Annotated in this window: 118 protein-coding genes and 3 tRNA genes (1 of these 121 running past the window's edge); 41 read left to right on the forward strand and 80 right to left on the reverse strand. The window is 39.7% G+C overall.

All coding sequences use genetic code 11. From position 1 onward, the window contains the following. The 3 genes from PR767_RS01365 to PR767_RS01375 form a co-directional block, all read right to left on the reverse strand. Nucleotides 1-191, reverse strand: the 5' end (the start) of a protein-coding gene (locus tag PR767_RS01365; RefSeq protein ID WP_410479547.1) for an endonuclease. The gene continues 784 nt to the left of window position 1, outside the view; only the first 191 of its 975 coding nucleotides appear in the window; the start codon lies at nt 189-191; its stop codon lies beyond the left edge, outside the window. A 276-nt stretch (nt 192-467) separates the two neighbouring features. Next, nucleotides 468-938 carry a threonine/serine exporter gene (locus PR767_RS01370; RefSeq protein WP_004910523.1) on the reverse strand — a complete coding sequence of 157 codons (471 nt, stop codon included), beginning with the start codon at nt 936-938 and terminating at the stop codon, nt 468-470. Continuing rightward, entirely contained in the window at nt 929-1741 is an 813-nt protein-coding gene (locus PR767_RS01375) for a threonine/serine ThrE exporter family protein (RefSeq protein ID WP_004910522.1), read from the reverse strand. Before PR767_RS01375 ends, PR767_RS01370 begins: the two co-directional genes overlap by 10 nt. Before the next feature lie 199 nt (nt 1742-1940). Between PR767_RS01375 and PR767_RS01380 the strand changes: the two genes are divergently transcribed. Then, on the forward strand, nt 1941-2582 hold the full coding sequence (locus PR767_RS01380) for a TetR/AcrR family transcriptional regulator (RefSeq protein WP_004910519.1): 642 nt from the start codon (nt 1941-1943) through the stop codon (nt 2580-2582). Here the strand turns inward: PR767_RS01380 and PR767_RS01385 are convergent. Continuing rightward, nucleotides 2579-2977 (reverse strand): hypothetical protein, encoded by a 399-nt coding sequence (locus PR767_RS01385; RefSeq protein ID WP_231136489.1) that lies wholly within the window; start codon nt 2975-2977, stop codon nt 2579-2581. The two genes, PR767_RS01380 and PR767_RS01385, sit on opposite strands and share 4 nt — an antisense overlap. Nucleotides 2978-3223: 246 nt before the next feature. On the opposite strand from PR767_RS01385, the gene PR767_RS01390 reads away from it, so the two are divergent. Continuing rightward, entirely contained in the window at nt 3224-3517 is a 294-nt protein-coding gene (locus PR767_RS01390; RefSeq protein WP_036958707.1) for a DUF5339 family protein, read from the forward strand. Between the two features lie 53 nt (nt 3518-3570). Here PR767_RS01390 and PR767_RS01395 read toward each other — a convergent pair whose 3' ends face one another. From PR767_RS01395 to sra, 7 genes are all read right to left on the reverse strand, one after another. Next, nucleotides 3571-4008 carry a universal stress protein gene (locus PR767_RS01395; RefSeq protein ID WP_004910514.1) on the reverse strand — a complete coding sequence of 146 codons (438 nt, stop codon included), beginning with the start codon at nt 4006-4008 and terminating at the stop codon, nt 3571-3573. Nucleotides 4009-4178: 170 nt separating this feature from the next. Then, nucleotides 4179-4514, reverse strand: coding sequence for a hypothetical protein (locus tag PR767_RS01400; RefSeq protein ID WP_004910512.1), 336 nt, complete (start codon nt 4512-4514; stop codon nt 4179-4181). A 125-nt stretch (nt 4515-4639) separates the two neighbouring features. Then, entirely contained in the window at nt 4640-5068 is a 429-nt protein-coding gene (locus PR767_RS01405; RefSeq protein WP_004910510.1) for a universal stress protein, read from the reverse strand. Nucleotides 5069-5182: 114 nt separating this feature from the next. Continuing rightward, nucleotides 5183-5620: a hypothetical protein gene (locus tag PR767_RS01410; RefSeq protein WP_004910509.1), complete on the reverse strand. Its 438-nt coding sequence runs from the start codon at nt 5618-5620 to the stop codon at nt 5183-5185. Nucleotides 5621-5700: 80 nt separating this feature from the next. Further along, complete coding sequence (locus PR767_RS01415) at nt 5701-6630, reverse strand: Gfo/Idh/MocA family protein (RefSeq protein ID WP_109911283.1); 930 nt, start codon at nt 6628-6630, stop codon at nt 5701-5703. 331 nt (nt 6631-6961) lie between these two features. Further along, the gene (locus PR767_RS01420) at nt 6962-7741 is read right to left on the reverse strand and encodes a YaeF family permuted papain-like enzyme (RefSeq protein ID WP_109911282.1); all 780 of its coding nucleotides are present in this window, start codon (nt 7739-7741) and stop codon (nt 6962-6964) included. Between the two features lie 226 nt (nt 7742-7967). Next, the gene (gene sra / locus PR767_RS01425) at nt 7968-8156 is read right to left on the reverse strand and encodes a stationary-phase-induced ribosome-associated protein (RefSeq protein WP_004910503.1); all 189 of its coding nucleotides are present in this window, start codon (nt 8154-8156) and stop codon (nt 7968-7970) included. Between the two features lie 284 nt (nt 8157-8440). Here sra and PR767_RS01430 point away from each other — a divergent pair, with 284 nt between their 5' ends. Continuing rightward, entirely contained in the window at nt 8441-9085 is a 645-nt protein-coding gene (locus PR767_RS01430; RefSeq protein ID WP_272519779.1) for a glutathione S-transferase family protein, read from the forward strand. Between the two features lie 48 nt (nt 9086-9133). Here PR767_RS01430 and PR767_RS01435 read toward each other — a convergent pair whose 3' ends face one another. Then, a complete protein-coding gene (locus tag PR767_RS01435; RefSeq protein ID WP_181937006.1) occupies nt 9134-9475 on the reverse strand; it encodes a hypothetical protein in 342 nt (113 codons plus the stop codon). Nucleotides 9476-9838: 363 nt separating this feature from the next. Between PR767_RS01435 and PR767_RS01440 the strand changes: the two genes are divergently transcribed. The 3 genes from PR767_RS01440 to PR767_RS21235 all read left to right on the forward strand — a co-directional run bounded on the left by PR767_RS01440 (nt 9839) and on the right by PR767_RS21235 (nt 11433). After that, nucleotides 9839-10534 carry an aspartate/glutamate racemase family protein gene (locus PR767_RS01440; RefSeq protein WP_110731887.1) on the forward strand — a complete coding sequence of 232 codons (696 nt, stop codon included), beginning with the start codon at nt 9839-9841 and terminating at the stop codon, nt 10532-10534. Between the two features lie 333 nt (nt 10535-10867). Beyond that, on the forward strand, nt 10868-11104 hold the full coding sequence (locus PR767_RS01445; protein ID WP_117161971.1) for a helix-turn-helix domain-containing protein: 237 nt from the start codon (nt 10868-10870) through the stop codon (nt 11102-11104). Nucleotides 11105-11217: 113 nt separating this feature from the next. Beyond that, nucleotides 11218-11433: a CatA-like O-acetyltransferase gene (locus PR767_RS21235; protein ID WP_350025291.1), complete on the forward strand. Its 216-nt coding sequence runs from the start codon at nt 11218-11220 to the stop codon at nt 11431-11433. 135 nt (nt 11434-11568) lie between these two features. Here the strand turns inward: PR767_RS21235 and PR767_RS01450 are convergent, their stop codons facing one another. Beyond that, nucleotides 11569-11730 carry a hypothetical protein gene (locus PR767_RS01450; RefSeq protein ID WP_155242205.1) on the reverse strand — a complete coding sequence of 54 codons (162 nt, stop codon included), beginning with the start codon at nt 11728-11730 and terminating at the stop codon, nt 11569-11571. Between the two features lie 240 nt (nt 11731-11970). On the opposite strand from PR767_RS01450, the gene ttcA reads away from it, so the two are divergent. Beyond that, nucleotides 11971-12885 carry a tRNA 2-thiocytidine(32) synthetase TtcA gene (gene ttcA, locus PR767_RS01455; RefSeq protein WP_004910491.1) on the forward strand — a complete coding sequence of 305 codons (915 nt, stop codon included), beginning with the start codon at nt 11971-11973 and terminating at the stop codon, nt 12883-12885. 259 nt (nt 12886-13144) lie between these two features. On the opposite strand, the gene zntB is transcribed toward ttcA, so the two are convergent. Both zntB and PR767_RS01465 read right to left on the reverse strand, forming a co-directional pair. Continuing rightward, a complete protein-coding gene (zntB, locus tag PR767_RS01460) occupies nt 13145-14128 on the reverse strand; it encodes a zinc transporter ZntB (RefSeq protein ID WP_004910490.1) in 984 nt (327 codons plus the stop codon). 351 nt (nt 14129-14479) lie between these two features. After that, the gene (locus PR767_RS01465) at nt 14480-16102 is read right to left on the reverse strand and encodes a peptide ABC transporter substrate-binding protein (protein ID WP_272519780.1); all 1623 of its coding nucleotides are present in this window, start codon (nt 16100-16102) and stop codon (nt 14480-14482) included. 704 nt (nt 16103-16806) lie between these two features. On the opposite strand from PR767_RS01465, the gene tpx reads away from it, so the two are divergent. Next, complete coding sequence (tpx, locus tag PR767_RS01470; protein ID WP_004910486.1) at nt 16807-17310, forward strand: thiol peroxidase; 504 nt, start codon at nt 16807-16809, stop codon at nt 17308-17310. A gap of 78 nt (nt 17311-17388) precedes the next feature. Here tpx and PR767_RS01475 read toward each other — a convergent pair whose 3' ends face one another. From PR767_RS01475 to pspA, 8 genes are all read right to left on the reverse strand, one after another. Continuing rightward, nucleotides 17389-17763 (reverse strand): hypothetical protein, encoded by a 375-nt coding sequence (locus PR767_RS01475; RefSeq protein ID WP_042851578.1) that lies wholly within the window; start codon nt 17761-17763, stop codon nt 17389-17391. A 322-nt stretch (nt 17764-18085) separates the two neighbouring features. Further along, the gene (tyrR, locus tag PR767_RS01480) at nt 18086-19645 is read right to left on the reverse strand and encodes a transcriptional regulator TyrR (RefSeq protein WP_004910482.1); all 1560 of its coding nucleotides are present in this window, start codon (nt 19643-19645) and stop codon (nt 18086-18088) included. A 239-nt stretch (nt 19646-19884) separates the two neighbouring features. Further along, a complete protein-coding gene (locus PR767_RS01485; RefSeq protein WP_109911277.1) occupies nt 19885-20940 on the reverse strand; it encodes a YcjF family protein in 1056 nt (351 codons plus the stop codon). Continuing rightward, a complete protein-coding gene (locus tag PR767_RS01490; protein WP_272519781.1) occupies nt 20937-22334 on the reverse strand; it encodes a YcjX family protein in 1398 nt (465 codons plus the stop codon). Before PR767_RS01490 ends, PR767_RS01485 begins: the two co-directional genes overlap by 4 nt. An 82-nt stretch (nt 22335-22416) precedes the next feature. Then, nucleotides 22417-22596 (reverse strand): hypothetical protein, encoded by a 180-nt coding sequence (locus tag PR767_RS01495; RefSeq protein WP_042851577.1) that lies wholly within the window; start codon nt 22594-22596, stop codon nt 22417-22419. 82 nt (nt 22597-22678) lie between these two features. After that, nucleotides 22679-23035 carry an envelope stress response membrane protein PspC gene (gene pspC, locus PR767_RS01500; RefSeq protein WP_109911274.1) on the reverse strand — a complete coding sequence of 119 codons (357 nt, stop codon included), beginning with the start codon at nt 23033-23035 and terminating at the stop codon, nt 22679-22681. After that, nucleotides 23035-23265: an envelope stress response membrane protein PspB gene (pspB, locus tag PR767_RS01505; RefSeq protein ID WP_004910474.1), complete on the reverse strand. Its 231-nt coding sequence runs from the start codon at nt 23263-23265 to the stop codon at nt 23035-23037. Before pspB ends, pspC begins: the two co-directional genes overlap by 1 nt. 80 nt (nt 23266-23345) lie before the next feature. After that, entirely contained in the window at nt 23346-24011 is a 666-nt protein-coding gene (gene pspA, locus PR767_RS01510; protein ID WP_004263893.1) for a phage shock protein PspA, read from the reverse strand. Nucleotides 24012-24281: 270 nt separating this feature from the next. Between pspA and pspF the strand changes: the two genes are divergently transcribed. From pspF to sapF, 7 genes are all read left to right on the forward strand, one after another. Continuing rightward, a complete protein-coding gene (gene pspF / locus PR767_RS01515; RefSeq protein ID WP_272519782.1) occupies nt 24282-25298 on the forward strand; it encodes a phage shock protein operon transcriptional activator in 1017 nt (338 codons plus the stop codon). A gap of 494 nt (nt 25299-25792) precedes the next feature. After that, nucleotides 25793-26398 (forward strand): hypothetical protein, encoded by a 606-nt coding sequence (locus tag PR767_RS01520; RefSeq protein WP_004910472.1) that lies wholly within the window; start codon nt 25793-25795, stop codon nt 26396-26398. A gap of 360 nt (nt 26399-26758) precedes the next feature. Beyond that, entirely contained in the window at nt 26759-28444 is a 1686-nt protein-coding gene (gene sapA / locus PR767_RS01525; RefSeq protein ID WP_042851809.1) for an ABC transporter substrate-binding protein SapA, read from the forward strand. Further along, entirely contained in the window at nt 28441-29406 is a 966-nt protein-coding gene (gene sapB / locus PR767_RS01530) for a putrescine export ABC transporter permease SapB (protein WP_004910469.1), read from the forward strand. The genes sapA and sapB overlap by 4 nt, the downstream gene beginning before the upstream one ends. After that, nucleotides 29393-30283 carry a putrescine export ABC transporter permease SapC gene (sapC, locus tag PR767_RS01535; protein ID WP_272519783.1) on the forward strand — a complete coding sequence of 297 codons (891 nt, stop codon included), beginning with the start codon at nt 29393-29395 and terminating at the stop codon, nt 30281-30283. The genes sapB and sapC overlap by 14 nt, the downstream gene beginning before the upstream one ends. Continuing rightward, the gene (sapD, locus tag PR767_RS01540; RefSeq protein WP_004910464.1) at nt 30283-31278 is read left to right on the forward strand and encodes a putrescine export ABC transporter ATP-binding protein SapD; all 996 of its coding nucleotides are present in this window, start codon (nt 30283-30285) and stop codon (nt 31276-31278) included. Before sapC ends, sapD begins: the two co-directional genes overlap by 1 nt. After that, the gene (gene sapF, locus PR767_RS01545) at nt 31279-32082 is read left to right on the forward strand and encodes a putrescine export ABC transporter ATP-binding protein SapF (protein ID WP_004910462.1); all 804 of its coding nucleotides are present in this window, start codon (nt 31279-31281) and stop codon (nt 32080-32082) included. It begins immediately after the preceding gene. A gap of 58 nt (nt 32083-32140) precedes the next feature. Here the strand turns inward: sapF and PR767_RS01550 are convergent, their stop codons facing one another. Beyond that, nucleotides 32141-33007, reverse strand: coding sequence for a DUF817 domain-containing protein (locus PR767_RS01550; RefSeq protein WP_042851575.1), 867 nt, complete (start codon nt 33005-33007; stop codon nt 32141-32143). Between the two features lie 306 nt (nt 33008-33313). Here PR767_RS01550 and gstA point away from each other — a divergent pair, with 306 nt between their 5' ends. Further along, nucleotides 33314-33919, forward strand: coding sequence for a glutathione transferase GstA (gene gstA / locus PR767_RS01555; RefSeq protein ID WP_004910457.1), 606 nt, complete (start codon nt 33314-33316; stop codon nt 33917-33919). Nucleotides 33920-33973: 54 nt separating this feature from the next. Here gstA and pdxY read toward each other — a convergent pair whose 3' ends face one another. The 4 genes from pdxY to anmK form a co-directional block, all read right to left on the reverse strand. Then, a complete protein-coding gene (gene pdxY / locus PR767_RS01560; RefSeq protein ID WP_109911272.1) occupies nt 33974-34837 on the reverse strand; it encodes a pyridoxal kinase PdxY in 864 nt (287 codons plus the stop codon). A gap of 233 nt (nt 34838-35070) precedes the next feature. Then, nucleotides 35071-36345 (reverse strand): tyrosine--tRNA ligase, encoded by a 1275-nt coding sequence (tyrS, locus tag PR767_RS01565; RefSeq protein WP_272519784.1) that lies wholly within the window; start codon nt 36343-36345, stop codon nt 35071-35073. A gap of 161 nt (nt 36346-36506) precedes the next feature. Further along, nucleotides 36507-37160 (reverse strand): pyridoxamine 5'-phosphate oxidase, encoded by a 654-nt coding sequence (gene pdxH / locus PR767_RS01570; protein ID WP_004910451.1) that lies wholly within the window; start codon nt 37158-37160, stop codon nt 36507-36509. A 20-nt stretch (nt 37161-37180) separates the two neighbouring features. Continuing rightward, nucleotides 37181-38302 (reverse strand): anhydro-N-acetylmuramic acid kinase, encoded by a 1122-nt coding sequence (anmK, locus tag PR767_RS01575; protein WP_272519785.1) that lies wholly within the window; start codon nt 38300-38302, stop codon nt 37181-37183. 533 nt (nt 38303-38835) lie between these two features. Here anmK and PR767_RS01580 point away from each other — a divergent pair. Further along, on the forward strand, nt 38836-39303 hold the full coding sequence (locus PR767_RS01580) for a glycine zipper 2TM domain-containing protein (protein WP_004910448.1): 468 nt from the start codon (nt 38836-38838) through the stop codon (nt 39301-39303). A 447-nt stretch (nt 39304-39750) separates the two neighbouring features. On the opposite strand, the gene slyA is transcribed toward PR767_RS01580, so the two are convergent. Further along, a complete protein-coding gene (slyA, locus tag PR767_RS01585) occupies nt 39751-40185 on the reverse strand; it encodes a transcriptional regulator SlyA (protein WP_109911336.1) in 435 nt (144 codons plus the stop codon). A 535-nt stretch (nt 40186-40720) separates the two neighbouring features. Then, a complete protein-coding gene (locus PR767_RS01590; protein WP_004910445.1) occupies nt 40721-40960 on the reverse strand; it encodes a DUF1289 domain-containing protein in 240 nt (79 codons plus the stop codon). A gap of 166 nt (nt 40961-41126) precedes the next feature. Here PR767_RS01590 and gloA point away from each other — a divergent pair, with 166 nt between their 5' ends. Beyond that, nucleotides 41127-41534, forward strand: a complete 408-nt coding sequence (gene gloA, locus PR767_RS01595; RefSeq protein ID WP_004910442.1) for a lactoylglutathione lyase — start codon at nt 41127-41129, stop codon at nt 41532-41534. A 127-nt stretch (nt 41535-41661) separates the two neighbouring features. Further along, the gene (gene rnt, locus PR767_RS01600) at nt 41662-42306 is read left to right on the forward strand and encodes a ribonuclease T (RefSeq protein WP_004910441.1); all 645 of its coding nucleotides are present in this window, start codon (nt 41662-41664) and stop codon (nt 42304-42306) included. 99 nt (nt 42307-42405) lie between these two features. Here the strand turns inward: rnt and PR767_RS01605 are convergent, their stop codons facing one another. Next, nucleotides 42406-42753: a Grx4 family monothiol glutaredoxin gene (locus PR767_RS01605; RefSeq protein ID WP_004910439.1), complete on the reverse strand. Its 348-nt coding sequence runs from the start codon at nt 42751-42753 to the stop codon at nt 42406-42408. A gap of 479 nt (nt 42754-43232) precedes the next feature. On the opposite strand from PR767_RS01605, the gene sodB reads away from it, so the two are divergent. Beyond that, nucleotides 43233-43811: a superoxide dismutase [Fe] gene (gene sodB / locus PR767_RS01610; RefSeq protein WP_272519786.1), complete on the forward strand. Its 579-nt coding sequence runs from the start codon at nt 43233-43235 to the stop codon at nt 43809-43811. Nucleotides 43812-44251: 440 nt separating this feature from the next. After that, entirely contained in the window at nt 44252-45277 is a 1026-nt protein-coding gene (gene purR / locus PR767_RS01615) for an HTH-type transcriptional repressor PurR (protein WP_272519787.1), read from the forward strand. 9 nt (nt 45278-45286) lie between these two features. On the opposite strand, the gene punR is transcribed toward purR, so the two are convergent. After that, a complete protein-coding gene (gene punR, locus PR767_RS01620) occupies nt 45287-46192 on the reverse strand; it encodes a DNA-binding transcriptional activator PunR (RefSeq protein ID WP_004910433.1) in 906 nt (301 codons plus the stop codon). A gap of 122 nt (nt 46193-46314) precedes the next feature. On the opposite strand from punR, the gene punC reads away from it, so the two are divergent. The 3 genes from punC (at nt 46315) to PR767_RS01635 (ending at nt 48908) form a co-directional block, all read left to right on the forward strand. After that, a complete protein-coding gene (gene punC / locus PR767_RS01625) occupies nt 46315-47541 on the forward strand; it encodes a purine nucleoside transporter PunC (protein WP_110731881.1) in 1227 nt (408 codons plus the stop codon). 311 nt (nt 47542-47852) lie between these two features. Next, nucleotides 47853-48611, forward strand: a complete 759-nt coding sequence (locus PR767_RS01630; RefSeq protein ID WP_226537834.1) for a helix-turn-helix transcriptional regulator — start codon at nt 47853-47855, stop codon at nt 48609-48611. A 24-nt stretch (nt 48612-48635) separates the two neighbouring features. Further along, nucleotides 48636-48908: a putative quinol monooxygenase gene (locus tag PR767_RS01635; protein WP_004910428.1), complete on the forward strand. Its 273-nt coding sequence runs from the start codon at nt 48636-48638 to the stop codon at nt 48906-48908. 213 nt (nt 48909-49121) lie between these two features. Here the strand turns inward: PR767_RS01635 and PR767_RS01640 are convergent, their stop codons facing one another. Further along, a complete protein-coding gene (locus PR767_RS01640; RefSeq protein WP_272519788.1) occupies nt 49122-49787 on the reverse strand; it encodes a riboflavin synthase subunit alpha in 666 nt (221 codons plus the stop codon). A gap of 276 nt (nt 49788-50063) precedes the next feature. Here PR767_RS01640 and PR767_RS01645 point away from each other — a divergent pair, with 276 nt between their 5' ends. The 6 genes from PR767_RS01645 to PR767_RS01670 all read left to right on the forward strand — a co-directional run bounded on the left by PR767_RS01645 (nt 50064) and on the right by PR767_RS01670 (nt 54371). After that, nucleotides 50064-51437: an MATE family efflux transporter gene (locus PR767_RS01645; RefSeq protein ID WP_004910423.1), complete on the forward strand. Its 1374-nt coding sequence runs from the start codon at nt 50064-50066 to the stop codon at nt 51435-51437. Nucleotides 51438-51595: 158 nt separating this feature from the next. Beyond that, nucleotides 51596-51672 (forward strand) — tRNA-Val (locus tag PR767_RS01650). A gap of 30 nt (nt 51673-51702) precedes the next feature. After that, nucleotides 51703-51779, forward strand: a tRNA-Val gene (locus tag PR767_RS01655). A gap of 31 nt (nt 51780-51810) precedes the next feature. Then, nucleotides 51811-51887 (forward strand) — tRNA-Val (locus tag PR767_RS01660). Between the two features lie 418 nt (nt 51888-52305). Further along, a complete protein-coding gene (gene pykF / locus PR767_RS01665) occupies nt 52306-53718 on the forward strand; it encodes a pyruvate kinase PykF (RefSeq protein ID WP_004910422.1) in 1413 nt (470 codons plus the stop codon). A gap of 416 nt (nt 53719-54134) precedes the next feature. Beyond that, on the forward strand, nt 54135-54371 hold the full coding sequence (locus PR767_RS01670; protein WP_004263789.1) for a major outer membrane lipoprotein: 237 nt from the start codon (nt 54135-54137) through the stop codon (nt 54369-54371). Between the two features lie 97 nt (nt 54372-54468). Here the strand turns inward: PR767_RS01670 and PR767_RS01675 are convergent, their stop codons facing one another. The 9 genes from PR767_RS01675 to ydiJ all read right to left on the reverse strand — a co-directional run bounded on the left by PR767_RS01675 (nt 54469) and on the right by ydiJ (nt 65454). Then, nucleotides 54469-55533, reverse strand: a complete 1065-nt coding sequence (locus PR767_RS01675) for a L,D-transpeptidase family protein (RefSeq protein WP_004910418.1) — start codon at nt 55531-55533, stop codon at nt 54469-54471. Between the two features lie 389 nt (nt 55534-55922). Continuing rightward, nucleotides 55923-56339, reverse strand: a complete 417-nt coding sequence (sufE, locus tag PR767_RS01680; protein WP_004910417.1) for a cysteine desulfuration protein SufE — start codon at nt 56337-56339, stop codon at nt 55923-55925. Between the two features lie 33 nt (nt 56340-56372). Further along, nucleotides 56373-57611: a cysteine desulfurase SufS gene (sufS, locus tag PR767_RS01685; protein ID WP_123382027.1), complete on the reverse strand. Its 1239-nt coding sequence runs from the start codon at nt 57609-57611 to the stop codon at nt 56373-56375. A gap of 5 nt (nt 57612-57616) precedes the next feature. Beyond that, nucleotides 57617-58924 carry a Fe-S cluster assembly protein SufD gene (gene sufD / locus PR767_RS01690; protein WP_117161975.1) on the reverse strand — a complete coding sequence of 436 codons (1308 nt, stop codon included), beginning with the start codon at nt 58922-58924 and terminating at the stop codon, nt 57617-57619. Beyond that, nucleotides 58899-59645 carry a Fe-S cluster assembly ATPase SufC gene (sufC, locus tag PR767_RS01695; RefSeq protein WP_109911265.1) on the reverse strand — a complete coding sequence of 249 codons (747 nt, stop codon included), beginning with the start codon at nt 59643-59645 and terminating at the stop codon, nt 58899-58901. The genes sufD and sufC overlap by 26 nt, the downstream gene beginning before the upstream one ends. 45 nt (nt 59646-59690) lie before the next feature. Continuing rightward, complete coding sequence (gene sufB, locus PR767_RS01700) at nt 59691-61190, reverse strand: Fe-S cluster assembly protein SufB (RefSeq protein WP_109911264.1); 1500 nt, start codon at nt 61188-61190, stop codon at nt 59691-59693. 16 nt (nt 61191-61206) lie between these two features. Continuing rightward, the gene (sufA, locus tag PR767_RS01705; protein WP_004910405.1) at nt 61207-61575 is read right to left on the reverse strand and encodes a Fe-S cluster assembly scaffold SufA; all 369 of its coding nucleotides are present in this window, start codon (nt 61573-61575) and stop codon (nt 61207-61209) included. Nucleotides 61576-61984: 409 nt separating this feature from the next. Beyond that, entirely contained in the window at nt 61985-62401 is a 417-nt protein-coding gene (locus PR767_RS01710; RefSeq protein WP_109911263.1) for a hotdog fold thioesterase, read from the reverse strand. Then, a complete protein-coding gene (gene ydiJ / locus PR767_RS01715) occupies nt 62401-65454 on the reverse strand; it encodes a D-2-hydroxyglutarate dehydrogenase YdiJ (RefSeq protein ID WP_272519789.1) in 3054 nt (1017 codons plus the stop codon). The genes PR767_RS01710 and ydiJ overlap by 1 nt, the downstream gene beginning before the upstream one ends. A 256-nt stretch (nt 65455-65710) precedes the next feature. Between ydiJ and ydiK the strand changes: the two genes are divergently transcribed. After that, entirely contained in the window at nt 65711-66826 is a 1116-nt protein-coding gene (gene ydiK / locus PR767_RS01720) for an AI-2E family transporter YdiK (RefSeq protein ID WP_109911261.1), read from the forward strand. Nucleotides 66827-67537: 711 nt separating this feature from the next. On the opposite strand, the gene ppsA is transcribed toward ydiK, so the two are convergent. Beyond that, nucleotides 67538-69916, reverse strand: coding sequence for a phosphoenolpyruvate synthase (ppsA, locus tag PR767_RS01725; protein ID WP_109911260.1), 2379 nt, complete (start codon nt 69914-69916; stop codon nt 67538-67540). A 262-nt stretch (nt 69917-70178) separates the two neighbouring features. Here ppsA and ppsR point away from each other — a divergent pair, with 262 nt between their 5' ends. The 5 genes from ppsR (at nt 70179) to PR767_RS01750 (ending at nt 76895) form a co-directional block, all read left to right on the forward strand. Further along, a complete protein-coding gene (gene ppsR, locus PR767_RS01730; RefSeq protein ID WP_110731880.1) occupies nt 70179-71042 on the forward strand; it encodes a posphoenolpyruvate synthetase regulatory kinase/phosphorylase PpsR in 864 nt (287 codons plus the stop codon). Between the two features lie 123 nt (nt 71043-71165). Next, entirely contained in the window at nt 71166-72215 is a 1050-nt protein-coding gene (locus PR767_RS01735) for a 3-deoxy-7-phosphoheptulonate synthase (protein WP_272519790.1), read from the forward strand. A gap of 369 nt (nt 72216-72584) precedes the next feature. Beyond that, complete coding sequence (locus tag PR767_RS01740) at nt 72585-74759, forward strand: TonB-dependent receptor domain-containing protein (protein ID WP_272519791.1); 2175 nt, start codon at nt 72585-72587, stop codon at nt 74757-74759. Nucleotides 74760-74864: 105 nt separating this feature from the next. Continuing rightward, on the forward strand, nt 74865-75893 hold the full coding sequence (locus tag PR767_RS01745) for a hemin-degrading factor (RefSeq protein ID WP_272519792.1): 1029 nt from the start codon (nt 74865-74867) through the stop codon (nt 75891-75893). A gap of 630 nt (nt 75894-76523) precedes the next feature. Further along, a complete protein-coding gene (locus tag PR767_RS01750; RefSeq protein ID WP_004910390.1) occupies nt 76524-76895 on the forward strand; it encodes a helix-turn-helix domain-containing protein in 372 nt (123 codons plus the stop codon). A 236-nt stretch (nt 76896-77131) separates the two neighbouring features. Here the strand turns inward: PR767_RS01750 and PR767_RS01755 are convergent, their stop codons facing one another. The 11 genes from PR767_RS01755 to btuC form a co-directional block, all read right to left on the reverse strand. Then, entirely contained in the window at nt 77132-78148 is a 1017-nt protein-coding gene (locus PR767_RS01755) for a lipoate--protein ligase A (RefSeq protein WP_109911255.1), read from the reverse strand. 63 nt (nt 78149-78211) lie between these two features. Next, nucleotides 78212-78700: a C40 family peptidase gene (locus PR767_RS01760; RefSeq protein WP_272519793.1), complete on the reverse strand. Its 489-nt coding sequence runs from the start codon at nt 78698-78700 to the stop codon at nt 78212-78214. 82 nt (nt 78701-78782) lie between these two features. Continuing rightward, a complete protein-coding gene (arnF, locus tag PR767_RS01765) occupies nt 78783-79190 on the reverse strand; it encodes a 4-amino-4-deoxy-L-arabinose-phosphoundecaprenol flippase subunit ArnF (RefSeq protein WP_004910382.1) in 408 nt (135 codons plus the stop codon). Continuing rightward, nucleotides 79187-79534, reverse strand: coding sequence for a 4-amino-4-deoxy-L-arabinose-phosphoundecaprenol flippase subunit ArnE (gene arnE, locus PR767_RS01770; protein ID WP_004910381.1), 348 nt, complete (start codon nt 79532-79534; stop codon nt 79187-79189). The genes arnF and arnE overlap by 4 nt, the downstream gene beginning before the upstream one ends. After that, a complete protein-coding gene (gene arnT, locus PR767_RS01775) occupies nt 79531-81189 on the reverse strand; it encodes a lipid IV(A) 4-amino-4-deoxy-L-arabinosyltransferase (RefSeq protein WP_109911254.1) in 1659 nt (552 codons plus the stop codon). The genes arnE and arnT overlap by 4 nt, the downstream gene beginning before the upstream one ends. A 7-nt stretch (nt 81190-81196) precedes the next feature. After that, nucleotides 81197-82090, reverse strand: a complete 894-nt coding sequence (arnD, locus tag PR767_RS01780; protein ID WP_115167380.1) for a 4-deoxy-4-formamido-L-arabinose-phosphoundecaprenol deformylase — start codon at nt 82088-82090, stop codon at nt 81197-81199. After that, nucleotides 82090-84075, reverse strand: a complete 1986-nt coding sequence (gene arnA / locus PR767_RS01785; RefSeq protein ID WP_115167381.1) for a bifunctional UDP-4-amino-4-deoxy-L-arabinose formyltransferase/UDP-glucuronic acid oxidase ArnA — start codon at nt 84073-84075, stop codon at nt 82090-82092. Before arnA ends, arnD begins: the two co-directional genes overlap by 1 nt. Beyond that, the gene (gene arnC, locus PR767_RS01790; protein ID WP_004910377.1) at nt 84075-85067 is read right to left on the reverse strand and encodes an undecaprenyl-phosphate 4-deoxy-4-formamido-L-arabinose transferase; all 993 of its coding nucleotides are present in this window, start codon (nt 85065-85067) and stop codon (nt 84075-84077) included. The genes arnA and arnC overlap by 1 nt, the downstream gene beginning before the upstream one ends. Next, nucleotides 85067-86212: a UDP-4-amino-4-deoxy-L-arabinose aminotransferase gene (arnB, locus tag PR767_RS01795; RefSeq protein ID WP_109911251.1), complete on the reverse strand. Its 1146-nt coding sequence runs from the start codon at nt 86210-86212 to the stop codon at nt 85067-85069. The genes arnC and arnB overlap by 1 nt, the downstream gene beginning before the upstream one ends. 119 nt (nt 86213-86331) lie before the next feature. Further along, nucleotides 86332-87105 carry a vitamin B12 ABC transporter ATP-binding protein BtuD gene (locus PR767_RS01800; protein WP_272519794.1) on the reverse strand — a complete coding sequence of 258 codons (774 nt, stop codon included), beginning with the start codon at nt 87103-87105 and terminating at the stop codon, nt 86332-86334. Between the two features lie 5 nt (nt 87106-87110). Then, nucleotides 87111-88112, reverse strand: coding sequence for a vitamin B12 ABC transporter permease BtuC (btuC, locus tag PR767_RS01805; protein WP_210845003.1), 1002 nt, complete (start codon nt 88110-88112; stop codon nt 87111-87113). 115 nt (nt 88113-88227) lie between these two features. Between btuC and PR767_RS01810 the strand changes: the two genes are divergently transcribed. Beyond that, the gene (locus PR767_RS01810) at nt 88228-89166 is read left to right on the forward strand and encodes a RhoGAP domain-containing protein (protein WP_140170580.1); all 939 of its coding nucleotides are present in this window, start codon (nt 88228-88230) and stop codon (nt 89164-89166) included. 219 nt (nt 89167-89385) lie between these two features. Continuing rightward, a complete protein-coding gene (locus PR767_RS01815) occupies nt 89386-90021 on the forward strand; it encodes a hypothetical protein (protein WP_154629832.1) in 636 nt (211 codons plus the stop codon). Between the two features lie 32 nt (nt 90022-90053). On the opposite strand, the gene PR767_RS01820 is transcribed toward PR767_RS01815, so the two are convergent. The 25 genes from PR767_RS01820 to PR767_RS01940 all read right to left on the reverse strand — a co-directional run bounded on the left by PR767_RS01820 (nt 90054) and on the right by PR767_RS01940 (nt 107820). Next, nucleotides 90054-90272, reverse strand: a complete 219-nt coding sequence (locus PR767_RS01820) for an ogr/Delta-like zinc finger family protein (protein WP_272519795.1) — start codon at nt 90270-90272, stop codon at nt 90054-90056. A gap of 71 nt (nt 90273-90343) precedes the next feature. Next, nucleotides 90344-91441, reverse strand: coding sequence for a phage late control D family protein (locus PR767_RS01825; RefSeq protein ID WP_272519796.1), 1098 nt, complete (start codon nt 91439-91441; stop codon nt 90344-90346). Further along, nucleotides 91438-91884, reverse strand: coding sequence for a phage tail protein (locus PR767_RS01830; RefSeq protein ID WP_102140782.1), 447 nt, complete (start codon nt 91882-91884; stop codon nt 91438-91440). The genes PR767_RS01825 and PR767_RS01830 overlap by 4 nt, the downstream gene beginning before the upstream one ends. A gap of 2 nt (nt 91885-91886) precedes the next feature. Further along, nucleotides 91887-94586, reverse strand: a complete 2700-nt coding sequence (locus PR767_RS01835) for a phage tail tape measure protein (protein ID WP_272519797.1) — start codon at nt 94584-94586, stop codon at nt 91887-91889. After that, nucleotides 94579-94698 carry a GpE family phage tail protein gene (locus PR767_RS01840; protein WP_036962273.1) on the reverse strand — a complete coding sequence of 40 codons (120 nt, stop codon included), beginning with the start codon at nt 94696-94698 and terminating at the stop codon, nt 94579-94581. Before PR767_RS01840 ends, PR767_RS01835 begins: the two co-directional genes overlap by 8 nt. Nucleotides 94699-94712: 14 nt before the next feature. Then, nucleotides 94713-95021 (reverse strand): phage tail assembly protein, encoded by a 309-nt coding sequence (locus tag PR767_RS01845; RefSeq protein ID WP_036962040.1) that lies wholly within the window; start codon nt 95019-95021, stop codon nt 94713-94715. Nucleotides 95022-95030: 9 nt separating this feature from the next. After that, complete coding sequence (locus PR767_RS01850) at nt 95031-95546, reverse strand: phage major tail tube protein (RefSeq protein WP_036962042.1); 516 nt, start codon at nt 95544-95546, stop codon at nt 95031-95033. Between the two features lie 2 nt (nt 95547-95548). After that, the gene (locus PR767_RS01855; protein WP_272519798.1) at nt 95549-96721 is read right to left on the reverse strand and encodes a phage tail sheath protein; all 1173 of its coding nucleotides are present in this window, start codon (nt 96719-96721) and stop codon (nt 95549-95551) included. A 123-nt stretch (nt 96722-96844) separates the two neighbouring features. Continuing rightward, nucleotides 96845-97465, reverse strand: coding sequence for a tail fiber assembly protein (locus tag PR767_RS01860; RefSeq protein ID WP_272519799.1), 621 nt, complete (start codon nt 97463-97465; stop codon nt 96845-96847). After that, nucleotides 97465-99144 (reverse strand): phage tail-collar fiber domain-containing protein, encoded by a 1680-nt coding sequence (locus PR767_RS01865; RefSeq protein WP_272519800.1) that lies wholly within the window; start codon nt 99142-99144, stop codon nt 97465-97467. Before PR767_RS01865 ends, PR767_RS01860 begins: the two co-directional genes overlap by 1 nt. After that, nucleotides 99141-99752 carry a phage tail protein I gene (locus PR767_RS01870; RefSeq protein ID WP_272519801.1) on the reverse strand — a complete coding sequence of 204 codons (612 nt, stop codon included), beginning with the start codon at nt 99750-99752 and terminating at the stop codon, nt 99141-99143. The genes PR767_RS01865 and PR767_RS01870 overlap by 4 nt, the downstream gene beginning before the upstream one ends. Further along, nucleotides 99745-100656 carry a baseplate assembly protein gene (locus tag PR767_RS01875; RefSeq protein ID WP_272519802.1) on the reverse strand — a complete coding sequence of 304 codons (912 nt, stop codon included), beginning with the start codon at nt 100654-100656 and terminating at the stop codon, nt 99745-99747. The genes PR767_RS01870 and PR767_RS01875 overlap by 8 nt, the downstream gene beginning before the upstream one ends. Nucleotides 100657-100658: 2 nt before the next feature. After that, entirely contained in the window at nt 100659-101000 is a 342-nt protein-coding gene (locus tag PR767_RS01880; RefSeq protein WP_272519803.1) for a GPW/gp25 family protein, read from the reverse strand. Next, nucleotides 100997-101620: a phage baseplate assembly protein V gene (locus PR767_RS01885; RefSeq protein WP_272519804.1), complete on the reverse strand. Its 624-nt coding sequence runs from the start codon at nt 101618-101620 to the stop codon at nt 100997-100999. The genes PR767_RS01880 and PR767_RS01885 overlap by 4 nt, the downstream gene beginning before the upstream one ends. Before the next feature lie 3 nt (nt 101621-101623). Then, the gene (locus PR767_RS01890) at nt 101624-102007 is read right to left on the reverse strand and encodes a hypothetical protein (protein WP_272519805.1); all 384 of its coding nucleotides are present in this window, start codon (nt 102005-102007) and stop codon (nt 101624-101626) included. A gap of 88 nt (nt 102008-102095) precedes the next feature. Then, nucleotides 102096-102713: a phage virion morphogenesis protein gene (locus PR767_RS01895; RefSeq protein ID WP_272519806.1), complete on the reverse strand. Its 618-nt coding sequence runs from the start codon at nt 102711-102713 to the stop codon at nt 102096-102098. Continuing rightward, complete coding sequence (locus PR767_RS01900) at nt 102710-103138, reverse strand: phage tail protein (protein ID WP_036962064.1); 429 nt, start codon at nt 103136-103138, stop codon at nt 102710-102712. Before PR767_RS01900 ends, PR767_RS01895 begins: the two co-directional genes overlap by 4 nt. Next, nucleotides 103122-103673, reverse strand: coding sequence for a DUF2570 domain-containing protein (locus PR767_RS01905; RefSeq protein ID WP_272519807.1), 552 nt, complete (start codon nt 103671-103673; stop codon nt 103122-103124). Before PR767_RS01905 ends, PR767_RS01900 begins: the two co-directional genes overlap by 17 nt. A 42-nt stretch (nt 103674-103715) precedes the next feature. Then, nucleotides 103716-104159, reverse strand: a complete 444-nt coding sequence (locus tag PR767_RS01910) for a structural protein (protein WP_272519808.1) — start codon at nt 104157-104159, stop codon at nt 103716-103718. Then, nucleotides 104152-104457, reverse strand: a complete 306-nt coding sequence (locus PR767_RS01915) for a phage holin family protein (protein WP_036962068.1) — start codon at nt 104455-104457, stop codon at nt 104152-104154. The genes PR767_RS01910 and PR767_RS01915 overlap by 8 nt, the downstream gene beginning before the upstream one ends. 3 nt (nt 104458-104460) lie before the next feature. Beyond that, on the reverse strand, nt 104461-104664 hold the full coding sequence (locus tag PR767_RS01920) for a tail protein X (protein WP_272519809.1): 204 nt from the start codon (nt 104662-104664) through the stop codon (nt 104461-104463). Beyond that, nucleotides 104661-105137 (reverse strand): head completion/stabilization protein, encoded by a 477-nt coding sequence (locus PR767_RS01925; protein ID WP_272519810.1) that lies wholly within the window; start codon nt 105135-105137, stop codon nt 104661-104663. Before PR767_RS01925 ends, PR767_RS01920 begins: the two co-directional genes overlap by 4 nt. 88 nt (nt 105138-105225) lie before the next feature. Beyond that, nucleotides 105226-105882, reverse strand: coding sequence for a phage terminase small subunit (gene gpM, locus PR767_RS01930; protein ID WP_244061646.1), 657 nt, complete (start codon nt 105880-105882; stop codon nt 105226-105228). 3 nt (nt 105883-105885) lie between these two features. After that, nucleotides 105886-106980: a phage major capsid protein, P2 family gene (locus PR767_RS01935; RefSeq protein WP_272519811.1), complete on the reverse strand. Its 1095-nt coding sequence runs from the start codon at nt 106978-106980 to the stop codon at nt 105886-105888. Nucleotides 106981-106992: 12 nt separating this feature from the next. Next, nucleotides 106993-107820: a GPO family capsid scaffolding protein gene (locus PR767_RS01940; protein WP_210843159.1), complete on the reverse strand. Its 828-nt coding sequence runs from the start codon at nt 107818-107820 to the stop codon at nt 106993-106995. Between the two features lie 175 nt (nt 107821-107995). Here PR767_RS01940 and PR767_RS01945 point away from each other — a divergent pair, with 175 nt between their 5' ends. From PR767_RS01945 to PR767_RS01955, 3 genes are all read left to right on the forward strand, one after another. Continuing rightward, a complete protein-coding gene (locus PR767_RS01945; protein WP_272519812.1) occupies nt 107996-109753 on the forward strand; it encodes a terminase ATPase subunit family protein in 1758 nt (585 codons plus the stop codon). Beyond that, on the forward strand, nt 109753-110790 hold the full coding sequence (locus PR767_RS01950) for a phage portal protein (protein ID WP_272519813.1): 1038 nt from the start codon (nt 109753-109755) through the stop codon (nt 110788-110790). The genes PR767_RS01945 and PR767_RS01950 overlap by 1 nt, the downstream gene beginning before the upstream one ends. Nucleotides 110791-111310: 520 nt before the next feature. Continuing rightward, entirely contained in the window at nt 111311-112348 is a 1038-nt protein-coding gene (locus tag PR767_RS01955; RefSeq protein ID WP_272519814.1) for a hypothetical protein, read from the forward strand. 96 nt (nt 112349-112444) lie between these two features. Here PR767_RS01955 and PR767_RS01960 read toward each other — a convergent pair whose 3' ends face one another. Beyond that, nucleotides 112445-114988 carry a DEAD/DEAH box helicase family protein gene (locus PR767_RS01960; protein WP_272519815.1) on the reverse strand — a complete coding sequence of 848 codons (2544 nt, stop codon included), beginning with the start codon at nt 114986-114988 and terminating at the stop codon, nt 112445-112447. Nucleotides 114989-115343: the final 355 nt, after the last annotated feature.

A 115343-nucleotide genomic window follows, 5' to 3' on the forward strand; every position in this document is an offset into this window, starting at 1 on the left:
CCTCCGCTTTTTCCTGCCCATTCCCACTGGCACCCACAGTATATTGTTCCCTCACCTTGGTGATTTTGATCTGCATAAACCTGAGTTTTACTCAGTGCTTTGGCTTCAGTAAATGAACTTGGTGCAGAAAATGAAAAAGCAGAAAAAATAAATAATAGAATCGAAAAAACAAATTGATAATATTTGGACAAGCTAAATTGTTTCAAAATAACACCACTAATAAGAATATATTCGAAGAATTGAAATGAATGCGTTAGTTTTTCCTCTAACACATTAATGCATAAGAAGAAATATCACATATTCTAATCAAATAGTAGCATTAATGATATCAGCGATGACTCAATTTTATGGTTAACACCCACATCAGAATTTATGCAGCTTTAATAGAATATCTAACTCTTATTAGTAAAAGAAAAAAGTATGGCTTACGGATATAGCAAGAATACCAGCAAGCCATCCCTTAAAAATTACACGCTTGGTCTTTTGCGATATAGCCATAAACCAGGTAAAGAAATACCAATAGACAAGGCTCCAACAATGAAAGACGCTTTTAAGAAATTAGTCACTAGAACCTCAACTAATTCAGGATCATAGCCAAATTGCGATATTTTAACGACTGAAATCATTGCAATATAGGCACTAATACCTGGAAACATTGGGATCACGGCAGCAACAGTAAACACTTTAGGATGAGCTAACCACCAGCGCGACCACTGAATACCGATAATACCGATTAAAATTGCTGCAAGAAAACTTGCCCACTCGATTTGCAGCCCTAGTGTCATCAATATCATTCTAAAGCCATAGCCAATAGCACCTAATAAAGCGCAATATTTCAATGCCCTAACAGGCACATTAAATACCATAGCAAACCCGACTGCTGGTATAGCCGCTAGTAGCATTTTTTCACATAAGGAGAACAGAAATTCTATGCCCATTCTTTTAAACCCCAGATTGTCATTGCTAATACAACCCCAATACAGGTAGCCAAAGTAAGGAGACTCGCCATTGTCCAACGCGCTAAACCTGTATTAACATGCCCTTTAAACATATCAGCGACTGCATTAATTAATGGAAAGCCCGGAACTAAAAGCAATACGCTGGCAGCCATAGAAATCGTTTCAGTGACTGCTAAATACGGTATTTTCAGTAATAATCCAGAGACCGTTGTCGCAACAAACGCAGTGATACAAAAATTAATCAATGGGTTCATTTGATGAGAAGTTAACACTTGTCGCACATACATTGCACAGCCACTGGCTAAAAATGTAATTAATGCACTTTCCCATCCCCCTCCATTCAACTTGCTGAAACAAGCACAAGATAAAGCCACCATCAAAACCATTAACCATCGAGGATATCGCAACGGTTTAATCGATGATAATTTCTTGTGTAATTGTTTTCGGTCTAGTAAATGATGTTCGACGAGAATGACCGCATGCTGGACTTCGGTGACAACATGCATATTAATACCACGGTCAATAATACGCCGTGTTGACGTTAGGCAGCGGCCATCAATTATGGTGGTTAAAACTAATGAGTTAGATGAGATTGCACTATCAACTTGATTTGCTCCAAGTGCAATGCCCAAACGGGTTGTCAATTGTTCAACGAGCATACTTTCAGCGCCATGTTGCAATAACAATAAGCCACACTCAATACATAGCCGAGTTACCTCACGTTGCTGATCAACAGGATCATTTTGGTCTATTTTTTGTTCATTCAATGCATGCTCTGCCATCTTGCCCCCAATATTGTGACAACCATTCAGATATCATCCTAAACATGTTAATCTTTATAAATATCATAAAGACAAATATCAGCTTAAATGATGATCTCTTTCAGGTAAATCTGTGATTGAGGTAACGTGATTTAAACTATTTGGTAAAATTTGTTATGTTATTTTCTTATTTGAAGACAAAGAGTAGGATTAGCCATTCATGAGTAGCACGCTTACAGCTAAAACCCCAAAAGGCCGACGTCGTCATCAGGCTTTGATCACTGCCGCAACTGAAATTTTTCTGCAATATGGGTTTGAAGGTGCAACTCTGGATATGATTATTGAACGTGCTGGAGGCTCTCGAACGACTTTATATAAAAATTTTGGTGATAAAGAAGGGTTGTTTGCCGCTGTTATTGCATCTATGATTGATGATATTTTTCAAGAACCTAACGAAAAAACACCCTCACTAAATACGATTGAGTCCATACTTTCTTTTTATGGTTCTCGATTTTTATTGAATGTTCTTAAACCTGAATCCATCGGGTTATATCGGTTAATTTTAGGTGAATACAACCGTTTCCCTGAAATAACCCATGCATTTTTTGAGCAAGGCCCTGTAAAAAGCTATCGCTTGTTAACACAGAAATTGGCTTTACTTCCTGATGTTAAAGTAAATGAAACAACATTATTAAGTATTTCTTCACGCTACCTAGAAATGCTAAAAGCGGATGTGTTTATCACCACTTTTTGTGTTGCCGATTTCAAGCCCAGCGATGAATTTATTCAACAGCAAATTGCTATGTCCGTCGATATCATCGCCAGTTATATCCGTAAAATCAGTAAAACCACAATCGACTAAGCTAAAACTGATTGGGCTTGCTCTTTTGCAGCTATTGCATCCGTTGCGATTAAAACTTGAGGACCATACAACGCAGACAACATGGGAGCCATGCGTTCCATCTCCTCTTTATCTCGGCCATCAGGTTGTAGCGTAACAACTAGAGCGCGACAATGCTGTTCCATTGCTTCTTTTGCATCTTTCAACCAACGACGCACATATTTCATACTTTGCATATCTTCTGATGATGGTTTTTCTTTTTTAACCACTGGAGGATATATCAATACAAATTCATTTCTTCTCGCCAATAACATATCCATTTCCTCTAACCATAAACGTGTTTCATCCATAGTTGATGGAAATATATTCATCTCGCAGATTGGCCAATTTTCTGTTTTTATCATATTTTTACTCATCACAATCATCTCTGTTGTCATCATTAATTAAAGTGTACTTGAATGTACACTTTTCTATCATCCATAGTCAAGAATGATTATCATTTGTATTTTGCAAATTATGCTATTTCTGACAGTGACTAACAGGAATATTCTCAATATGCAGAAAAAGTTTATTAGTTAAAAACATTCACGTGTTCGAGTGGTGCGTTTTTGAATATGGAATGTTATTCTGACGATATTATGAATTTTAAAAGCGAAAATACGATGAAAAAAACTCTTCCAATTGCGTTTAGCCTTTTAATGGCTTTCACTGCATTTAATGCAAATGCAGGTGCAACCTGTGATACTTATTTCAAAGAAATGAATGACCTTGTTAAGCAAGCTGAAGAACAATATAAAGATGAAGCCAATGCAGGTGAACAAATTGCATTAATGAAGTCACAATTAGAGGAAGCGAAAAAAGCCCTTGCTAGCTACCCAGATGATGCACAAGAGCAAGCTTGCAGCCAAGCACTTAAAGCAATTGAGCAAGCCAAAGAAGCGGTAAAAACACCCTAGAATTGTTCGCTTTTAATAGATAAAAAAATAGCCTGCTCAGCAGGCTATTTTATTTACCGAACCACGAGAACCGAGATCTTCGCATAGGAAACAATCCCAGAAGCATTTGAACCTAATAAATGGGTTGAAATACTTGGATTGCGTGAGCCGATAACAATAAGGTCAGCATCAATAGCCTCAGCTTCTGATAAAACTTTATCTCTTGGTGAACCAAACTCCACCTTATAAGAGATTTTATCTGACGGATAATCAATCTTTTCAATAATTTCTTTTAGCTGCTCTTCAGAGCGCTCAAGTGCTTTTTTAGCAAATGAAGACAGTAAATCATAATGATAACTATAACTCATTGAAAATCTTGAAACATCTGGAACTGAGTGAAATAAGTGAATTTTCGCATCTGAAATTTTTGCTAAATAAATAGCATGTTTTAATGCGTTATCTGTTAGTACATCTTCAGATATATCCACGGGAACCAAAATTGTTTGATACATATGATGCCCCTTATTAATTATGTTGACGTTTTTATTCAAGTTATATTGTTGCGTATTTTTACAACTTGGTTATTAGGCGTAGCGGGTGAATATTTTCCTTTTTAGTCTTTAGAAGTATAGCCTTACTGCACTAAAAAAGCTGTGAAGCCCCTTACTATTACAACAAAAAATTATTCTTCTAAATGCCATTTATGCAAAATACGATGAATAAAAGGAGTTACAATTAATCCAATACTGATAATAAAAACACTTTGTAAAAATAAACCATAAATAGCGATAAAGAAACGGCCTCCCCGTGTAATTGGAGCCGGCTCAATAGCTTGCCCACTCAACATAGACAACGCATTAAGCATTGACTCAACAGCTGAATGGCCTTCAATAAAATAAAAACCGATTATACCGGGTAATAACCCAAGAAAAAAAATCAAAAGCCCGAGTAAATAAAAACGTAAAACTCTCAGAACAAAGTGTTCAACACGCAGTAATTCTTGTGAAAACTTTTCCATACTGACTCAAATTCACCTTGTTATAAGTAAGATCAATTAACTTGAGTGCTAAAACTGATTGAATTGGCAATACAAATAATGAAATAAAAAAGAACCTACCCATTGAGCAGGCTCTTCTCTAATTATTAACGTACAACCAGCACTGATGTTTCAGCGTAACGTACTATACCCGCCGCTGTTGACCCTAAAAGATGAGTTGTAATATTTGGGCGACGAGAGCCAATGACAATAATATCGGCATTAATGTCTTTTGCTGTATTAATCACTTCATCTCGTGGAGAACCAAACGTTATAGTATAACTAACGTCATCATGAGGTAAATCAATTGAATCCATTAACATTTTCATGTCTTCTTCCGCTTTCACCGTCGCACGGTCTTTTATTTCCATGTAACCTAAAGCATACGCATTAATAATTGCTGAAGAAATTGGCAAAACATGAATAAGATGAATTTTAGCACTAGATTGCTTTGCAAGATTAACAGCATGACGAACGGCTTTGCTGGTTAATTCATCTTCTGTTAAATCGATAGGGACCAGAATCGTTTTATACATAACCCCTCCTAAAATAGTTAAAATGAAGTTCTACAACAAAATTATAAACAATTACTAATAAATGTCTCTTATCCACAAAGATAAATGAGATCTCTAACTACAAATAAAGGCAGGCTATTCTCTTAGCCATGGCGTCACAGTTAAACCAATTAACATGCCTTCAGGGCTTAATAACCTTGTTACGGTTTGCCCCCAAGGCTCCATGCGATTATTAACTAATAAGACATAGCCTTCTTTCAGACAAATATCCGTGATCTTCTCGATGTCTGAAACCTCAAACTCCATCCAACTTTGCGGAGTGAGTATATTTTCAGGCCACTCATTTTGACTAAAACACGATTGGGCAGCTTGCTCTATAGGCCAAAGTGCAAAATGTTTAACACCTTCTAGCCCATCTTGCTCACAAGTTAAATATTGGCTTCCTTCTTCTATTGGCTTCAAAGGTAACTTTAACAACTCAAGATAAAAAGAATGACTTTTTTTGTAATCTGTCACTATCGGCCCAAACCCTGCAACAAATAATACATCAGAGCTATCTTGGAAAGGTATCATCCTGTGTTCCTATAAAGTGATGAGCTACTAAAATTTTACCGTTTAATAAAATCGATAATTACTTTTACAAAATAAGATAATTAACCACTGACTTTATTCATTGTAGAGATCATTTTTTCAACCATTCTTTGAGCCTTCAAGCCCTCTTCTCCACTGATCAAAGGTTGAGTTTGGTTTGAAACAGAATCAATAAAATGCCGAATTGCACCATCAAAACCGCGTTGAACCAAAATGGAGTCCCAATTAGCCGGTTTTTTCTCGCTGATCCCAACGGCATTTTCACTCCACCAATGGTTCATATTGGTTATTTGATGAATACTGTCCTCAGCAATGACAACAAGTTGCTCTTGTTGGCTTCCGGCTTTGCGATGCATCGATGTTGTTAGCCAACATTGGCCAGCTTGCATATGGTGCTCGGCATAAAACAATTCATCAGTATTTGTTTTGTGAATGCTACCACTGATCAGTTTTGCATTACTTTGTGCAATCCACATTATAGTATCAATGACATGCAAATAATCATCTAATAACGTAAACCTGAAGTCATTCGGCCCTACGCTATCCATACGGTGTTTATCCATACGAATAGACGCTATATTTTTAATATCTTGTTTAATTGCCAAATAAAACGGCGAGAAACGGCGGTTAAATCCAACCATTAACATTTTTTGACGTCGCGCTGCTAACTGAATTAATTGCTCCGATTGTTCAATTAACTCAGTCAATGGCTTATCAACATAGACATGAACGTCAGCCTCTAATAGCAGCTTGATTACCTCAAAATGGCTTTTGGTCGCACTGTGAACAAAAATAGCATCACATTGCTGTGCTAGTGCGTTAATACTGCTAAACAGGGGCATTCGATAACTATCACACACCAATTTTGCCTTTGATTGATTTGGAGAAAAAGCACCAACCAACTCCCAGTTTTCCTCTTTAGTTAAAATTGGTAAATACGCTTTTTGTGCAATAGAACCTAAACCAACTACACCCACCTTTAATTTTCGCATCGTAAACACGCCTGTTAATGGTTAATCTCTGCAAGAATAATCTCATTAATATCAATTAAAAAAAATTTTTTTTTGTTAAAAAAACAATTTTGATGAGAAATAAATACACAATAGATTGTTTTATATAAACAAAAAATGAAAATAAACAGGGAGAGTGAATAAGTAACTGCATAAAAAAAAGGGTTGATTTCTTAAATGAGAATGGTTATCTTTTACCTCGTGAATACTTGAGTAAATCACTCAAGTTTATCACAAACGACATTGCTCACATTGCTTCCAGTTTAGCAGGCCAACTTCATATGTTGGCCTTTTTTTTATTTAAAATAATCTATTATTTTCTGCGTATTGCACTACTAAAACTCCATGATTTCAAATGCCCAACATATGCTAGGCGTTGAGTGGGCATGAAAGTCGGCACATCACCGGTTCGCATATGCAATATATCCGCAGGTGTTATCCACGATGAATTACCTTCAAATAAGGGAATACCCGCATACTTATAAGCATCTAGGACAAACTGCGAACAAAAGAAACCATTAGCTTGGTCCACATCATCGCCTAACTGAACTTTAGCTAAGGTTTTTAAGCAAAAATTACGTATCGTTTCACCAATTAACGGAAGTTCACATACTCTTTTAGTGATCATCCAAGGAGCAATCATCACAATGCCTTTATAGTTATACTTGTTTCCATTATTTTGAACTGAAAATTCGCGTAATTTTTCTGCATGTAATGATGTTAAGCCTGCTTGTCTCAATACCACCATGTTATTAGAATCTTTCACTGCTTGGTCTAAGGTAATGATCCTAACGCCACTTCCCACAGATTCAGCAACTTCGCCCAAGCCTAGATAAATAGATGCATGGCTTACTCCGCTAATACTAAATAACCGAATTCCCCATGAATTTAACCCTGTAGCAGACGATAAAAGAATATCTCCGGGCAACATATCAGAAACTGCCAACGGTTCAACGGAATCCTCAATAGGAACCGTATTTGCGTGTTGAATATTAAATTTTAAGCGATTAGTTTCTTCATCTGATTTAAATTGAGTAGAACACCCTGAAAGAGAAAAACAAAATAAAAATAGTAGGCAACAATAAAATTTCATTCTACAACACCCAATAGTGATCTTTCTTTTTAGTTTTTAATTAATGCAGATAATATCCTTTAATCTATTTTATGACTACCGTTTATTTTTATAATAAGAGGCTCTGAATGTTACGCGTAGGAATGGTGTATATTGAAGTGAGTTAATGTAAGTTAATAAGAAAAATCCAATTTTAATTAAATAGCATCAACCCCCTAGTGAATACTAGAGGGTTACATTCATTCAATTAACTAATAACATATTCTGGGTAAAAAACAGTTACTGAATGATATGTTTTCTTTTCTGTCGCTTTATTCTTTTGTACTGCAACTGCGGCATTATCTTTAGAACTTAGCGAAACACGTATGTTTTTCTTAGAACGACTTAATTTATAAGGCATACCTAACAAACGACGTGCATTATTATTACTAACCATTATCGACTCCTTAAACTACTAAATTAAAAATTCATTAAAAAAATGAACATCAAAAAACATAGTCATCGTTGACCACAAAGGCTTTTTTGTTTCATAATAATAACAAAACAAAGTGTAACTTAATCAGTATAACACTAAACTAGTAATATATAATCCAGTTTTATTTATTAGTTCCCAATGGTTACTATATATTTTACGTTAAAATTATATTCGGTTTGCTTGAAAGGCTATTTTAATAAAAAACATGTTATTGGGTTATTTCATACGACTAAGCAGAGGTGTAAATGTTAAAAATATTAGGCCGCACTTCGTCAATTAATGTCCGAAAAGTATTATGGACTGCACATGAGCTTGATCTTAAATATATTCATGAAGATCACTGGGGAAATCATGAGAATTTAATTCAAGTCGATTTTTTAAAATTAAACCCCAATGCGCTTATTCCAGTCCTTGTTCATGAACAAGGCTCATTATGGGAGAGCAACACAATTTGTCGGTATCTAGTGGCAAAATCCCAACGGACGGATTTATTACCCGAAGAGCCACTTGCTAGGGCTGAAATAGAAAAATGGATGGATTGGCAAATCTCAGAGCTCAACCCAGCATGGCGAGCTGCATTTATGGCACTAGTAAGACAGGATTCTTTTTTTCTACAACAACCTGAAATCGTGGAAAAAAGCATCCATTTATGGAATGAAAAAATGCAAATAATTGAATCTGTGTTATCAAAAAATCAGCCCCAAAAAAATCATCAGAACTATCTCTATGGAAACCATTTTTCTCTAGCGGATATCGTTATCACATTATCAATCCAACGTTGGCTATTAACCCCGATAAAACGCCCTAACACACCATTTTTACTTGACTATTATAAAAAAATGATAAATCGCCCTGCAGCATTAAAATGTATAAACCAACAGACCGCATAACAAATAACCTAAAAGCGTGTGCTACAAAATTTTAGCACACGTAGTTCCTTATTCGAGCGGTGAAGCAGGACTTGAGCACTTATCTTTCCAAATTTGGTTAACCTGTTCAGGCAATAATATTTCATGTCCTCCGTCAATAAACGGAATAGAAATATCCATGCGGCCTTCATCATTGGTATAAGATTTAACAATAAAACGCTTAAATCCGTCAGGCTTATCATTTTTATATCGATACACCTCCCCACAAACATAACCAACCTTACCATTATCCGCAGTGTAGCGAGAAAAATGATATTCAATATTTCTAAATTTTGCTGCTTGTGGGTACGCTAAAACATCATAAACATTCTTTTTTACTTGCTCAACTAAACTCAATTGAGTTGGTTTCATATATAGTGCCCCTAACAGAAATGCAGCACCAAAAATAAGTATCGCAATGATTACTTTAAAAAAATTCATTTTTATTCTCGCCATATATGACCAAATTTATTGAAATAATGTTCATTATGATGATAACCAGATATCAATTAAAATCCATCTTTAAAACGTAAATATTCTTATATTTATCATTTTGTTATTTAAATAAGTTCAACATTAAAACCTTATTGTGTGTAATGTTAAGTTGAGTTTAATATTACAACTGTTTTTTACTCTTAATCCCCTAGAAAATTTCTCGTTTCTATTGTGATCCTCTGTAAACAATCAGTATAGTAAGAAAAATAATAACACTGCATGATAATAGGAAGTTGAAAAATGAAAACAATAGGCCTCATTGGCGGTATGAGCTGGGAATCTACATTACTATACTACCAACAACTTAATGAAGGAGTGAAACAGCAGTTAGGTGGCCTACATTCTGCTAAAATTGTTTTATATAGCGTCGATTTCGCTGAGATAGAACAGTATCAGTCCAATGGGCAATGGGATTTGGCAGCACAATGTTTAGCAGATGCAGGAGAGCGTTTAAAGCTTGCAGGCGCTGATTTTCTGGTTCTTTGCACCAATACTATGCATAAAGTAGCACCACTAATTGAATCTCAAACCGGTCTTCCATTATTACATATAGCTGATGCAACAGGTGAACGGATAACACAGTCAGGTATAAAAACAATTGGACTCTTAGGAACTGCGTTTACGATGGAGCAGCCCTTCTATAAACAAAGGTTGATTGATAAGTTTAATTTGGATGTTCTAGTACCTAGCGCCCAAGATAGAAAAATAATTCATGATATTATTTATAATGAACTATGCTTAGGAAAAATAAACAAAGAATCTAAACAGGAATATCAACGTATAATGACATCTCTGGTAGAAAAAGGTGCTGAAGGTATCATTTTAGGATGCACTGAAATAACATTACTTGTTAATCAACATGATACTACAGTAAACATATTTGATACCACCGCCATTCATGCACAAAAAACAATTGAAGTTGCGCTATCTGCTTAATCATTATTATCTAATAACAGACGCTGTCTTCAATAATTATTGTTAAGATAGTTTCTGTTAAATAATGGTAGCAAAATTGACATATCATCTAGTTAAAAATCACATTTTGCACTATTAAATAGAATTTAATATTAGCCAATTCTCACCTTTTGATTATAAAATACAATAATGCTATTTTTTATCGTTTATTGCACTAACTCTATTCTTATAAGAGTTAGTTTAACTTAACCACCTTAGATTTGTTTTTTATTAAATTTACAGATTATTACCCATTGAATATTAATTCTCATCTAAGATAATAAAAAATTAAGATTAAATTTTTGACAGGTTATTATGTATAAAAATAATGTTGGTAATGTTGTATTAGGCGGATTTATTAAACAAAAACGTATAGAACGTCAAATTACGACAAGAAAAATGGCTGAACTAATATCTATTTCTGAAAAATCATACATAAAATATGAAGATGGAACTCTTTCAATATTTATTGACCACCTTGTAATGCTATCTAAAATACTCAATATAGATGTCAAAACATTATTTGATATCTACGTCAACGCACAACCATGAGCCTGAATATATTGTACTATCACAAAAATTTTGCTTTATATTGAAAGGGTTAAATATAGTACTTAGACAAGAGTTATCACCAGCAATTAACGTTGTATAAAGATAATCTCAGTTTGCATCCTCAATCACAGCAAATTGAGAATGTATTGTATGTGTCATCTTTACCTTGGGTTTCATTTGACAGTTTTAATCTAAATATTGCAGATATTACTAATGTCTTTACCCCTATATTTACTATGGGAAAATACTATAATGACAACAATAAAACATGGTTGCCTCTAGCAGTACAGGTACATCATGCTTGTTTGCGATGGCTTCTATGTTGGTAAATTTTTAACTGAATTACAAAAATTATGTGATAAGCTAGCTCATTAGTACCATAAATTACTCACCGTTATGAAGGAAACTAGCCCTTCCTTCATTTGTCGTGGGTTAATCTCGTTATAATGGCACTCTCAGTATTTTTAATTCAAAAATAATAAGCTCATATAAATGGCATCCCCAATAGTACCACTTTGAAAAAAATATTCCGTTGGCGTAATTACCATTTTAATAGTGCTGGTGAGTAAAGACGAAACCAATTCAATAGGGTCAGTTGCAGGCATAGTTCCTCCATATTTTGTCATACACTACGTTCTAAGTAGTGCTTATACAATGAGATAAAGGCTATAAAGAAGACGCCATACCCCAACAGATTTTCACCTCTTTTAACGAACTGGTATCACTCCCCCCCCAGCTTCTGCTATTATGAGCCTCTTTTTATAGATCTCGCTGATTAGGCTTTAAGCACAGAACAATAATAATTTAACAGCTGAAAGTACAATTAACCATCAGCAACATAAACCCCAGTAGCAGAACAATATAGAATGACAACCAATAAAGAACAGTACAACTTAAATAAGTTGCAAAAAAGAATTCGCCGTGATGTTGGCCAAGCAATCGCTGACTTTAACATGATAGAAGACGGTGACCGGATAATGGTTTGCTTGTCTGGAGGTAAAGATAGTTACACACTGCTTTCCATCCTGCAAAGTTTGCAAAAAAGTGCCCCTATCCAATTTTCATTAGTTGCGGTTAATTTGGACCAAAAACAACCTGGCTTCCCTGAGCATATTTTACCTGCATACCTTGATAACCTTGGTGTGGAGTACAAAATTGTTGAAGAAAATACCTATGGGATCGTAAAGGAAAAAATTCCTGAAGGGAAAACAACTTGCTCATTGTGCTCTCGTTTACGACGTGGAATTCTGTATCGTACAGCAACTGAATTAGGTGCAACTAAAATTGCACTTGGTCACCACCGTGATGATATTTTACAGACCATGTTCCTAAATATGTTTTATGGCGGTAAGTTAAAAGGCATGCCTCCTAAATTAATGAGCGATGACGGAAAACACATTGTTATCCGACCACTCGCTTACTGCCGAGAAAAAGATATTGAGCGCTTTGCACAGGCTAAAGAATTTCCAATTATCCCTTGTAATCTATGTGGCTCTCAACCAAACCTGCAACGTCAAGTTATTAAAGAGATGCTACGTGATTGGGATAAGCGTTATCCTGGCCGTATCGAAACAATGTTCCGCGCCACTCAAAACATTGTGCCGTCTCATTTATGTGATACCGAATTATTTGATTTCAAGAATATTTCTCATGGAGATGAAGTTATCAATGGCGGTGACCTTGCGTTTGACAAAGAAGAGCTGCCTCTCCAACCTTTTATAGAGGAAGATGATAAGCCCGACTTTGCAGCTGAACGCCTTGATATTATTGAAGTTAAATAATATTTATTATAACCTCCTTGTTTGGAGGTTATTTTTTGCTCGGATTTAATGCAAAAAAAAGCCGATGTAAATTACATCGGCATTACAGTGGTCAATTATTCTGTATAAGAACTCAATATGAGAAAAACTACAATTATGGAGCACAACGTTCATCGCTCAACGTTGCATTCACCTGCAGGACTAATACTGCACTAAAACCTCAGTAGTTTTATTGATTTATCTCAAACTAGGTCCGGTTATAGGAAATAAGTCATCAATATTAGAGCCATCGGCTTTTTCTTAGCCACCATAAGACGGTTGCGATTAAAACGGCTAATAAAACGCAAAAGACACTAAAGGCAAAGCGGAATTCATTACCGGGGATCCCTCCTAAATTCACACCAAACAAACCCGTTAAAAACGTTGTTGGTAAGAATATCATGGCCATTAATGACATCGTATAAATACGCCGGTTCATCATTTCAGTCATCATATTCGTTATCTCATCAGAAATAATCGCTGTACGTGCTATAAATCCATCGAGATCTTCAATGCAACGCCCTAACCGGTCAGAAATCTCTTGAATTCGACGACGATTAGTTTCATCTAACCAAAGTAATTTTTCCGTTGTTAAGCGAGAAAACATATCTCGTTGTGGAGCCATATAACGGCGGATTACAATAATTTGCTTACGGAGTAATGCAAATTCTCCTCTATCAGGAATTTGGCCATTTAATATGGAGTCTTCCATATCAATTAAACGCTCATGCAAAGAATCTGTAAAATCACTTATTTCATCTGTAATAGAATCAGCAACCTCTACTAGCCAATCACCTGTGCTTTGCGCACCTACTCCCTGTTTTAAGTCATCAATAACAGAGTCTAAAGAGTTTACTTTTCGGTGACGGCTAGAAATAATTACCCGGTTATTAATAAATACTCGAAATGCAACTAATTGCTCAGGACGCTGGCCAGTATTGGTATTTAAAGTTTGCAATGTTAATAAAATGCCATCACCAACACGTATCAAACGCCAACGCCCTGAATGCCCTGATAGCGCAGACTTAACTTGGTCATTAAAGAGGTCTGATTGCTGAATCCAATTAAAACTTTGAGGATCTTTATAATCATAATGAAGCCAGAACGGAGACTGCTGGCTCGCACTCGCATTCACATCAATGGGAAGTAATCCACCGTCTCCATTTAACTGAAATGCATGTACAGGATTTGAATTTTGGAATAAAGAACCATAAATCAGCCCCATGCAATATCTCCCTTTTATAATCAATACGGTATTTGTAGTCGAATAAATAATTCTTTGCAATTATTTCAAGAATCACTTCCACAATACATGAATAAAACAACAAAGAAAAAAGAATGAGATTAACATCTTATAAAAACAGACAATTCCTCATAAATCACAAAATATCGCCATTTTTGCTAAATAAAACCACATAATTGACACAAATGAGCAATAAAATTTACGATGAGTTTTTTATTATAAAAAGGTAGTGTTTATTCCTTTTTTTGGTCCTCCTTCCCATTCTCCAGAGGAAGGAGCTTTTTTCTTTTTGTCAGAAAAACAGCCCACAACATGTGCAGGCTGAGATCTTTTTTAATGTTTAATAATATAAAAGCTATGGCTATATGCGACATCTTCAGGGTTGTTAATCGGGTAACCTTTTAGCCAAGGCTTAATTAGGCGTGCATTGGTATATTGATAAATAGGTGCGATTGGCGCTTCTTTTGCAATGATAGCTTCTGCATTATTATAATAACGGTTGCGTAATTGCGCATTTGTTTCAATACTCGCCGATGCGATAACCTCATCATATATAGGGTTGTTGAATTTTGGTATATTACCACTATGCTGAGAAGTGAGCAGAGACAAGAAGGTTGAAGGCTCATTAAAATCCCCTATCCATGATGCGCGTATAACATCAAAATTTCCTGTATTACGGCTATCTATATAGGTTTTCCATTCTTGATTAACTAGTTTGACCTCAGCACCTAGCTTTTTCTTCCACATAGAAGCAATTGCTATAGCAATTTTTTGATGGTTTTCTGAACTATTGTATAATAACGTTAATTCTAATGGGTGATTTGGACCAAAACCAGCTTGTTGTAATAACACTTTTGCTTGCTGGTCTAACTCTTTTTGTGAATAGCTATTATAAAGCCCTTTTTCAGGCTTAAAGCCATCAGTGACATCAGGAGTAAAATAATTTGCGGGCTTCTCCCCTGTACCTAATACCTTATTCGCAATTAATTGGCGGTCAATCGCCATGGATAATGCTTTTCTAACACGAACGTCATCCGTTGGTGCACGTTGAGTATTAAAAGCATAGTAATATGTCCCTAATTGGTCTGGTGTAAAGACTTCATTAGGAATATCTTTTAACAATTTTTGATAGCGTTGTTTTGGAAATGATTCGGTAATATCTAGATCACCCGCTAAATAACGATTAGTTGCATGAGACTCTTGGTTAATCGGGACAAAAGTGACTTTAGTGATGACTGTATTTTGATGATCCCAATAATTTTTATTTGGTACCAAAACAATTTTTTCATTAACCACTCTGTCAGATAAAACAAAAGCGCCATTTCCAACTAAATTTCCGGCTTTTATCCAGTCATTACCAAACTTTTCAACGGTTTTTTGGTGAACAGGAAATAAACTAAAGTTAGCCGTTAACGAAGGAAAATAAGGTACCGGCTTATTTAGAGTAATCTTTAGTGTGTGCGTATCAACCGCTTCAACACCTAGTTGCTCAACTGGCAATTTACCATCAATAATATCTTGCGCATTGTTAATGCCTGCTAGTGCTGCAAACCAAGCAAATGGTGATGTTGTTCCAGGTGAAACAAGTCGCTGCCAGCTATAAACAAAATCTTGAGCCGTGACAGGGTCACCGTTTGACCAATGTGAGTCAGATCTCAGTGTAAATGTCCAAATACGATTATCAGCCGTATCCCAGCGTTGAGCTACTCCAGGGATCGGCTTTCCATGATCATCTTGGTTAACCAGCCCTTCAAATAAGTCACGCATGACTTGTGCTTCTGTTAACCCCACTGATTTTACTGGATCCAAAGATGCGGGTTCGTCTTTTAAATGCCGTGTAACTTCTTGGTTTTCAGCTAAAACTGTACCTGTAGGTATCACGGCACTAATAGCTGGTGTAGTAACAAAAACTGAAGAAATCAAAATCGCTAAAGATGTAAATGAATGTTTATGCATTATATTTTCTATCTTGTTAATATAAATAAAGGTAACTAAAAGCCTAGTTAAATGATTTCAAATGAAGATGCTATTATTAACAACGTTACTGCATTTACTGATTAAGTTTCATTTCGGTAATTTGAATGTTGGAAAAACCCACTATACCAATAAAAACATAAATTTATGATGTAAAAAACCATATCTAACATAGGTAATATCAAGTCATAATTACTCTGTAGTTTATCTTAATTTATCATATGCTTTCATATTTTAAATATCCACATTTCTCGTGTAATTAATTGATTTCCTAACTCAAATATACATAAATTAATACTCATATTATAGAACCATAACCCTATCTCTATCATTTTTCAGGTAATTAAATAATGACTCAAGAAACCAATACAGATCGATTTCCTTTTGTTACACTTCATAGGTCAGTTTAAAAAGTGCATAACAAAAAACGCAAGCATTGATAAAGCTTAGTAGTTATATAATGATGATGCACCATACTGTGATAAAAAGTAGGTAAAATTATCTTGTTTTGCCCCATATAGGACTCAAGGTAAGAGATAAAGTTTCCGTATAAAATTTGGTCATTAGTACAATGTAAAACTCAGCACTGCGTAACTGCCCATTAAAAAACCTTTAATCGCAAAGATTTTTTATTAGAAGATAGATTAAGTTATCAGTGACTCACTTTATGAATGGGAGAAAAATTCATGTCGCAGACAGTTAAGTTAAAAGGTAATGACATCACAGTTAACGGTGTCTTTTTACAAGCGGGCTCAAAAGCTAAACCTTTTACCCTTGTCACCAAAGATCTCAGCGAAGCAACGCTGGAAACCTATGAAGGTAAACGAAAAGTTTTAAATATCTTCCCAAGTGTCGACACTGGCGTATGCGCGGCGTCAGTTCGCAAGTTTAATAAGCTCGCAAACGATTTGGATAACACTGTTGTATTATGCATTTCTGCTGATCTACCTTTCGCACAAGCGCGTTTTTGTGGTGCAGAAGGTTTAGATAATGTTGTTACGCTATCTTCTTTCCGTAGCGGCTCGTTTGCGAATGACTATGGTGTTGATATTGCTAGTGGCCCATTAAAAGGCTTGAACGCTCGTTCCGTTGTTGTCCTAGATGAAAACAATAACGTTATTTATAGCCAATTAGTTCCTGAAATAACTGAAGAACCTGATTACGACAGCGCATTAAATAGTTTGAAATAAGCTTTTGTCATATTTAGTTCACTGTAGTTAACAATAAAGCGGGAATTTCCCGCTTTATTGAATAATATAAACACCACTCTAATCTACGTGAGCCCAATACAATGGTTGGTGGTTCTTTGCATTAACAACATTCGCAAATAACTTGTTGTCACTCATTATAGAAATCAAAGTATGAGAGAGCGTACTCAATACTTTTAAGGCTTGGTCCTGGGTAACAGGGCAGCAAGATGTCAAAATATCAATAATGAGGTCTCGAGGCTTATGGCCATTTTTTACCAGCGCCTCCCACGTAAAACGATTTTTCTTCGCTAAATATTTTACTGCAGCTTTATTCATCAGATAAAGTTCGGCGGCTGAGGCGGCAGACTCAAACATATCATTTTTATAATGGCTCTGGCTCATGTATTCGCGTAGCTTACGATTTACAACGAAATTAATAGTGAATTGATCCATGGCAACTCCTTGTAGGCTGAAACCCATCAGATGAGATTACGATACCCTAAAACAGCAGCTGTCTTTGTTATATAGCAGGAAAATTCACCAATTAGCAATAGTATTAGCAGGGTTTTGCCATATCAAACACAAGATAAAAAAGATACGTCTTTAAAATAAGATTGAGACAATGCCCCATTTTCATAGACTTCATCCATTGTTCGCACTACATATTGGCAATACTTATTCAAACCGTCTTCCGGTATTGTTGTTGCTTTGCCAGAGCCACTTAAAACCAGCCCTATTATTGCGAATACGTAAGTTATTCTTTTATACATTTAATTTAGTTTTGCTCTTTTTTCGTATTAAGGCCATATTCTCTCAATTTATTGGCGATTGCCGTATGAGAAATATCCAAACGTTTAGCTAATTTACGGGTACTCGGATAATCGCGATACAAACGTGCTAATACCGATGCTTCATAACGTTTAGTGATTTCATCTAGCGAGCCATTGAGTGAATCTAAAGCGAGTGCGGGGGTATTAACTACATCAGGTAATTGGATATTATCTGCATCTAATATATTGCCATTAAGTTGCGTTAACCCTTGATAAAGAGCATTTCTCAGTTGCCTTACATTACCCGGCCAATAATAACTACTTAAATATTCTATCAACGAAGGTGCCAATTTAGGTTCAGCAATATGAAGCTCTTTGGAAAAACTGGCGACAAATGTTTTGGTCAGCGGTTGAATATCTTCTTTACGTTCACGCAATGGAGGAATAGTTAATGTCAGTACATTCAAACGATAGTAAAGATCCTCTCTGAATTTCTTTTCGGCAACCAATTCAGGTAAATTTTTCTGTGTTGCACAAATCACACGAACGTTCACCTTAACTTCTTTTTCTTCCCCAACACGCCTAAATGTTCCATCATTTAAAAAACGTAATAACTTAATTTGCATTTGTGGCGACATTTCAGCAATTTCATCAAGCAACACCGTTCCGCCATTGGCTTGTTCAAAAAAACCCTTTTTGCCTTCAACCGCATTTGGATAAGCACCCGCTGCATAACCAAATAATTCACTTTCTACGACATCATCCGGCATCGAAGCACAATTTAAGCCTAAAAACGGTTCTTTTCCTCTCGCACTATGCAAATGACAAGCTTTCGCTAAGATATCTTTCCCAGTCCCCGTTTCACCGACAAGTAATAATGGCTCATCCAGCATAGCAATACGTTTGGCTCGTTCAACCACATTTGCCATGACAGGGCTAACAGCAATAATTTGTTCAAAACCGCTGCCATCTACCTCAATAACTTGTTGGCGTTGCTTATCTAAAATTGCAGCCGATTTCAACAGTAATACCGCACCAGTACAATGGGATTTACCATTTTCATCAGCCAAAATAATAGGTGTTACTTGCATCAAATAGTCTTGGCCTTTAATGACAACTTTCTCGGTGTACGCCTCTGGTGACTCCCGTTCAAACCAACGTACTAGCCCTTGACTACCAACTAGCTGTGAAAAGGTTTTTTCTCGAATTTTAGCCTCATCATAACCAAATAACTGCAATGTCATTGGGTTAATCAACTCAATATTTAGCTTGTTGTCTATGGATAAAACAGGTTCTGGAAATGAGTTTAAGAGCGCCCAAACGGCTTTATGTTCTCTTTCTGAAGGCATAAAATAAATTCGGCGAACATCAATAACACCATTAATACGGCGTATTTCTGCCATCAATGTGCTGAATACCTGAAAATCTACAGGTGTAAAGTTGAGGTAAATCCTACGTTGAGGAGAGATTTCAATACCTTTTAAATCAATATTTTGTAGAACTAAAAGGTCAAGTAATTCACGCGTTAAACCGATACGGTCTTGGCAGGTCACTTCGAGGCGCATAGGTAAGAACCTTCATCAAAAAAGCCGAGAGAATAAAGGTATTTTAGCCTTAAACATTAAGGGAATACAGTGTTTGTGTCACAAATTGTTGACAGCTTGTAAGCTTTATAATCATCAACAAATAAAGTCACGGTTTTCCTTTATTTTTTAAGGCTTGAAATAAGAATAAACACATTAATCAATAAATGATGCTGCAGAGTGAGCAAAAACTGTCAACTCACCCTGCCAATGCGATTGTTTTACGCTTTTTCTTTTTTGCTGGGAATGACATTTTTTAACTGGCCAATTAACTGATGGCGAAAATCGGCTAAACGTGGCTTGTTTTCTATCCAAGGTAGTGGTCGACATAATTCCATCGCCTTAATACCTAAACGCGCAGTTAACAAGCCTGCTCCAATACCTTGTGCTGCTCGTGTTGATAACCGTGCGGTAATGTCTTGAGATAGCCAATCCATCCCCACTTCACGAATTAATTCAGACGCTCCCGCAAAGGCAATATTAATGAGCACCATGCGAAATAGCCGAATTCGGCTATAGTAACCGAGTTCAATACCATAGATTGCCGCGATCCGATTAATTAGACGAATATTTCGCCAAGCAATAAATGCCATATCCACCAGTGCTAGCGGGCTCACCGCAATCATGATGGCCGATTCTGCGGAACAACGACTAATTTCTTTACGAGCTTGTTCATCAAGGATAGGCTGAACCATTCGACTATACAATTCAACAACTTCCCTATCATTATGAGAGTCATGAAGAGTGGCTTGCCAATTAGCAATTGCAGGATGTTGCATCGATAACGCAGATTGTTTAGCCAGTTTTTCACAAAAAGCCTTTCCTTGCCCCATACCATGACTGTGCAATAATTCGCGAGCAAAGTCCCGTTCCTCCGCACGTTCTCTCAGGCGATACAACCGCCGCCATTCGCCAACAACAGACCCAACACCCGCCACAACGATTAAACCGCCCGCGGCAGCGACACCTAACGCAGTCCAATCTTGTGTTACCCATGATTGGTGGATCCAAACGCCGAGCTGAGCAACGACACTGACCCCAAAAATTCCCGCAGCCGCGCCAACTAATTTACGCCAAAAACTCCGTTTTGGTTTTAACGCTTCGTTAATCAGGCTTTCAACCTCACCTTCTTGGTTGTCCTGCTCTGTTTCCAAAGACACTGGTGTAAATTTTTCAAGTTCACGTTCATCAAAAACTTGGGCTTTTTTTAGCGATTCTTTCGTCTTATTTTCACTATGTTCAGCAAAATCTAAACGCTGTTTTAAGGGTTCATTCATTTCAGTTTATCTCCCAACAAAAATTCAAGCGCACTGTCCATACGAATGTGTGGCAATGGTTGATCCATTGGCGTTGGCCTTGGTCTGAAATCTTCAAATTGAAAACCTTGAGTTTGCCAGAATTGTTCATTCGGCAAGCGTTTTGGCACTTCCCCTGGGTAAAACATTAACGGTTGACCATCACTTAGCCGATTCCCTTTTAACGCAGGTAATTTTTCACCTTTATAGTCTACCAGACCACTTTCGGTAGCTTGTATTGATGCTAGACCCACACAATCCATGCTGATCCCCTCAAACGCAGCATGCTGCCATGCCTCTTGCACTAGCTGTTGCAACAAAGCCACTAAATTTGCATGTTGGTCTGGTGTTACGTGATCTGACTTACTTGCGGCAAAGAGTAATTTATCAATACAAGGTGAAAATAAACGCCTCAGTAGTGTGCGCTTTCCATAATGAAAACTACGCATTAATTGCGTTAATGCCATTCTCATATCATTAAAAGCATCAACACCACTATTTAGCGGTTGTAAGCAATCAACTAACACAATTTGTCGGTCAAAACGTTGGAAATAATCACGATAAAAGCCCTTTACAACATGCTCACAATAATATTGATAACGTTGCTGTAACGCGCCAATATTGGTGTTTTTACCTGTCTGTGCGAGCTTTTTGTCGCCATATTTGGCCACACTCGGCCATGGGAAAAATTGCAGAGCCGGCGCTCCTGCTAATTCAGCGGGTAAAACGAAACGTCCCGGTTGAATAAAGTGCTGCCCTTGGGCCTTGCACTCCACTAAATACTGAGTGTAGGCAGCGGCAATTTCAGCAAGCAAATTTTCATCAACTGGCGCTAAAGGGTCACATTTTTCACACAATGCCAGCCAAGGTTGGGCTAAATGTGCGCGTTCCCCCTTGATTAAGGTATTCATTTGTTCAGACCACGCTAAATAATTTAAATCTAGCATGGGTAAATCCAACAACCATTCACCGGGGTAATCGACAATCTCTAAATATAATGATGAGTTATCAACAAAATGACGCAAAAAAGAGTCTTCTGAGCGGTAATGTAATTTAAGGCGTATTTCACTGACTCCCCTTGTTGGTGTTGGCCATTGCGGGGGCTCCCCATAAAGAGAAGCAATACCTTCATCATACGCAAAACGTGGTACTGACAAATCACGGTGAGGTATCCGTTTAACACCTAGTAACCGCTTATCTCGCGCAGCAGAAAATAAAGGCAGCCGTGCCCCGGCATTCACATTCAATAGTTGATTCATCAGTGAAGTAATAAATGCGGTTTTTCCACTACGGCTAAGCCCTGTTACTGCGAGCCTAACATGACGATCAACACTTCTATTCATCAAATCCGTTAATTCACTGTGCAGTCGTTTCATGCTCCTCCCAAGACTTATCCTTTCAATTTAAACCCATTTTACGTCATATTGCGTACTATAATTTAGCATAAAACAAATTGTATTAGGTTAACCGTTTAATTAGTACATTGAGCAACCATTTACTCGTCAATAATTTAATGATTTTACCTACGACTCCGGCTGGGCCATATGTCATAAGTAATACCGCAGCGATTCGAATACCTTTTTGTAGAATAAGTTTCTTTACAAATTTTTTGATTCGATAACGAACGTTATTTGCCATATGTCACTCACTTATTGATAAAAAACAAAAGGGATTTGGTTTTGAAACCTAATCCCTTATCATGTGATGGCGATACGATTTGCTATAGATTTCGAAATTTACTGTTCACTGTATAAGTATCTGAAGTAACGTATCTTTCAATCTGGCGTAACTTCATTTCACCGGATTTTAATTGTGTATCAATTTGGTTAATAAGACTACTCACTTCTGGGCCAATATCTTTCTGTGAACGGTAGCCACTTGGTGCCGCTTCGACAACAAAGCACATCACGATGTACAAAATCAAAGTAATACCAAAGCTTACAAATAAGGCTAATACGGCTAATGCTCTGACCAAAGCAACCGGAAGTTCTAAGTACTCAGCAATACCCGAACACACACCACCGAACACACGTCTATCCGTTAAACGATAAAGTTTGCGGTTGCGAAATTGAGTCATTATTTTTGCCTCCAATTTGGGTGTTCTGCATCCAAAATATCTTCAAGCGTTTTAATGCGTTGCTGCATCTGTGATGCTTGCTCTGCTAATTGCATCAAACGTTGTACTTCATTTTCAGTTAGCTGACTCCCCTGCCCATTATTTTTTTTGCTGTAATGTAGCCACAGCCAAATAGGCAGAATAAAAATGAGAAAAATAATTAATACGAGAGACAGAAAAACGTAGCCCATCACATATCCTTATACATATGGTTAACCTATCTATGGCACTGATACGATATTGCTAACGTACCAGTGCATCAAAATAACTGTTACTGATCTTTATTGATTTTAGCTTTAAGCGCCGCTAATTGCGCGCTTATTTCATCGTCTGCTTTTAACTCTGCAAACTGTTGATCCAGTGATTTTTGTTTACCAATACCATAACTTTGAGCTTCACCTTCCATATGGTCTATACGGCGCTCAAACTGTTCAAAACGAGCCATTGCTTCATCCAGTTTGCCGCTATCCAGTTGGCGACGAACATTACGACTAGATTGTGCTGCTTCCATACGAACAACCATTGATTGCTGTTTCGCACGCGTTTCTTGCAGTTTGTTTTCTAATTCAGTGATTTCACCTTTTAAACGGGTCAAGGTTTCATCAACAATAATCAGCTCGTGTTTTAAGGTATCAACCATTGCACTCACTTTTTGCTTTTCAATCAGTGCTGCACGCGCTAAATCTTCTTTATCTTTCACCAGTGCTAATTCTGCTTTTTCTTGCCAATCAGCAACTTGTTTTTCGCCCATTTCAATACGGCGCTCTAAGCCTTTCTTTTCAGCTAAAGTGCGTGCTGATGTAGAACGGATTTCAACTAGCATGTCTTCCATTTCTTGAATCATCAGACGGATCATTTTTTGCGGATCTTCTGCTTTGTCTAACAAAGAAGCGATGTTTGCATTAATGATATCGGCAAAACGTGAAAAAATACCCATTATTTATATCCCCTTGATGGATTTAATCATTCTGTAGCGCCTCGACCTGATTTGGCTTCCAACCCATACCTGACGCTCCGTTAGTCAAACAACAAATAGCATGTTGTATTTAGCTATTACAATTCACATGTTGCAACTCACGTGCCAACTTTAAACAAAAATTCATATCACAATGATTTTAAATAAAATAATTATAAACTTTCTCTAAAATTCATTTTAGTTTATAGTTAAAGCATCGGTATTTCCAACCAACTATTGGTAAAAAAAACCATGAAAGAAACCAACGAACCTATTCTTGGCGTTTCAAGTAATTTTCTCGATGTACTCGAACAAGCTTCTGAACTTGCTCAGCTCAATAAACCTGTTTTGGTTATCGGCGAACGCGGTACGGGTAAAGAACTTATTGCAGATAGACTTCATTACCTCTCCCCACGCTGGCAAGAAGCTTTTATCTCTCTCAATTGCAGTGGACTCAATGAGAATTTACTGGATTCTGAATTATTTGGACATGAAGCCGGTTCTTTTACAGGTGCCCAAAAACGCCATCAAGGGCGTTTTGAACGAGCAGACAAAGGCTCTCTTTTTCTTGACGAGCTCGCTACCGCACCGATGTCCGTTCAAGAAAAATTGCTGCGAGTCATTGAATATGGTGAACTTGAACGAGTCGGTGGAAGCCAAGCATTACACGTCGATGTTCGTTTAATCTGTGCTACAAATGCCAATTTACCTGAACTTGCCAAACAAGGCCGTTTTCGAGCTGACCTCTTAGATAGGCTGGCTTTTGATGTTATTCGCCTCCCCCCACTGCGTGAACGGCAGCCTGATATCTTATTATTAGCAGAACATTTTGCCATTTTAATGTGTGGTGAATTAAAACGTTCACACTTTACAGGTTTTACATTACATGCCCAACAAGCTCTGCAACACTACCCATGGCCAGGTAATGTACGCGAATTAAAAAATGTTATTGAGCGCTCAATATACCGCCATGGAAACTGTGCTGATCCCGTTGATAATATTATTTTTGACCCATTTGGCGAAAAACTTGCTGAGCTACATGAATCACCAAGTTCACTCCCCATGTCACATACCCAACAACAGAATACAATTTTGCCTTCATTACCATGTGATTTACGTCAATGGCAACAACAATCCGAAAAAGCGCTATTAGAACAAGCACTAACAGATAGTCATTTTAATCAACGTAAAGCTGCACAACGGTTATCATTAAGTTATGACCAACTACGAGGCTTAATAAAAAAACATCAAATAAACATTGAGAATTAATAATACGTAGTTCAAATAATTTGAATTTATTGTTTGAACTACTGTATTATACTTAAACATCAAAAATTCAGGATTAAAGAATTTGGGTTATTACTTATTACTAAACATTTCCAATTTTATATTTTGGTTTCAAAAATCATTTATTCATCTCACTAAAAAAAACATATTTTCAATAGGGAAAATCAAAACAAAAATATTCAAGATAAATAAATTTATAAGCAAAAACAACAAGTAAGACAATGTCACCTTTTCCAAAAACATACAGAATTTAAATAAAAATAATTATATCTAGTAACTTATACTAATTAGCATGCATAAATAATGATTTATATTAGCACATTTAGTTAATTATATAATCATAACTATGTTTATTTTAATCATGTTAATGTCAACCAATTAAATTATTTTTACACCTTGTCATATTTAACTACTGTGCGAAATATATTTATATGATATCTCTATTAATATGATATTTATTATATGAGGAGCCTATCATGAAGAATATAAATATACTTGCTATGACCTTTTTTCTTCTCGGCTTATCTCCTACAGTCAGCGCAGAATCATTAATGAGAACATTCTCTTACTGTGATGCGACTTTTTTCGAGAAAATGAAAGAGTATCCCGCTTTAAATGATGCATCTAATGCATTGAAAAACATGAAATTAGATGATGGTGAACAAGTTTCTGTTAATCTCAATTTTTCACCTACTGGAATTGTGACTTTTAATCGTTTTTTTGTTAGTCACAGTAATTTCGATAAATATGATGACTTCACCTATTTAGGCTTACGTGGCCAATACTATTTTTGGGGATTTGAAACCACTCAAAGCTTTGAAGAGGTTATCCGTTATACTTCATCAAGAATTGCTATTCTAAAGGTGGGAAATACTTATATCTACTCACCCATGATCCGCCACAATTTGCAAGGCCAATGGGTGTTTAACGAATACGCAACGCAAGACTATAACTTGGCCCCAAATGCAGCTGAAAAAATGCTGATTATTGAAAAGGATGAACAAAGAGGAGTGGTTCGTTTCTTATGTACACTCCAAGGTAAAGTGACCGATGAAGACCTACACTATGTGGGTTTAGAGTAATAACGAGAAATGAAGCTAAACGAGTTTGTTGATACAAAAAAAAAGCCAGCACCCAAGCTGGCTATTAAATAAAACACTGGAAGCAATGTGAGCAATGTCATGCCTTGTCTACATAAGCACTTGGCTTAAGTGACAAAACGAATGATAATCGTTATCAGTATCATTTGTAAAGCTTTTTAATGAGATATTTTCTCATTAAGACATACTTCAATGATTAATTTAATAATTTAAGTTAAGCATTATATTAATAACTTCCTTTTTAGCTTAATTTTCATGCTTTTTTGGGCTAAATTTTGCTTATACCCTGTCCCCCCATTTTTAGGCTACAATAGGTCAATTCTAGTTAACGATGTCAGTGGTATGCGCCTATTAACTCTTTGGTTTTTATTTCTCATTTCTGTGTCTGCACAAGCGCTTAATAACCAAGAGCGCTTTACCGATATTGTGGCTAACGAGGTTCCTGCAGATATACGCCAAAAAGGTTTTATTTACTGTGTAAATGGGATCGTAACGACATTTAATCCACAACTAGTCAGTAGCGGGTTAATTGTCGACCCTCTCGGTGCTCAAATTTATGATCGCCTATTAGATGTTGATCCATTTACCTATCGTTTGGTTCCAGAACTGGCTGCTAGCTGGGAAGTTCTCGATAACGGCGCAACCTACCGCTTATACCTGCGTAAAGATGTAAAGTTTCAAAACACAGCTTGGTATACACCAACGCGCAATATGAATGCTGATGATGTCGTGTTTAGCTTTTCTCGCATGTTTGAGGTAAACCATCCTTATCATTATATCAATGGGGGACGTTACCCTTATTTCGATAGTTTACAATTTGCCAATAGTGTCCAAAGTATACGTAAAATTAATAACCATACGGTGGAGTTCCGCTTAAATTCACCTGATGCGTCTTTTTTATGGCACCTAGCAACACACTATGCTCCTGTCCTTTCATCCGAGTACGCTGATTACCTTTCAAGTATCAATCGCCAAGAGCTAATTGATTGGCGACCTGTGGGTACGGGGCCATTTCATTTAGATGACTACCAAGCCGGGCAATTCGTTAGACTTCTCAGAAATGACAATTACTGGAAGGGTTTACCGCGTATGGAAGAAGTGGTTGTTGATATGGGGGCCGGAGGAACTGGTCGCATTTCGAAATTACTCACCGGGGAATGTGATGTTTTAGCCTACCCTGCAGCAAGCCAATTAAAAGTATTACGAGATGACCCACGTTTGCGGATTTCTATGCGTTCTGGGATGAATATTGCCTATCTCGCATTTAATACCAGTAAACCACCATTAGATAAACTAAAAGTACGTCAAGCAATTGCTTATGCAATTAATAATGAACGTCTAATGCAATCAATTTATTACGGTACAGCAGAAACAGCTGCATCTATTTTACCTAGAGCCTCATGGGCTTATGATAATCAAGCAAAGATCACTGACTATAACCCCGAACGTTCCAAAAAAATGCTCAAAGAGATGGGGTTAGAAAATCTAAAACTGGATTTATGGGTGCCGATCGCTTCGCAATCATATAACCCTAGCCCACTAAAAATGGCTGAGCTTATCCAAGCAGACTTGGCACAGGTTGGTATTGTTATGAATATCCGTTCTGTTGAAGGCCGCTTCCAAGAAAACCAATTAATGGATAGAACCCATGATATGACATTAGCAGGTTGGACAACTGACAGTAATGACCCTGACAGTTTTTTCCGCCCGCTACTAAGCTGTGCGGCGATTGGTTCCCAAACCAATTTAAGCCATTGGTGTAACCCCGCTTTTGATGAAATCTTACATAAGGCACTATTGACACAGCAATTAGCCGCACGTATAGATTATTACCATCAGGCACAGCAAATTTTAGGGGAAGATTTACCTGTCTTACCCCTTGCCTACTCTTTACGTTTACAGGCCTATCGCTATGATATAAAAGGGCTAATGATCAGTGCGTTTGGTAATACCTCATTTGCCGGTGTGTATCGGGAAATGGAACAGGCTGAAAAAGTTTCTCCGAAAAAACAGAGGCAGCAACCATGATAATTTATTCACTGCGTCGTTTTTTGCTTTTATTAGTCACGGTATTCTTTCTATCACTAGTCAGCTTTAGCTTAAGCTATTTTACGCCTAATGCACCACTGAGTGGCGCATCACTTATCGATGCCTATATTTTTTATTTTGAAGGCTTACTTCATTTTGATTTTGGCGTTTCAAGTATTAACGGGGAACCCATCACCGAACAATTAAAAGACACATTCCCTGCCACCATGGAGTTATGCATTTTAGCGTTTATTTTTGCTTTAACGACAGGTATTCCACTTGGGATTATCGCTGCTTTTTGGCGTAATAAACCAGCGGATATTGCTATCAGTGTTTTTGCTTTATTAGGATTTTCTGTCCCTGTATTTGTACTCGCACTCGTTTTAACCCTCTTTTTCTCATTACATTTAGGGTGGCTACCTGTATCGGGTCGAATTGACCTATTATACAATTTAAAAACAGTAACTGGCTTTGCCTTGGTAGATGCATGGCTTTCGGATTCACCCTATCGTAAAGATATGATCATCAATGTACTTGAACACATGGTGTTACCGGTTCTGACTTTGGCACTCGCACCAACAACCGAGGTTATTCGGTTGGTACGTAATAGCACCGAAGAAGTCGCCAGTGAAAATTATATCAAAGCAGCCGCTATTCGAGGGTTGTCACGAATTAAAATCATCCGCCGCCATATTTTTCATAATGCTATCCCCCCCATTATTCCTAAGCTTGGGCTACAGTTTTCTACTATGCTGACACTGACCATGGTAACTGAACTCGTTTTTAACTGGCCAGGGCTTGGCCGTTGGTTAGTTACTGCTATCCGCCAAGAAGATTACTCCGCAATATCCGCTGGCGTGATGCTAATTGGCGCACTAGTGATTACTGTAAATGTGTTGTCTGATATTTTAGGCGCCATGATGGACCCATTAAAACATAAGGATTGGTATGTCCTCAGATAATTTTTATCGTGAACAAAAAATGCCATCCCCAACACGAGTGGTATGGAATATCTTCTCATCAGATGTGGTTTCTATGGTGGGATTTTTTGGTGTGTTAGTTTTATTAATTTTATGCTTTGTTGGCTCTTATCTAGCACCTTATTCACTAGACCAACAATTTTTAGGTTACCAATTAACACCACCGTCTTGGTCTCATTATGGTGATGTTGCCTTCTTCTTTGGGACTGACGACCTTGGCCGCGATATTCTGAGTCGGCTATTAATTGGCACTAAATCAACGTTTGGTGCAGCTATTTTAGTCACACTGATTGCAACACTAATTGGATTAGTTCTCGGCTGCCTAGCGGGAATGACTCGCGGGTTAAAATCTGCAGTTTTTAACCATATACTCGATACCTTGCTATCAATTCCATCCTTATTACTCGCTATTATTGTCGTCGCTTTTATGGGAGCTAGTTTAGAAAATGCGATGCTCGCTATTTGCCTTGCATTAATTCCGCGAATGGTAAGAACCATCTATGTTGCTGTACATGATGAGTTAGATAAAGAATACATCGTTGCCGCACGCCTAGATGGCGCTTCAAACATTTTTATTTTATGGTATACCGTACTGCCAAACATTACTCCTATTCTCGTCACTGAACTAACTCGAGCACTTTCAATTGCCATTTTAGATATTGCCGCTTTAGGTTTTCTTGATTTAGGTGCACAACTTCCATCTTCTGAATGGGGTGCCATGCTAGGAGATACTTTAGAGCTTATCTACGTTGCTCCCTGGACAGTTATCTTACCCGGTGTTGCTATCATGATAAGCGTGCTTTTTGTTAACCTTTTAGGTGATGGGCTACACCGTGCCATCAATGCGGGAGTTGAATAATGCCACTACTAGACATCCGCAATTTAACTATCGAATTTATGACTGCCAATGGCCCAGTCAAAGCTGTTGATCGCGTATCAATGACATTATCTGAAGGGGAAATTCGAGGTTTAGTCGGCGAATCAGGTTCCGGTAAAAGCCTTATTGCAAAAGCTATCTGTGGCGTAACGAAAGACAACATTCGTGTGAAAGCCGACCGTTTTCGCTTTCAAGACATTGACTTACTAAAACTCAGCCCACGTAAACGTCGTAAGTTAATTGGTCATAATATCTCCATGATATTTCAAGAACCACAATCTTGTCTCGATCCAGCCGCTGATATAGGCAAACAGCTTATCCAATCGATTCCTGGATGGACATATAAAGGCCGCTGGTGGCAACGTTTTAATTGGCGTAAACGCCGTGCAATAGAACTGTTACACCGTGTGGGGATAAAAGATCATAAAGATATCATGCGCAGTTACCCTTATGAACTCACCGATGGTGAATGTCAAAAAGTCATGATAGCGATTGCGATAGCTAACCAACCACGGTTATTAATCGCCGACGAACCCACCAATGCGATGGAGTCTACCACTCAAGCACAAATTTTCCGTTTACTGGATAAATTAAATCAAAACAATAATATGGGAATTTTGCTCATTAGCCATGATATGGAAATGATGTCAAAACTTGTTGACCGCATCAACGTACTCTATTGTGGGCAAACGGTTGAGAGCGCAACACCAGAAGATATCCTACAGCGACCACGCCACCCTTATACCCAAGCGTTAATCCGTTCAATCCCAGATTTTGAAAGCCCTCTTCCCCATAAAGGGCGGTTAAATACGTTACCCGGTGCAATTCCTTCTCTTGAACATTTGCCGATTGGTTGCCGTCTTGGCCCCCGTTGCCCTTATGCACAACGTACTTGCATCAATGCGCCTCAACTGCGCAATATTAAAGGCCACCTCGTTGCTTGCCATTATCCGCTAAACACCGAGGAACAATCTTAAATGGAAACCTTACTTGAAGTCCGTAATCTCACCAAAACTTTCCGTTTTCGTGAGGGCCTATTTCATCGGCACGAATTGCAAGCTGTTAAGCCTGTTAGCTTTAACTTACAGGCAGGCCAAACATTAGCCATTATTGGTGCCAATGGCTCAGGAAAATCAACTCTTGCGCGAATGTTATCCGGCGTTGTAGAACCCACCAGCGGCGATATTTTTATACACGGACAACCACTTAATTTTGGTGATTATAGCTACCGTTGCCAGCGTATTCGTATGATTTTTCAAGATCCAAGTACGTCCCTAAATCCAAGGCAGCGTATTGGTCAAACGCTTGAACTCCCTTTAAAATTAAACACTGACTTAACTGGCATAGAACGTGAAAGGCGCATTATTCAAACGCTTCGCCAAGTCGGGTTACTTGCTGACCACGCTGAATATTACCCACATATGTTAGCATCGGGGCAAAAACAACGTATTGCACTGGCAAGAGCGCTTATTCTACAACCCGAAATTATCATTGCTGATGAAGCACTAGCTTCGTTAGACATGTCCATGCGGTCACAGATCATCAACTTAATGTTAGATTTGCAAGCAAAACAAGATATTGCATTTATCTATGTTACCCAGCACTTAGGGATGATGAAACACGTCAGCGATAAAATGCTTGTGATGGATAAAGGTGAAGTTGTCGAACGTGGTAATACAGCAGAAGTTTTAGCCGCCCCTCTTCATGACGTTACCCGACGACTAATTGAAAGCCACTTTGGTGAGCCTCTGTCAATAGATGCCTGGCGACAAGACTTATAATGGCTTTTCCATTGTCTGTGATGAATTTTACTCACAGACAATGAACTAAACTCGTTATTTAGCGTGATATCGTGACATTAGCCTTAATATGTTTAAGGTGAACGACTATCGTAAATGTGACAATCACCAATAGTGACCATGCTCCCCATTTGCCTGCATGTACCATTGACCAAGCTCCAATCTGGTTTGGATATTGCCAAACACCAAAAAATGTCCCAAAATTCTCAGCCAACCAAATAAAAAAGCCAATTAGCATAAATGCGAGCAATAATGGCATTTTTCGTTCTTTATCTAGCGGAGTATAAAAAACCACACTACGGGCATACAACCCCATAATAAATGCAGCTAAATACCAGCGATAATCATCAATATAATGATGGCTAAAGAAATTAATATAAATAGCTAATGCAACTAATGTTGCCATCCAATAGGGTGGATAGTGTTCAATTCTTACTTTAAAAAATCGCCAAGATTGAATGATATAGCTCCCTACAGCGGCATACATAAAGCCAGTAAATAAAGGAACTCCCCAAAGCTTAGTGTAAGCTTCATCTGGATATTGCCATGATCCAATCGTTGCTGACGTTTTAAACAACTCCATCATAAAACCAACTAAATGGAAAACACAAATAGCCTTTAACTCATCCCAGGTTTCCAGTTTTGACCACACTAACAAGGCTTGAAAGGCAACTGCAAAAATCAATAACAAGTCATAGCGAGGGATGCCAATTAGCCCTTTAGCTGGTACCAAAAATAGCGCCAGAAAGAAAAAACCAGCGAATAAACAAGAACGAGCATTAATTAAACCGAAAAACCAAAACTCTAATAGAAAACGTTTAATGCCATGGCTATTATTCGGTTGATGTGCCATTAAAATTTGGTCTAATTTCCCTAACACATTCAATTTTTGACACAAACTGGTCATTTATTTACTCACCTAATTTTTTATTATTTTGTATGTTTTTTTTCATAAGACAAGGCGAGGAGTTTAACAAAATAGTTATCCCCTACATAAGGTAACTATCTTAGATTTATGCATTTTTATTTTTTATAGTTTTAAGCGCTGGGTTTACACTACCTATTAATATTAACGATACTTTCCATCCGATTTTAGGTTTTATTTTTTAACTCGCACCTGATGGCAATTCGTTAACAAAAAGTAATGATATACTTAAATGATATGTGTTTATTTGCTATATGAATGCCAATCCAACAATTTAGGAGTTTTATGATGAAATTATATTACGCTCCCGGTGCTTGCTCACTTTCTCCCCACATCATTCTGCGTGAAACTGGTTTAGATTTCAGTATTGAGCGAGTGAATATAAAAGAAAAAAAGACTGAGAAAGGTGAAGACTTTTTAGCAATAAACCCAAAAGGACAGGTACCAACCTTAGTGCTAGATAATGGCGAACAACTCACTGAAGGTGCTGTTATTGTTCAATATATTGCGGATCAAAAACCGGATCGTAACCTGATCGCACTTCCAGGTTCGATGAAGCGTTATCACCAACTAGAAGCCTTGAATTTTATTTCAACAGAGCTACATAAAACGTTCTCACCTTTATTCACTCCAGGGACACCAGAAGAGTATAAAGATACTGTCCGTAAGGTATTGTTTAATAAGTTTGAGTATGTTGATAGCGTGCTCGCTAAACAAGCTTTCTTTGCTGGAGATACTTTTAGTGTCGCTGATGCCTATTTATTTACGGTTAGTAATTGGGCAAAACACGTTGGGCTTGATTTGACTAGCTTAAACCACCTGCAAGATTACAGTGCTAAAATAGCTAAACGCCCTAATGTTCAAGACGCATTAAAAGCGGAAGGCCTAATCTAATCTGTAAAATAGCGCTCTTTCAGTAGAGCGCTATCTTTGATAATACAAATCAATTTAATCTAATTGTGTTGCACAGAAATTATGTTTTGGGTTAACCATTTTGTCTTGAGCAGCAACGAGTTGTAATTCGTATTCTTCCATTTCTTTGGTTTTTATCATCACTTCATATACCGCAGCTGCGACGTGCTCTAATCCCTTATCTAAAGGCTCACCTTTCAATAAGTTAACCAACATTAAACCACTGGTCAAATCACCAACACCAACAGGTTGTTTTTCACCAAAATCAACTAATGGACGACTAACATGCCAGCTATGTTCCGCAGTAACCAAAATCATCTCAAAACGATCAGCACGATATCCCGCACGACTTAAATGCTTAACAAGCACTATTTTAGGGCCTTTGTGGCACAATTCACGGGCAGCTTGCGCGGCCTCGTCGACATTTTTAATGGTTCTACCCGTTAAGGTTTCTAGTTCTAGTAAATTTGGTGCAATGACATCACTAGCAGCCAGTGCGCGCTCACAAAGGAATTCAGCAACCCCAGGAGCAACAATGCAACCCTTCTCAGGATGCCCCATGACTGGATCACAAAAATACAGGGCTCGGGGGTTTGCTGCTTTTACTCTTTGCACGATAGCAAGAATATCATTCCCTTGCTCTGCAGACCCAATATAGCCACTTAATACAGCATCACAAATTTCTAATTTATGGATTTTAGCTAAACCATCAACGATATCGGTTAAGTGTTGCGCTGGAAAGACACTTCCAGTCCATTGTGAGTACTGTGTATGATTCGAAAATTGTACGGTATTGAGTGGCCACACATCTACGCCCATTCGGCACATAGGAAATGCAGCAGCACTGTTTCCTGCATGGCCGAAAACAACATGGGATTGAATTGATAATACGCTTTTCATTGAGAACCCAAAAAATTGTTATGTCGAATGAAGAGAAATCAGTGATTACCCATTGCAAATATGAATACACTCCAAATAATCCAAGTCATATATAGGTGACATAAGAAAATAAGCCGAGGACATACATCAGTATGCAATTCAGAGAGCCTAGCGCAGTCAACACCAATACAGTTTGAATTATGACGAGTATAGCCCGGAAGATTCCGGGCTGATATTACAAAGGTTAGTCAGAGCTATTTCCAATTAATTAAACAGTCGTTTTTCTTACCGCGACGGATCAATGTATAACGCCCAAACAGGCGGTCTACATCAGAGAAGACATACATTGGCTCAGTTTGTTTCTGGCCATTAATAGATACCGCATTAGAACTAATTGCCGTTCTTGCTTGCCCACGAGAAGGCGTTAACTCTGAATCTACTAAAGCTTGCTGTAAATCAGCACCTGCTTCTAAGGTAATACAAGGAATACCATCTTGAGCTAATTGTTCAAAATCAGCTTCAGTTAAATCAGATACTGCACCAGAGAATAAGCTTTCAGTAATACGTTTTGCAGCAGCAAGCCCTTCTTCACCATGTACCAGTTTAGTGACTAATTCTGCCAATACATATTGAGCCCGAGGCGCTTTTCCGCTGTTTTTATCTTCTTCTTCCAGTGCATTGATTTCATCTATTTCCATAAATGTGAAGAATTTTAAGAAGCGATAAACATCGGCATCTGCAGTGTTGATCCAGAACTGGTAGAATTTATATTGACTAGTTTTCTTGGAGTCTAACCAAACTGCACCACCCTCAGTTTTACCGAATTTAGTACCGTCTGCTTTGGTAATCAAAGGTACCGTCATGCCAAATACTTGGTTTTGGTGTAGACGGCGAGTTAAATCGATACCAGAAGTGATGTTACCCCATTGGTCAGAACCACCAATTTGCAGTTCCACACCCATCTCTTTGTTCAAATTTGCAAAGTCATAACCTTGTAAAAGGTTATAAGCAAACTCAGTAAAAGAGATACCAACGTCATCACGATTTAAGCGTTGCTTAACAGACTCACGGTTAATCATTTGGTTAACAGAAAAGTGCTTACCAATATCACGCAAGAAAGTCAGTACATCCATTTTGCCAAACCAATCATAGTTGTTAGCAAGGCGTGCACTGTTATCACCGCAATCAAAACTTAGAAATGGTGAAACTTGGTTACGAATTTTCTCTACCCACTCTTGAACGGTTTCTGTGGTGTTTAATTTACGTTCAGTAGCTTTAAAGCTCGGATCTCCAATAAGGCCCGTTGCGCCACCGACCAACGCCACAGGCTTGTGCCCGGCTAGTTGGAATCGTTTTAAACACAGCAAAGGAACCAGATGTCCCAAATGCAAGCTATCAGCGGTAGGATCGAAGCCACAATAGAGAGAGATAGGGCCCTGCGCCAGTCTCTCTGCTAACGCATCCTCATCCGTTACCTGGGCAACGAGGCCCCGCTCTTGCAATTGTTTAATCAGGTTATTGCTAGACATCAATGACTCCATCAGTTGTATTTTGTCTATCTATATTGGTTTAAATGACCAGTAAGTTTGAGAGGTTTGTCAAAAACTCACCAGTGTAATTTGTCAGTTTTCTTAAATGAAGCTATAGCATAAAGCGCATATCAATTAAGTGCCAGCTAAAAAACATGATCCTAAGGGGCTAATCTGTCAATTTTCCAGCCACTCTCTTCTCGCTGGTATAAAAAACGGTCATGCAAACGGTGAGCACCGCCTTGCCAAAATTCAACACTATCAAATACCACTCGATATCCCCCCCAAAAACTGGGTAGTGGGACGTCACCATTCTTAAACTTTTGTTTTAGCTCTAAGAATTTCCCTTCTAAAATACCACGTGCTGAGATTTTAGAAGATTGCGCTGATGCCCATGCTGCAATTTGGCTATCTTTTGGCCTACTATGAAAATATTTAATTACTTCAATAGGGTTTAAACGTTCGGCAACGCCTATGAAATTGACTTGGCGCTCTAATGGATACCATGGAAAATGCAGGCTAATTTTATTGTTTTTTTCTAAATGCTGCGCTTTTCGGCTACCTAAATTGGTATAAAATACCAGGCCTTTATCATCAAAATGTTTTAATAGTACGATACGCTGGTAGGGTTGCCCGGTTTCATCCACCGTAGCAACACACATGGCTGTTGGGTCACTCAAACGAGCTTCGCATGCCTGTTTCATCCATAGTTCGAAAAGGGTCAATGGGTTTGGTGTTAAATCATGGCGTCTTAACCCACCTTTTGTATATTCTCGACGTACTGCTGCGAGGTCAATCTCACCTAGTTCGTTCATTTTTGCATCCTTAACCACAATTATTTTTTATTACTATTTTTAGGGTATATCGCCCCAAGCACAGTTTCTTGGCTTGCACCAGTTACAGAAGCCAAATTCCCTGAAAGCCCAGAAATGGTTCGAGCAGCTAACCATGCAAATGCCAAGGCTTCCATATCATCCCCACTCAGACCAAATTTATCACTTGGCGCCACTTCAATCCCAGGCAGTAAGGCAGCCATCCGTTGCATTAGAAAGGTATTCTTTGCTCCACCACCGCAGACTATCAAGCGCTCACAACCGCCACATAGTAACACTTGCTCTGCAATAGAGGCTGCTGTCAATTCGCACAGCGTTGCTTGCACATCATCAACTGAAATTGAAGGAAAATGAGCCAAATGCTGTTCTAACCATTGTGTGTTGAAATACTCTCGCCCCGTACTTTTCGGTGATGAACGCCTAAAGTATGGGTCACTTAGCATCGCTTTTAGTAATGCATGGTCAACTTGACCACGACTGGCCCATTCACCATCTTTATCGAATGCCTTTTGCTTAATACGCCAACTCCAGGTATCCATTAACATATTGCCAGGTCCAGTGTCATAACCTTTGACATAAGCACCAGGTAACAAAGCTGTCACATTAGCTATTCCACCAATATTTAGTACAATTCGTTTTTCTGTAGAATGCCCTAAAACAGCTAAATGAAATGCAGGAACTAAAGGTGCCCCCTGCCCCCCATAAGCCATATCTCTTCGCCGGAAATCACCTACCGTTGTGATCCCCGTTAAAGCCGCAATACGGTTATTATCACCTAACTGCATAGTAAAAGGTTGCTCGCCATCAGGCTCATGCCAAACAGTTTGACCATGGCAACCAATGGCAATGATATCTTCAGATGTTAGCCCTGTTTGAGTAAGAAGCTGGTTTATTGCATCTGCATATAAAGAGCCTAGCTCTCTATCAATTTTACCAACCTCTGATAGCGTTGTTACTTGTCCTTGGCATATATCTAAAATTCTTTTTTTTAATTCAATAGGAAATGCAACACTCAAACTGGATTGCTCTGCGACAAATTTGTCACTAATTGCAGCAAGAACGACATCAACACCATCTAGGCTAGTTCCTGACATAACCCCTATGTAACGACCTGATTTCATCATTATTCTTGTTCCTTCAGAGTGCACATTGACTTTACAACGCTCAACTACAAAAGATTGTGCTTTGATGACAAATTTTGTCAACAATTCGATGCAATTTCTCGGCGCGCTTCGCAGGAATAATAAATAAATGCTTTAAAACTCAAAATTGCTAGACAACCCAAATAAAAAAGACGTTTTGTAATACCTGAAATTTTCATTTCCAATATAATGGTACATAATATATTTATCAGCTCGGCATTACGGTTCTGTACCTCAGCTAAAGTTTTAACACCTTATTTCTGTTTGGCAACGGGTGCGAAAAGATGCTCATAAGCTGACTACCCTATTGAATATTTAACAAAGAGTGCCTTATTGAATGAAATAATCGCGAATTTGAGATATTTTACCTAGTGTTTACACTTTATTTAAATCAATATCGGTAATCTAACCATCGCTTTTTAATACCATTATTTTGATACTTGTTGTGTTTATGGTGAAAACAAATATACGATGCTATGTTAGTGCCACAGACAGCAAATCTCATAGGAGTTCTTATGCTTAAGAAAGTTTTTGTAGGTGTTGTAGCAGTTGCAGCTTTATCAGGCTGTGTCAATACCAGTACGCTTTCTGGTGATACTATTTCAGCCAAGGATGCGAAACAGGTACAGACTGTGACTTATGGTACTGTTCTGAATGCTCGCCCTGTGACTATTCAAGCTGGTGAAGACGGCAACGTAATTGGCGCCATTGGTGGTGCAGTACTTGGTGGGTTATTAGGTAACACTATCGGTGGTGGGACAGGTAACACATTAGCAACTGCTGCGGGTGCTATCGCTGGTGGCTTAGCTGGCCAAGAAGCTCAAGGCGCATTAAATAGAAGCCAAGGTGTTCAATTAGAAATCCGCCTTGATAGCGGCAAAAACATTGTTGTAGTTCAAAAACAAGACCCAAACACCTTCCGTAATGGTCAACGCGTTATGATTGCGAATAGCGGAAATACCGTTACTGTATCTCCTCGATAATCTTATGGTTACTAAATTAGGTATGCTCACCGGCTATTGCCGGTGAGCATTTCTTATAAAAATATTGCTGAATAATATAATAACTTTATGTTTGATAATCATATTTTATATTTATCATGCATGGCTTTTAAGCAATGTAAATTCTTGTTTACACATAAATGCCTTGCTTTCAAACCAATAAACTTATTTTAGCCTATCCCCTCTAATCAATTGTTTGTTATTAATTAATACGCACCAATGAATTAGCTAATTAAAAAAACAAAAGCAACGTCGAGACATACAATTTACAACTTTAATTATATTTCACAGCAATCATTCAACAAGAACAATAACCAAGTGTGATTACTCATCCTATTATTACCCTATAAAAATTGCATGATCCAATTATTTTTATTGCCAATTTAATAATTAGCATATCATTTATTAGCTAGTCATATTATTTTTACATCAAGAATCATTTTGCAGTCTTAAAATATTCTTTTCAAGCTTCAGAAGTAATTGTGACAACTGATAAAGCTCATCTTGGCTAATGTTATTCAATATTTCTAGACGCGTATTATTTATGACTTGATCTACAGTTTTAATAAAAGGTTCAGATTCTTCAGTTAATTTTATTCTTTTAGCTCTCCTATCATTTGTGCAAGTATGTCTAGAAATAAGTTTTTTTTCCTCCAACTGATCTAGAGTTCTTACTAATGAAGGCTGTTCAATACCAATCGCTTTCGCTAACTGTATTTGTGATTGTTCAGGTGGTAGTTGACTTATATTATGTAATGTAACCCAATGTGTCTGTGTGAGTTTAAGAGGCTTCAAACGATAGTCGATTAATGCTCTCCACATGCGAACAACACGTGATAACTCTGTCCCAATTTGTGATTCCAATTTACCCTCCTTTATATAATTATAATGTCTAAAAAACATACCGTCTTCATATTATTTTTTGAATTATATATTAATTTCCTTTTATATTTACAACTTTTTATTTATACATTAGCTATTAAATACCTATTTCTAGTTATAATGACTGGTTTATTATGTGGTATAACTCCCATTAATACTTCGCAAACTCATCCATTATCTCAATCCAGGCTTAATAAGATAACCTATCAATTATCTTATTAATAAGAATAGCCGCACTCTCCTTTTTGATCTATCTATTTTACCTCTTATAGTAGTCATGAATAACAATAAAAAAAACAACGACAAATAAACCTTTAAAAAACAAATGAATATAGTTAATCTTAAAATCATGTTAATTACAGTCATTTTGATTTAACCTATACTAATTTTTAATAAATAAAATTTCATTGAAATATAAACCAAGAAATAAATAGCTTATCATTAATTCCAGTTGAATTAATTCACATTAGGAATAAAACATTTGTTTTATTCCTAATGTGAATTAAGACGCTGGGAATTAAAAGAGTCGTTGTTGCTTATCGATGATTTTTTCTTGATCTGGTTTTTTATTTAATATTCTTAAATAGCGTTGGCGACATAAACGAAGTACATTTCGTTTTTCAGTATCCGAGAATTTTAGCCAATTAAAGCGTTCATCACGAGTGCGGTAACAACCTCGACAATAACCTTGCTCATTACTTTGACAAATACCACGGCAAGGGCTGGGGATCTCAAAAAATTCAAGTTGTTCGGCCATAAGTTTCCCCTTTAAAAGAAAAAATCACATTAAATCTGTGATATACTCCTAAAAATGAGTATTACCATTATTTGTCCAAAAAACAAACTGTAATCATTGTATTTATTAATTTAAGCACGTTATATTAATAGGTAAATCGATTCAGGCTGATTCTAAGAGGTTTAAAATGCGCTTACTCCATACTATGTTACGTGTTACTGATATGCAGCGTTCTATTGATTTTTACACAAAAGTGTTAGGCATGCGCTTATTAAGAACGAGTGAAAACACAGAGTATAAATACTCTCTCGCGTTTGTTGGTTACAGCGATGAAAGTGAAGGCGCCGTCATAGAGTTGACCTATAACTGGGGTGTTGACCAATACGATATGGGTAATGCATATGGTCATATCGCTCTAGGCGTCGATGATGTTGCAAAAACGTGCGATGATATCCGTAACGCAGGTGGAAACGTCACACGTGAAGCGGGCCCTGTTAAGGGCGGAACCACTGTGATTGCATTTGTGGAAGATCCTGATGGTTATAAAATTGAACTGATCGAAAATAAAAGCGCAAGTAAAGGCTTAGGCCATTAATTCGCGATATGATTTAGAAGTTTAGGTACCTAACTTAGCACCTAAACTTCTATCACCGTTTACCTGCAAATTTTTACTGGTTTTGGCATAATGTCATCCAACTAGAAAACTAAAATCGAAAGTCCTAATGTCTGAAAAAAACAATCCAAACGCCCTAGTGAACCGCTTTAGGGGATACTATCCTGTCGTTATTGATGTTGAAACTGGTGGGTTTAATGCAAAAACTGACGGCCTGTTAGAAATTGCTGCCATCACCTTAAAAATGGATAAAGACGGCTGGCTCTCCATGGATGAAACATTGCATTTTCATGTAGAACCTTTTGAAGGGGCGAATCTTGAACCGTCCGCTCTTGCCTTCACCGGAATTGATCCAACAAACCCTCTACGCGGTGCTGTTAGCGAATATGACGCCCTTCATGCGATATTTAAAGTCATTCGCAAAGGAATGAAAAACACAGATTGTAATCGCGCAATTATTGTCGCTCATAATGCTAATTTTGATCACAGCTTTGTCATGAATGCGGCCGAGCGAGCAGGTTTAAAACGTAATCCTTTCCATCCATTTGCGACCTTCGATACTGCAGCACTGAGTGGCCTTGTATTTGGTCAAACAATTCTGGCAAAAGCTTGTGTTTCTGCGGGTATCCCATTCGATGGTAAACAAGCTCATGGCGCACTGTATGATACGAATCGCACGGCTTTGCTATTTTGTGAAATCGTTAATAAGTGGAAAAAATTGGGTGGTTGGCCAATTATTGAAGACAGTCAATAATCTTTTAGTAAATCACCATGACAGAAAAAACCGTATTTGATGTAAAGCAAAAATGCCTTCGTCAAATACGGTTTTTACGTCTTTTATTTGTGGCTTAATTTAGTCTGCGCTAGCTTCATCTGCTGGACGATATTTATCCGCAGTTTCTTTGATTAGAGACTGGAGCTCACCACGCTGGAACATTTCCATGATGATATCACAGCCACCGACCAGCTCACCATCCACCCATAATTGTGGAAAAGTCGGCCAGTTTGCGTATTTTGGCAATTCAGCGCGAATATCTGGGTTTTGTAAGATATCAACATAAGCAAAACGCTCACCACAAGAAGACAGAGCTTGTACTGCTTGAGCAGAAAAACCACAGCTCGGAAGTTTAGGAGAGCCTTTCATATATAATAAAATTGGGTTTTCTTTAATTTGGCGCTCAATTCTTTCAATAGTTGTCATTTTTAACTTCCTTAAAACAAAGATGCAGGTTTGCAGTCAGCCGGTAACTGAGAATCTACCGCAACTTAACAGAATACATTGACTGATATAATAAGAAACTGAATTGTTTCATACAATATGCCAGTTTTATAGGGGCATTACTATAGCATTCCAAAAAGCAAAAAGGCATCTTTTCTATCTTCTCTTTACCTAAGTCAAACAAGCAGCTATTTCTAGTTAAAAATGCATATTTGATATATTCAGGTCATCTATTCGGAATATCCATATGATTTCTATGTGTAACTCCCCTATTTATTTGTTAACATTTGAGTAACGCTATTACCTTTACCTTTGTAAGGTTTAACGTGTTATCATTAATATATTAAATATCATATCGCCGATAGGCGAAACTCTAATGATAAGCAGTAACCGACTATTTCGCTCATTTTAAGAGCAAACACCCTAAGTTTTTTGATATAAAAGCAATCAAGGAGTACGCAATGTCATTTGAACTACCCGCTTTACCGTATGCAAAAGATGCTTTAGAACCTTATATCTCAGCTGAAACCTTAGAATATCACTATGGTAAGCACCATAACACGTACGTTGTTAACTTAAATAACCTAATCAAAGGCACTGACTTTGAAGGAAAATCTTTAGAAGAAATTATCAAAACTTCTGAAGCCGGAGTTTTTAACAACGCAGCACAAGTTTGGAATCACACTTTCTATTGGAATTGCTTAGCGCCAAATGCAGGTGGTGAACCAACAGGTAAAGTAGCTGATGCAATCAATAAATCATTCGGTTCTTTCGCTGAATTTAAAGCTCAATTTACTGATGCAGCAACCAAAAACTTTGGTGCAGGTTGGACATGGCTGGTGAAAAAAGCGGATGATAGCCTTGCTATAGTGAATACATCTAACGCTGCAACACCTATTTCTGGTGATGATAAGCCCGTGTTAACTGTTGATATTTGGGAGCACGCTTACTATATCGATTACCGTAACGCTCGCCCTAAATATTTAGAAAACTTCTGGGCACTGGTTAACTGGAAATTTGTGGAAGAAAATTTAGCATAACAATTTCTGCTTGTTGCTAAGTTTAGATACAGCAAGGGCGAGATATACTCGCCCTTTTAAATTCACCCTACTCAAGGCTGAAATAAAATCAGAAAATATGCGCAGCAAGAAAGATAATTAATGCTAATGAGCCCAGCGCAGCAAGCAATCCATATTTAACATCTGTATCCATGAGTTCCTCTCATTCTAATGTAATTGAATTAATAAATAACCATGAAACAATAAAGGTTATTAAGTATACATATCCAAAAAAGTAAAACTAGTGTCTATATCACATGTTATAACATCAATTATTTCTTTCGTTTTTGCGCTAGATCAGACAAAATCGACAACAAATCGCTAAATTATTGCCAGCAAAGGATCAATGCATCAATATGCAGGTAATTTTTTAACAAGAATTCTTATAGAGACCGGTTATTGGTCAGGAGTTTTTTTCCCCCATGGCAACGATTAAAGATGTGGCGAAGCGCGCTGGCGTATCTACCACAACCGTATCCCATGTTATTAATAAAACGCGCTTTGTAGCTGATGACACTAAGGCTGCGGTTTGGGCTGCAATTAAAGAGCTCAATTATTCGCCAAGTGCGGTTGCCCGTAGTTTAAAAGTTAACCACACAAAGTCGATTGGGTTGTTAGCAACTTCCAGTGAAGCGCCTTACTTCGCTGAGGTGATCGAATCTGTTGAAAATAGCTGTTATGAAAAAGGCTATACGCTGATTCTTTGTAATTCTCATAACAATTTGGGAAAACAAAAAGCGTATTTACAGATGCTAGCACAAAAGCGCGTTGATGGCTTACTTGTGATGTGTTCCGAGTACCCTGATACCTTAATTGGTATGCTAGAAGATTACCGCAATATCCCAATGGTAGTCATGGACTGGGGAACTTCTCGTGGCGATTTTACAGATAGCATTATTGATAACTCGTTCCATGGTGGATACCTAGCAGGTCGCTATTTAATTGACCGTGGGCATCGCGATATTGGAGTGATCCCTGGTTCACTTGAAAGAAATACAGGTATTGGGCGTTTAACTGGCTTCAAAAAAGCAATGGAAGAGGCCAAAATTACACTAAAAGAAGAATGGATAGTTCAGGGGGATTTCGAACCTGAGTCTGGCTATAAAGCAATGACGCAAATTTTAAGCCATAAACATCGCCCTACCGCTGTATTTTGTGGTGGTGATATCATGGCAATGGGAGCAATTTGTGCCGCTGATGAAATGGGATTACGTGTTCCACAAGACATTTCAATCATTGGCTATGATAATGTGCGAAATGCGCGCTATTTTACACCGGCATTGACCACAATCCACCAACCCAAAGAGCGTTTAGGGCAAATGGCCTTCACAATGCTGCTCGATCGTATCGTCAATAAGCGCGAAGATGCTCAAACAATCGAAGTCCACCCTCGCCTTGTAGAACGTCGTTCTGTTGCAGATGGTCCATTTATCGATTACCGCCGATAGTACGAATAACTAGGTTGAAAGCCACTCTGCGTTAAGCGTTTCGTTATCGCCAAGGTAATCTAACAACCAGCTGAGCGCTGGTGATGTATTATTTTCCACCCAAGTTAAACAGCAAGGACTGGGTGGAAAAGGCTGCGCTAATGATAGTTCAACTAATTGGCCGTTTTCACAAAGCGGAGCCGCTCGATGCTCAGGTACCATCCCAACACATAACCCATTAACTAAACAAGCTAAGCCATTTTCCCAGTAAGGTACAACAAGCCGACGCTGGTTATCAAGAGCCCAAGTATCACGTTTGGGTAGGTTACGTGAAGTATCTTCAAGGCACAAACTAGGGTACTCTCTCATTTGATCATCGGTCAGTTTTTCACCTATTCTGGCTAATGGGTGCTCTGGGCTTGCAACACACATCCACGACATAAAACCCATATCACGGAAACTATACCTTTCACCAATTGGAGATGCTCGAGTCGCACCAATCGCAACATCTACACGCCCATCAGCAAGTGCATCCCACACCCCATTAAACACCTCTGGATGAATAAAGAGTTCGATATCAGGAAAATGACGATAAAAATCAAGAATTAGCTGTTCTGTCCGCTGTGGTTTGACAATACAATCAACGGCAATACTAAATTGACCACGCCAACCATTCGCAACTTGCTGACACTGGTGACGAGTATCTGTCATTTTTTTGATAACAGAACGGCTCTCCTTAATAAATATCGCCCCAGCTTCCGTTAGCACAACATCACGATGTCGACGCTCAAACAGAGGAACCGCAAGCCATTCTTCAACTTGCTTAACGGTATAGCTGATTGCAGAAGGTACACGGTGCAATTCTTCAGCAGCACCACTAAAGCTTCCAGTTCGAGCAACTGCATCAATCACTTCGAGTGCATGCGCAGACCACATAACTTCTCCTTTCAAAAATTTTGATAACAAGATCCAAATATTACCGTTTCACAACCTAAAAAAATAGCCTATACAATGGCGTCATCATTAACATTTTTTTAAATATCAGATAAGTAATAATTATGTCGAATACTGTGAAAAAAAACGCCCCTGGGTTTATGGTGTACCTTGCAGGACTTAGCATGCTGGGGTTTTTAGCCATTGATATGTATTTACCTGCATTTGGTGCTATGCAAGACACCCTGCATACATCCGAAGGCGCGATCAGTGCTTCTCTCAGTATCTTTTTAGCTGGTTTTGCCTTCGCTCAGCTATTATGGGGGCCATTATCAGACAAACTTGGCCGTAAGCCTGTTCTCATTGTGGGCTTAACTATTTTCATTTTAAGTAGCTTAGCTATTTATTGGGTGGAAACCGCAACACAGCTATTAACACTACGTTTTTTACAGGCGGTTGGAGTCTGCTCCGCGGCTGTTTTATGGCAAGCACTAGTTATCGACCGCTATGATGAAGCAAATACCCAAAAAGTTTTTGCTTCTATTATGCCGCTAGTCGCGCTATCCCCTGCTTTAGCGCCATTATTAGGTGCATGGGTTCTTGAGCACCAAACATGGGAAGCAATTTTCCTGATCCTAATGGCGGTGGGTATATTACTTTTATTACCAACGCTCTTTTTGAAAAATGTTTCAGTTAAAACAATAACTGATGACAACCAACCACAAGCTAAGATTTCTTTCTCAAATTTGCTCAGTTCCCCTGTTTTCAGCGGCAACGTACTAGTTTATGCATCCTGTAGTGCAGGTTTCTTCGCTTGGCTAACAGGTTCTCCCTTTATTTTACGCAATATGGGCTTCAATCCTGCTGATATTGGTTTGAGTTATATTCCACAAACTCTAGCCTTCATTATTGGTGGATATGGCTGCCGTATTTTATTAGCAAAAATCCGAGCAGAAACAATATTTCCATTGTTACTTCTTGGTTACGCGCTAAGCATGTCCATTTTATTTATCATGGCTATCTATACCACACCATCATTAACCATGATCTTGATCCCATTCTGCTTTATGGCAGCAATGAATGGAGCCTCTTACCCAATTGCAGTATCTAAAGCACTAAATACATTTCCTAGTGCGAGTGGTAAAGCAGCTGCGTTACAAAATGCCTTACAATTAGGGCTATGTTTTTTAGCAAGCCTACTTGTTTCTGCCTTGACCTTCGATCCATTGTTGGCAACAACCGGGGTCATGGCAGTCACAATTATTCCAATGGCCATTGGCTATTTTATGCAACGTTGTGCCAGCAAAAACAATCAAACTCTTAAGCAAGTCGATTACCAAGCGAACTCATAAAGTGTAGTTTACTGAATCAACCATGCCGATAAGACTCGGCATGGTTTTTATTTTAGTGAATTCAAGAAAATGCTCCTTCAGTGTATAGCACTTGTGAGGATACGGTAATATTTATTAAGTATGTTGCTATATAACCCATTATTCTTAACTTACAACCCCTAATATTCTCTCATCAATTTTCTTTATTCAAAGCGGATTTCACTAAAAAATAAGGCTTTTATTTTGTCATCTACTAAGATATAGATATTTCTTGGTTAATTTTCTTGTTAAAAAACGTTATCATTGCGACATTAAATAATGAGTGCTCAAAAATGATGTTAAAACAGTATTATCCACCAGATGAATTAAAATCCTTTGTTAGTTCTATTTTGATAATCAAAGAGTTTACAGAGGCAATTAAAATTTTCCCTGGAACTGGTGCTGAAATCTGGGTTTCATCAGATGCTTTTTGCATGACAACAGAGAGCGACTCAGTCGCAGACTCATACCAACTTATTATTCCTAGGGTTAATACGTTTACTGCTAGCCCCAATCATTCTAAAGTCATGGTATTACGTATTCGTCATGATGCCTTACGTTTTTTACTACCTCAAAGCACACTAAATTATACGGATAAACCCATCGCATTGAGTGGCATATGGGAAGACCGCTGGTTTGAAGCTTTAGCTAATTCTTCATTTAAAGAGCTGTTAGAGTGTTTTAATAAGACAAAAGCCAAGAAAAAACCTCATTTCATAGATGAAATCTTAGAGTTGCTATATCGTAACCCAACTAAAAAAATCACTGAAATTGCCGAAGAGACCGGCTTACATGTCCGTGTCATTCAAAAAGAGTTTCTAAAAGAATATGGTATTACGCCAAAAAGGTACCAGATCAATTGTCGCTTAGAACATGTTTTAAAAAGTATGGTAGTAGAACAAGACACCTACCGCTGGTTTGAAACAGGCTATTATGATCAATCCCACTTTTACCGTGATTTTAAAAGATACTTTACTATGACGCCGTCGGCATTTTTAAAATCGAGTTATTCGCTTTTTTACAATACAAAAACTAAGTACCCATTAAGATAGTTCTTAATACATAAGGAGAACGGAATGAGTATTGTTGTGTATGCCCAAATTACAACAGAAAGGACCGATGGGTATTTAACGAAAGAAATCGTTCGTGACTTAGCAAAACTAAGCCGCCGAGAGAAAGGATGCATTCAATATGATCTTATGGCTAAAGAGAATGGTTACATTGTTTTCGAGGAATGGGAAGACACTCAGGCATTAGAGATGCATAAAAATAGCCCTCATTTCAGGCGATTAGTTGAAGCAATTGAACGTGATAACGCCAGCTTTTCTGTCAATTTTAGTGAAAGATGATCTATTAATAATGAAAGCTAGAGCTAGTTGTCATTTTTGAGAATTTTAATCATCTTTATTTAATAGAACTTCATAACCTACATTCAAGAAACAAAGATTGAACGTGTTTCATTCAGGCTATAGCATAAACCATTATTGCTATAGCCTACCTGACTGTTTATGCCGCTATTTATCTTTCAAGCACGAAACACGGTTATTACTTTGCATGCCTATTTACTCTGTTTTTGCTGCGTCAGCCAATTCTTCTGCTTGTTGTAATAATCTTTCTTGTTCTTTTTGATTTAAAACACGCTCAACAGTATCAACAATCGCCTGAGTTTGTGGATCTATCTCAATATTTATTTTATCACCCAAACGTTTTTTACCTAATGTTGTTCTCTCTAATGTTTCAGGAATGAGATGCACACAAAAACGATTATTGATCACGTCACCGACAGTTAAACTAATGCCATCAATCGCTACAAAGCCTTTATGTAAAATGTATTTCATTAATGGTCTATCATGAATTGACAACCAAATTTGATGGTTATCTTCAGATGTGAAGATTTTACTAATTTCAGCGGTTGTCATAATATGACCAGAAACAACATGCCCACCTATTTCGTCACCGTATTTTGCGGCACGTTCGATATTAACAACATCACCTTCTTGCAATTCCCCCAAATTAGTTAATCTCAGGGTTTCTTTAATTAGATCAAAACTGACTCTTTCGCCATCAATTTTTGTTACCGTCAAACAACAACCATTATGCGCAACAGAAGCCCCTGTCTCTAAACCTTTCAGCAATTCTGGGGTAAACTTCATTACATGAGTTCTAAAGTTGGCTCTTTCTGTAATTTCAATAATAGGAGCAGTCGCTTGAACAATGCCTGTAAACATAATGATTCTCAGTGTAGTGGATTAATAGACTCAGTTTACATCAGAATTTTTAGAGATCTATCCTATTTGAGTGGTAAACAACACGATAATAAACCTTATATTCAGTAATATATTAGGCTTGAAAATGCTCTTTTATAGTTTGTTACCATATCATTATTGGAATCTATTTAGAAACGGGATAGAATGAGCGGTTTTTAATAATCAATGAGTTTTAAGTAACTCACTTATTTTTCTAATTTTTTTCCTCTTACTTGCTTTTATTACAAAGGTGTATGCGTGCAGAAATATTTTACAGAAGCGCGTAGCTTGTTGGCACTTGGTATTCCTATCGTTTTAGCTCAATTTTCACAAACTGCGATGGGGTTTGTGGATACAGTTATGGCTGGAAGCGTTAGTGAAATTGAGATGTCCGCAGTTGCAGTTGGTTTTTCCATCTGGCTGCCAGCTATTCTTTTTGGCCAAGGGATTTTAATGGCATTAACCCCAATCGTTGCACAAATGAATGGGTCAGGTCGTCGTAACTTAATTGGTGACCAAATTCAACAGGGCCTGTGGTTAGCGCTACTTTTAGCCTTAGGTATTATGTGCCTTCTTTATAATAGTCAGCTAATTATTAGTAATATGCCCCATATTGATAAAGAATTGGCGGATAAATCTGTCCGTTTTTTACATGCTATTATGTGGGGTGCGCCAGGCTACTTATTTTATCAAGTATATCGTAGCCAATGTGAAGGGCTTTCAAAAACCAAGCCGGGGATGGTGATTGGTTTTCTCGGCTTAATGATTAATATTCCCATTAACTATATCTTTATCTATGGTCACTTTGGTGCCCCCGCTTTAGGTGGTGTTGGTTGCGGTGTCGCCACCGCATCAGTGTATTGGGCTATGTGTCTGATGATGAGATGGTATGTGAAACGTGCTACTGCGCAGCGTGATATTCGCCCTACACTCTCTTTCACATCGCCAAATCCATTAATCTTGAAGCGAATTATTGTGTTAGGTACGCCAATTGGTCTGGCACTTTTCTTTGAAGTCACTTTATTTGCTGTCGTTGCACTGCTAGTCGCTCCATTAGGTGTTGTCGCAGTAGCTGGTCACCAAGTTGCGTTGAATTTCAGCTCTGTGATGTTTATGTTCCCATTATCATTAGGAATAGCTGCAACCATTCGCGTAGGTTACAACTTGGGACAGAAATCAACTGAAGCGGCTAAAGTTTCATCTTATACTGGCATTGCTGTTGGCTTAATGGTCGCTTGTTTTACCGCGGTTCTCACAGCCGTCTTCCGTGAGCCGATTGCAATGATGTATAACAAAAACCCCGAGGTGGTTGTTTTAGCTAGTAGTTTAATGCTATACGCCGCTATTTATCAGTTGTCAGACTCTGTGCAAGTTATTGGTGCGGGCATTTTACGTGGCTATAAAGATACGCGTTCTATTTTCTTTATTACCTTCACTGCATATTGGTTACTTGGCTTACCTTCCGGCTATATCTTAGCGTTAACTGATATCATTGCACCGGCGATGGGGCCTAAAGGCTTCTGGATTGGCTTTATTATTGGTTTGAGTGCGGCTGCAATAGGAATGGCGACACGAATTATGTGGATCCATAAGCAGACAGAGGATGTTGTTTTACTTCGTTCAGCGCGCTAATCGACGGTTTTTTAAGCTTTTTATTATGGGAGAAGATGTATTTCGCACCAGATAGTTTTAAATACGAGCAAACTATCACGAAAATACATTTTCCCCTTGCCAGATGAACTTCATAACGTTAATATTCATCCCCGTTGTCACCTAGATAACTTTTAGATGCGTCCGTAGCTCAGTTGGTTAGAGCACCACCTTGACATGGTGGGGGTCGGTAGTTCGAGTCTACTCGGACGCACCATTTCTAGTGAACACAATGTTAATTTTCAGCGCGTCCGTAGCTCAGTTGGTTAGAGCACCACCTTGACATGGTGGGGGTCGGTAGTTCGAGTCTACTCGGACGCACCATTTCAAATTAACACAAATCAAGTCTCTCAGTGCGTCCGTAGCTCAGTTGGTTAGAGCACCACCTTGACATGGTGGGGGTCGGTAGTTCGAGTCTACTCGGACGCACCATTTAATTTATCTTCCTACCCCACTAAAATTTCTCTTGATTGTCTATTATTATTCCCTTATTTTGTTGCGCAACAAATTAACAGCCTAATATCAACTGAATTTTTGATCTGAACGCCTTCTTCTTTTAATTTAATAAAATTTGATTTGTCTCACAGTTTTTTGTTGTCTATAATACTCACATTGGCTGAAAGGTTTCAACAGTAATAAATCAATACGTTAGCTTTAATTGAATTTGTCATCTACACTATAATAAGAATCAAAATGTGACAAATTTAAGTGTAAAAATGCATTAAACACCAGACTGTCGCCTATTCTTATAAATGAGTTGCGCAACAAAATTTACCCTGCGCACGACTTATTAAATGTACTAAGCATCGGCGGCAATACCGATTTCCTTTATAACATTAGATAGACTGCCATGAAAAAAACCAAAATTGTTTGTACTATCGGTCCAAAAACCGAATCAGAAGAAAAACTGACCCAACTCCTTGATGCAGGCATGAACGTCATGCGTCTCAATTTCTCTCACGGTGACTACGAAGAACACGGTCAACGTATCAAAAACCTTCGCGCTGTTTGTGCAAAAACAGGTAAACAAGCTGCTATTTTGCTAGATACTAAAGGGCCTGAAATCCGCACCATGAAATTGGAAGGTGGTAACGACGTTTCTCTCGTTGCTGGCCAAACTTTTACATTTACTACCGATACCTCTGTGGTAGGTAATAAAGATAAAGTTGCGGTGACCTATGCGGGTTTAACTTCAGATTTGAAAGTTGGCAATACCGTATTAGTTGATGATGGCTTAATTGGTATGAAAGTAACTAATGTCACTGCAACTGAAGTTGTTTGTGAAGTTTTAAATAACGGTGACCTCGGTGAGAAAAAAGGGGTTAACCTGCCAGGCGTTTCAATTGGCCTTCCAGCATTAGCAGAAAAAGATAAAGAAGACTTAGTCTTTGGTTGCCAGCAAGGTGTTGATTTTGTTGCTGCTTCATTTATTCGTAAGCGCTCAGATGTTGAAGAAATTCGAGCTCACCTGAAAAAACACGGTGGCGAGAACATCCAAATTATTTCTAAAATTGAAAACCAAGAAGGTTTAAATAACTTTGATGAGATTTTAGAAGCCTCTGACGGCATCATGGTCGCTCGTGGTGATTTAGGCGTTGAAATCCCAGTTGAAGAAGTTATTTTTGCACAAAAAATGATGATTGAAAAATGTGTTGCAGCACGCAAAGTCGTGATCACAGCAACCCAGATGCTTGATTCAATGATCAAAAACCCACGCCCTACTCGCGCAGAAGCGGGTGACGTTGCCAATGCTATTTTAGATGGCACTGATGCGGTTATGTTGTCTGGTGAAAGTGCTAAAGGTAAATACCCGGTAGAAGCTGTTACTATTATGGCAACTATCTGTGAGCGTACAGACCGTGTAATGCAAACTCGCATCGATAACCAAAAACCAAGCCAACGCCTACGTGTCACTGAGGCTGTATGTCGTGGTGCGGTGGAAATGTCTGAAAAATTAGATGTCCCATTAATCGTTGTTGCAACTTATGGCGGTAAATCGGCTAAGTCTGTCCGTAAGTATTTCCCTACTGCACCAATCTTAGCGTTAACTACCAATGAAGAAACTGCACGCCAGTTACTGTTAGTTAAAGGTGTGATCCCAATGATAGTTGGTGGTTTTACTTCTACAGATGACTTTTATCGTGAAGGTAAACGCGCAGCTCTAGAAAGTGGCTTAGCTGTTTCTGGTGATGCGGTTGTAATGGTCTCTGGCGCATTAGTACAAAGCGGAACAACCAATACATCTTCAGTTCACGTACTTTAATTAGTCTTTAATTGTCTTCTAAAAGGCCGATAGTGATTATTTTAGCTATCGGCCTTTTTATTTAGATTTAACATTTAGTGCTGCCTTGATGTAACTATCCCTTTATTTACTTTTCTCTAGTAAATATCTTATTGCATTTTAAGTGTAATATCATAAACCCCACTTAAATTGGTCAAATAACAACCTTCATTGATCTTAATTTAAATTTTTCTTCTTTTTCCTAGTACTAAATATAAAGTATTTCTAGCAAAACTTCATATTTAGTACTAGCATAAGACATAGTAAGTGCCATACCCTAATTTTCATTAGGTTGTTTTAAAGGGATATAGCAAGCTTTAAGATAACAAGCTTAGCTCTATTGTTTGGTGACTTGCTTTTTTATATTTTCAAGATAAATCAATCTAGAGGGTAAAATAATGATTCGTACTAAAATTGTACTGGGCTCTATCGTATTAGCTTCAGCATTACTAGCGGGTTGTTCTAACAGCACTGAAGTGCAAAAACTCTCTTCAGATGTGCAAACTCTGAATGGTAAAGTTGATCAACTGAGCAACGACGTTCAGTCTCTGCGCTCTGACGTACAGACAGCTCAAGAAGAAGCAGCACGTGCTAACCAACGTCTGGATAACCAAGTTCGTACTTACAAAAAATAAGTTCGATTTGGCGATAATCTAGTCTTAAAGATCCTTCTTTGAAGCTAGTAGCATTTATGAGGGCCTATGAAAATAGGCCCTTATTATTTGGTCAGGGTTATTGAGTTACAACAGAAGAGCGGTATTTCGCAGGTAGCAAGGCCCCAACTTTACCGTCATAGATGGGTTCTGGCTGTGAAATCGAGAATGGCTCAATAGGTACTAAACCTTGGTGTTGTGTTTCATCTTCAGGGATACCATTACTCTGATCATTATTTACACGCACAGGCATACCAGAACGCCTTGCTAGCTCTTTTTCCACTAAAGCCTTATCAATCCCTTCATTTTCTAGAAAACGCTTGAAATCGTCAGACAGCTTGATTGGCATGGTTTGTGGGTCATCACCGCTTGTTCGTGACAATGGCTGATGCACCTCAATGTAATAACTGCCATCAGTTTCTTTGGAGTATTTGACAGGCTGATCAATAACTTGGACACGAGTTCCTTTTGGTACTGTTTTAAATAATGCTTCGATATCATCAGGACGTAAACGAATACAACCGGAGCTCACTCGCATACCAATACCAAAATCCGCATTAGTGCCGTGTATCAGATATTCACCACGCCCATACGCTAGGCGTAATGCATACAAGCCCATTGGATTTTCAGGCCCTGCTGGAACGACGGCTGGAAGAGTTATACCTTCTTTAGCGTAATTTTTACGGATATTCGCCGTTGGTGTCCATGTAGGATCTTTAATTGACTGACTTACTGAAGTCACCATTTCAGGTGTGTCGCGACCTAACTGGCCGATACCGATAGGATAAACAATCACTTCCTCACTGTTCGCAGGGTAATAATATAAACGCAGCTCCGCCAGGTTAATCACAATTCCCGTTCTTGGTGTTGATGGTAACAACATTTGTGCTGGAATGATGAGTTCTTTACCCGCTTCAGGAAGGTACGGGTCTGTTCCTGGGTTTGCTTCAAGCATACCGAGTAGACCGATTTGGTGCTCACTTGCAATGGCCTCCAATGGTCGCCCATCATTGGGGACGATATACGTGTAATTTTCCCCGATAAGACGAGTGTTACTGTCAGGTAATGGATATTCTTTTGCTTGAGCTGGAGCCAATAAGGCGCTCATGACAAATAAACTTGCCACCGTCAAAACTCTTTTCATACCTACTCCAAGGAAAATAGTGTTCTTACAATAATTCAATGATTATTGTTCATAATAGCAACTATCCTTCATATCTTTAATACTAATTAAATATTTTTATTAAGTATTAATAAGGTAGTAGTCTTTTTATGATAGCCAAATACAATCACTTTAATGGACTGGTCGAATAAAAATAATAACCAAGAAGTAAAATAAGTAAGGGAGCATAAAGCTCCCTGCAGACTTGCTGCCAAACATATTATGTTTGGCAGCAAGTCTAATAGGTTATTGAAAATAAATTAGGAAAATCAATTTATTGATTTTCGGCTGATAACACAAAGCGGGAAAAACCACGCTTTTATCCCGCTTTGTCAACAACCTCAAGGGAGCATAACGCTCCCTCGGTAGGATCATACTAATTGTGCCGCACGCGATAAAATTGTACGGATCATCGCATTTAAACCTTGAGTTCGCGAAGGTGTTAAATGTTGCTCCAATGCAAGTTGTTCAAAAAATGACTTCACATCGAGTGCGAGTATTTGTTGCGCCGTTTTGCCTTGAAAAAGGATAATCACAATAGCAACTAACCCTTTAACGATTGCTGCATCGCTATCACCTGCAAACGTAATTGTCCCGTCTGCTTGTTTTTGCATATCAATCCACACTTGGCTTTGGCACCCTGCGATTAAATTATTATCGCTTCTTTGTACCTCTGAGAGTTCAGGTAAACGTCCCCCTAGCTCTATCATATAGAGATAGCGTTCCTCCCAGTCCTGACAACGGGAGAAATTACGTAATAACTTATTTTCATCGGGTAATGCGGGCATGCTCAGTTCCTTTACCATATATTTCTTATGTGCTTAGCCTAACAATTTTTTAATACGCTGTAACGCATTGTATAAAGAATCGATTTCTTCTTTCGTGGTGTATATCCCCACAGAAGCACGGCACATAGCAGGAACGTGATAATGTTCCATTAATGGTAAAGCACAGTGATGGCCAGTACGGATAGCAATACCATATCTATCTAGAAAAGAACCCACATCATAGGCATGGTGCTGGCCTAGATTAAACGCCAAAACGCCTTCCCGTTGGTCATTGCCATATAATATAACTGATGGTATTTCTTGCAATTTCTTAGAAGCATATGCCATTACTTCAGCTTCATGAGCAAATACATCAGGTAAATTAAGTGCGTTTAAATAATCGAATGCCGCCCCTAACCCAATAATTGCGCTAACGTTCGGTGTTCCTGCTTCAAAGCGCCATGGCGCATCAGCAAAAGTGATCCCTTTGGTCAGGCTGACTTGACGGATCATTGCCCCACCGCCCTCCCATGGTGGCATCATATCCAAAATAGCTTTTTTGCCATAAAGGATACCAATACCTGTCGGGCCATATAACTTATGCCCTGAAAACACATAGAAATCACAGTCTAAGGCTTGCACATCAACCTGCTGATGCATTGCACCTTGCGCGCCATCGACCAATATCGCGATCTCTCCACCTTTTGAAGCCGCAATCGCTCGGGCTTGTTTAATGATATCCTGTACGGGATTAACTGTTCCCAATACATTAGAGATATGTGTAAAGCTCAATAATCGCGTACGTGAATCAATGACATCATTTAATACATCTAATTGCAGTCTACCATCGTCAGAAATTGGGATAATTCGAATTTCAAAGCCAATTTCCTCAGCTAACATATACCAAGGTACAATATTCGCATGGTGCTCCATTTCAGTGATGACAATATTGTCCCCTTCATGGAAATACTTTCGACCAAGACTATTTGCAACAAGGTTAATACCTTCCGTTGTGCCTTTAACAAACACGATTTCTTCATTTGAAGCTGCGTGAATGAAAGCGGCGGCTTTTTGACGAACCTCCTCCATCATTGTCGTCGCATTTGCACTGAGAGTATGTATACCGCGGTGAACCGCGGCATACTGATGTAACGTAAACTCACTTTCTTTTTCAATAACTTGCAAAGGCTTTTGTGCACTTGCGGCGCTATCTAAATAAACCAGCGGATGATTATTGACTGACTGTGATAAGGCAGGAAAATCCTGCCTTACTGAAGCGACATTGAATAGCATGGATATTAAACCTCCGCTAAGCGCTGGCGGATGTTTGCCATCACAGCGTGTTTTAACTCTTCCGATTCAATAGATTCTGTAAGTTCCGCAGCAAATGCGATAATAATCATATGTTTTGCTGCCTTACCCTCAATTCCTCTTGAGCGCAGATAAAACAGTTGTTCGTCATCAATACGACCGACCGTTGCACCGTGACCACACTTTACGTCATCTGCATAAATTTCAAGCTGAGGTTTAGTATCAATTTCTGCTTTTTCACCTAACAACAATGTGTTGTTAGTCATTTGACCATCTGTTTTTAATGCGTTGGGTGCGACTTTGATCATGCCATTAAAGACAGCTTTACTGCTATCCATCGCAATCACTTTATGTAATTGACGGCTATTGCAGTAACCTTTATTGTGCTCTAAATACGTACGAGTATCAGCAATTTCATTGCCTTTAGGCAGCAGTATACTGTTGAGTTCAAACTCAGTATTTTCACCGTCAAGGCGAGCACTTGTATGGTTTCGTGTTAATAATGCGCCAAGTAAAAAACTGGTACTTTTCACACGGCTATCGCGCCCAATAACAATATCATTGTGAGCAAAATGCTGAGCTTGGCCATTTTCAACATTTAACTTAAAGTGACTAAAGTCTGCGTTATCACCGACTTCAACTGTTAAACGACTACCAGTCATGTGCCTTTGCTCATTCAAACTAACATAATGCTCAATAACTTGGGCTTTACTGTTTGCATCTAACGTTAAATGGTACCGATACTGGCTAATATTGGTGGCCTGTTTATCGCCACTACCTGTTGAAATATTAAGCAAGTATAATGGCTTTTCTGCTATTTTATTTGCTGCAAGGTGGACGACTAAAGGTTGTACCGCCAAGCTTTCGGTTAAATGCAAAAAAATCTCGCTATTTACAGGCGAAGGAAGCAAGTCTTGGTTATCAAGTAAAGCCACTTGGAATGGCCCCATATCAATAGAGCTCAATGCAGAACTATAACACCCATCAATTAAAACAAGGCGATATGCATCAATTGGCAGAGCCAGTGCTTCGCAGTCTTGTGCTACAACATCACCATCACTAAAACGATACTGAGTCTCAAGTACAGTATTTAGTGGAGTATAGTGCCAATCTTCATGGCGAAACACAGGTAAACCAACTTGTTTTGCTATTTCCCAATGGGTTTTAGCATGTTGAGAATTCGCACCATGTCGTAGTTCAAATAATTCAGAAAAACGTGACATTGCTTGCTCGTTAAGCTTCGCAACTTCCGCACGTTTTTGTGCTCTTTCACTGTTGGTCAATAAGCCAGCCATAACCCTGCTCCTCCAGTTTTTTCGCTAAACTGAAATCACCTGATTTGATGATTTTCCCTTGATATAACACGTGGACAAAGTCAGGCTTCACATAATCTAAAATACGCTGATAGTGGGTTACGATGATAAAAGAACGCTCAGGCGAACGTAATGAATTCACGCCATTAGCCACAATTTTCAACGCGTCAATATCTAAACCAGAGTCAGTTTCATCGAGAATACACAATTGAGGCTCTAGAGCTGCCATCTGCAAGATATCATTACGTTTTTTCTCACCACCGGAGAAACCTACGTTGACAGAACGCGCAAGTAAATCTTCTGGCATTTCTAATAATTTGATTTTGTCTTCAATAAAATCTTGAAAATCGAAACGATCTAATGCTTCTTGCTGACGATATTCTCTAACCGCATTGACTGCCGTTTGTAAGAAAAATTGGTTACTGACCCCTGGAATTTCAACAGGGTATTGGAATGCAAGGAAAACACCTTCCCCTGCACGCTCTTCTGGATCTAGTGCAAATAGGTCTTTACCTTTAAACGTCACTTCACCGCTATCAATTTCATACTCTTCGCGGCCAGCAAGTGTGGCGGATAATGTACTTTTACCAGAGCCATTTGGCCCCATAATGGCGTGAACTTCCCCTGGTTTTACCTCCAGAGATAACCCTTTTAAAATCTCATTACCTTCTACACTCACGTGTAAATCTTTAACACTTAACATATTTACATGCCTTTAGCGCTTTAGCGCAAATAAACTCGATTAGGATCAGCCAACGCTGTGCTCTAAGCTGATCGCCAGTAATTTTTGTGCTTCTACGGCAAATTCTAATGGAAGCTCCGAGAACACATCTTTGCAGAAACCATTTACAATCATTGAAATTGCATCGTCTTCGCTGATACCACGTTGTAAACAGTAAAATAACTGGTCTTCCCCAATACGTGAGGTTGTCGCTTCATGTTCAAGTTGTGCCGTATTATTCTTAACTTCCACATATGGGAATGTATGTGCACCACATTGGGTGCCAATTAACATAGAGTCACATTGGGTAAAGTTACGAGCGTTATGTGCACTCGGTAGAATTTTCACTAAACCGCGATAACTGTTTTGGCTTTTACCTGCAGAAATACCCTTAGAAATGATCGTTGAACGGGTATTTTTCCCGATATGGATCATTTTCGTTCCTGTATCCGCTTGTTGATTGCCGTTCGTTAATGCAACGGAGTAAAATTCACCGACAGAGTTGTCTCCTTTAAGGATAACGCTTGGGTATTTCCATGTGATGGCAGAGCCAGTTTCTGACTGTGTCCATGACATTTTTGAATTATCACCTTCACACAATGCACGCTTAGTCACAAAGTTTAGGATCCCACCGGCTTCGCTATCTCCACCGGAGAACCAGTTTTGGACAGTCGAATATTTAACTTCGGCATCTTTATGAATAATAACTTCAACAACCGCCGCATGGAGCTGATAACTATCACGAACAGGTGCAGAACACCCTTCGATATAGCTCACATAGCTACCTTCATCAGCAATTAAAATCGTGCGCTCAAACTGGCCGGTTTTGGCTGCGTTGATCCTAAAATACGTTGATAGCTCCATTGGGCAGTGTACGCCTTTTGGTACATACACAAAGGTACCATCTGAAGCCACTGCCGCATTTAATGCAGCAAAAAAGTTATCATGGCTCGAAACGACTGACCCGAGATATTTCTGTACCAGTTCAGGGTATTCTTGAATAGCCTCACTAAACGAACAAAAAATAACACCATGTTTCGCTAAGTCATCACGGTAAGTTGTAGATACTGAGACCGAGTCAAAAATGGCGTCAACCGCAACGGCCTTCCCTTCACGTACAGGAACGCCTAATTGGTTAAAGGCTTCTTCAACTTCAGCCGTTAAATAATTATTGGTTTCCGCCACACCTGTGCCTTGTGTAGCACCAGATTGCGAACCACAGGTATCATCACATGAGCCACAAGATGGCGCAGAGTAATAGCTATAGTCTTGGTAATCGAGATTTGGGTAATTTGCTTTAAGCCAATGAGGTTCTTCCATGCCTTTCCAGTGATTAAAGGCATCAAGACGGAATTGGAGCATCCACTCAGGCTCATTACGTTTAGCTGAAATTGCACGAATAACATCTTCGTTAATGCCTTTCGCCATTTCATCCGTTGCGACTTCGGTAAAGAAGCCTTCTTTATAACGCTGGTCATCAAGCCAGCTTTGAACATCATCGCCAACTTCTACATTGCTCTGTGACATAATCTGACTTCACATGTTAAACGCCGAAGCTTTCACCACACCCACAGGCATGTTGGGCTTTCGGGTTATTAAATTTGAAAATTTGATTCAGCCCTTCTTGGACAAAATCAACGACTGTGCCATCAATAAATGGCATTGCTTCTTTTGGCACATAAAGGTGTGCGCCATCGAGTTCAAATAACAGGTGTTGGTCTGTTGGGTTTTCGATCATTTCAAACACATAACCGAAACCTGCGCAGCCAGACTGTTTTACGCCGAGTGAAAGCCCTTTTGTATTTGGGTTTTGCACCATCAATTTTTTGATTTGTTTTGCAGCGCTTTGTGTCAGGCTAACTCCCTGCCAATTGTTTTCATCAAATGAAAATGTCTCTACACCGTCAGTCATATTGACCCCACATTTCTTATGGCTTTTCAGCCTGTTATCAGGAGATTAACTCTGCCTACCCTATGGTAATGATTAGCTAATTGACTTCAACCATTTGTTTTAAGAGGTTATAGCTATTATAGCTCTTTTTTTGTTCATTTTCAGATTATAAAACAAACAAAATCACAAAAAAACAAGCTTAACCCATTGATAAACAATAAATAAGTAGAGTTGTGTTTTTTATTTAAATTTGTACTAAATAATACACTTAATGACACAAATTAATAAAGGTGCATTTATTATACAACTTAATTAACTTGATAAAAAATGAATTTATAGAAAGAATGGGCATAAAACCATACAAAATAAAGGGTTTTATCGGGTTTTCTGACCTTTCCTTAGCCAAAAAACCCTGCAATTAAAATGGTTATTATTCAAATAATACGGCGGTTGTCAGGCGAGAAGTACAACATAATTTGCCTTGCTCATTGAAAACCTCAATATTCCATACCTGCTGACGGCGCCCTAAATAGATAGGTTTACAAATACCCTTAACAACCCCTGAGCGAGCAGCACGAACATGATTGGCATTGATTTCCAACCCGACCACCTTTTGTTCTCCTTCCGAGCACATATAACCCGCAATTGAACCTAAGGATTCAGCTAATACAACAGAAGCACCGCCATGCAATAACCCAAAAGGCTGTTTGGTGCGATGATCAACAGGCATTATCCCCTCTAAATAATCATCGCCAATTGCCGTGATTTCAATACCGAGATGCCCTAACATGCAGGTTTTTGACATTTCAGCGAGTTGCTGCAAATTAAATTGACGTTTCCAAATCATTAAACTATCTCCAGCAGCGCTTGAATCGGATGTTTTATCGATACATTTTCCATGCGTTTAACTTGGCTACGACAGGAATAACCTGAACTTAAACAACGTTCTTTTGGCAAAGAAGACATCGCCTCCTTCCACGATAAGTTATATATTCCTTTTGAATTTTCAAGATTGGCCACTTCGTGCCCATAAGTCCCAGCCATGCCACAACAGCCAACACTAACATTATTTAATGTTTGCCCAAAGCGTGCAAATAACACCGCCCATTGATTCGCACTATTAGGTAAAGCCGTTGATTCAGTACAATGACCGAAAAAATACCACGGCTGGGTCGATGTGGTTTGCACATTGTGTGGTTCAGGCAATGTCATTAACCATTCATGCGCTAACATCACCGTAAATTGGCAGTGGTCTTTGCCTAAAATTTCATGATATTCATCGCGATAACAAAGTACTAGTGCGGGGTCAACACCGACCATTGGCAACTGCAATCTTGCCACTCGATTTAAAAAATCTGCCGTCTTACGAGCCGTTTTAGCAAACTTCGCTAAAAAGCCTTTGATGTGTTGTGCTTTTCCATTCGGCAAGAACGGTAGCAACACAGGCTTAAGACCTAATTTCTCAATTAAATGGACAAAATCTGCCACCACTTTGGCATCGTAATAACTAGTGAAAGGGTCTTGAACCACCAGCACATGTTTTTCACGTTGTGAATCCGTCATACTTTCAAGTTGTTCAAGCGTGACAGAAACCGCTGCATGACCTGAAAGTTCTTGTTTTAATGTTGGTTGAGAGAACAACGGCAAATCCACCATACCGATAGTATGTTGACTCAGTTTTTGCACCACCGGTTGACGCAAAAAGAAATTAAATACGCCGGGCACTTTGGAAAATAAAGGTGCACTCGCTTCAACATTTGCAACAATATAATCGCGAATAGGACGCAAATAACGCCCATGATACAACGCTAAAAACTTAGCTCTAAATGATGGGACATCAATTTTAATTGGGCATTGCGTTGAGCAGGCTTTACAGGCAAGACATCCTGCCATTGAGGCTTTCACTTCATGAGAGAAGTCATAATCACCTTGTTTAGCGCGCCAAGTGTTACGTGTTTTTTCTATCAGCCCACGCAATGACGGTTGGTCTTGTGTAATGCCCTTTTCAAGGTGTTCTGGTGTAACACCTTGTTCAGCTAATAGCCTTAGCCACTCACGAACAAGTGTCGCACGGCCTTTTGGAGAATGAATTCGTTGACCACTCACCTTCATGGATGGACACATCGGGCTCTTCACATCAAAATTAAAACACAGCCCATTACCATTACACTCCATTGCACCACGGAATTCTTGGCGCATTTGGACTGGTATCTGTCGGTCATACGTTCCTCGTTTGATGCCATCAACCTGCTTCATCGGTGCATCCAACCCCGCAGGTGGGCAAATTTTACCCGGATTTAAGCGGTTATCGGGGTCAAATGCCGCTTTGATATTGCGCAACTCACCGTATAGCTCATCACCAAAAAATTCAGGACTATATTGTGCACGAAAACCTTTCCCATGTTCCCCCCACAACAACCCACCGTATTTAGCAGTTAATGCAACAATTTCATCAGAAATTTGTTTCATCAATACTTCTTGTTGTGGATCGCACATATCCAGCGCTGGACGAACATGTAATACTCCTGCATCCACATGACCAAACATGCCATAATTTAAGTTATGACTGTCTAATAACGCACGAAATTCCACTATATAATCAGCAAGATGCTCAGGAGGAACGCAGGTATCTTCAACAAATGGAATTGGCTTCGCCGCACCTTTACTGTTACCCAACAGCCCCACGGCTTTTTTACGCATGTTATAAATACGCGTAATATCTTCAAGATCATGGCAAGTTTGATAGCCAATCACCCCAGCTTGATTATTCGCCATTAATTCATCTAAGCGTTGGCACAAGCTTTCAGTCAATTGATTGATTTCATCTTCATCATCGCCGCTAAATTCAACGATGTTTAACCCTAACATTTCTTTGTTTGGCACATCCGTAATTAAGGCTTTAACAGAATGCCAAACGATGTCTTCTTTCGCTAGGTTAAGCACTTTTGAATCCACAGTTTCAACTGATAGCGCTTTGGCTTGCACCATAAAGGGGGCATTACGCAGTGCAGACTCAAATGAGTCATATTTCACATTCACTAAACGACGTACTTTAGGAAGTGGCGTAATATCCAATGTTGCTTCAGTGATAAAAGCAAGAGAGCCTTCTGAGCCAGTGAGAATGCGCGTAAGGTCAAATTCAGTTAACTCATCATTAAACACATGACGTAAATCATACCCTGTCAGGAAACGATTTAATTTGGGAAATTTTTCTTCAATTAGAGAACGTTGCTCTAAGCAGCGCTCTAACACTGTTTTATAAATACGCCCCACTGTAGAATCTTCTGACGCAATCGTTTGGGCGAGTTCGATAGGCATAGCACGTGTATCTAAGCATTCTCCCCCTAAAACCATGGCTTTAACGCCTAACACGTGATCAGAGGTTTTACCATAGACTAATGAGCCTTGGCCTGATGCGTCAGTGTTGATCATTCCACCTAGCGTTGCTCGGTTACTGGTAGATAGCTCCGGTGAAAAGAAATAGCCATAAGGCTTGAGATATTGATTTAATTGGTCCTTGATGACCCCTGCTTCAACCTTAACCCAACCTTGCTCTGGGTTTATTTCTAAAATTCGATTCATATAACGGGACATATCCACAACAATCCCTTCGGTTAAGGATTGCCCATTAGTTCCCGTTCCCCCTCCCCGAGGGGTAAAGCTAAGCTCACGAAATTTCGCTTGCCCCGCAAGCCGAGTGATTATTTGTACATCTGCACTCGAACGCGGAAACACAACCGCTTGGGGTAATAGTTGGTAAATACTATTATCTGTCGCCATGGATAAACGCTCAGCATAGCTGGTGCCGTTATCCCCAGTAAAACCGTGTTCTTGTAGCTCATGCAAGAACTCAATAACTAAATGACTAAGATGAGGAGCTTCTGATATACGCGGGATCATTATTAACGATGACTCTTGTTGTTTAGTGTTCGCATTACTCGTTATGTACTATCTTTATTTTAAGTTGCACAATAGTGTCTGAGGTCTATGATGAGTTATCTTCACAGCCTGTAAAGACAGCACAGCCGCTGATGACATTGTCATCATGAACCATATCACAATATTGTTTTTTTTAACCGTGAAAAATAATTACGTTATTTTCACCTAAAAATTTGCTAGACACGCAGAATTTTCATTTGCAAAGGATCAATCATTAATGGAAAAATCTCAAAAACGCTTGGATCTTCCCAAACTTATTTTCGGCCTATTATCCATCGTTTTAATGATAGCAGCCTGTTTTTGGGTACTTAATCCATTTATTCTTGGCTTTGTATGGGCGGGAATGATGGTAATTGCAACTTGGCCACTATTATTAAGACTCGAAGCTCGCTTATGGCGCAAGCGCTGGTTAGCTGCATTAGTGATGGTTCTTCTTATATTACTATTATTCGTTATCCCATTAGGTATCCTAATTGGCAGTATTATTGAAAATAGTACTCCACTTATTGATTTAGCTAAATCACCATCAAGCCTAACGCTGCCTGATTTAGAATGGCTAAATACTATCCCGATGGTAGGTGAAAAAATTTACTATGCATGGCATAGCTTAGTTGCCAGTGGGGGTAATGCTTTACTTGCCAAAATTCAACCCTACTTTGGCCAAGCCGCAGGGTGGTTTGCCACACAAGCTATTAGCGCAGGAAGATTTGTTTTTCACTTGATGTTAATGCTGCTGTTTAGTGGTTTACTCTATCTTAAAGGCGAATCAGTCATGGTTGGTATCCGCCACTTTGCTGTGCGTCTTGCAGGGATCCGTGGAGATGCAGCTGTCGTATTAGCCGCACAATCTATTCGAGCCGTTGCGTTAGGTGTTGTTGTGACTGCACTCATTCAAGCCATTGTCGGTGGCATTGGCCTCGCTCTTTCTGGTATCGGTTACGCAGCAATCTTGACTGTTCTATTGTTTATTTGCTGTGTGGCTCAATTAGGGCCTTTATTAATCATGATCCCCTCCGTGTTATGGCTATTTTGGACAGGTGATACGACCTGGGGGATCATCTTGGCTATTTGGGCTGCCGTTGTCGCTACTATGGATGGCGTTCTTCGCCCATGGTTAATTAAAATGGGCGCAGACTTACCCATGGTTCTAATCCTTGTTGGTGTTATTGGGGGAATTTTATCATTTGGTATGATTGGTTTGTTTATCGGCCCGGTTGTATTAGCAGTTTCTTACAGCTTATTAAAAGCTTGGATGAACGAAGTCGCTGTTCCGAATGAAGACTTAACAGAAACTGAAAAGTTTCTAGAGGAAGAGTTTTCGATTAAAAAGTAGTATACCGCCAATTAGTCGCAGGTATGTTTAAGCTATACATGCTTGCGAACTTAATAAATCTAGTTCCATTAATATTTAGAAACAATATTTAACATTCTAACGTTAGTATTTAGTCTAATTTATGTTAACATAAATCTATTGAATTAATTCTCTTTAAGTAACAATGAGTAATATTAATATTGAGAGTGTTCTTAATGATTGTATAATATGAATAGTTTAATATTCAATTATTGAATCATATGGATCTAAGAAGCCGCGCCCTTCCCCCTTTAGGCGTTGCTTTATTAACTGAATTGCTGTGTGTAGTCTTTGCCTGTCAGCCCATGATAGGCTTTTTTTTTATCTTTATTTAATATGAATACTATTCATGTCATAATCAGAACATCACTTTATAATTATTGATTAACATCAATTTTTGTCATTATTATCCGTTATAATACTCCTTTGGCGTTATATAATTAATTAACTTACGTTACTCTTATTTAGCATATACTTGCCTGTTAAATTTAATACGCATAATAAGGGTAATTATATTTAGCTTATTGTTTGTTTATGCCTAAAAAGCATTACACAACCACTTATTCAAAACTATTTAATATCAAACTACCTATTATAGAAGTTATCAATTTCTATAATAGGTAGCTTTGATTAAGTAAACACAAAGGCTGAATGCTATTCACATTCAGCCTTGATAATTAAAAAACTAAATAGTTATTGATTTTCAGCTATCGTTAGCCATGTTTGCACAACGGTGTCAGGATTTAAAGATAAACTATCAATACCTTCATCAACCAACCATTGAGCGAAATCTTGATGGTCGGATGGCCCTTGCCCACAAATGCCTACATATTTATTTTGGCGTTTTGCAGCCTGTATTGCCATGGATAACATCGCTTTCACGGCATCATTTCGTTCATCGAATAATTCAGAAACAACACCCGAGTCCCTATCAAGACCTAATGTTAACTGAGTCATATCATTCGAACCGATAGAGAAACCGTCAAAATGTTCGAGGAATTGATCAGCCAGTAAAGCATTTGATGGGATTTCGCACATCATAATAACTTTTAAGCCATTTTCACCACGTTTCAAATCATGTTTAGCCAATTCTGCAACTACGGCTTCCGCCTGTGCAACCGTGCGAACGAATGGGATCATGATTTCAACATTTGTTAGGCCCATGGTATTACGAACACGTTTAACCGCTTCACATTCCAATGCAAAACAGGCACGGAAGCTATCAGACACATAGCGCCCTGCACCACGGAAACCTAACATTGGGTTTTCTTCTTCAGGTTCATAAATATCCCCACCGACTAAGTTGGCATATTCGTTTGACTTGAAGTCAGATAAACGGACAATAACGCGTTTTGGCCAGAAGGCTGCGGCTAAAGTCGAAATTCCTTCGGTTAATTTACCGACATAAAATTCAATCGGGTCATCATAACCTGCCATCATTTGGCGAATTTCTGCTTGTAGCTCAGGAGATTGCTTATCAAATTCCAGCAACGCTCTTGGGTGAACACCAATCATACGATTGATGATAAATTCAAGCCTAGCTAAGCCCACGCCTTCATTAGGTAAACAAGCAAAATCAAATGCACGGTCAGGGTTACCGACGTTCATCATAATTTTGACATCTAGACTTGGCATATCACTCACTTCAGAGCTGTGAATTTCAAATGCAAGTTTACCTTCATATACAAAGCCTGTATCGCCTTCAGAACAAGAGACAGTCACCTCTTGGCCTTCTTGCAAACGGTCAGTCGCATCACCGCAACCGACAACGGCTGGAATACCTAACTCACGAGCGATAATCGCAGCATGGCAGGTGCGTCCACCACGATTGGTAACAATCGCAGCCGCTTTTTTCATGATTGGCTCCCAATCAGGGTCGGTCATATCGGTAACGAGTACATCCCCCGCCTGAATTCTATCCATTTCACTCAAGTTATGAATAACTTTAACCGCCCCTGAGCCAATACGATGACCAATTGCACGCCCTTCAACTAAAACTTGTCCTTGTTGTTTTAATTGGTAACGCTCCATCACTTGTTGATTAGAACGAACGGTTTCTGGCCTTGCTTGAACAATATACAAACGCCCATTATGACCATCTTTTGCCCACTCGATATCCATTGGGCGACCGTAGTGTTTTTCAATCTGTAAAGCTTGACGTGCAAGTTCTTCAACTTCGTGATCAGCCAAAGAGAAACGATTGCGTAGAGCCTCTGGCACATCTTCGATTTGTACTTGTTTACCGTGCTCTTTACTATTGGCATACACCATTTGTAATTTTTTTGAGCCCAGTGTACGACGTACAATCGCAGGGCGGTTGCTGGTTAACGTTGGTTTATGGACATAATACTCGTCAGGGTTCACGGCGCCTTGTACCACCATTTCACCTAAACCATACGCAGAAGTGATAAATACAACTTGGTCGAAACCTGATTCAGTATCAATCGTAAACATGACACCCGACGAGGCTAAATCTGAACGTACCATGCGTTGAACACCCGCAGAAAGTGCTACACCGCGGTGGTCATAACCTTGGTGAACGCGATATGAAATCGCACGGTCATTAAATAATGAAGCAAAAACGTGTTTAATCGCAACTAAGACTGCGTCTATCCCTTGAACGTTAAGGAATGTTTCCTGTTGCCCTGCAAACGAAGCGTCAGGCATATCCTCAGCCGTTGCCGATGAACGGACAGCAAATGAGGCTTCCGCTTCACCTTCTGACAGTTGCGCGAATGCATCACGAATATCTTGTTCCAACTCCTTCGTCAGCGGTGTATCAATCACCCATTGACGGATCTGAGCACCTGCTACAGCCAGTTGGTTCACATCATCAATATCCGTTTCATCTAGCAGGTTATAAATGCGCTGATTTACACCGCTCTGCTCCAGAAAATCATTAAACGCCTGTGCGGTTGTCGCGAAACCGTTAGGTACGGATACTCCCAGATCAGATAAGTTAGTGATCATTTCACCGAGAGAAGCATTTTTGCCCCCAACACGGTCAACATCATTCATCCCTAATTGGTTATACCAAAGTACATTACACGGAGTGAGGCCATTTGTGGACATTGAAAGCGATCCTTTTATAGCAATTTAGTGACAGAGTACAAATCGTAAAAAATCTCGTTGGCGAAAATTCGCCTCGTGAAATAGACTAGCACAGACGCTAAGAGAAGATGGACTGGTGAATCGTTCCATCACTGAAGAAAACTTTTTTGTTCTAAAAATCGTTCAAAAAATGGCTATAGTTCCCCCTATAAACTAATTTTTAAACTTTAAACAAAGATAATATCTCCCAATATCCAGTGATAAATACAATAAGAGACAAATAATGATGACCGAATTAGGAGCAATGAATAATATGGCAAGCCAAGTTCAACGCACAGTTTTTTTTATTTCTGATGGAACAGCGATCACCGCTGAAACTTTGGGGCATGCCGTACTTTCTCAATTTCCGCTGTCATTTATTTCTTATACTCTGCCGTTTGTCACAAGCGAAGCTCGCGCGCAGGAAATTAAACAAAAAATTGATATTATCTTCCAAGAAACGCAATTGCGCCCTTTGGTGTTCTATTCGATTATCTCCCCCGAAGTAAAGCAAATCATCACTCAAAGTGCCGGGTTCTGCCAAGATATCGTTCAGAGCTTAGTCGCCCCGATTCAAAAAGAAGTCGGCCTAGAACCTGAACCCAAACTTAACCGAACCCATGGTTTATCTATGCAGAATATGAATCAATATGATGCACGTATCGCTGCCATTGAATATACACTGGCTCACGACGATGGGATTTCGTTACGAAACCTGGATCAAGCCCAAGTGATACTGATAGGGGTTTCACGTTGTGGCAAAACACCAACAAGTCTCTATTTAGCGATGCAATTTGGTATCCAAGCTGCAAACTACCCATTTACGGCTGACGATATGGATAACTTACAGTTACCAGCCGCATTACGCCCATATACGCATAAATTGTTCGGTTTAACTATCAGCCCTGAACGGTTAGCTGCCATCCGTGAAGAGCGCCGTGAAAATAGCCGCTATGCTTCCATAAGGCAATGTCGTATTGAGATAGCTGAAGTTGAAGCTTTATTTAGACAAAATAAAATCAATTACTTAAATACAACTAACTACTCTGTTGAAGAAATTTCCGCAAAAGTGATTGATACCATGGGCTTACAAAGACGAATCTTTTAATGAATACAAATAAAAAAAATATTCATTCCAGCTAAGTTGGAGGTTGAAATTACGCCACATTCGTTTATTGTGATCTTAATCACTTATAGGGCATACGCCTATTAAAGTTCTTTGAGAAAGAAAATGCACAAAACTGATGAATTACGTACTGCGAGAGTGGATAGCTTAATTACCCCACAAACTCTCGCTGATGAGTTTCCTATTTCCCAAAAAGTCGCTGAAAACGTGACAGCGTCACGCAAACGCATAGAACAAATATTATCCGGTCAAGACCCGCGTTTACTGGTTATTGTTGGCCCTTGTTCGATTCATGACATCGATGCGGCTATTGAATACGCTAAAAAATTAAACGCATTAAGAGAGCATCATCAAGACCGTTTAGAAATCGTCATGCGAACTTACTTTGAGAAACCACGTACTGTCGTGGGTTGGAAAGGGTTAATTTCTGACCCAAACCTTGATAATTCTTGCCAAGTTAATACCGGTATCCGGTTAGCTCGTAAATTATTAATTGAAGTTAACCAATTAGGGTTAGCCACGGCAACCGAATTCCTTGATATGGTCACCGGGCAATATATTGCAGATCTGATTAGTTGGGGAGCAATAGGTGCTCGCACAACAGAAAGCCAAATTCACCGTGAAATGGCATCCGCATTGTCTTGTCCTGTTGGTTTCAAAAATGGCACAGACGGTAATATTAATATTGCCATTGATGCAATAAGAGCTGCAAAGGCACAGCATATGTTTTTATCACCAGATAAAAACGGGCAAATGACCATTTACCAAACTAGTGGTAATCCACATGGTCATATCATTATGCGTGGGGGTAAACAATCTAATTACACTGCCGGTGACTTAGCCGCAGCTTGTGACAAACTACGTAAATTTGAATTACCAGAGCATTTAGTGGTCGATTTCAGCCATGGTAATTGCCAAAAAATTCACCGTCGACAACTCGAAGTTGCTCGAGATATCGCTGAACAAATAAAAGATGGTTCTACCGCTATCAGTGGTGTAATGGCAGAAAGCTTCTTGGTTGAAGGCACGCAAAAAGTGGTTTCTGACCAACCTTTGGTTTATGGTCAATCAATTACCGACCCATGCCTTGGCTGGGAAGATACCGAGCAACTTATTGAAATTCTTGCTCAAGCTGTTGAATCACGCTTTAAATAAACCCAATAATTCCAAAATTCTTCTATTACAAGCCCTTTAGTTTCGTTTACTAAAGGGCTTCTTTATATTTAAATCAGAAATAATTATTATTTAAATATAATTAAAACGATATAATACTCTACTTAATCAAATAAAATAGAATTTTAATCCAAAAAAAGTCTTGACCCACCCCACACTAACGATAATAATTCTCACTACGAACTAATTTATGCGTTCGGTTTCCTGTAGACCAGCCCGACTATCCGCTACAACATTACAGTGCTAAATAGTTCTAACAAATAAATACGCTACGCGAACACTTATTGCATGCCACCCAGAGATTTTATCCAGGCAGCCAGCAAATTTTGAAACCAAAGGAAAGGATTTCCTATGCTGTTTAAATCGATGCCTACATCAACTCATCAAGAACATAAAATACCACTCTCCGCTATCGCAGCTACCATTATAATGGCAGGGTTTAACAACACAGCCTTAGCTGAAAATTTATTACCCGCAAAAGCAGTGTCAACAACGGATACCCGCGACATTATTCACGTTTCTACCTCACCTTATGACTTAGAAAAAATTGCTGTTGCAGAGAATGTTGAGGTTATTGATGCCCAAGCACCCGAACAGCAAGCCGCCACATCCGCCCTTGATTTATTAAAAGGCCAACCTGGGGTGTTTGTCTCTGGTTCCAATAGTACTTATGGACAAAGTATTCAAATGCGGGGCTATGATCCCCGAGGCGTAAAAGTAACCGTTGATAATATCACTCAGGACTTTAATTCAGGCTTATATGATGCAACATTTATTGACCCAACTTTAGTAAAAAAGGTGTATATCCATAAAGGTTCCTCTTCGGTACACCATGGCGGTGGCGCTTTGGCAGGGGTAGTCTCTTTCAAAACATTAAATGCTACTGATATTTTGAAACCCAATCAAAATCTAGGTGGCCGTATTTTCAGCGGTATAGATCACAATGAACATAGTTACTATGCAGGAGGAACACTATTCGGGCGTCTCAACACTCTTGATACATTAATCAGCTACAGTCAACGCAAGAAAAATTTGATTGGCTCACCTGATTTTGCACACATCGATAATCATGAAAATATTCATAATTGGATGCTAAAAACCACATGGGCAGCGACTCCCTCTTACCTTTTAGCAATTCAGTTAAAAGATTATCGCAATGAAAGCTTAGGGGTGAAACAACCCAGCAAACCAACAATCAAAGAGCGTTATCCGAATACACCACATGAAAGAAACAGTCGCCAATTTGATGTCGCGATAAGCCAATACTTTACCCCTAAAAATAATGTTAACTGGCAAGCTGAGTGGGATATTTACTATAGTGATTTATCTCTAGACCAAACTGACACGGTCAAGATCACCACAAAACCCAAAGAGTACGGTACAGAAAGGCGAAATCAATACACCTATGGAACTAAATTCGCCAATAGCTTCACCATTCCAATGTATCGCTGGGCAAATCATCATATCCAAAGTGGAGTTGAGTATTACGCACAACAACAAAAATCAAACCAATATGCGATTAGCTACCCGGCAGCGTCATTAACTAATACTTCAGGTTGTCTAGTCAATGACATGACATTACAACACTTACCTATCACGTTCTCTGCGGGCACTCGTTTTACACGATATCAAACAGATAGCACGCGCATAGCTAAAAATGCTCATACTAATTGGTCGTCACGTTTTGCTGTCAGTGCCACCCCACAACACTGGGTAAATATTTTTTCTTCTTATTCGGAAAGTTACCGCACCCCACGCATGAGCGAGCTGTATAACAATTCAAATCATTTCACGATCCCTTTCATCGGAATGAAATCAGACTTCCGCCCTTCCCCGGAATTACTACCGGAAGTCAATAAAACTATAGAAGCAGGGGTAAAACTCAGTTTCGATGATCTGCTAATAGCGAGGGACTCTCTACATTTTGGTTCAACTTATTTCTATACAAAAGCCAAAAACCACATTGCTCTTGAAGGAGAATACGAAGAAATATTTAACATAAGAAAGTTTAGAACCGAACATTTTCCGAAAGAACTTTATTTTGTAAATATACCTTCTGCCACTATTCGCGGATTTGATAGTTTTATCCATTACAAAACACAATGGTTTGAGCTTAATCTCAGTCACAACCTAACCCAAGGTAATGAAGATGGCTCACATTATTCCCTTTCATCAATACGTCCTGAAACCCTAGTTGCTCGCTTCAATGCTCCCGTACCTGAAACAGGAGTCAATATCGGCTGGATCGGCGAATTTACGGGAAAAACTACATTTGAAGGTAATGTAAAATACCAGTTATCACACCATAAATCGGATAAAGGCTTAGACCGCTACCACAAAGAGGTTATTCAACAGGCAGGTTATAGCCTGCATGATTTTTATCTCAACTATCAAGCCGACCAATTTATTAAAGGCCTCAGCTCAACACTAACGATGAAGAACGCATTCGATAAACAATATGTTTCTTCAATGGGTGTTCCTCAGGAAGGTCGAAATTTCCACCTTAACGTAAATTACTCATGGTAACGCATTAAAAATCGCATGTTATCAACTGGTTTGGCTAGTATTTAAAATAAAACAAATCAGTTGATGACTTTCTCCCGGCAATCTTAATTTTTCAAGGAAAAATTTGTGAACTCAAACCTCTACAATGATTACCAACAAATTCAAAAATCACATTCTAACTTATGCCCTCACAAAATCGCTGCCTTACTTCAGGTTTCAGAAGCACAACTAGTTCATTGCCGTGTAGGAAATGAGAAAGTCCTTCGATTATCAGGAAAACCGGCAGATATCTTGCAAAATTTAGTCTCTATCGGCCAAGCGAAGGGAATAACACGCAATAACTATGCCATCAGTATTCAAACCGGTGAGTATAGTAACCCGCGGTTTAGTCACCATGGCGGGCTATTTTTAAATCCTAAAGCACTCGATTTACGCATGTTTTTTGCACAATGGGATTCCACTTTTGCTCTTGTTGAAGAAACCTCAACAGGGCTACGCCATAGTATGCAATTTTTTGATAAGCATGGGGACGCATTACATCAGGTTTATGCTACAGATAAAACGGATATGGCTGAGTGGCAGGCTATTGTTGAACGCTATGCTTCGCTGGATAACTTACCTATTGTACCAAAAGAAATTCTCCCACCTTCAACACAAGAAATTAGTCAAGAACTAGCCACTGAGCTAGAACAACAATGGCGAGATATGACTAATGTGCACCAGTTTTTTGGAATTTTACAAAAACATAATTTAAGTCGTCAGCAAGTTTTCCGTGCGGTTAGCCAAGAATTAGCATGGCAAGTTCCTACCACCGCCTTATCTGATCTGCTTTCTCTTGCATACCAAGCACAAAATGAGGTGATGCTTTTTGTCGGAAATCGTGGCTGTGTTCAGATTTTTACTGGCAAAATAAAAGAGTTAACAAAAAATAATTCGCTCAATATTTCTGGTCATAACTTTCAATTGCATTTCATTGAAAATGGTATCTCCGAATGCTGGGTGACTCGAAAACCGACTAAAGATGGGTTTGTAACTAGTTTAGAGGTCTTTGATAAGCAAGGTAATCAACTTATTCAAATGTATGGGCAACGTATAGAAGGTACGCCAGAACAAATAGAATGGTGTAAACAAATTCTTTCTATGTCTCGCTTATAATAAAAAGTATTAAAAAATTGTTGGGCTTCTAATGGTAAATTTCCGAATACTTTTTAAGCAAATATTGTGATTAAGTTAGAGATGAAATTTACCATAGAACCCTTTGCTTCATTAATTCACGACAGCGACATAAGCCACTTTTTGATATGGAAAGAGAATAATCCTCCATTATCCGCATAAAGCGTTTTACTTGTAGTTTATATTAGTTATTAACCCTGCAAATATTGTCATTACAGAGATTTCCCACCATGACAATTACCTCGGAATTTCCTGTTTATTGTTATATAAAAACGATTACAAATGGAACAATAATTTTTCAATTATTTACTTGGTTAATAATTTCGAATGGATTGAACAATTTTTTTGAACATAACAAAAAAAACGCCTTCAACTCACCTAATAAAACAACAAAAATAACATAATCATTTGAATTTAAACAATTTTAAACATACAATAATGAATGTTTAAAATGTTAATTTTATCAACATCTATTGTACTAATAGCTATTCTCATTTAAAAACCGCACGTTTGGCCTATCGATATATCGGAAAAACAGGAAGAATAGACCCTAATTTCGTGAGTTATTATTAGTTATTAATGAACAATAGCCTACTTGAGTAGGAGGTAAATATGTCAGAAAGTGTAGTCAACGATATTGTTAAATGGCTTGAAAGTCAGTTGCAACGCAATGAAGGCATCAAAATCGACACAATTGCCGATAAAAGCGGTTATTCAAAATGGCATTTACAGCGCGTTTTCAAAGAAATGAAAGGTTGCACGCTTGGCGAATACGTCCGTAAACGTCGTTTATTAGAAGCAGCTAAATCATTACGTGAAGGTAACTTACCTATTCTTGACATCGCATTGCAATATGGCTTTAGCTCACAGGCGACATTTACCCGTATCTTTAAAAAGCACTTTGATACAACGCCTGCAAAATTTCGCCAATCAGGTGAATTGCCTGAATGCAAAAATTTTATGACCTGTAGTTGTCATAACTAATTATTTTAGAACATCCCTTCCTATTAGTTATTTGTAATTTTGAAGTCTATGTCTGAGCCGACTATGTCGGCTCAAGGTTGTTGGCAAAGCAAGATAAAAGTGTGATTTTTCTCGCTTTGTGTTATCAGTCGAAAATCAAAAAATTGATTTTCCTCTTTTATTTTCAATAACCTATTAGACCGCAGCTAAACATAAATGTTTATCCGCAGTCTGAGCCGACTATGTCGGCTCTTTTTTTAACTTAATTCATGGGCTAACCAGTTTTCCAAATCAGCCAACTGTTCCTGCAATTGCGGCCATTTCACAACCATCTCTTTGCTCAATGCACGTACTGTTTCTGCCTGATACGCTTTACCTGTCAATTGCTCACTCAGCCACTCTAAAGGAGATGGGTCTAAACTATCCGTAAAAAACTGACAGCGGTTTATCACACCTTTTTCGATATCAAAATGAAACTCAATTCCCCCCCAAGGAAAACGGGTATCTGAATAGTGAGAGAAAGCCGGGGCTTGCCCAAAATTCCATTCCCAACTACTTTGTTTTGCAAAGGTGTCTGTGAAATTTGGCAAATCAGGTAGTTTTTCAGGGGAAATATACTCAGCAGCGACCGTTTCACCGAAGTAATTAAAAAAGCTTTTAATTATTCCTTCGCAAACAATTTCATGAGAAATATTGGGGACAAGCTCAGATAAATTAGCCACACGAGAACGCACTGACGTAATTCCTTTTGCCTGTAATTTTTTCGGATCTGGATTCAGATAGTTTGCTAAGCGACTTAAATCTGCATTAATCAGCAAGGTTCCGTGGTGAAAACCTCTATCCTTCGTTTCTCGGTATGCAGAACCCGATATTTTTCGCGGACCACTTTCAGTCTCTAAAACTAAATCATTACGGCCAGAGATTTGTGCGTTAATACCGACAAGTGCCAATCCATCGACAATAATTTGTGTAGAAACTGTTTTGTCATATTCCGGTTTTCCTGCCATAAACGTAAAACAAGTATTACCTAAATCATGAAAAACAGCCCCACCACCGCTACTACGCCGTGCTAAACGAACATTATCTTCTTCCATCCTCCGAGTGTTACATTCTTTCCACGGATTTTGTGCACGCCCTATAACCACCGTATCAGCATTTCGCCAAAGAAACATAACACGTTGGTCGGTTGGCATTTGTCGGAAAATGGTTTCTTCAACCGCAAGGTTAAACCAAGGATCGTAGGATTCAGAGATGAGTAAACGTACTGTTGACATTAGGCTATCCTTAAAACAAAACTTGCCCTTAAAATAGCATAATCACTAAAGAAAATAGCGAATTTAGATACGCCTTGCCTGCCAAAACACTTTTCGCCAATAAACGTTGTCCATTGATGAACGGATCACCCCTTTACTCGTTGATGCATGAATGAATGTATTATCGGTATCGTAGATACCCACATGCAATCCATTCTCTCCTGAACCTGTTTTAAAGAACACCAAATCCCCTGGCATCAAATCTGATTTATCAATCTGTGTGCCTAATTGAGTTTGATCTACCGTTGTACGAGGTAATTGAATGGCAAAGCGATCATTAAATGTGCGATAGACAAAACCGGAACAATCAACACCATTTTGATTCATGCCGCCATAATGATAAGGCGTACCATACCACTGCTCGAGTTGGTCTTTTAATTGCGCTATAGTCATAATTGGATCAGATAACTGTGTTTTTAGCGGCGGTGGTGGCGTTCTTTTAACGGATGTCGATGAACAACCAATTAAAACTAAACACAATAATAGTGGCAGGTGTTGTATTTTAATAACCATAAAGCACCTTATTTATCTATCTGATTACGATAACTTGCTTATATTATAGTGCGTGAAGACTATAATATAAGCAACTAAGAAATTATTCTATTCTATCACTTGATGATTTATTAGGTCGGCTAATTAGCCATACCCCTAATAAAATAAAACAGATACCAATGGCCTTTAACCCTGTAGCAGGTTCATTAAACCAAGGTAAGAAAACTGCTAATAAATAAACGAAAACATAGCTTAAGCTAATAAGCGGATAAGCTTTATTCAATGCTATGTATTTTAATGCTAATAGCCAACATAACATCGATAACGCATAACAAACTAACCCTAAAAAAATAATTCCTAAACTAGTAATATTAGCGAGTAACCAATCCAATTGCAGCCAATGCCAGCCAAGTGCGAATGAGGGTAATTCAACTACCCCTGCTTTTAAGCTCAGTTGAGCGACTGTAACTAATAACGCACTGCCAATCACCCATAAATAACCCTTGTTCATACGCTGATACTCATTAGCAAAATACCAAACATAATGGCAGCAACCCCTAACCAGTGGTTGAGCCCAGTTTGTTCTTTATAAACAAACTGGCCAATTAGCGTAATTAACACAAAATTAATACTTAGCATTGGATACGCGATACTTAGCGGCATGGTTTCCAATAATTTCAACCAAAACAACATGCCAAGCCCTAGCATGAAAACCGCCAGCACCAACCACCGAAGGGCTGATGCTGTTTTATTGGTTTTATTACTCTGCCAATTGACGACGGCTTGCTTTTGAGCCACTTGTCCAATACAGGTCAAAACGCTAACCAGCAATAACAGTAATAGTTGTGCAATCATTGTTGATGATAAACCACAATCGCCATACGTGAATTTTTAATAACTTCATCTGGCTTAGGAATATCTGGCAGACCTTCTTTACGGCCTAATAAAAAGACAACAGTTACCTGCCCTTCTTTACGTGCTTTTGTCAGCCATTGTGCAAACTGGTCCGGTTTTATTAAGCGATGTTGGCTATCTGGATATTCCAACCCATAACTTAACTCTCCACTACTATTGTATAAATAGATATTGGAATTTTGAGTTTCCCAAGCAAGACCGGCTGCGACCCCAACATTACTTGCCATCAGATATTTGCTATTCATCAGTAAATCATGATTTTGATGAATAAAGTTTTGAGGTAATTTAGAATCGATGGTGTTGTTCGGCAGAGCACTGCCAATACACAAACTCACGGCCAAAGAGCACGATGCGGCCCATAACCAATATTTCGCATTTAATACCGTACATAGGTAACCGATAATCGCCCAAATAGAAAAGGCAACGACACCTAACACCATTTTTGACCATTCATCAGGTTCGTATAACGGCTTTTTGATCACTGTGCTCACGACAATTACCGCTATAACCGCAGCGATCCCTAATACAACATTAATAATCCCATTAGCTTTCAATGCTTTCATTTTACCACTACGAACGCAGTCAACCCCATACTTTGCCATAAGCAATGCCAATGGCGCCATAAACGGCAACATATACGTTGGTAACTTACCGCGGGAAATACTGAAAAAGATGACGGGAACAACAAACCAGCACAGTAAGAAAAACATATCAGGACTAGATTTACGTTCTTTCCAACCTTTCATGATAGCACCGGGTAACAGCCCTGCCCATGGAATAGCGCCAAGAATAATAATCGGAATATAATACCAAAACGGTGCGATATGCTGAGCATCATCTGCCGTGAACCGCTTAATGTGCTCAATCCAAAAGAAATAATGCCAATAATCAGGCTCTTGTTTTGCAACCGCCAAAGCCCATGGCAAGCTGATAATAACCGCAGAAATTATTGCAAGCGGCCCATATTTGAGTAGCTCAAGAAACCGCTTTTGATAGATTGTGACAGGCAGCATGACAATCACTGGAATAGCAAGGGCTAAAAAGCCTTTGGTCATAAATGCCATGCCACAAGCTAGCCCAAGACAAAGCCACGCCGCTAATTTGGACTTTACTTCCCTCGATTTCATTGCCCACAAGCAACAAAACATACTTGCCGCTATCCATAAAGACAACATTGGGTCGAGTACACTGTAGGTCCCGATGGAAAACACTAAGAACATCGAGATATAAATGAGGCTTGCAACATAGGCAACGTGGTTATTACGCCACATCATCTTTGCCATACGATAGACAAGTAATGCACTGAGAAGAATACAAAAAACCGAACCAAAGCGAACAGCAAAATTAGTTTCACCAAAGATCATTTGGCTAATATTGTTTATCCAGTAACCTGCCACTGGTTTTTCAAAATAGCGTACATCCAGCATGTAAGGAACAATCCAATCGCCACGCTGTAACATTTCACGGCTAATTTCTGCGTATCGCGTTTCATCTGGTTGCCAAAGTAAACGACTATTCAACGGCAACAAATAGGTTAGGATAAAAAAAAGAGCCAGCAGAGAGGCTCCTACTTTGCTCGCTCGGTTATTCAACATAGGTTGCTTATTCCTCTTCTTGGCAGCCTAGCCAGCCTTCACGTCCGGGGAATGGTGCCCTCACCACACGCCCTTTGGGCAATGAATTCAAATTGTCTGGCAGTAATTCACTCAATGTACAGAATTGGATTTCTTCTTGTGTAATTCGTTCCAATAATTGTGAAAATTGTTCCGATTTGGACATTCCTTCCACTTCTGTATGGATAGTATAAACTGGAACGCCTTGATCTTCTTTAATTGCTTGAAGAATAAAATCATTAAATGCATCATCACTCACGACTGTCCCTACGACTTCATCGTAAGTCGGCAGTGTGACAGGGATTTGAACCGTCCCGAGTGAGCCATCGGCTAAAATTGGCCTAAATGGGTATTTACCACGACAATCACTGTTGTAGTCAAAGTTAAACGCTTGTTTAACTTCCAACACACGCTCATCACCTCGCCAACCAGCAACGGCAGAACAAGTCACTCGGTGTCCAATGGCTTGCTCCAGCGCATCCACCCCTAACTTAACTTGCTCTGTTAGTTGCGGTTTGCTCCATTTGGCAACTTTAGCCTGCCAACCTTGATGGTCCCATGCATGTAAGCCAACTTCATGACCAGCATCCAAAGTTTGTTTCATCAAATAACCTAAATCTTTAGCAATTTTTTTACCCGGCCATGCTGTGCCCGCTAATAAGATATCTAACCCATAAAGGGATGCAGCGTTCGACCTAAGCATTTTCCACAGAAATTTAGGACGCAAGAGGCGCCATAAATGGCGCCCCATGTTATCGGGTCCTACACTGAAGAAAAAGCTGGCCTGGATATTATGCTCTTTGAGCACTTTGAGTAGCTGTGGAACCCCTTTCAAGGTACCTTGGTAGGTATCCACATCAATTCTCAAGCCAACTTTTTTCATTAGTCTTTATTACCTAACTCTTCAACTGCACCTTGTAAGAAGAAATCTAATGTTTCTTCGATGGTATCTTTCATATCGATAGTTGGGACCCAATCCAGTAAACGACGTGCATTTTCAACACTTGGTTTACGGTGTTCAACATCTTGATACCCTTGGCCATAATAGCTGCTGCTTTCGATTTCACGGAAGCCTGCAAATGGAGGAAATTTCCCACGTTGAGGGTGTTTTTCGAAGCTTTCCAACAACATTTCTGCTAATTCACGAATACTCGCTTCGTTAGTTGGGTTACCGATATTGATGATCTGACCATCACATTTGCCATCTTTGTTTTCGATAATACGGAATAACGCTTCGATACCGTCTTTAATGTCTGTAAAGCAACGTTTTTGTGCACCACCGTCAACCAGTTTAATTGGCGAACCTTCAACTAAGTTTAGAATTAACTGAGTAATCGCACGCGAACTACCAATACGTGCAGAATTCAAGCTATCTAAGCGAGGCCCCATCCAGTTAAATGGACGGAATAAGGTGAATTTTAAACCTTCTTTCGCACCGTATGCCCAAATCACTCGGTCAAGTAATTGTTTAGAAACTGAGTAAATCCAACGTTGTTTATTGATTGGGCCGACGATTAAGCGTGACTCGTCTTCATCAAACTCTTTATCATCACACATACCATAAACTTCAGACGTCGATGGGAAGATAATACGTTTGTTATATTTCACGCAGTAACGTACAACTTTCAAGTTTTCTTCAAAGTCTAATTCGAAAACGCGTAATGGATTACGGGTATATTCGATTGGCGTTGCAATCGCAACCAGAGGCAGAATAACGTCACATTTTTTGATGTGGTATTCAATCCATTCTGTATGGATGCTAACGTCACCTTCAATGAAGTGGAAGCGTGGGTTACCAATAAAACGCTCAATCGCAGAAGAACCGATATCCATACCATAAATATCGTAGTTACCGTCTTTTAATAGGCGCTCCGTTAAATGGTTACCAATAAACCCATTCACACCTAAAATAAGAACACGTGTGCGGCGTTTAACTTGTGCTGTTGGTTTTGCTCCAACACGGACATCAGTTACGATACCCATTTCGTTAGCAAGGCGGCTACCTTGCATATATAAACCAGTCTCGCTTTGGCCGCTAATCACTTCGATAGCGCCTTGCCCGCAAGCAATACGCAGTGGGTCACTCGAAAGTACCGTACCAGCTGCTTTACCTTGATTATCATCTAAAACGCGTGCGCGCCAGATAACCATTTTACGTGCGCCTAAATAAGTGAACGCACCTGGGTAAGGTTCAGTTACTGCACGAATTAAGCAGTTAACTTCTTTTGCGCTATTATTCCAATTAATCAAACCATCTTCAGCGGTACGACGACCAAAATATGTTGCTTGGCTTTCATCTTGTGCAACTGATTTGTAGCTACCAGCTTCAATTAATGGCAGTGTTTTATTCAATAAAACTTCCGCCGCTTCACGTACTTTCGCATGTAAAGTCAGGCTAGTGTCTGTATCGGTAATCGCCACTTTTTCTTGAGCAATAATATCGCCAGCGTCAGCTTTAGCTACCATTTTATGTAAGGTCACACCAGTTTCGCTTTCACCTTTTAATAATGCCCAATTAATAGGTGCACGACCGCGGTATTTAGGTAGCAATGAGCCGTGTAAATTAAACGCACCTTTAGGCGCGATAGCTAACAGCTCTTCACTTAACATATCACGATAGTAGAAAGAGAAAATCACATCAGGTTTCATTTCACGAATACGTTCAATCCATAATGGATGATTAACGTTTTCAGGCGCAAAAACAGGAAGCTCCATGTCAGCACTTAAACGCGCAACTGAGGAGTAAAAGTGGTTTTCATTTGGGTCATCAGTGTGTGTAAACACTGCTTGGATATCAAAACCTGCTTTTTCAAGCGCTTTTAGCCCTACGCAGCCAATATCATGATAGGCAAAAACAATAGCTTTCATTAGTCTTCTTCCTGATTTTTGTCGGATTTCGCATCTGCTCCAACGACTTTTTGAATAAAATAACGAGGTCTTGCGCGCACATCATTGTAGATCCTACCGATGTATTCGCCCAGTAGCCCCATGGCAACAAATTGTGCACCAATAAACATAAAGAGTACTGCAAACAGAGTAAATACGCCATCTGCTGCCCACTCTGCGCCAAAAATTAAACGCAATGCAATTAACAATACCGCTAATAAAAAACCGCCAGCAGCGATAATACTTCCTACAACACTCAATAAACGTAGTGGCGCTGTAGTCAGGCATGTTAATAAGTCATACATTAAATTAATCAGCTTCATAAAGCTGTATTTAGAATCACCAAACTCGCGTTCTGCATGCGCTACATCAATTTCAATGGTTCTACGTGCAAATGTATTTGCCAAAATAGGAATAAATGTACTTCTTTCATGACATTGCAACATAGCTTGAATGATATGACGGCGGTATGCACGTAACATACAGCCGTAATCTCCCATTGAACGCCCTGTCGCTTTGGTGATCATCGCATTGATCATTTTAGAGGCTGTTTTGCGAAACCAAGAGTCTTGGCGATTCGCACGGCGCGTACCAACTACATCATAACCTTGCATAGCTGTTTGCACTAAACGTGGGATTTCCTCTGGTGGATTTTGTAAATCCGCATCCAAAGTAATCACTAAGTCGCCATCAGCTTGGTTAAAACCCGCCATAATAGCAGAATGCTGCCCATAGTTACGGTTTAAAATAATTGCAATAACGTGGTTATCTGGATTTTCTGCGGCTTCTGTAAGCATTTGTGCTGAACGATCGCTACTACCATCATCAACTAGAATTAATTCATAGGATTGAGTTAATTGTTTACATGACTTGATAGTACGTTCTAACAGTTGCGGTAAACTCTGCTCTTCATTATAGACAGGGATAACCACTGAGACTTTTTTAATCTCATCAAATTCATCTGCGTGTGACACTATTTTGACTCCAAAAGAACTGCTTCTACAGCTTTAACGACCCGTTCAACATCTGCATCAGTCATATCGGGAAATAAAGGTAACGAACACAATGTGGCGCTATTCCATGTTGATTCAGGTAAAACTAACTCAGGGTATTTTTCGCGATAATATTTTTGTGTATGCGCGGCACGAAAGTGCAACCCTGTTCCAATATCATGCTCTTTCAATTTTTCCATGAATGTATCGCGATCAATACCGCATGCTGCTTTATCGACACGTACCATAAATAAATGATTTGCATGTAAATGAGAGTAACTAGGGACACTCAACATTTGTAAAGGAGAATTTTTCAGTAACTCACGATAACGAGCTGTAAGTTCCGCACGACGCTGATTTAATTGCTCAACTCGTGATAACTGCACCACTGCAATCGCGGCGTGAATGTCTGATAAATTATATTTAAAACCGGGCTCAACAACCTCGGCTTGCGGCTTACGGCCTTGCATTTGTCTATCAAACGCATCAACCCCTAGACCGTGAAACTTGAGTGTACGTACACGCTGAGCAAGTTCATCGTCATCTGTTGCGACTAATCCCCCTTCCGCACAGGTGACATTTTTGATGGCATGAAAAGAAAAAATAGACGTTCCCTTTTCGCCAATCCACTCATCTTTATAACGAGTACCCACGGCATGTGCCGCATCTTCGATTAATGCTACACCGGCTTTTTGAGCAATCAAACGCAATGCGTCAAGATCACAAGGAGCTCCCGCATAGTGTACTGGGATAATAGCCTTTGTTTTTTCTGTTAACGCTTTTTCTACGGCATCAGGTTGGATCATTAATGTATCACGATCAACATCAATCATGACCGGTGTTGCCCCAAGCAACTCAATCATATTGATTGTAGATACCCATGTTTGAGAAGGCGTGATGACTTCATCACCAGGACCAATACCCAATGCCATTAATACAACATGCATGCCTGCAGTAGCTGATGACAATGCAATTGCATGTTTACAGCCATAACGCTTACAAAAATCGTCTTCTAGCTGATGATTCTGTGGGCCTGTTGTTATCCAGCCTGAACGCAGAACGTTTTCTACTGCCTTGACCTCTTCATCACCAATTGCTGGTTTTGAAAATGGTAAGAAATTGCTCATATTGTTAATAGCCTAGTTTTCATTGTGAATAGAATATTCTAGTTAATTATACTTTAACCGAACCTCAACACCTGCAAACATTGCGGGATTATCATGTAAAAATGTGTGATAAAAACAACTTATTCCTTATCCGCTAAATTTATAACCTGCCACACTTGATGAGATGTACTGTGACTTAACTTAATTTCAGACATAAATATGTCAGATAAATTATTTTCTGTCATTATGCACTCTGGTTTCCCTATTGCGACTAACTGTCCTTGTTTCATCATCCAAATACAAGATGCATTTTTATATGAATGACTAAGGTCATGACCACTCATTATAACGGTTCCTAAGCAATCACAAAAATATTTAATCCATTTATCAAGCATCGATTGCTGAATAATATCTAAATTATTGGTCGGCTCATCCAATAATATGAATTTTCCCTTGCATTGCTGTTTATCCCAAACCTGCAAAAATGCGGCTGTAATTCGAACCCTCTGCCATTCTCCACCCGAGAGTTGGCTAATAGGTTTACTTAATAATGATGTCAGTTGAAAATCTGAACATAAGTGCTCAAAAATATCATTGGAAAACAAGGTGTCAGGTGAAAAAAGGCCAACGTATTGAAAAACTTTGAGTATAGGAACGTAACTAACTAATTGTGAAAGATAAGCACGCTGTTGGCTTAATTGTGCAATACGATATTGCCGTATACTTCGGCCATCAATTAAAATATCGCCGCCTACAGGTAAATAACCGCTTATCGCAGCTAATAATGTACTTTTTCCCGCCCCATTCGCACCCAATAGATGAATTTGTTCTCCAGCCCGCACTTGAGCTGAAACATTAATCAATCGAGTATCGACGGTAATATTTTTAATATCAATAATTAATTTGTTATCCATCACTTCTACCGCCATTGTTGGTGACGAATTAACAAGAAAATAAATATCGGTGCCCCTAAGGTGGCCGTAATAACACCAATAGGAACTTCAGCATTGTCGATTAATAACCGAGACAGTATATCTGCAATTAATAACCCTAATGCCCCTGCTACAGCAGAACCAACTAATAATACTCGGTTATCTGTTAAACCACTTAATCGCAATATATGAGGAATAACCAAACCAATAAAACTAATCGCACCCGCAATAGCGACGCTGAGGCCAATTAATACACCACTAATAATAATTAATATCACGCGCCATTTATGGACTGAGATTCCTAATTGATAAGCTTGTACTGTACCTAATGAAAGATAATTCAGTATATTACCTTGGAAGAGCACCCAAATTAAAAACGGTAAACAGCCAATAACAAGGCCAATTTGACGCCAATCAACCCCACTAAAACTCCCCATCATCCAATACAGTAACTGCCGCAAATCAAGGTTACTGCTCATATACACCATCCATGTCATACAAGCCCCACTAATCACACCAAGTGCAACCCCAACAAGCAATAAACTCGAATTATTCAAATTCTTACGACGAGCAAAGTAAAGCAATATGGAGGTAAATAATAAAGCCCCTATAATCGCGCTAACACTTAATAGCCAATAATGCGTCACACCTGATGATAATAATACAGTCAGCACCACCGCGACACCCGCACCATTACTAACCCCTAATAAGCCTGGTTCTGCTAAAGGGTTTTCAAATAAAGCTTGCATTATAGCCCCTGTGACTGCAAGAGCTGCGCCAATGACAATGACCGCTAGTGTGCGGGGAAAGCGAATTTGCCAGACAAACAACTGCGCGGGATCATCCATCCATTGGCTAGGCCAATACCAAATCTCCCCTGCACTGAGCGACAATATTGCAATGATAAAAAGGGAGAAAAACAAAAATACGATTAAACGTATGTCTGATTTATTTTGTTGTTTTTGTAATCCAAGCAAAGAATAAGTCATATATATATTTACTTATTTATTATTGAGTTAGAAAATTACCGTTTTTTATGCAAGATATATTATCACCATAGATTTAAATTAATTTTTAATTTTAACATAATCTCTATGGAAACCTATGAAAGCTAGAAACAATGCACTCAAATCATCGCTGATAACAAATCCTCACGAAAATATGCGCCCCTCTAGTGAGAAGAAGAAAGGATTTATAAATTCAATTAGAAAAATTAATGTTCTGTCTAGTATAAAAAACTATATCTTACGCAAGTTTCAATCAAATACGGTCAAACACTATCCCACCTTCTCTACTGAAATGCCCCCAACCTCACCAATTTGTGAAAAAGACAAATTAGCTGCGAAAAAGATAGAGCAAGAAAACATAAAGGCTATCGATTACTGTAAAGAACTCACTGGCGATGAAAAAATGAATTATCTTCAGCTTAATAAACTGGGTAGCGCCATTTTAACTCACCCAAATTACAGGGAAACAATTGGTCTTTTTCGCACATCAGCAAATGCGCTTGAGCGTGATAAATTAGTCTCACACCTACTCGCAGGCAAGCCACTTAAAGAATATCTTTTAAACAAAGATATTGTTGATATTAAAATTCTTACTTCAGCTTACAAAAAGATTGCTGCTAATCTAATAGAAAAAAATATTCATTCATTAGAAACCTCTCCAAAATCCATTCATAAATTAGCCGATGTAGTACAACAAAAATCTGCGTTATTAAAGGAAATTTTCGCTCAAAACTCAATCAATCAAGACAAAAGAGAGCTACTGAAAGAACTAGATAAAAATGCTCAACATGCATTTTTATCTCTTGAAAAAACACCGTTAACACTACAATTAGTCATTCCTCTATTCGCTGAAATCACAAAAAATCAGCAAACAAATAAAATGGATGCTTACAACTTAGCAACTTGCTTTGCACCAAGTTTAGTCACTAGCTCAGGCCTACCTTTTGCTTCTCAGATTAAATTAAATAGTGACGCACAAATTTACATAGAAGCTCTAATTAATCACGATTTAAAATTGCAATCCTATGATGTCTAATCAACTCTCAACTACTATCACAGTTTCCAAAAACAAAAGACCGCCTAGGCGGTCTTTTGTTTTTATATAACTGATTGTTTTATAGATGGATTTATAAAACGTCATCCACATTACATCCACATGTAACCCACTTTTAGCATTAGCCCCTTGCAATAAGGGGCTTTACTTATCGTTTAAAGCCGACTTTAATTTATTCTCAATTCAATAAGGGGAAATATAATGCTTAGAATATTTTTTGGTGATGTAAAACACACTACGAGTACCAATTTTTTTACCCAAGTTAAAAAACTTTTTATTTGCTCTGCGTTTTCCGTATTTGCATTGATGGTTGGTATCAGTTCGGCTTCTGCTGCACCGTACCTCAAATCAAGTGAAGATTGCACAAAGCAAAATGAAGTTTACGCAACAATGAATGATGCAATGGAATATTTCAGTGATTATTACCCTGAAAATAATTCACTCGAAATTATTAGCGAATCACCATTAAAAGTTAGGCTTTCAGCAGTAGCTTTTGAGCAAGACGGGCAAGACGTAAAGGAGCTACTAGCTAAACGAGCCATTGTCTATGGTGTTTATCGCTCATTAATTAATACACCCAATGATAAAGTTACTATCACTTCTTATTTAGTTGATACGAATGGAAAAAAACTGAAAGATTCACCTGAATATACAACAACTATCACTAAACCACAGGCATTAGAGATCATTAAAAAATATATTCCGGTTAATAATTTGAGTGAACTAACCGATGATAGCTGCTCTTTTACTACACGGTTCAATGAATTACGATTTGATGATAGTGGTAAAAAAGGCTTTGATACTTTTTTCAACGAATTGATTAGTGTTTCTAAGTAATATTTAGCCCCTCAATTGAGGGGCTTTGATTTCTATAATGCTAAAGGCGGTTGTTGGTATTTGTTCGGATGCGGTTCAACAACATTAACATGTGCGGGTTTAACAACAATTTTTGTCACTGATTCGTGACTGACAAATGTGCAACCACAATTAATATTTTGGCATTGGTTGTAGCGTTCTTTGGTTTCGGATGATACTTGATAGGAACTACGAGTGTGTGCAGCGTGACCGCATTCAGGACAATTCATCATGATTATATATCCTTTGTCATGATGTTGATGTTACGTAAATTATATCATGTGTTTTTATACAGTCTAAAAAATTATTCATCAGCCATATCTAAATCTGAAATCTTCACCTCTAACTCTAATGCGCTTGTAAAACCACTGTCATTCAGTGAATGAACGACTCGCGTTAATGTCCAGTCCGCATTATCAATTTCGGGTTTAAATCCGCTGACGGTGATAGGCATTTCAGGGTAAAGATCTGCACGGCCAACAGCGAGTTGAATCGAAAATGACGCAACACCACGTTGGATTTTTTCCCAATTGGCTTTTGCGGCTCGGGCGGCATTTTCTTTCGTGGCGTAGGTATGAGAAAGCGTGAGAACGTTCCCTTGTTCGCCGGCTAAATATTCCCCTTGCTTTTCTTTCGGTTCAGCGGGTTTTGCAGGTTGTTTGCTTTTTCGCTTACGCTTTACCGTCACTGCTTTTTTCTTTTTCGGCTCACGTGTATCAAGCCAGTTAGCAATAACACCGGTGTATGCACCACGATCGGCAAGTGAAAAACGGTGTCCGTCACCTACTGAGCGGGTGATATGCATTGTTTGAATGGGTTGTCCAGTTGCGGTGAGCCCTTGGCCTTGTTTCATAAACAGTAAGTTTCCGTTTTTAACCGCAACAATTGCTCCCTCTGATTTAGCCACTCGTGTGAGAAATGAGCCGTCCGATTCGTTGGTTTGGTCAATATGAGCGAGTTTAATTTTATCTAATTTTTCATCAATAACCGCCTTTAACTTATTGCGTTCCGCCAAGGTGCGGACAATATCGCCCAACGATTTTTGATGGTAAGACTGCTCACGCTTGATGTTTAAAGTGTCGCGAAAGTCCGCACTACGACCACGGATCGTGAGCTTATCTGGCACGCCGCTATGTTCAACCTCATCAACCGTAAATGTCCCCTTGTAAATCAGCGGTGAGTTTTTCCAGCCAAGGTGTAATGACAGGGTTTCACCTCGCTTTGGTAAGGCGAGTTGTCCGTCGCTATCATCCAATTCAATATCTAATTGGTCAGCTTCAAAGCCGCGGTTATCCGTCATGGTTAATGACATTAAACGCCCCTGAATCAGACTATTAATATTTTCACCGCCTGCCGCAAGCACAAATGCAGGGGTTAGTTCATCCTTGGTTAAAAAACTCATAGCGGTAAGGCTCCACGAATATCATTGAGTTGCTGACCTAGATCACCAAACATTTGAGACAGCGATTCGTCCGTGCGTTTTAATTTCAGCGTAAATTCAATTTTTCTGGCCGAGCCATCATCAAAAAAAATACTTTTCGATTGGGTGATTTCTTCAATCACAAACATACCGTAAATGGTGCCTGAGCCATCAATCAGCGACCATGCTTTCCCCGTTTCTGCCATTTGCTCCAATACCAGCAATGACAGTCTGCCGCCAGTCAGTGACGGAAATAATGAGCCACTTAATGTGATATCGTCATTATCAAGGCCGATAAATTGAACTGCGGGACGTTTGCCGACACGATTATTCACGCCATAACGGTATTTTTGGTTAATTTGCATCATCTGGTAAGGCGTTGTATTTAATTGAAAGACAAACAAGCCTAGTGCTGCCATTGCCATAATTAATCGTCCTCGCTGTCTTGATACCGACTCAGTCGTCTTGCCTGTTCACGCCGTTGGTTTTGCTCTAATTGTCTGGCGACTTCTCTTGCAATATCGTTTGCTGACTGGTTCGGTAATGGATAAACATTGATAGTGACCGGCGCAGTATTTGCCGCATGATTGCTTTGGTTTATGTTTGTTGGTGCGGATTGATAGCTATTTGCGGGTAAAGCATACGGATGGATGGGTTTTGCTGTCGCGGTCATAGAGCCCATGGTTAATGCCGCCGCAGCCAGCGCAGCGGTTTTTCTCCGGCTGGTTATATGAGCAGGGCCAGTTACTATTTCAGGGGCTTTTTCGCCGACAATGCCAAATTGTCCACGAGGGATAAATCCGCCATTGTCGAACATGCCCGCACTTTTCATACCGGCTTGAATAACGGTCACTTGTGACATGGCGCGGACAGTTTTGGTTTCATCTGAAAGCATCCAATCGGGTAATATGTTTGTGGCCATTTGCTTGAGTTCGGCAAATTGAGCTTTCAGTGCCTCCCATTTTTCCAGAATGCCGTTTTTCAGGCTATCAATGATCTCACCGCCAATTTGTTTAAAACGTTCCGGTAAACCTTTAACATCCGCGACAATCTGATCCCACTTATCAGAAATGGTTTTCTTAACTAATGCCCACATGCGAGAAGTGATAGCGACAATCTCATCCCAGTGTTGATAGACTAGCCCGACAAGCCCCCAATTCAGCACATAGGATTTAACCCCCTCCCAAAACTGGGAAAATATCTCTGTCACTCTGTTCCATAATTTTTTTGCGTACGGAACGATATCATCCCAATATTTATAAATCAGGTAAGCCGCGCCAGCGATAGCCGTAATAATTAAGATAATCGGGTTAGCTAATAGCGCACGGCCTAGCATCATAAATGCCGTTCCAATTAACTTAATAGGCTTAATCAGTAATGATAGAAAACCACTGCCTTTGATGCCTAATACGGACAGACTTAATTTCGCCATGGCGAGTGGTCCAATTAATGCCGCAATCATCAATGTGATACCGCCACCAACGGCCAGCACCGCACCTAACCCCAATGTGATCATGGTGATTTGTTTGACCAGTTCAGGGTTTTTCTTTGCCCATTGGCCAAACTTCGAAATGAGATTAGTGACTCGTTTAGTGATATCCCGCAAAGGGCTATCCGCACCGCCAAAAATTTGTATCCCTACATCTTCATAAGCCGAGGTTAAGTTTTTCAAGTCGCCATCAAGGTTATCTGTCATGGTTTTGGCAACTTTTTCCGCTTCCCCTTTAGCGGCTTTGATTTCAGCAATCATGGCTTGCAACTGACCGGAGCCAGCTTGGTCAACCAATACTGAGAGGGCAGAAAATGCCTCTTCACCGGCAATATGTTTAAACAGTCCAGCACGCTCTGCCGTACCCATTTTTTTAGTTTTTTTGTCTAGTTCGGCGAGTATGTCGGTAAATTGGCGCAAATTACCTTTGGCATCACGGGTTTTAATCTTCAATTTATCAAGGGCTTCGCCGGCCATTTTCGGCGGCTCTGCCAAACGCCCTAAAATAGAGCGTAAGCCTGTACCGGCCATACTGCCTTGAATACCCGCATCACCGAGTTTACCGGCGGCAACGGCGGCGGTTTCTAAATCGACACCGAGCCCCGAAGCAACCGGTGCAACATATTTCATTGTGTCGCCAAGCATAGTGAGGTTGGTATTAGACCGCGTAAACGTGGCGACAAGGGCATCACTGACACGGTTCATTTCATTAGAATTCAGCTTAAAGCCGGTCAAGATGTTGGAACCAATATCAGCCGTGGTGGCCAAGTCGATATCACCGGCCAATGACATGGATAAAGTACCGGACATGGCATTTTTAATTTGCTCTGGCTTAAAACCAGCCATGGCATAGAACGCTTGGCCTTGTGCAACTTCATTAGCGGTAAATGCGGTTGTTGCCCCAAGGTCTCGCGCTTGCTCCCTTAACATCTTGTAGTCGTCGGAATTTTTATCAAGGCGGGTTAAGGCTTGCACTTTCGACATGCCGATTTCAAAATCATAGCCTGGTACTAAGACTTTTTTAGCCGCATAACCTAACCCCACACCGGATGCAAGCATACCCGCGCCGCTACCGGCCATTTTATTACGTACCCCCATGGCATTTTGATAGCTATTTTTTGCCGCAGACATTCGCTTTTCTTGGTTGGCCACCCGTTTTAGTTGCTGCTCTTGTTGCTGTAATCGCCGGCTTGTGCTGGCAATGTCGCTATTTAATTTGATTTGGGCTTGGCTTAGCTGGCGTGTTGAAATGCCACTGCTTCTTAGGGCTTCCCGTTGGCGCTGCAGTGAGGCACTCAGTGTGCTGGTTTCAGCTTTGAGTTTTGCGGCCGCCGCTTTTGCGCGGTCAAGCTCCAGTGATTGTGCCCTCGTGGGATTTTGAACGGTGGATAATTCACGTGCGAGTCGGCTAACTTTAGCTGTGGCTTGTTGGTAGGCGTTATTCGCTGCATCAAGGGATTGCTTGGTTTTCTTAAATCCGTCAATTTGCTTGGCTTGGTTGTTAAGCTCTTTGAGTTGTTGTTTAGATTGGCGGAGGGTTTCCGCCAATTTTTTATTCGACGCTTGAGCGCTCTTAAACGGTTTCGTAAATTTATCGACGGCGCTTAAAATCACCTGTAAACGTAAATCTTTACTCATCTTCTACACCGCTACGTTTAAGGGCGTGATAACGCCATTCTAATAATTCGGTTAGGGAAAATTCATCGGTGACAGCGGGTGACCAGTGAAAAATAGTGGCAATATCTGCCACTAAATCATTGACGGTTAATCGTTCTGGAAATCCATAGTCACCGACTTCGGTAACAAAAAAAGCACAAGCTCTTTGGTTAAATTCAGCATATCCGCTGGGTTCATCATGATTAATTCAGGTTTCGTCAATGCCGGTGCGGTGACGCGGGGTAATACCAACATCGCCGAATCCACATCCATTTCCATCAGTGCGGCTAAGCGAACACCACGCAATGCGCCAGAATTGGGTTTACGTACCACAATCTCTGTCACTGTGGTTGTTCCACGCGTGATGGGTTCATCTAGCGTGACGGTGATTTGATTTTTTTCTACGGGTTCAGTCATTTACTTTTCCTATAAACCTAATGCGGCGCGTTGTTCTTCTAGGCGGTCAACACCATCAACTTTTTCAATCATATTGAGTAAATCAATCTCAATGAGTGTTTCACCATCCCAAATGAGTTTGTAATACGTAGCATTAAAAGGCGCTTTGACTTGGGTATTTTCACCGGCCTTGCCATTACCGGAGTCAATTTCACTGAATCGACCCCGTAACACGACCTCAACCGCAGTGTATTCTTTGGTATCTTGGCGTTGATAGGCACAATTGAGGCGCAACATCACGCCATCAATTTGAGTGATCCCCCATTGCTTATAAAGCTGGGCTTCTAAGCCTCCAAATGTTAATTCGGCAGAGAGTGCATCATCTTCTAACCCCATATCAATCTTGACGCCGCCATTCATGCCGCCGCCGCGATAGGTTTCAAATTTACGAGTGATTTTCGGTAGCGTGATTTCTTCAATACGCCCCATATAGCTTTCACCTTCATTGAATAAATTTAAATCTTTAAGTTTGCGTGGTAAGGCCATGATTACCCCTTAATTTTTGAGCCAAAATCTAATAAATAGCGGTCAGTAATACGCTGACGTAACAGTAAGTTTTCCAGTGGGGGGACGGCTGTATAGTCATAATCAATGTATAACTTGCCGCTTTTCAGCTCTTCTTTGGTGTTAACGTCTGGATCGAACCAACATTCACCGCCTAACAAATAGCCTTGCGTTGTCATACTGCGTAGTTTTGCATTGATACTTTCGATAATATCGCGAGCCAGTGAGGGATTAAGCGTACCGTCAATTGACCAGTCCAACCCCTCGGCGATGGTGTCAGATAACACCTGCGCGGTGCGGGTGTAGGATTCAAAGGCAAACAACGGATCATCAGAGCAAGTACGGGAGCCCCAAAATTTGAAGCCGTTATTGCGAATTAGCGTGGTGATATCGTTTTCGTTGAGTAAGCCGGCATCGGTGGCAGGGTCTTGTAAATCCCATGACACATCGGCAGAAATACCGGTTACACCATTAATGCCCACGTTAGACAAGGTTTTATGCCAGCCTATTTCATTATCAATTTTGGCACGTAAACCCAAAGCACATGCGGTGGCATAGATATTACTCTCTGCGTTCGCGACGGTATCCCAACTTTGGAATTCAGGCCAAATCAACATTAATTCGCGTTGATTAAAGTTTTTACGGTAATCAATGGCATCCGAAATGGTTTTACTGCCATAGGCGCTAATATAAGCCATGGCTCGCATTTTTTGCGCAATGCCCGCAAGCGTTGATGAAACCGCCTGTGTGTCATGAGCCGGTACGGCTAGAATGCGAGGTTTAACACCTAAACGGCCTTGCGCCACGGTTAATGCCTGTAAGCCGGTTTTACGTCCATCGGGCGTGGTGCCACCAATAATATTTGAGGTGGTTTCTGCTTCGTTTTCGCCTTGTTCAACACGTACAACGACGGTGACCGGTTTTGATTGGTTACCGATGGCATCCAGTGAGCGAGCAAGCGTGCCGGTTTCGCCAGCTTTACCTGCTGCATTTTTCACATCTGTAATTAAAACAGGGGTATTGAGTGGAAAGGCTTTTGTGTCTGCATCATCGGCAGTACACACCATTCCGACAATGGCGGTATTGATGGTGCGAATAGGTCGCGTGCCTTCATTGAGTTCAATCACTCGCACGCCGTGGTGATAATCTTGAGCCATTACTAGCGTCCTCTATTTTGCAATAGCTCAATTTTGGGTTGGGGTTAACGCAAATGCACGAAATGGCGATTGTGTGAAGGATGAAACAAAGCCCCATTGGTTGGGGCTCAGAGTAGATTAATGTTATTCGGGTTTTTCAGGCCAATCAATATCTGGTGCGAGTGAAGTATCAACACGGTTTAACAAAACACGGTATGTTTTCCACGCTGTTAATTTTGCTTTGTAATCGTCATTATCAAGACCTACTTCAATGGCATCTTGTAAATATGTGATAGTGGCATTCGCTTCCTCTAATCGCTGCGTCTTTTCCTGCTCGGCTTGTGCAACCAATACCGCTTTTTGAGCTTCAATATCTGTTACCCATTTTTTGCCGTTCCACTTATCAAATTCTGTTTTCGGCTCTAAGAGAGTTAGCGTATCGGGCAAATCGCCAATGAAATCAACTTCCATCGATTGACGGGTTTCCGTACTGTAAGCCGTTTTCCCTCGGTTATCTGTCACGATTTCCCATTTAGAGCCATCTTCACTACGTACCACCGCGAAACCGGCTTTTGTCGGTAATTCTGGCGCATCAATATAAGCACCAGCCGAGACGCTGACATCAAAATAAATATTCTCCATGCTCGCGTTCAAATATTCGCGCGTTTGTGGGTCTGCAATATAGACTTTAATCCAACCCGCTTTTGTAGCTAAACCATTTTCGCCAATTTCGGCTTGTTCAATCTCTAAATTATAATTTTTCATTATGCTGCTCTCACGATATATAAAAATGCAATGTTGCGCGGACGTGTTTCTGTTCCACCCTCAAGGTTCATCGCGTCTTTTGCAATTGAACGACGGCTACCATTACCTCGACCGAAATAAGCAGTACCAGAGCCGGAATCTTCACCAATTACCGAGTGGTTATGTGCTCGAAATGCATCTCCTTGAGCTGATAAAACCGCGCGACCTGTATCGACACCGCGCCCCGCATCAAGACCACGCAGGAACTCCCCTCGTAAATCAGGTAAAACTCCCGTTGGGTATGCTTTTGCTAAAAGTGGATAGGTTGTTTTATTAAATGATTGACCGTTGCAGATTAAATAACCTGTCGGTGGTGAGGATTGAGGCCAAGGTAGAGGAATGCCTACTTGACAATCACTAAGCTCATCTGATCCCGAAACTTTTAAATTTCCATTGCGGTCTTTAGTTGTGTTCTTATTTGTCCATACGTTACATTTTTCAATTGGTGTGTTCGTGCCACCCTTTCTTATGATTTGTAACCAGTCCATTCCATAATTTGACAATAACAACATTTGAGAATTACTTTCTCTTGAATATTTTGTGACAATGCATGAGCCGTAAAAATCGGTGAAACCTAGCTCTTTCATACCTTCCGTAGTATGCGCTATATTAAAAATACCAACTTTATTTTTTCCCATGTTGGCGGTACTTCCAATCCAACCGTTATTCTCCGTGCCTCCTATTCCAAAATCACCAACATGCATTAATGTTCCACTAGAATCAGGTAGAACGTGATTCCGCCACTGTTTCCCTTCTATTCTTGTATTTATTCTCGCAACACCAGCTACAGTCATATCAAGCTGCATATAAGCTTCATTTTCACCCGTTACCTGAATCACATTGGCATCTACAGTATTGTTTACTCGTACTCTACCTGTAATGTTACCGCCTGCTTTATCAAACTTCTTATCAAGGCCATTATTTAACTCTGTATTGGTTGCATAGTCACCCGCAGGGGCGTAATTTCCTTTAGGTTGATATCTGCCGTCTGATTCAATTTTTGAATAGCTGTACCCAAGTGCGGCAAGTTTACCAATCTCAGTCGTAAACAAATTCAGGCTAGGGACTTTGTCGTTATCGTTGCCTTTCTGGCCTGAAATGTTCGCCTTGTCGAATTTTTTATTTAAATCCAGCTTGGTTTGTGCTGAAAGTGCATCAATTTTTTTGTCCAGCACGGTGATTTCAGTATTTACATACTCGCGAGTTGCCAGTACAACTGATGGGTCAATTTTTAATGTGACCGATTCAGTGTGGCTGACAATCAATACCATTCGAATAGATTGCGTACGGCCGGAGCCCTCCGCTAATTGTGGCTTGTACGTTTCGGGGCAGTTTGCTACCGCAATTAAATTACCGGCTTTATCAAATAACCCAATCTCACGTATCCACCAACCGCCATCCTGTTCGGGAATAATTTGTTCAGCAATGATTTGATTTTTATTTTTATCATCAATAAACAAAGTGTTAATAGCGGCTCTGCGTTTTTCAGCAATTAATTTAGTTTGATTGGTATCTGGCGTTGGTAAACTCCCGCCACCATCACCCACCGCCATATGTGTTAATTCAAGTTTTGTGCCTAGCGCTGTCGCTTGGGCTAATAAGTTCTCACCTAATTTTGTGAGTAAGGCAAAGTATTTCATTGTGAATTAATCCTCATTTCATCAATTAAGTGAATAGCCGCGCCTTGAACATCAAGGCCAGAAACCGAAATTAAAGGCGGTGTATACGCGTAAACAGTCAATGAGTCACCGGTGTAACTGGATGCCGCACAATAAAATTCACCTCGGGTTTCTAGTTGAATAGTGAGTCCGACAAGGTGACGGCTTGCCGGCTTGGCATCAAAAATTAATGCCTCTAACTCTTGATACATTTCCTCGGTGATACCCGTTTCAAGAACCCCGATATCAAGACGAAACGTGCCGGCGGTTTCGTTGGTTTTCCACCACTCAATCACACGGATTAAATAACCCAACGGCTCAACCACACGGCGCAATGCACCAATGGTGCCCTTGTGTTTATGAATAAACATGGCGGCTTTCACCGCATCCCGTTTGGCTTTTTCTGTCCAGTTTTTATCCCACCGGTCAACGCTGAACGCCCACGCCAGATACGGCAGCAAATGCACGGGGCATTTATCAGGGTTCCAAAGTTCACGAATAGGAATAGGCACGCGCTCAATCTGTGCCAGTGATTCAGCCGCCGCAAGCTCTAACGGTGATGAGCCGACAGGTAATAAACGATTATTCATCTGAGCCCCCTAATGCCACGTTAATTTGTGTGCAGAAGCTGGCCTGTGTTTTATCCAATTTGATATCTGCAAACGGCTTTTTCAGTTCAACGCGTTGCACGCCTTGAACATGCAAAGCGGCATAAATGGCACTGAGCACAATGTCACGGCCTAACCGGTGCTGCTGTGTTGCATAGCATTTCACTTGCTCCTCTGCCGCCGCCATAATCGGCTCATATTCAGGTGAGGGATAACAGTAAATCACCGCGTCGATTTCATAGTTAACGATGGTTGCCGATTGCACTGTCACACGATCAGCAACCGGCCTAACGTCCTCATCGTTTAACGCAATATTCACTTTCTCAATTAAATCAGCCGGTGCGCTGCCGTTCCCCTCGCGGGATAAAACAGTAACCGTGACGTGAGCCGGTAATGGGCTAATCACAGAAGCGTCAGAAACCCGACCATCAGCGCTGCGAGCGTGATATTCATAACTGCCAATCGGGCCAGCTACGCTTAACGCTTCGAAAGCGGCCGGTATACGCATGCGTAAATTAGAATCTGACTCATACACCGGTGCAATCGGTGGGATAGCGTTTTCATCACCGGCTGATAACATCAGGCGTTTCACGTTGTTATTGGCCGCGAGTTGGTCAAGGTCGGCACCGGTGGCAAAGGCCACCATACTTGCGCGAGCCGCTTCATTGACTCGCTGACGTAAAATTAATTCACGGTAACAATTTTCTTGTAATAATTTGGTGAGCGGCTCAGATTCCAATTCTAAGGTGCGGGTGATGGCTTCCCGTTGTTCTGCCGGCATCGCACCAATTAGTGCGGCTTTGCGTTCGGCAAAGAGCACCTCATAATCTAACGTTTCGACCACATCCGGTGCCGGTAATAAACTTAAATCAATACTGGCTGCCATCGTTACCTCACATTAACCGAAAAATTAAGTGACTGATTGGTGTCTTGGTTTGTGGCTTCAATATCCACAATCATTTGCGCAGCCTCGGTGCTATTTAGGCTAATGCGAGTTAATAAAATGCGTGGCTCCCATTTCAACAATGCGGTGTAGCACGCAGACATTAACTGCAATTTCAGTGCGGGATTTTGTGGCTGGTCGATAAGTTCTGATAATAGCGAACCATAATTTCGCCGTGCGACGCGTGAGCCAATAGGCGTGATCAAGATATCGCGCACGGATTGGCGTATATGCTCAATATCGGAAAGGCACTTTCCATTTTCTCGACTCATACCGCAATATCTCATTGAGGGCCATCCGTGCGACTTCCGCCGCGCTCAACACCACCATGATCGTGATCATCCAGAACAATCCCATTTGATGAAAACGTCCCATTTTTATGAACAATATCTCCGGTCATTTCGCCGCCCTCAGTCACATTGAGCGTGGCGCAAGTCAGATTTTCCGAACAAATCACCGTTGGTGTGGTGAGATTAATTTGTTTACTTGCATTGACGATAACCACATTTGTTGTGGCATTAATTTGTTCGCTGGCGTCAATTGTGGCCGTTTTAATCCCTGTTGCGATTAATGCACCAGTGGCGGGTTCATATTCAATAATTGCCCCGTCTGAATAGGTTCGGTGGTCTGCTGTGAGTGAACTGGTCGGCTCGGCATGTTCATTGGAAAAGATACCGGTTAGCACAAATGCCGTGGTAAGTTCGCCGCCTAAAGCAAGGATAAGAACTTGCTCACCCACGCTAGGTGCATTCATGGTGCGAGTACGACCAGCACGTAAGGTGATCCAATTTAGCCAGTCGGTTTCTAAGCTTCCAATTTGTACGCGACAGCCTTTCTTGGCATTCACATCTGTCACGATACCAATTCGGATCAGGTTTTTAATTAGGCGGCGAATCTCGGCAGACATGGTTTATTTACTCGCTGCCTTGACTGCCGACAAAAGCACACCGCGAGCCAACCCCTGCCAAAAACACCAAAATACAAAGAACGGCACAACAATCCACTGACTTGTTATGAATAGGATAATCACACCGACCGCTGTCAATAAAATCACCGTTCGATAAATCCACTCATCAAGCGGTATGAGAAAATTTTCGAAGCCCTCAAAGGTATATTCATAATCTTTATTGGATAAAAAAGGCGTGAGAGTAAAAAATAATTTAAAGCCGTGAAGTGAAATGTACGTATTGATGATCACCACAGAAATATAGTTACCTACGCCCGTATCAAAAAAGATAACCAGTGAGTAAATAATGATAAATAGAGTAGGAATTAGCGGAATGTATTTACGCATGACAACCTCAAAAAAATGATTTTCTTAAGCGTGCCATTGATAGTGTATTGATTGCAGCTACTGCCTTTTGTTCAGTCTGTGATACACATTATCGTGAGAGAAAATCAATAATCTGGCTTTCAATATGCCTGATTTCTTGCGGAGTGAGCCCTAACAACTGGCGTGATGGATAGGTTATTTTTGCATTACCAATGCGTTCTGTTAAACCGAACTGGTGTACACCGGCAATATTTGCTGCGGAAGGTAAAAAATAAATGACAGCTTCTTTATCGCTATTATAGGCGCGTAAAAAACGGGCAGTGGCGAGCTTTTTAAACATGCGGGTTTGCTTGGTTTTGCGCTCTGTACTGATTTTTTCTTTCTTGATACTGATATAGCGCTGAATATCTGATTTGCGAAATGAGCGCTGGGCTTTTTTATTCGCGTCTTGGCCAGTGATTGTTTTGCTATTACCACGCCAGTTCCGTAAGGTACGTTTTTGACCGTACCACACAAATTGGATCTCACGCTGTACCGTGACGAAATTCGCTTTGCGTTTGGTGTATGGGCTGCCATCCGGATTTTTTTGTTGTGAAATGCGCTTAATTTGAGAACGGCGTAAATCGCGAGTGATTTCTTTGGCGAGCTGCCGGCGCTGGCCTTGCGACATGCGATTTAATAAATGCGTTAATTCACTGTCAAGTTGACGCAAAGTATCATCATTCATCGTGTCGTTGGCCATTCATTAAACGGGTTAGCCGGCTCAGGGGTAGCCTCAATCACATATTTGCCGTCGTTATCAATCGCTAATACACGCTCGGTGAGATTTAAATCAATACTGATGTGGGCGGTTTTGTTATCTAAAATCACCGCCTCAAATCTAAAATCTTGTTGCCGCTTTGCGGGGTTCGCTGAAATATCGGATTGATTTTTTCTTAGCCAATCATTGACTACCGCAATTAAGACATTTTGGTCACCACTATAGCGCTCAATAATAATATTAGCGGTGTATTCATATTCAAAACTGGGCGTTTCTTCTAACGTGGAAATAATCCGCCCATTTTCAACGAACAAGTATAAATTTTCGGGGTTATCTTTGAGAAATGGAATTTTGCTGTCTAAATATTCCCGTAAGTTAATGAGCTTTTTCACGGTTCCGTTCCTCATCAAATTGCTCAATCGCACTTAGTTGAATATTGGCAGTTTCTAAGGCTGCAAGTAAAGGGTCAACCATCAAAGCCAAATCGCAATAAGTTAGAACCCGTCCGGTAGAGGCGGTGGTACTTGCTGGGTTAGTGTTTTCGGAATGGGAACGCATTGCGTTTGCACGGATACGGTAGGCGTTGTCGAGCACCCGATCAGCAAGATACTTAGGCACAGATAAATCACACGTTGGCTCGTTTTTAAGAAGGGTTTTATATTCAATTTTTCTTTCCTCGGCGGTGGCGCGTTGAATAATACCGCGACGATAGGCATCACCCGCGATTTGATTTGCACGGTGAAAACTTAATGATTGGTCAGAGATCAGCGCGGATTTTTTATCAACGTCTAACGAAAGTTGTTGGTTTTCTGCCGTGAGTATGCCGACTCGTTCATTGAGCCGGTCTATTTTTTTAAGACTTTGCCAGCTGGCGAATATGACACCGGCGACAAGGAATAATGCGAAAGCGATTACCCACTTTTTCATATTAAACATAAGCTTTTCGTCTCGCATTATTGGGTTTAAACATCACAACATCGCCCACGCTTTTTCAAACAGATCATCACTGTATGGCTGCTGACCATTTTCAACATGGACAATCGCTTTAGCGATTTTGAATGCCGTTTCTTTGTCATAAACATCAAGGCAATCACGACGGCCAAAGCCCGTTTCTTTACAGACACGATTAATATAACCCTCTGTATTATTGCGGTCTTTTGCCGGTGCCCAACGTTCAATAATTTCTTCCACCGTATCAATTTTGCCGCAACCAACCCCTTGCTTTCCCGCGTAGGTTGAATAGGTCCGCAAAAGCTTGAATAATGCGCGAATACCGTATTCAGGTTGCTCAAAGCGGCTATGACGAGGCTCAATGCTAGGGTCAAATGCCAGTTCTCCTCGCCATGGGTTTCTCGGGTTATAATCAATATTGCCCGGATTATTGTTGCGTATGCCGCGTGGTACGTTAGACATGTTTTCCTCCAGTAAAGCGTGACCATAAATAGGAAAGTCCGATACTTCCCATTGCACCAAATACACCGGTGGTGAATAGGGTGATATAAATGCTCTGATTGCCCTCAATACAGAGCAATCCGCCTAACAACCCGACAAAGCCGGAAACGACCATTTGCATAAAAGCCGCAAACCAGCTCCACGGGGCATTATTCGTTTTAACGTCAATGATGTATCTCACAACACCTCCCCACATTGAAATGAAGAGCATTAATAACCACTGTGCGATACCGAAACTGTTCGGATCTTTATCAAACATGTATCAATCCCATAGCTGTATAAGTGGCTGTACCGGCTCTTCGGTAATTTCAGGTAACTCAATCAATAGCCCCGCAGGTAGCACCGCGCCATGTTCGGCAAGATTGGGATTCGCTAACAAAACAGCCTCGGTCATGCCTGTCGTTCGGCCGTAAAATCGCCAACATATCGCGTCTACGGTGTCACCTTTTATCGCTCTGGTTTTCATATCAATTCAACAATATTGTGTGTCGTTCCTTTGATGCGCTGAATTGCCCAGATAGCATCACGCTGTAAATCATCAATGTTCGTCTCTAAGGCATCAGCTTTTTTATTACCGTTGGGGGTTGTATCAATATCGCGGTAACGTTCGATTAAGTTTGCTTTTGCCGCGCTGAATACGGCACGGCGATAAAGGATCACTAATTCCGATATGTCAATCTCCCCATGCGTGATTTTGCTGGCCGGAACCGCGCCTAACGTTGTATAGCCCAAGTGGATTTCTTGCTGTTGAAAGCAGGATAATTCACGGTTGGTTTCGATGATGGCGTTTTTTAAGGCTTCAATTAATCGACTTTGGGTGATCGTACCGTCAACTCGCATTGATTCCCGAAATGCACGGGTATTAATCGCCGGCCAAAAATCACCACTGGTGATCGTTTCGTCTTTTTCGTTAGCGGGTTCGGGGGAAACAAAATCCATAAGGCCACCTTAAAAATAGGTAGGCGGTGGGCGAGAGTTCGAAAAATAAATGTCTTATCTCGCGCCGCCTTGCGCGTTGGCACGTTCTTTATTCATCAGCCCTGTTTTTTGCTGACAAAAACTTTTCAATATTCTTAATGTCCTGCTTAACCCCACTGCGCTCATTGAGCTCAAGGGCACGCATTAATTCACATAAAGCCGGTTGCGGAAAATCATTATCGCGCAAGCTGTAACCGAGCCATTTATGTAGCTCGGCGCGGACTTTATCGGGCATATCTTCATGTTCAATTAATGCCATGGTGCGCTGCAAGATATCCAATGGAATGGGATTTTTAGCGGTATAGGCTTCTTTGGCTCTATCCCCCATTTCTTCGGCAATAGCACAACCGGTTGTGCGGGATTGGCCTGATGGCATGGCGAGCTTGTGTTTTAATGCATACTCCGCAATGTCTAGCCCTTGCGCGTACAAACCCGCGTCAAAACTCCACAACATCAGGTACATCAAAACATCATCTTGAACGCCTGAATTGCCTTTTAATGTTTCAGTGATCCACGTTTCGTATAGCGGTAAGGCTTTACGTTTGTACGCGGCTTTGCGTTCAAATGATTGGGTTTTACCTAAATCCCGCATGTGTTGGCGCAACATCAATTTGACTTGTGTTGCTGCCGAGGGGTCAGCAAGAACGCCATAGGCGCTGACGTTCTTGGCTTCAACCTGCATGCGTTTTCGTTCCCACGGATTCACAGCTTATTCTCCGCTTGGTGCGTCTTTTACTTCGTCCGGCTCAGTAGGCTCCGCCGGTTTTCCAGACGTCAGCTCAATATTTTCAATCAACGCCACACAGTCGTAATCTTCAACAATGTAATCTTCATTCACTGATTCGTAGTTTTCGATACGATCACGTTTGGCATTGTCCACCACCTGACGGCGGCGTGATTCGATTTGCCAGTAGATAGATAAATTATCTAACCGTGTGATAAGCATTCCATTTTTCGGGAAATAGGGAACACGTACCGCCGGCAACCCACCGAGGCGTTTTTGGCTGATAATCACATCCGCAGCTAACGCCTCGGTATTGGCTTGATCACGATTAACGATAGGGAAATATTTATCGGCTAAAAGTGAGCGGCCACAGATAACGACTAAATCAGTATCATCGGCATATACTTCGGAAATGGCGTGGTCAACGGCTTGCATAACCAGTGCATCAAGGTTTTCATACTCTTCACCTTTACCCACTTTGATAGGCTCAGGGGTAATTTGGTTGGTGTCTTTATCGGTTGAAGAACCTAAAACATGTTCAGGGGCTTCAAGGCGAATTTTATGTAACCAACCGACATTCACGTCTTGCAGGAGTTTATTGACTTTGCGGTTTGAGGTTGCAGCACGATGTGTCCCGTTAAAGCCAATCATAATGCGGTCAAGGGCTTGACGCTGAATAATGGCATCGCGGATACGGCGCTGGAAATCTTCAAACATTGCCCACATGTCCAGTTTTTCGTAACGGATAGCGGTATCGAAATTCGTTTGACGGCAGTGATAGCCTTGTTTGGCCAATTGAGTTGGGTCAGTCGGTTCGCGGTCTTGTTTGGTGGTGTCCGTCGTGCCGGCAACCGTTGAGCCAATGCCGAGGCCGATTTTTTCGCCCACTTGGTCTTTGACAGGCACAATATTAATTTTGGTCAGAAAGACGGCGCTTAACTGAATTTTGCTTTCCAGTTTTTGGGCTGCCGAAGGCTCAATTTCCACTTTTGAATCTGTGAATTCGTGTGGCTGAACACCGTAAATCTCACCTAGACGGGTCATGTAACCATTAAATTTAACTTTTGTTTCTTTTCTCATTGTTTTTCCCGTTTAGCAATCAGTCAGGTTTTCAGTGTTGGTTGTGTTGCCACCAAAAGACGTGGGGCGGTGTTGCTGATTATCTTGCTGGCTCAAGTCTTTTTTGAGTTGGTCCAGCTCACTGCGCAGGGTTTCATTTTCTTTCTTGATACCCGATAACGCTTTGACTTGTGTTTCAAGCCGAGTCAGCTTTTGTGCAGTTTCGGTTTGCTCTTCCGCGCAAAGCTCTACCGCTTGGTGAATGTCATTGAGTTCAACATCATTGCGCTGACGTTCGCGACTGAATTTCGCCATGATGCGATCTTTCAAGCTGGGTTTTTCTGGTTTGTTTTCTTCTTCGGTAAATTCAATCACCGTTTCTTCCGCCGCCGTAAAGACGTTATCTTTATCTTGCTTGCGTTCAGAGAAAGTCGCGGTTTTATCTGCACCCGCGCTAAATTCCAACATGCTCGTGCCAAGGCTGGCAGGGTTATCCGTGACAGCTAAGCCCACCAAATAGGCCGAATTCATATCGGAAAAATTAGGATTAATTTCAACGGAGGTATAAACCTTTTGACGCTTACGATTCATCTCAATTAATGAATCTGTTGGTGATAAAATCCCGTATAGAGCAAGCTTACCTTTCAGAGCACCTTCACTGATTTCTTCTGTATAAACAGATTCCACATCCCCAAAGCGCGGCATCCACTCATAATTTAGATGCTCCATGTTGATCCGAGCACCATAAACGGATGGGTCGTAATTTTTGGCAATATCAGTGAGCCATTGGCGCTGCACTTTACGTCCATCGGTTGTGGCTCCCTCAACACAAAGGCGCACAGGTTTAGATTTTTTTGTCATTGCTCAGGCTCCGGCAATTAAATTTCATACGTAGATAAATTTCATGCGTAAATAAAAAAATAATGAGCCTATGTTTTCAGGGATGAGGGCTAAGAAACAATGCTTTGCCATTGTGTGGAGAATGACACAATGGCAGCTCGGGGCGATTGGTCGTGTGAGCCAGTAATCTGGCGACATGAAAACATTACACGATTTTGACCCAAGAAAACGCGCCATGCACATGTACTTTAGTGGGTATCGCATCGCGCGTATTGCCGAGGCTCTCAAGGAAAAGGCCGCGACAATTCACAGTTGGAAACGCCGCGATAAGTGGGATGAAATCACCCCCATTGATCGCGTGGAAATGACGCTGGAGATGCGACTTTGTACGCTATTGAGTAAAGAAAATAAAGAGGGGAAAGACTTTAAAGAAATCGACTTGCTTTATCGCCAAGTAGAGCGGCATGCTAAAATTCACAAGTACAAAAATGGCGGTAATGAAGTTGATTTAAACCCGAAACTGGCCAATCGCAATAAAGGTGAACGCCGCGCCCCTGAGAAGAATTTATTTAGCGAAGAGCAGATTGAAAAGCTAGAAGAAATTTTCCGTGAAAATATGTTTGCGTACCAAAAGGTTTGGTACGGCGCAGGCCATCAACACCGCATTCGTAATATCTTAAAATCACGCCAAATCGGGGCGACTTACTTTTTCGCTCGTGAGGCTTTTATGGATGCGCTCATTACAGGGCGTAACCAGATTTTTTTATCGGCCAGTAAAGCGCAGGCGCACGTATTCAAAGGCTACATTATTGATATGGCGCGTGAGGTCGATGTGGATTTAAAAGGCGACCCGATCGTGTTGCCTAATGGCGCGACACTATATTTTCTTGGCACCAATGCCCGCACCGCACAGAGCTATCACGGCAATTTGTACCTTGATGAATATTTCTGGATACCCAAATTTCAAGAGTTACGCAAAGTCGCCTCCGGTATGGCGATGCACAAAAAATGGCGTCAAACCTACTTTTCAACCCCATCGGCCTTGACCCACAGCGCGTATCCGTTTTGGTCTGGAAAACTCTTTAATCGTGGTCGTCGCAAGGCCGATCACGTTGAGGTCGATATCAGCCACCAAGCGTTAGTGAATGGCATGATGTGCGGTGATGGCCAGTGGCGGCAAATTGTCACTATCGAAGATGCGATGCGGGGTGGGTGTAATTTATTCGATATCGACCAGCTCTATTTGGAATACAGCCCTGATGAATTCGAAAACTTGCTGATGTGTGAGTTTGTCGATGATATTGCATCCATCTTTAATTTGCAGTTAATGCAAAAATGCATGGTGGACAGTTGGGAAATATGGGATGACGTTCAGCCGTTAATGATACGCCCATACGCCTATCACCCTGTTTGGATTGGTTATGACCCCGCGAAAGGTACTCAAAACGGAGATAGTGCGGGTTGCGTGGTGATTGCGCCGCCGCTACACAAAGGTGGTAAGTTTCGCATACTTGAGCATCATCAATGGCGTGGCATGGATTTTCGCGCGCAATCGGACGCGATAAAAGAACTCACCGAGCGTTACAACGTGCAATACATCGGGATTGATTCCACAGGTATTGGTCACGGAGTCCTACAAAACGTGCGGGAATTCTTCCCTGCCGCAAAAGAATTTGTCTATAACCCTGCATTAAAAAATGCCCTAGTCCTTAAGGCCTATGACGTGATTAGCCATGACCGCCTTGAATATGACGCGGGAAGCAATGATATCACCCAATCTTTTATGGCCATTCGCCGTGCGACCACTGCCAGCGGCAACCGCCCAACCTATGAAGCAGACCGCAGCGAAGAGGCCAGCCATGCTGACTTAGCGTGGGCAACCATGCACGCCCTTTATAACGAGCCAATCACTGGTGAAAATCACAATCAACACAATATTGTCGAGGTATTTTAATGAGCCGTAGAAATAAAAAACGCCAGCCACAAACACTGGCACAAGCCGCAGACCATGCCCCCGCAGAGGCATTTACCTTTGGCAGTCCAATACCTGTGCTAGACAAGCGTGAGATTTTTGATTACCTCGAATGCGTGCAAATTGATAATTACTATGAGCCGCCAATTAGTTTTAACGGCCTTGCGCGCACGTTCCGTGCAGCCCCACACCATAGCAGCGCAATTTATGTAAAACGTAATATTCTCACCAGCACATTTATACCCAATAAATATTTAAGTCGTCAGACGTTTGATAGCTGGGCATTAGATTTTTTACTGTTTGGTAATGGGTATCTTGAAGAACGAAATAACCGTCTGGGGCAGTCGCTGAATTTTAAACATTCGCCGGCAAAGTTTACCCGCCGTGGTATTGACTTAGAAACTTACTGGTTTGTGCAATATGGGTATGATATCAAACCGTATGAATTTCAAACGGGCAAAGTGTTTCACTTAATTGAGCCTGATATTAACCAAGAGTTATACGGCCTGCCTGAATATCTTGCGGCAATCCCATCGGTACTACTGAATGAGGCGGCAACACTATTTCGCCGCAAGTATTATCTCAATGGTTCGCACGCGGGTTATATCTTGTATATCAGTGATGCAGCACAGAAAACCGATGATGTGGATAAAATTCGTGAAGCCCTGAAAAGCAGCAAGGGGCTGGGTAATTTCCGCAATTTATTTTTGTATGCACCAGGGGGGAAGAAAGACGGCATCCAAACAATTCCACTCTCTGAAGCGGCGGCGAAAGATGAATTTCTCAATATCAAGAATGTGAGCCGTGACGATATGTTAGCGGCACACCGTGTGCCACCACAAATCATGGGGATCATTCCTGAAAATGTGGGCGGCTTTGGTGATGTTGAGAAAGCGGCAAAAGTATTTGTGCGCAATGAGTTGATGCCGCTACAAAGTAAGATGATGCAGCTTAATGATTGGTTTGGTGGGGAGATTATGAAGTTTAATAAATACTCACTGGATTTAGACGATGAATAATATCACTCGTTAATTCAATGATACCGCCCACTGAGGCGGTATTTTTTTACCTGTAGGTAGGTGATCCCGATGCCCTAAATAATAATAGAACCCCACTGTATTATACCAAACCTATCTCACCAAGACGAATTCGCCAGAAATCACGCCCATCAAATAGCGGTTTAAACGCACCATACGGCACCACAACGCACGTAAAAATAATTGCTATCTAGTTATAGAAAATTGAATTTAACGCCGTGACGGCTCGGAGATTTTGCGGACGGATAATTAACAATAAACACCTCGCCGCGCAATCGTAGTCCCGCCACGCCTGCCCACTAAATAGGTCGGTTTTCATGCAGGTGCAAGAAATCGTCAGGACCGCACCAGTGGAGGTGCTTCGCGGGGGTAACGATCCTTTTTTGTTCATGCGGATTTGGGCGGAAAATTGCAAAGTTTTATTACATTATATAGATATATGAAGCACACACTTTTCTGTAGTCTAATAAAATAAATTAATTGAATCTCATGTGGGGGAATTATGAGTATCTTTGCCAGTGAAACAAAAAATCAACATTACGTATCTCAAGTAGAGCAACGTGCAAATGCTAGCAACAAAAATGCTAGTAATAAAAATCAAGAAATATTTAAATACACAAGAGTAGACGGAGGTCAATTTGATGAAGGAAAGTGCGTAAAAATATCAACTAATCAAAGTGATTTTGATTTATTCACATTAGCAAAAAAAGACAGCCAAAGAAAAAATCTTGAAAATCTAATGGGTAACCTAGAAAGTGATTATCTAACAATAGTAGATAAAATAGAAAAGTCTTGTGAAAATCACAAAAATGGTAACGAGCTTTTTTTTACAGAGATAGAAGATATAAAAAAAATTTTAGAGTTAAAGTTTTTAACTCGATTTAGAAACCCATACCTAATAAAAAAAACGTTACGTTTAATTTCTTTTACCACCAATTTTATATTAGATGATGACCGTCATCTTGAAGCACTTATCGCTTTGCATAAGGCTGAAAACAATATTGATTTTTTGAGTAAAAAATACGGTGTAACAAAGGATGAATATATATCTTGGTTGAATACTCTAGTCGGGTTATTGCTACCGATAAAAGGAGGAAGCCTTCTCTCAGGAATGGTTAATGAGTTTTTTGAAGCGTCAGAGTTCGGAAAAAAAGTTTTCATTTATTACTATCACACTGACTGTGTTTTACTTCCTGACTGCGGAACATTAGACATTGAAGAAAGTGACATGATTACCTATGGATTTAATTTAACATCTAAAATTTTTATACTACTCGCTATGCCTATATGTAAAGATATTGGCCTTTTTAAAGTAAAGAAAAGGTCTGAACCTGAAATGAAACAGCTAATCAATGACTTAAAAGCTGAATGTCCTGACATAACAGACGAAGATATACAGTGTTATTTAGAGGTTGAGAAGCAATTTAATGCTAAGACAAGCATCACTTATCTAGGAAATAATATTCAAATGCTTGATGCTTTCAATTTAGGCGTTAAAAGGATTTCGAAACAATATTATTTTTCATCAAAGATAAGTTAATATTGATAGGCTCGCCTATCAATTTATCATTTTGGACGCTTACATATTAGTTTTTTATAAGCGTCCTTGTAGTTGTTTCTATTTATTTTTAATAAATTAACTAATTAATTGGGTTTTCTCAAAATAGTTATTGACTAATTCATTTGCATCTAAACTATGTTGCTGTATTGATTTATGAATGAACTCATCAGATAAGCTTCTAAGATCACAGTTTTTAAAACTTAAAACAAAATCCCTTGTATTGAATACTAATTTTTTTAATCCTCTTTCTCTGAGAATCACAACAGATTCATTGAAGCCAGTATTTGATTTGATTTTCTTTGTCGGTATGATCATTGAGTATATAACTTTTGCGCCAGGGTAAAAACGTTTAAACCAAGCTATATTATTATTAAATTGTCCTGTTTCTTCTTTCAATATTTCAGCACGAGTTAGTTTAACCTCGCTTTTACATTCAATAAATAGGTATTCACCATTTTTAATTGCCCAGAGATTGTCAGGTCCTGACTTCCAGTTAGCATCTGGCCGCTCAGTGTTAAATCCGATAAGTTTTCCTAATTCATCAATAGCGCTTTCAAATCTTTCTGCTCTTACTCCAAAAACTAGGCGTGAAAAAACATCGTCCATATAAACCAAAAAGTCATCAAAATCGTCATATTGGCCAATAAAATTCCTGATATTAACTATCCGTTCATGAGCCTTGAGATCGATTTTAGTAAATTGGTATCCTTCGGGTGGTAAAAATAACCGTTTGTTAATTTGATGGGCGTTTATTTGCATTGCCATTCCCTCAACTCGATTTAAAGAATATAAATATCGAGACATTTCTTGTAGGTACCATCCTCTTTCTTCCTTGGAAAGATTATCTGAACTACTATCAAGTAGTTGTTGAATAGCGGCGACGGCTTTATCATGTTGTCCTTCTGAGTGATAGCATTCCGCTCTACGTTCAAGAATTAGCATTTCATCACTATTTAATACAGATTTATTTTCTGTTAGATCGATTGAATCCATACTATCAGTATAGAATTGTTTCCACGTTTCATCACGTGTTAAGCTTTGAGATATTATAGAATTTATCATTTGAAAATAAGTTTCAGAGTCATCTTTATCTTCCCTTGCGTATTTTGCTAATTCTAAACCAAGATCAATCTGTTTTCGAGTTTGAGGTGAAAGATATGAGCGAGAACCTTTGTATCTGATTTGTTTAATTAAATCATTCCCCAGAAGTAAAATAACACAGTAGTCTTTTTCACCTCTTACGGCACGCCCAAGCCCTTGTTCGATTGTTTGTGCTGTTTTTATTTGAGAAAATGTGCTATTTGGCATGCAGCCTTCAATGTATTTTTCAGTTATCGTTTCTGTGATTGGTAATGAGTCAATAACTAAAACACGGCACATATTATCGGGGAGGTCAATTCCATCATACTTAGAGGCCATAACCACTGGTTTGGGGAATTGGCCTTGTTTTAATTTATCTATTTCAGCAGAAAGATTTTTTGTATCTACTTTTATTGCGCCGAGACTTTCCCAGATTTTTGTATGCCACCCGCTGGGCGTAATGGCAACGACACCATAACTAGTATTTTTCCATTTACCAACCCAATTTACAATGGCTTCTCTTGTTAGGCTACCATCGATTAAAGACGGTATTAGTACCATTTTTTCACCTGACCATTTTTTTTCAAAGGTCAATGGATTTTCTATTATTTTTTTTGTTAGGCCTAGATCACGGATAAAAAATGAATCATTCGAAATAGTGGCAGACATAAAAACACGATGTGATGCATTAAAGAAAGCACCAAACATTTCGATTGGTAAAAGCCTAGGCGATATTTCAATACAAGCACCAGAAAAAACAGCAACACATTGTTTCAAATTATCTTTTAAAAGCTCCCAAACAAACCAAACAGATTGATCTTTACTTTTATTATATTTAGATAGAATTTGAATTATTTCGTCTTGCTTTCCTTCCCAAGCCCAATAAGGAATAGCAAGAATTGCGCTTTTAGATTCATTACAAATATCTGAATAAGTACCTGCACCTTGTTTTTTTAAATCATCGCCAAATAGATGAAGTAATTCGTTGTAACATTCGGAAGAGCGTGGGATAACAAATTTACTTCCAGTTTTTATCACTTCAATACAGCTATGGGCATCATCGAGTAGGATGTTGTCAACTTCAACTGAGCTTTTCCCTATACCAAAGTTTGAACTACGGCCATTAAAAACCATTTGAGCATGGGTGATCAATATTTTTTCACCATTAATAAAATCTTCAGGTAATCCATTTTGCGTAATAGTGCAATATGGAATACCAAATTCTTCGGCCTGCAAACGAACTTGCTCTGCAAGGTATATATTAGGACAAATATATAAACTAGAACCTTTTTTTTGGTTTATTTTAGATTGCAATATTAACAATCCAATTAAAGTTTTTCCTTCACCTGTAGGTAATTTAATTATTACATCTTTCTGATCTTTATAGTTAACATACCAATCGTTTAGAACGCTGGTCTGAACTGGAGCTCTTAATGGCCCCTTATTAGCATGTCTATCTAATGTTTCATAGATCTCATGTGGATGAGTTTTTTTTTCCACTGTTTTATTTGGCGTTCTCTTTCCAAAATTAATAGCCATAGTTTTCCTTTTTTGAATACTCCAAGTTTATACTAATAATATAATAAGGCGTAAAGGATACTATGTAACATTAATAATGTTTATTCAGCCTTGCAGATCACATTTTGTATTTTGCAATATCACTATTTATTGAACAAGACCATGATTTACGTGTATATGCTATTTTTACTACTTACGTAAAACAAATTACTTTGCTTTATTATATTCACAGCACTTTGTTTATGATTTTACTAATCACTTCTCTCTGCGCCTCCAACTCCTGCCTTTGGAACTCTTTCCCGTCGTCATTTAAGCCCAATCTCAACCTATCCCCATCAAGTTTTATAAAATCCAGCCTATCACTTACGCCTAAACC

It is taken from the genome of Providencia sp. PROV223, from assembly GCF_028479245.1.
Classification (GTDB): domain Bacteria; phylum Pseudomonadota; class Gammaproteobacteria; order Enterobacterales; family Enterobacteriaceae; genus Providencia; species Providencia rettgeri.

Excerpts from the sequence above, each read along its gene's own strand:
- PR767_RS01960 (WP_272519815.1), bottom strand. The coding sequence starts at position 114,988 with ATGGCTATTAATTTTGGAAAGAGAACGCCAAATAAAACAGTGGAAAAA.
- ppsA (WP_109911260.1), bottom strand. The coding sequence starts at position 69,916 with ATGTCCACAAATGGCCTCACTCCGTGTAATGTACTTTGGTATAACCAA.
- purR (WP_272519787.1), top strand. The coding sequence starts at position 44,252 with ATGGCAACGATTAAAGATGTGGCGAAGCGCGCTGGCGTATCTACCACA.
- pspF (WP_272519782.1), top strand. The coding sequence starts at position 24,282 with ATGAAAGAAACCAACGAACCTATTCTTGGCGTTTCAAGTAATTTTCTC.
- anmK (WP_272519785.1), bottom strand. The coding sequence starts at position 38,302 with ATGATGAAATCAGGTCGTTACATAGGGGTTATGTCAGGAACTAGCCTA.
- tpx (WP_004910486.1), top strand. The coding sequence starts at position 16,807 with ATGTCGCAGACAGTTAAGTTAAAAGGTAATGACATCACAGTTAACGGT.
- sapB (WP_004910469.1), top strand. The coding sequence starts at position 28,441 with ATGATAATTTATTCACTGCGTCGTTTTTTGCTTTTATTAGTCACGGTA.
- PR767_RS01640 (WP_272519788.1), bottom strand. The coding sequence starts at position 49,787 with ATGTTTACAGGCATTGTTCAAGCGACTGCTCCTATTATTGAAATTACA.
- PR767_RS01440 (WP_110731887.1), top strand. The coding sequence starts at position 9,839 with ATGAAAACAATAGGCCTCATTGGCGGTATGAGCTGGGAATCTACATTA.
- PR767_RS01860 (WP_272519799.1), bottom strand. The coding sequence starts at position 97,465 with ATGAAAAATTATAATTTAGAGATTGAACAAGCCGAAATTGGCGAAAAT.
- sufD (WP_117161975.1), bottom strand. The coding sequence starts at position 58,924 with ATGGCTGGCTTATTGACCAACAGTGAAAGAGCACAAAAACGTGCGGAA.
- PR767_RS01895 (WP_272519806.1), bottom strand. The coding sequence starts at position 102,713 with ATGAATGATGATACTTTGCGTCAACTTGACAGTGAATTAACGCATTTA.
- zntB (WP_004910490.1), bottom strand. The coding sequence starts at position 14,128 with ATGGGGCTGATTTATGGTTCTTTATTCCAAAATTCAAATCCTGTACAT.
- PR767_RS01910 (WP_272519808.1), bottom strand. The coding sequence starts at position 104,159 with ATGTCTAACGTACCACGCGGCATACGCAACAATAATCCGGGCAATATT.
- gloA (WP_004910442.1), top strand. The coding sequence starts at position 41,127 with ATGCGCTTACTCCATACTATGTTACGTGTTACTGATATGCAGCGTTCT.
- PR767_RS01760 (WP_272519793.1), bottom strand. The coding sequence starts at position 78,700 with ATGGTTATTAAAATACAACACCTGCCACTATTATTGTGTTTAGTTTTA.
- PR767_RS01420 (WP_109911282.1), bottom strand. The coding sequence starts at position 7,741 with ATGAAATTTTATTGTTGCCTACTATTTTTATTTTGTTTTTCTCTTTCA.
- PR767_RS01890 (WP_272519805.1), bottom strand. The coding sequence starts at position 102,007 with ATGCGTAAATACATTCCGCTAATTCCTACTCTATTTATCATTATTTAC.
- PR767_RS01810 (WP_140170580.1), top strand. The coding sequence starts at position 88,228 with ATGAAAGCTAGAAACAATGCACTCAAATCATCGCTGATAACAAATCCT.
- PR767_RS01945 (WP_272519812.1), top strand. The coding sequence starts at position 107,996 with ATGAAAACATTACACGATTTTGACCCAAGAAAACGCGCCATGCACATG.
- PR767_RS01885 (WP_272519804.1), bottom strand. The coding sequence starts at position 101,620 with ATGTCTGCCGAGATTCGCCGCCTAATTAAAAACCTGATCCGAATTGGT.
- PR767_RS01800 (WP_272519794.1), bottom strand. The coding sequence starts at position 87,105 with ATGGATAACAAATTAATTATTGATATTAAAAATATTACCGTCGATACT.
- arnB (WP_109911251.1), bottom strand. The coding sequence starts at position 86,212 with ATGAGCAATTTCTTACCATTTTCAAAACCAGCAATTGGTGATGAAGAG.
- btuC (WP_210845003.1), bottom strand. The coding sequence starts at position 88,112 with ATGACTTATTCTTTGCTTGGATTACAAAAACAACAAAATAAATCAGAC.
- PR767_RS01485 (WP_109911277.1), bottom strand. The coding sequence starts at position 20,940 with ATGAATGAACCCTTAAAACAGCGTTTAGATTTTGCTGAACATAGTGAA.
- PR767_RS01830 (WP_102140782.1), bottom strand. The coding sequence starts at position 91,884 with ATGGCAATGGCAGCACTAGGCTTGTTTGTCTTTCAATTAAATACAACG.
- PR767_RS01865 (WP_272519800.1), bottom strand. The coding sequence starts at position 99,144 with ATGAAATACTTTGCCTTACTCACAAAATTAGGTGAGAACTTATTAGCC.
- PR767_RS01710 (WP_109911263.1), bottom strand. The coding sequence starts at position 62,401 with ATGATTTGGAAACGTCAATTTAATTTGCAGCAACTCGCTGAAATGTCA.
- PR767_RS01740 (WP_272519791.1), top strand. The coding sequence starts at position 72,585 with ATGCTGTTTAAATCGATGCCTACATCAACTCATCAAGAACATAAAATA.
- sapA (WP_042851809.1), top strand. The coding sequence starts at position 26,759 with ATGCGCCTATTAACTCTTTGGTTTTTATTTCTCATTTCTGTGTCTGCA.
- PR767_RS01920 (WP_272519809.1), bottom strand. The coding sequence starts at position 104,664 with ATGAAAACCAGAGCGATAAAAGGTGACACCGTAGACGCGATATGTTGG.
- arnF (WP_004910382.1), bottom strand. The coding sequence starts at position 79,190 with ATGAACAAGGGTTATTTATGGGTGATTGGCAGTGCGTTATTAGTTACA.
- sufB (WP_109911264.1), bottom strand. The coding sequence starts at position 61,190 with ATGTCACAGAGCAATGTAGAAGTTGGCGATGATGTTCAAAGCTGGCTT.
- PR767_RS01550 (WP_042851575.1), bottom strand. The coding sequence starts at position 33,007 with ATGACCAGTTTGTGTCAAAAATTGAATGTGTTAGGGAAATTAGACCAA.
- ydiK (WP_109911261.1), top strand. The coding sequence starts at position 65,711 with ATGGAAAAATCTCAAAAACGCTTGGATCTTCCCAAACTTATTTTCGGC.
- PR767_RS01390 (WP_036958707.1), top strand. The coding sequence starts at position 3,224 with ATGAAAAAAACTCTTCCAATTGCGTTTAGCCTTTTAATGGCTTTCACT.
- PR767_RS01855 (WP_272519798.1), bottom strand. The coding sequence starts at position 96,721 with ATGGCTCAAGATTATCACCACGGCGTGCGAGTGATTGAACTCAATGAA.
- PR767_RS01395 (WP_004910514.1), bottom strand. The coding sequence starts at position 4,008 with ATGTATCAAACAATTTTGGTTCCCGTGGATATATCTGAAGATGTACTA.
- PR767_RS01820 (WP_272519795.1), bottom strand. The coding sequence starts at position 90,272 with ATGATGAATTGTCCTGAATGCGGTCACGCTGCACACACTCGTAGTTCC.
- PR767_RS01400 (WP_004910512.1), bottom strand. The coding sequence starts at position 4,514 with ATGGAAAAGTTTTCACAAGAATTACTGCGTGTTGAACACTTTGTTCTG.
- PR767_RS01590 (WP_004910445.1), bottom strand. The coding sequence starts at position 40,960 with ATGGCCGAACAACTTGAATTTTTTGAGATCCCCAGCCCTTGCCGTGGT.
- PR767_RS01430 (WP_272519779.1), top strand. The coding sequence starts at position 8,441 with ATGTTAAAAATATTAGGCCGCACTTCGTCAATTAATGTCCGAAAAGTA.
- sodB (WP_272519786.1), top strand. The coding sequence starts at position 43,233 with ATGTCATTTGAACTACCCGCTTTACCGTATGCAAAAGATGCTTTAGAA.
- ppsR (WP_110731880.1), top strand. The coding sequence starts at position 70,179 with ATGATGACCGAATTAGGAGCAATGAATAATATGGCAAGCCAAGTTCAA.
- PR767_RS01815 (WP_154629832.1), top strand. The coding sequence starts at position 89,386 with ATGCTTAGAATATTTTTTGGTGATGTAAAACACACTACGAGTACCAAT.
- arnE (WP_004910381.1), bottom strand. The coding sequence starts at position 79,534 with ATGATTGCACAACTATTACTGTTATTGCTGGTTAGCGTTTTGACCTGT.
- PR767_RS01605 (WP_004910439.1), bottom strand. The coding sequence starts at position 42,753 with ATGACAACTATTGAAAGAATTGAGCGCCAAATTAAAGAAAACCCAATT.
- PR767_RS01635 (WP_004910428.1), top strand. The coding sequence starts at position 48,636 with ATGAGTATTGTTGTGTATGCCCAAATTACAACAGAAAGGACCGATGGG.
- punC (WP_110731881.1), top strand. The coding sequence starts at position 46,315 with ATGTCGAATACTGTGAAAAAAAACGCCCCTGGGTTTATGGTGTACCTT.
- PR767_RS01935 (WP_272519811.1), bottom strand. The coding sequence starts at position 106,980 with ATGAGAAAAGAAACAAAAGTTAAATTTAATGGTTACATGACCCGTCTA.
- PR767_RS01735 (WP_272519790.1), top strand. The coding sequence starts at position 71,166 with ATGCACAAAACTGATGAATTACGTACTGCGAGAGTGGATAGCTTAATT.
- sufC (WP_109911265.1), bottom strand. The coding sequence starts at position 59,645 with ATGTTAAGTGTTAAAGATTTACACGTGAGTGTAGAAGGTAATGAGATT.
- arnT (WP_109911254.1), bottom strand. The coding sequence starts at position 81,189 with ATGTTGAATAACCGAGCGAGCAAAGTAGGAGCCTCTCTGCTGGCTCTT.
- punR (WP_004910433.1), bottom strand. The coding sequence starts at position 46,192 with ATGTGGTCTGCGCATGCACTCGAAGTGATTGATGCAGTTGCTCGAACT.
- PR767_RS01450 (WP_155242205.1), bottom strand. The coding sequence starts at position 11,730 with ATGACAAAATATGGAGGAACTATGCCTGCAACTGACCCTATTGAATTG.
- sapF (WP_004910462.1), top strand. The coding sequence starts at position 31,279 with ATGGAAACCTTACTTGAAGTCCGTAATCTCACCAAAACTTTCCGTTTT.
- pdxH (WP_004910451.1), bottom strand. The coding sequence starts at position 37,160 with ATGAACGAACTAGGTGAGATTGACCTCGCAGCAGTACGTCGAGAATAT.
- ttcA (WP_004910491.1), top strand. The coding sequence starts at position 11,971 with ATGACAACCAATAAAGAACAGTACAACTTAAATAAGTTGCAAAAAAGA.
- PR767_RS01465 (WP_272519780.1), bottom strand. The coding sequence starts at position 16,102 with ATGCATAAACATTCATTTACATCTTTAGCGATTTTGATTTCTTCAGTT.
- PR767_RS01845 (WP_036962040.1), bottom strand. The coding sequence starts at position 95,021 with ATGACTGAACCCGTAGAAAAAAATCAAATCACCGTCACGCTAGATGAA.
- PR767_RS01755 (WP_109911255.1), bottom strand. The coding sequence starts at position 78,148 with ATGTCAACAGTACGTTTACTCATCTCTGAATCCTACGATCCTTGGTTT.
- pspB (WP_004910474.1), bottom strand. The coding sequence starts at position 23,265 with ATGGGCTACGTTTTTCTGTCTCTCGTATTAATTATTTTTCTCATTTTT.
- PR767_RS01375 (WP_004910522.1), bottom strand. The coding sequence starts at position 1,741 with ATGGCAGAGCATGCATTGAATGAACAAAAAATAGACCAAAATGATCCT.
- PR767_RS01475 (WP_042851578.1), bottom strand. The coding sequence starts at position 17,763 with ATGGATCAATTCACTATTAATTTCGTTGTAAATCGTAAGCTACGCGAA.
- PR767_RS01925 (WP_272519810.1), bottom strand. The coding sequence starts at position 105,137 with ATGGATTTTGTTTCCCCCGAACCCGCTAACGAAAAAGACGAAACGATC.
- sapD (WP_004910464.1), top strand. The coding sequence starts at position 30,283 with ATGCCACTACTAGACATCCGCAATTTAACTATCGAATTTATGACTGCC.
- arnD (WP_115167380.1), bottom strand. The coding sequence starts at position 82,090 with ATGAAAAAAGTTGGCTTGAGAATTGATGTGGATACCTACCAAGGTACC.
- sufA (WP_004910405.1), bottom strand. The coding sequence starts at position 61,575 with ATGACTGACGGTGTAGAGACATTTTCATTTGATGAAAACAATTGGCAG.
- PR767_RS01905 (WP_272519807.1), bottom strand. The coding sequence starts at position 103,673 with ATGAAAAAGTGGGTAATCGCTTTCGCATTATTCCTTGTCGCCGGTGTC.
- sufS (WP_123382027.1), bottom strand. The coding sequence starts at position 57,611 with ATGCTATTCAATGTCGCTTCAGTAAGGCAGGATTTTCCTGCCTTATCA.
- PR767_RS01495 (WP_042851577.1), bottom strand. The coding sequence starts at position 22,596 with ATGGCAAATAACGTTCGTTATCGAATCAAAAAATTTGTAAAGAAACTT.
- tyrR (WP_004910482.1), bottom strand. The coding sequence starts at position 19,645 with ATGCGCCTCGAAGTGACCTGCCAAGACCGTATCGGTTTAACGCGTGAA.
- PR767_RS01915 (WP_036962068.1), bottom strand. The coding sequence starts at position 104,457 with ATGTTTGATAAAGATCCGAACAGTTTCGGTATCGCACAGTGGTTATTA.
- PR767_RS01750 (WP_004910390.1), top strand. The coding sequence starts at position 76,524 with ATGTCAGAAAGTGTAGTCAACGATATTGTTAAATGGCTTGAAAGTCAG.
- PR767_RS01675 (WP_004910418.1), bottom strand. The coding sequence starts at position 55,533 with ATGAAAAGAGTTTTGACGGTGGCAAGTTTATTTGTCATGAGCGCCTTA.
- PR767_RS01835 (WP_272519797.1), bottom strand. The coding sequence starts at position 94,586 with ATGAGTAAAGATTTACGTTTACAGGTGATTTTAAGCGCCGTCGATAAA.
- PR767_RS01410 (WP_004910509.1), bottom strand. The coding sequence starts at position 5,620 with ATGATACCTTTCCAAGATAGCTCTGATGTATTATTTGTTGCAGGGTTT.
- pspA (WP_004263893.1), bottom strand. The coding sequence starts at position 24,011 with ATGGGTATTTTTTCACGTTTTGCCGATATCATTAATGCAAACATCGCT.
- PR767_RS01880 (WP_272519803.1), bottom strand. The coding sequence starts at position 101,000 with ATGAGATATTGCGGTATGAGTCGAGAAAATGGAAAGTGCCTTTCCGAT.
- tyrS (WP_272519784.1), bottom strand. The coding sequence starts at position 36,345 with ATGTCTAGCAATAACCTGATTAAACAATTGCAAGAGCGGGGCCTCGTT.
- sufE (WP_004910417.1), bottom strand. The coding sequence starts at position 56,339 with ATGCCCGCATTACCCGATGAAAATAAGTTATTACGTAATTTCTCCCGT.
- pdxY (WP_109911272.1), bottom strand. The coding sequence starts at position 34,837 with ATGAAAAGCGTATTATCAATTCAATCCCATGTTGTTTTCGGCCATGCA.
- sra (WP_004910503.1), bottom strand. The coding sequence starts at position 8,156 with ATGGTTAGTAATAATAATGCACGTCGTTTGTTAGGTATGCCTTATAAA.
- PR767_RS01940 (WP_210843159.1), bottom strand. The coding sequence starts at position 107,820 with ATGACAAAAAAATCTAAACCTGTGCGCCTTTGTGTTGAGGGAGCCACA.
- PR767_RS01435 (WP_181937006.1), bottom strand. The coding sequence starts at position 9,475 with ATGAAACCAACTCAATTGAGTTTAGTTGAGCAAGTAAAAAAGAATGTT.
- sapC (WP_272519783.1), top strand. The coding sequence starts at position 29,393 with ATGTCCTCAGATAATTTTTATCGTGAACAAAAAATGCCATCCCCAACA.
- PR767_RS01445 (WP_117161971.1), top strand. The coding sequence starts at position 10,868 with ATGTATAAAAATAATGTTGGTAATGTTGTATTAGGCGGATTTATTAAA.
- PR767_RS01580 (WP_004910448.1), top strand. The coding sequence starts at position 38,836 with ATGCTTAAGAAAGTTTTTGTAGGTGTTGTAGCAGTTGCAGCTTTATCA.
- PR767_RS01490 (WP_272519781.1), bottom strand. The coding sequence starts at position 22,334 with ATGAAACGACTGCACAGTGAATTAACGGATTTGATGAATAGAAGTGTT.
- PR767_RS01385 (WP_231136489.1), bottom strand. The coding sequence starts at position 2,977 with ATGAGTAAAAATATGATAAAAACAGAAAATTGGCCAATCTGCGAGATG.
- ydiJ (WP_272519789.1), bottom strand. The coding sequence starts at position 65,454 with ATGATCCCGCGTATATCAGAAGCTCCTCATCTTAGTCATTTAGTTATT.
- pykF (WP_004910422.1), top strand. The coding sequence starts at position 52,306 with ATGAAAAAAACCAAAATTGTTTGTACTATCGGTCCAAAAACCGAATCA.
- PR767_RS01405 (WP_004910510.1), bottom strand. The coding sequence starts at position 5,068 with ATGTATAAAACGATTCTGGTCCCTATCGATTTAACAGAAGATGAATTA.
- PR767_RS01875 (WP_272519802.1), bottom strand. The coding sequence starts at position 100,656 with ATGGCAGCCAGTATTGATTTAAGTTTATTACCGGCACCGGATGTGGTC.
- pspC (WP_109911274.1), bottom strand. The coding sequence starts at position 23,035 with ATGACTCAATTTCGCAACCGCAAACTTTATCGTTTAACGGATAGACGT.
- PR767_RS01380 (WP_004910519.1), top strand. The coding sequence starts at position 1,941 with ATGAGTAGCACGCTTACAGCTAAAACCCCAAAAGGCCGACGTCGTCAT.
- gstA (WP_004910457.1), top strand. The coding sequence starts at position 33,314 with ATGAAATTATATTACGCTCCCGGTGCTTGCTCACTTTCTCCCCACATC.
- PR767_RS01520 (WP_004910472.1), top strand. The coding sequence starts at position 25,793 with ATGAAGAATATAAATATACTTGCTATGACCTTTTTTCTTCTCGGCTTA.
- PR767_RS01670 (WP_004263789.1), top strand. The coding sequence starts at position 54,135 with ATGATTCGTACTAAAATTGTACTGGGCTCTATCGTATTAGCTTCAGCA.
- PR767_RS01415 (WP_109911283.1), bottom strand. The coding sequence starts at position 6,630 with ATGCGAAAATTAAAGGTGGGTGTAGTTGGTTTAGGTTCTATTGCACAA.
- arnA (WP_115167381.1), bottom strand. The coding sequence starts at position 84,075 with ATGAAAGCTATTGTTTTTGCCTATCATGATATTGGCTGCGTAGGGCTA.
- PR767_RS01850 (WP_036962042.1), bottom strand. The coding sequence starts at position 95,546 with ATGGCCTTACCACGCAAACTTAAAGATTTAAATTTATTCAATGAAGGT.
- rnt (WP_004910441.1), top strand. The coding sequence starts at position 41,662 with ATGTCTGAAAAAAACAATCCAAACGCCCTAGTGAACCGCTTTAGGGGA.
- PR767_RS01950 (WP_272519813.1), top strand. The coding sequence starts at position 109,753 with ATGAGCCGTAGAAATAAAAAACGCCAGCCACAAACACTGGCACAAGCC.
- PR767_RS01955 (WP_272519814.1), top strand. The coding sequence starts at position 111,311 with ATGAGTATCTTTGCCAGTGAAACAAAAAATCAACATTACGTATCTCAA.
- PR767_RS01825 (WP_272519796.1), bottom strand. The coding sequence starts at position 91,441 with ATGAGTTTTTTAACCAAGGATGAACTAACCCCTGCATTTGTGCTTGCG.
- PR767_RS01630 (WP_226537834.1), top strand. The coding sequence starts at position 47,853 with ATGATGTTAAAACAGTATTATCCACCAGATGAATTAAAATCCTTTGTT.
- PR767_RS01370 (WP_004910523.1), bottom strand. The coding sequence starts at position 938 with ATGGGCATAGAATTTCTGTTCTCCTTATGTGAAAAAATGCTACTAGCG.
- PR767_RS01870 (WP_272519801.1), bottom strand. The coding sequence starts at position 99,752 with ATGAATAATCGTTTATTACCTGTCGGCTCATCACCGTTAGAGCTTGCG.